This window comes from Pseudomonas sp. RIT-562 (genome assembly GCF_026241895.1).
Taxonomy (GTDB): domain Bacteria; phylum Pseudomonadota; class Gammaproteobacteria; order Pseudomonadales; family Pseudomonadaceae; genus Aquipseudomonas; species Aquipseudomonas mandelii_F.
In genome coordinates, this window is record NZ_JAPJIV010000004.1 from 56,047 (window position 1) to 169,682 (window position 113,636).

The following is a 113,636-nucleotide window of genomic DNA, read 5'->3' on the forward strand; positions in this document are numbered from 1 at the left end:
AGATCACGGCTGATCAGGCGCACTTCGCCACGCTCCATACGCCGCAGCAGATTCAGCCAGCCTTCGCAGTCCATGGCTTCGTGCAGGCAGTCGTCGAGGGTCTGTTCCACCAGCGGATGCGCGGGCACTTCACGCTCGCCGGCGAGATTTTCCACGCAGGCAATCTGGTCGGGGAACACGCTGGCGATCAGGTCTTCGCTTTTCATCCGCTGGATCTGCGGTGCGACCTTGCGCCCGCCGGTGTAGCGCGGCAATGCCAGCGCGACCCCGGCATTCCAGCGCCAGCGCACGTTGAACAGCGGCGCCTCGAGGACGGCTTGAATCAACAAGTGCTCGGCGCTGTTGCTGTGCAGGTAACGCCAGACTTCGTCGAGTTCGAAACTGTGGCTGCTGGACAACGAGAGCACGATGGCGTCCTCGCTGGCCGCCGCCTGCAGCTCGAAGTTGAACGTACGGCAGAATCGCTTGCGCAGCGCCATGCCCCAGGCGCGGTTGATGCGACTGCCAAAGGGCGTGTGAATGATCAGTTGGGTGCCGCCGGACTCGTCGAAAAACCGCTCCATCAGCAGCGTGTCCTGGGACGGCAGGGCGCCCAGGGTCAAGCGCGCCCGGGCCAGGTAATCCACCAGTTGTTCGGCGCTGGCAAGGTTCAGGCCGAGGGTGTCGGTCAGCCAGTCGAGGGCCGGTTGCAGATCGCCGGGAGTGGCCGCCAGCAGCTCGTCGAGTCGGGCTTGCAGGCGCGCCACCGCGAAGGACAATTCGGCACTGCGCCCAGGCGCCTCGCCGAGCCAGAACGGGATGGTCGGCGGCTGGCCCTGGGCGTCTTCGACCCGCACCTTGCCGGCCTCGACCCGCAGGATTCGATAGGATGTATTGCCCAGCTGGAACACATCCCCGGCGATGCTTTCCACCGCAAAGTCTTCGTTGACGCTGCCGATGTTCAGCGCCTGGGGTTCGAGCAACACGCTGTAGTCGGCATTGTCCGGAATCGTCCCGCCGCTGGTGACCGCAGTCAGCTTGCTGCCCCGGCGACCGCGCAGCGTGCGGGTCAGCGCGTCGCGGTGCAGGTAGGCGCTGCGGATTCCCTGACTGCCGTTGTAGCCTTCGGCGAGCATCTGCAGTAATGCCTGGTAGTGGTTTTCATCGAGCTCGGCATAGGGCGACGCTTTACGAAACATGTCCAGCAGCGGCTGTTCCTGCCACTCCCGGCAACTGACCTCGGCGATGATCTGTTGTGCCAGCACGTCCAGCGGCGCCTTGGGAATTTGCAAGGTGTCGAGTTCACCGCGGCGTACGCAGTCGAGCAGGGCGGTGCATTCAATCAGGTCATCGCGGGTGGTGGCGAACAGGCGCCCCTTGGGCGTGCCGCCGACCTGGTGCCCGGAGCGGCCGACCCTTTGCAGGAATCCGGCGATCGAGCGCGGCGAGGATATCTGGCACACCAGGTCGACTTCGCCAATGTCGATTCCCAACTCCAGGGAGGCCGTGGCAATCAGCACCTGCAGCTCACCGCGCTTGAGCCGTTGCTCGGCATCCAGGCGAAATTCCTTGGCCAGGCTGCCATGGTGGGCGGCTACTGCGTCCTTGCCCAGGCGTTCGCTCAAGTGACGACTGAGGCGTTCCGCCAGGCGCCGGGTGTTGACGAAAATCAGCGTGGTGCGGTGCTCGCCGGCGAGGACGGCGAGGCGGTCATAGACCAGTTCCCAGACGTCATTGGCCATGACCGCCGACAACGGCACAGGAGGTACTTCAATGCCCAGGTCTCGCGGACGGGCATGGCCGATGTCGATTATTTCGCAGGGACGGTCACGCCCCGCCAGGTAGCGTGACACCGCTTCAATGGGTTTTTGTGTGGCCGACAGGCCGATGCGCGTCAGCGGTTCGGCACACAGCGCCTGCAGACGCTCAAGGCTCAGGGCCAGGTGACTGCCGCGTTTGCTGGCGGCGATGGCGTGGATTTCATCGACGATCACCGTGCGCGTGGTGCCGAGCATCTGCCGCCCGGAATCGGAACCCAGCAGCACATAAAGCGATTCCGGGGTGGTCACCAGAATGTGCGGTGGGGTCCTGCGCATCGCAGCCCGGTCTTTTTGCGCAGTGTCGCCGGTGCGTACGGCAGTCGTGATTTGCAAGGGCGGCAAACCCATGAGCCGCAGCTGTTCGGTGATGCCGGCCAGGGGGTTTTGCAGGTTGATCCGGATATCGTTGGACAGCGCCTTTAGCGGCGAGACATAAACCACCAGGGTCGCATCAGGCAGTCCGCCCGCGGACTCCAGGCCCCGATGTACCAGGTCATCGATCACTGCGAGAAATGCAGTCAGGGTTTTACCCGATCCGGTGGGCGCCGCGATCAATGTCGAGCGGCGCTGGCGAATCAACGGCCACGCCCGTGCCTGGGCGGCAGTCACCGTCGCGAAGGTGTTGCGGAACCAGGCACTGACGGCGGGGTGGAAGCCCGCCAGGGCCGCGTCAGGAGGGATTGGCAGGTTCATAAGGCAATTTACACTTTACGGGTGACGGTTGCGTACTAAACCCGCAAAATGCAACGATTCCGGCAATTATCAATGACTTCACCTGCGGGTGCTGTCTAAAAGCCATCGTTCCAATCAGACTGGGCCTGCTGACCTTATGCGAATGCGCCTTATGTTACTGGGCGGCGGAAATGCCCTTGGGCAGGCGCTGATTCGCCTCGGTGCGGAGGAAGACATCGGCTTCCTCGCCCCCCGCCCGCCGCAAGACGGCTGGGATGCCGCGAGCCTGACGCAATTGCTCGACGACACCCGCCCGGACGCGCTGATCAACCTTGCGTACTACTTCGACTGGTTCCAGGCCGAAGCAGTCAGCGAGCAGCGCCTGGCCGGGCAGGAACGCGCAGTCGAGCGTCTCGCCGAATTGTGCCAGCACCACAACATCGTCCTGATGCAGCCGTCGAGCTATCGTGTGTTCGACGGCTCCCGCGCCACTGCCTACAGCGAAAAAGACGAGCCTGTGCCCTTGGGCTTGCGTGGCCAGGCTTTGTGGCGCATCGAGCAAAGCGTGCGCGCTACTTGCCCGCAGCACGTGCTGCTGCGCTTCGGCTGGCTGCTCGATGACAGCGCCGAGGGTACTCTCGGGCGTTTCCTGGCTCGCGCCGAGCAGCCTGAAGCATTGCTGATGGCCGACGACCGCCGGGGCAATCCGACGCCGGTCGACGATGCCGCCCGGGTGATTATTTCAGTGCTCAAGCAACTTGATTGCGCGGCGCCGCTGTGGGGCACCTATCATTACGCCGGGCATGAGGCCACTACGCCGCTGGCACTGGGGCAGGCTATCCTGACTGAAGCGCGCAACCTCCACCCGCTGGCCATCGAAGCGCCCACCGCGCAGGCTCACGCCGCGCGCCCGGACGCTGCCGAAGAGCCGCAACACGCGGTGCTGGCCTGCAAGAAAATTCTGCACACGTTCGGGATCAAGCCGCGTGCCTGGCGCGCGGCGCTCCCGGGCCTACTGGACAGGTTCTATCGCCATGGCTGACGGCCCAGTTCTAATCACCGGCGGTGCCGGTTTCATCGGCTCGCACTTGACCGATGCCTTGCTCGCCAAGGGACATTCGGTGCGCATCCTCGACGACCTGTCCACCGGCAAGCGCAGCAACCTGCCGCTGGACAATCCCCAGGTCGAGTTGGTCGTCGGTGATGTCGCCGATGCCGCGCTGGTGGCCCAGGCCATGGCCGGCTGCAGCGCTGTGGCGCACCTTGCGGCAGTCGCTTCGGTGCAGGCTTCGGTGGATGACCCGGTGAGGACTCACCAGAGTAACTTCATTGGTTCGCTGAACGTGTGCGAAGCCATGCGTCAGGCTGGGGTCAAGCGCGTATTGTTTGCTTCCAGCGCGGCGGTCTATGGCAACAACGGTGAAGGCGAGTCGATCGACGAAGACACGCCCAAGTCGCCATTGACGCCCTATGCCTCGGACAAGCTGGCCAGCGAGCATTATTTTGATTTCTACCGACGCCAGCACGGCCTGGAACCGGTGATCTTCCGCTTCTTCAACATCTTCGGCCCGCGCCAGGATCCGTCCTCGCCATACTCCGGAGTAATCAGCATCTTCAGCGAGCGGGCGCAGAAAGGCCTGCCGATCACTGTGTTTGGCGATGGCGAGCAGACCCGGGATTTTGTCTACGTCGAAGACCTGGTCGACCTGCTGGTGCAGGCGATCGAGAAGCCGCAGGTCGAGGTGGGTGCGATCAATGTCGGCTGGAACCAGGCGACCACACTCAAGCAGATGCTGCAGGCGCTGGAAGCGGTAGTGGGTCAGTTGCCGCCAGTGAGCTACGGGCCGGCGCGCTCGGGTGATATCCGCCATTCGCGGGCGAATAATCGACGGCTGCTGGAGCGGTTTACTTATCCTGAGCAGACGCCGATGAGCGTGGGGTTGGCGCGGTTGTTGGGGCGCTGACTTTTAGCTGCAATGAAAAGGCGCCCTCAGGGGCGCCTTTTTGTTTCTGGATTTCGTTGTTTGTGCTGACGTCATCGCGAGCAGGCTCACTCCTACAGGGGAGTGTGTACTCCTGTAGGAGTGAGCCTGCTCGCGATGGGGATTTAGAATTTATAACCGAGGCCAACCATGTAGATGAACGGGTCCACATCCACGTCGACCTTGGCCCGGGTACCCGGCGCCACTGCGTTGTTTTCCACGGTGGCGGTGGTGTCGATGTCGATGTACCGCACCTGTGCGTTGAGCATGATGTTGTCGGTGATCATGTAGTCGGCACCGACCTGGAACGCCATGCCCCAGGAGTTCTCCGCCTTGAAATTGCTGAAGCCGTTGGCGCTGGCTTCACTGCCGACGTGCTCATCGTAGATCCAGGTGTAGTTGATGCCGGCACCCACGTACGGTTGGAATACCGACTTGTGATCCAGCGGGTAGTACACCACGCTCAGAGTTGGCGGCAGGTGTTTGAGCGAACCGAGTTTACCGTTGGCCGCGCCCAGGGCAGTGCCCTTGATCTTCACGTCATGCTCGAACGGGGAGGCGGCGAGCAGTTCGATACCCCAGTTGTTGTCGATCATGTAGGCGAAGTTCAAGCCCAGCTGCGTGTCGCTGCTCATGGTCGCCTTGCCACCCAGGTCGGCACCTGCCAACGGACCCTGGTCAACCTTGACGCTGGAGCTGTCGGCCTTCGGGTTAACGGTGATCGCGCCGGCGCGAACGATGATGTCGCCAGCGTCGTGGGCGTGGGCGAGCGGGGCTGCGAGCGCGAGGGCAACCAGCGAAGCGCAGAGCGCGGACTTGTTCATGAGGGCTCCAAAGGACGTTAAAAGTTTTCGATGTCCAATGGTAAGGCGGCTAACGATCAGGTCTGTTGATGCAGCTCAATGAAAGGGTGATACGCATGGTTTTTATGGAACCTTGAGGGCCGCATCGCGAGCAGGCTCACTCCTACAATTATTGGCGGCGCAGATCCAATGTAGGAGTGAGCCTGCTCGCGATAGCAATCTTTCGAACAACATGGAACCACCAGTTTCATTCCGGCAATTCATACGCATAAATCTTGTCCGCCTCCATCTGATACCCCGCATCCGCCAACTCGCTGGTCGACGCCTTCACCTGCATCGCTCCCTCGATCCAGTACGGCTGATACAGCTCGTCCAGCTTCACGCCCACTTCGCTTTTCACGTGCACTATCTGGTTCGATGGCGGAGGCGGCACGTGGATGCAGGCGCCGAAGTACGGCACCAGCAGAAACTCGGTCGTGCGACCTTCCTCACTCACTTCCAGCGGCACGATGTAGCCCGGCAGGCGAATGTTCTGGCCGTCGAGTCCCTGCACCACTGGCGCATTCGGCATGTCCTGCTTCGCGGCTGGCGCCGACTCGGCCGACAGGGCATCGCTCATCTGTGACAGGTCGTGCAGCGGTGTCATGTTCGGCACTTCCGGCGCCGCGTCCGGCGGGATCATTTCCGACCAGGTCAGGTCCTTGGGCACCGCTGCCCACAGGGGCAGGGCGACCAGCATCAACAGCGCGAGCAGGGCGCGGGGCATCTTCGACTTCCTCATAAACGGATCGACAGGCCATCGGCAAGGGATTGGCGATAAGCACGCCAGGCCGGAACGCTGCCCATCAGCAACGCTGCGCAGAGGATGCCACCAAGTAGCGTCCATTCATATTCGCTAGGCCACGCCAGCGGCAAATACAGGCCGTAATTGGCCTGTACGTAACCCTGGGCCGCGGCGATGCACAGGTACAACAGGGCCACTCCGGCGACCACCCCGGACAATGCCAAGGCGAACGCCTCCAGCACCAGCAACGAGGCGATATGCCAGGGTCGGGCACCGACCGAACGCAGGATCGCCATCTCGCGCCGGCGCTCGTTGAGGCTGGTGAGAATCGCCGTGAGCATGCCGATCAAGCCGGTCAACACCACGAACAGCGACACCACGAACAAGGCTTTTTCCGCAGTGCTCATCAGGCTCCACAACTCCTGCAGGGCGACGCCGGGCAGAATCGAGAGCAGCGGCTCACCGCGAAATTCATTGATCTCGCGCTGCAGGGCAAAGGTGGAAATCTTGCTGTTCAGCCCCAGCATAAAAGCGGTGATCGCCTGCGGCGTGAGGTCCATGTTGCGCGCCTGGTCGGCACTGATACGCCCTTTGCCCTGGGCCGGGACGCCGTTGTGCCAGTCGACGTGAATCGCTTCCATGCCTCCCAGGCTGATGTGCAACGTGCGGTCCACGGGGGTGCCGGTACGTTTAAGAATGCCGACCACGGTGAACGGCTTGTCCTCGTGCTTGACCAGGCTGATCACTGCGACGCCGTGGGCCAGGACCAGTTTGTCACCGAGCTTGTAGTGCAGCGCATCCGCCACTTCGGCGCCGAGCACCACTTCAAACGGATCGGTGGCGAATGCGCGCCCGTCGGCCAGTTGCAGATGTTGCGCGCGACCGTACTGGTAGTGCTCGAAATACGCCTCTGTCGTGCCCATCACCCGATAACCGCGATGGGAATCACCCAGGGACATCGGGATCGCCCACTTCACTTTCGGGTTGTTGGCGAAGTGTTCGAAGCTGTCCCAGCGGATGTTATTGGTGGCGTTGCCGATGCGAAAAACCGAGTACAACAACAGATTCACCGAGCCGGAGCGCGCGCCGACGATCAGGTCGGTGCCGCTGATGGTGCTGGCAAAACTGGCCTTGGCCTCGGTGCGCACTCTTTCCACTGCCAACAGCAGGCATACCGACAGGGCGATGGCAAACGCCGTGAGGATCGCGGTGAAGCGGCGGTTAGCCAGGCTGGCCATGGCTAGACGAAACAGATACATCTCAAACCTCTTCGGACGTGGCGGCGCGGTTGAGTTCGGCCAGCGACAGGTGGCGATCGAACAGCGGCGCCAGGCTCTGATCATGGCTGACGAACAGCAGGCTCGAACCGGCTTCGCGGCATTCGGCGAACAGCAGTCGGATGAAATTCTCCCGAGCGTCATAGTCCAGCGCCGAGGTTGGCTCGTCGGCAATCACCAGTTCAGGCTGACCGATCAGGGCGCGGGCGGCGGCTACGCGTTGCTGCTGACCGATGGAAAGGGAATCGGCGCGACGGCCCAACAGGTGCTGATCCTTCAGGCCAAGGTGGGCAAGCAGGGTGGCGGCAGCCTGGTCGACGCTGCCATGGCGCAGTTTCGCCCGTTCGGCGCGCAGCCTGGAGAAATGACAGGGCAACTCGACGTTCTCGCGCACTGAGAGGAACGGCAGCAGGTTGAATTGCTGGAAGATGTAGCCGGTGTGATCGACGCGAAACGTATCGCGGGCACCGGCGGACAGCTCGGTCAGTTCCTGGCCCAGCAGGCGAATGCTGCCGCGATCGGGCTTCTGCACGCCGCCGAGCAGGCCGAGCAGGGTGGTCTTGCCGCTGCCGCTGGGGCCTTTGAGGAACAAGGTTTCACCGGGCTCCAGGCGAAACGCCGGGATGTCCAGCAGCGGCGGATGGCCGGGCCAGCTGAAGCCCAGGTTGGACAGTTCGATGAGAGGTTGGGTCATGTGAAACCGGTCAGGTTGGTGGTGAGCCACTGTGGGAGCGGGCTCGCTCGCGAAGAGGGTATGTCAGTCGATATTAATGTTGCCTGACATACCACTTTCGCGAGCAAGCCCGCTCCCACATCGGTTGTGTGGTGGATCAGAATTTCAGGGCCGCAGCCTTCGCCGTTACTTCAACCCCTTGCTGGCCGCTCGGGCCGATCAGTTGTACCTGAATTTTCTGGGTGGCCGGGAAGGTATTGAAGATATTCGCCAGGTCCAGGGACTTCAGCGCTGCGGGTGTCGAGCAGGTGAAGCGGTAATGGGCGTGTATTTCACTGTGATCGTGGTGATGCTCGCCCTTGGCCGCCTCATCGTGATCATGATCGGCGTGCGGCTTGTCACCGAACAACGGGCTTTCCAGCTCCTGGCTGGCGACCACACAGCCGGCAGCTTGCGGCAGGCTGAACAGGGCCTGCGGTTTCTCAAGCTGCGCACGTGCGGCGGCGACCTTGGCTTTGTCGGCGTCGGTGGCGGCCTGGTGTTCAAAACCCACCAGGTTCATCGCCGGGCTTTCCAGTTCCAGTTCCAGCGTCTGCCCGTCCAGCGCCGCATTCAAGCGCCCGACACCATGCTCATGGGCCTCCAGGCTGCCGTGTTCATGCTCGTGATCATGGGCTTCGGCGGCGTGAGCGTCGGCCAGTGGCAACAGGGCGAACGGCAAAGCGAGCAATAGACGACGCATGGGATTCTCCGGGCGGAAGTTAAATAAAATGTTATGTAATCTTATAACGAAACGCCGTGGAGTTTGACTGGCTGCTTGGCGTTGCACAAGTCCCGTGGGAGCATGCACAGAAGAAAAATGCGGGAGCAGATTCAATGTTGCGTATACGCGGAAGCATCGGCGCCTGGCCGGTGGATTTGACGTTGGAGATGGACGACGCTGACTGGGCGCGGCTTGGCGCGCAATTGCAGGTCGCTCCGGTGGAAGCCAGCGCGGCGCCTGCGGCGAAACCGGTTACTCAGGATGATGCACTGTGGCAGGTCGCCAAGGATCTGTTGCGCCAGGCCGGACAGTTGAGCGGGCCGGATTTGCTGGAGCAACTGGAAGCCCTGACCGGCAGCGCGGCAGCTGGCAAGCGCCTGTTAGTGCGCTTGCGCCATTGTGCGGATGTGAAAGTGGTCAGCGGCGCAGATACGCCGATTTACAGCTGGCTGTAGGAGCGAGCTCGCTCCTACAGAGATGGCAATCAATAAAGAGCAGCAAACAACTTGCGACGGTAAGTGGTCACCAGCGGATGATCGTTGCCCAGCAGCTCGAACACCTGCAGCAAGGTCTTGTGCGGCAACCCTTCGCTATAGCTGCGATTGCGGATGAACAGCTTGAGCAAACCGTCGAGCGCCGCATCGTATTGCTGCCGGGCCAGTTGCTGGACGGCCAACTGATAGACGGCTTCGTCGTCCTGCGGGTTTTTCGCCAGGCGCGCTTTCAAGTCTGCAGCATCCGGCAAATCCTTGGCCTGGCCGAGGAACTGGATCTGCGCCTTGGCACCGGCCAGGGCAGCCTTATGCTCGTCGCTCTGGACCGAGTCGAGTACCGATTGCGCATCAGCCAGCTCGCCGCGCTCAGTCAGGCAGCGGGCGTAGAGAATCAGCGCCTTGGCGTTGCTGTTGTCCTCCCCAAGCAGCACTTTGAGCACGGCTTCGGCATCGGCGAAACGGCTGTCGTCAAACAACGCCTGAGCCTGTTCGAACGGGTCGGCGGCAGCCGGCGGCGGCATCTGCACATGGGGTTCGAGCAGGGTGCGCACGGCTGACTCCGGCTGCGCACCGGCAAAACCGTCCACCGGCTGGCCGTCCTTGAACAGCACCACGGTTGGCAGGCTGCGGATGCCAAAGCGGGCGACGATGTCCGGCTCCAAGTCGCAGTTGACCTTGGCCAACAGCAGCTCGCCCTGATAGCTCTCGGCGATGTTCTGCAGCATCGGCATCAGCACCTTGCAGGGCGCGCACCATTCGGCCCAGAAATCCACCAGGACGGGTTTGTGGAATGAGTTCTCGATCACCGACTGGTCGAAATCGGCGGTGGTGGCGTCGAAGATGTACGGCGTTTCCTGACTCATGGGGGATCTCTTGGAAGCGTTAATGGGGCAACTATACGGCTTGACGGGGGGCGGCCGGAAGCGGGGAGGGCTCAAGTTCTGCGGCGCGGGATACATTGCCATCGCGAGCAGGCTCACTCCTACCGGGATTTTCGGTATGGCGCAGATCCAGTGTAGGAGTGAGCTTGCTCGCGATGCTTTTAGCCGCGCCGCGCGTGGTACAGGCTCACATGCCGAAACTCCTCCGGCTCCGCCAGATCCGGCAGGGTCATGGCTTCCAGCATCTCGATGCGTTGGTAGAGCGGATGCCTGAAATCCCTCACCCGTGAATCCGCCACCAACGCTTCCTTGCCACGACTTAGAAACTCGTCGAGTAACGGTAGATTCGCTCGGTCGTACAGAACGTCAGCCACCAGAATCAGATCGAACCGATCAGCCTCGGCAAAAAAATCGGTCGAGTAGGAGAGTTGCACGTCATTGAGCTCGGCATTCGCCCGACACGCGGCGATGGCCAGCGGGTCTAGATCGCAGGCGACCACTTCCTGGGCTCCGGCCTTGACGGCGGCAATGCCCGCCACTCCGGAGCCGGCTCCGAAGTCCAGCACCCGTTTGCCCACGACCCAATGCGGGTGTTCAGCGAGGTAACGCGCCACCGCCAGGCCGCTGGCCCAGCAGAAACTCCAGTACGGCGGTTCATGGAGGATGCGCCGGGTTTCTTCCGGGCTGAAGGCGCGGTCCATGTTGTCGCCGTCGATCAGCCAGAGTTTCAGATCGGTACCGGGCAATGCGACAGGTACCAGCTGCGCATCACCCAGTAATTCTCCCAGCGCCAATTGCAGGTCGAGCGGTGCAATCATGGCGCTTTGACGAATTGCAGCTGACCCATGGCCTGGGTGGTCGGTTGCGTAATGACCTGCGATGGCAGATGCAGAATCAGCTGCCCCGACTGGCTGGCGCGGCCACGCAGTTCAACGCGCTGGCCTGCGGGGAAAGATTCCGGATTAAAACGCAGGTGGAACGGCAGGATCTGATTGGTCCCAATCAGGCTGGAACTGGCCAGCAGCTGCTGCGGGCGGTCCTTGTCATCGATCACCAGCAGCGCCAGTTCGACTTCGGCGCCGGCCGGTACGCCTTGCAGCGTGCCGCTCAGTTCACGCTGATAAGCGGGCAGGGGGCCAAGGTCGGCCGACTCCCGGGCTTTTTTCTGCGCCGCCTGGGGCGCGGGGCCCGGGGTTGGCGGCTGGGGCTTGGGCGCATCAGTGCCGCAGGCCACCAGCAGGCTGAAGAGGCTGAGTAAAACGAGCGGTCTTAGTGGCATTGGCGGCTCCAGCAAGGTGAAATCCATGGGTCGGTCGATACATCCAGTCTGTATACCGCAAACCCTATGGCTTGTCTTGCCACGGGGATGCGCTACCATGGCCCTCCCTTTTTTTGTTGCTGCCACCATGCACTGTCCCTTCTGCGGTGCCAACGACACCAAGGTCATCGACTCGCGTCTGGTCGCCGAGGGCGAACAGGTGCGCCGCCGGCGTGAATGCCTGGCCTGCGGCGAACGTTTCACGACGTTCGAGACGGCTGAACTGGTGTTGCCGCGCCTGATCAAAACCGACGGCAGTCGTCAGCCGTTCGATGAAGAAAAACTCCGTGCCGGCATGCAGCGTGCGCTCGAGAAGCGTCCGGTGAGTGTCGAACGCCTCGAATCTTCGCTGGTGCACATCAAGCACAAACTGCGAGCCACCGGCGAGCGTGAGGTCAAATCTCTTGTGGTCGGTGAACTGGTGATGGCCGAGCTGCAAAAGCTCGACGAAGTCGCCTACATTCGTTTTGCCTCCGTGTATCGACGCTTCCAGGACCTCAACGAGTTCCGCGAAGAGATCGATCGCCTGGCCCGTGAGCCGGTGAAAGAATGAGCACATCCGCAGAGCAAGCCATCCTCGACGCCCACTACATGGCCCGCGCCCTGGAACTGGCGCGCAAAGGTCACTACACGACCCACCCCAACCCGCGGGTCGGCTGTGTGATCGTGCGCGACGGGCAGATTGTCGGCGAAGGCTGGCACGAGCGCACCGGCGAGCCACACGCCGAGGTTCATGCGCTGCGCGCGGCCGGCGACAAGGCCCGTGGCGCCACCGCCTACGTGACCCTGGAACCTTGCAGTCATCACGGCCGTACGCCGCCCTGTGCCGATGCGCTGGTGCATGCCGGTCTGGCGCGGGTGGTGGCGGCCATGCAGGACCCGAACCCGGCGGTTGCCGGTCGCGGCATGCAGCGTCTGGCCCAGGCTGGCATTGCGATCGCAAGCGGCGTGCTGGAAGGCGAGGCACGCAAGCTCAATGAAGGCTTCCTGAAACGCATGGAGCACGGCTTGCCATTTGTGCGGGTCAAGCTGGCCATGAGTCTCGACGGTCGTACGGCCATGGAAAGCGGCGAGAGTCAGTGGATCACCGGTCCAGCGGCGCGCTCGGCGGTCCAACGCCTGCGGGCCCAGGCCAGTGTAGTGCTGACCGGTGCCGACACCGTGCTGGCGGATAACGCGCGCTTGACCGTGCGTGCCGATGAGTTGGGGCTGGATGCCGAACAAACCGCATTGGCCATGAGCCGGCCGCCGTTGCGCGTGCTGATCGACGGCCGTCTGCGAGTGCCGCTGGACGCGCCGTTCTTCAAGGCCGGCCCGGCGCTGGTGGCCACCTGCATGGCGATCGAAGAGCAATATGCCAATGGGCCGGAGTGCCTGATCGTGGCGGGCGAGGATGGCCTGGTCGACCTGCGCAAGCTGCTGGTTGAACTGGCCAACCGTGGGGTCAACGAAGTGCTGGTCGAAGCGGGGCCGCGTCTGGCCGGGGCTTTCGCACAACAAGGGCTGGTGGACGAGTTCCAGATTTTCATCGCCGGCAAGTTCCTTGGTTCCTCGGCACGCCCACTGCTGGACTGGCCGCTGGCGCAGATGAAAGACGCGCCAGAACTCAAAATCACCGAAATTCGCGCGGTTGGCGATGACTGGCGGGTCACTGCCATTCCTGTGCCGGCAGCGAGCGTATAATTCTCGGCCATCGCCACAGCGCTGGCCCGTTCTCGAGGAGGACTCCATGTTTACCGGCATCATCGAATCCATCGGCAGTATTCGTGCATTGACCCCCAAAGGCGGGGATGTGCGGGTTCACGTAGAAACCGGCAAGCTCGATCTGAGTGACGTCAAACTGGGCGACAGCATCGCGGTCAACGGCGTGTGCCTGACCGCCGTTGAATTACCAGGTAACGGTTTTGCTGCGGACGTCAGTCGTGAAACCCTCGACTGCACCGCGATGAACGACCTGAAAAGCGGCAGCCCGGTCAACCTGGAAAAAGCCCTGACCCCGACCACTCGCCTCGGCGGGCATCTGGTCAGCGGCCATGTCGATGGCGTTGGCGAAGTGGTTGCCCGCACCGAGAATGCCCGTGCCGTGGAATTCCGCATCCGTGCGCCGAAAGAGCTGGCCAAGTACATCGCCCATAAAGGCTCGATCACCGTCGACGGCACCAGCCTGACCGTGAACGCAGTCGATGGCGCCGAGTTCATGCTGACGATCATTCCGCACACCTTGAGCGAAACCATCATGGCGTCTTATCAGCCAGGTCGCCGGGTGAACCTTGAAGTCGACTTGCTTGCCCGTTACCTGGAGCGCCTGCTGCTGGGCGACAAGGCTGCAGAGTCGACTGCCGGCAGCACCATTACCGAAAGCTTTCTGGCCGCCAACGGCTACCTCAAATCCTGAGCTGTAATTTCGAAAGAAGGGGGGTGCCTTGTGGCGCTCAATAGCATCGAAGAACTGGTTGAAGACATCCGCCAAGGCAAGATGGTCATCCTCATGGATGACGAAGACCGCGAGAACGAAGGCGACCTGATCATGGCCGCCGAGTGCTGCCAGGCCGAGCACATCAACTTCATGGCCAAGCACGCCCGTGGCCTGATCTGCATGCCGATGAGCCGCGAGCGCTGCGAATTGTTGAAGCTGCCATTGATGGCACCGCGCAACGGATCCGGTTTCGGCACCAAGTTCACCGTGTCCATCGAGGCCGCTACCGGCGTCACCACCGGCATTTCCGCTGCCGACCGTGCGCGCACGGTACAAGCTGCTGCCGCGAAAGACGCCAAGGCTGAAGACATCGTCAGCCCTGGGCACATTTTTCCGCTGATGGCCCAAGCCGGCGGCACTCTGGCCCGCGCTGGCCACACCGAAGCGGCGTGTGATCTGGCACGCATGGCCGGTTTCGAGCCGAGCGGAGTGATCTGCGAAGTGATGAACGACGACGGCACCATGTCCCGTCGCGCCGAGCTGGAAGCCTTTGCCGCCGAACACAACATCAAGATCGGTACCATCGCCGACCTGATCCACTACCGGATGATCCACGAACGTACCGTTCAGCGGATTGCCGAGCAGCCGCTGGATAGCGAACTGGGCCAATTCAACTTGGTGACCTATCGTGATTCCGTGGAAGGCGACGTGCACATGGCACTGACCCTGGGCACCGTGTGCGCTGACGAACCGACGCTGGTCCGGGTGCACAACATGGACCCGCTGCGCGACCTGTTGATGGTCAAGCAACCGGGGCGCTGGAGCCTGCGTGCCGCGATGGCTGCGGTTGCCGAGGCCGGCAGTGGCGTTGTCTTGTTGCTCGGCCACCCGCTGGATGGCGACGTATTACTCGCGCACATCCGCGAGACAGCCGACCAGGCAGCAGTGAAAAAACCGACCACCTACAGCATCGTCGGTGCCGGTTCGCAGATCCTCCGGGACCTGGGCGTACGCAAAATGCGCTTGATGAGTGCGCCGATGAAATTTAATGCGATATCCGGTTTCGATCTGGAAGTTGTAGAATACGTGCCCTCCGAATAATGACCGGTCGTTTCCTGTCCTTGATTCGTGGCTAACAAATCACTGAGGGACGCGTAGAAAGCGCGTCCCGGCTCTTTAAGAGATCTAACGAATGACCCTGAAGACCATCGAAGGTACCTTCATCGCCCCTAAAGGCCGCTACGCTTTGGTAGTAGGCCGTTTCAACAGCTTCGTCGTTGAAAGCCTGGTCGGCGGTGCAGTGGATGCCCTGGTTCGCCATGGCGTGAGCGAAAGCGACATCACCATCATCCGTGCGCCTGGCGCCTTCGAAATCCCGCTGGTTGCGCAGAAAGTCGCTCAGAAGGGCGAATATGCGGCAATCATCGCCCTGGGCGCAGTCATTCGTGGCGGTACCCCGCACTTCGAATACGTCGCAGGCGAATGCACCAAGGGCCTGGCCCAGGTATCCATGGAGTTCGGCGTTCCAGTCGCATTTGGCGTGCTGACCGTTGATTCCATCGAGCAAGCTATCGAACGTTCCGGCACCAAGGCCGGTAACAAAGGTGCTGAAGCTGCCCTGTCCGCCCTGGAAATGGTCAGCCTGCTGGCGCAGTTGGAGGCCAAGTGATTAGCGACGAAAGCGATCGTTTCAACCCGCGCGATCCAAAGCCTGCGGATGCCGGCAAGCCATCGAAAAGCGTCAAGCGTCGCGAAGCCCGTCAGCTCGCGACCCAGGCGCTGTACCAATGGCACATGGCTCGGCAATCGCTGAACGAGATCGAAGCGCAGTTCCGGGTCGATAACGATTTCAGCGATGTCGACGGTGCCTACTTCCGTGAAATCCTGCACGGGGTTCCGGCTCAGAGAGACCGCATCGACGCCGCACTGGCGCCATGCCTGGACATCACCATCGAAGAGCTGGACCCGGTTGAGCTGGCCGTTCTGCGCCTGTCCACCTGGGAACTGCTCGAGCGCGTCGACGTGCCGTACCGCGTTGTGATCAACGAAGGTATCGAGCTGGCGAAAGTCTTCGGTTCCACCGACGGCCACAAGTTCGTCAACGGTGTACTCGACAAGCTGGCCCCGCGTTTGCGTGAAGCTGAAGTGAAGGCGTTCAAGCGCTAACCTAATGGGCGAGTTTGAGCTGATCCGCAATTTCTTCGCCGCCGCGCCTTGTGCGCAGGGCGGCGAGGGCGTTGCTCTGGGGATCGGCGACGATTGCGCCTTGCTGGCTGTTCCCCCCGGGGAGCAGTTGGCAATTTCCACCGACACCCTGGTTGCCGGTGTGCACTTCGCAGATCCTTGCGACCCTTTTCTGCTCGGCCAGCGCTCGCTGGCGGTGGCTGTCAGCGATCTGGCCGCCATGGGCGCCACGCCGGTTGCCTTTACCCTTGCCCTGACCCTGCCGACGGTGACTGCCGATTGGCTGCAAGCCTATGCCCGCGGTTTGAACCTCATGGCCCAGGGCTGCGGTGTGGCGCTAGTCGGTGGGGATACCACCCGTGGGCCGCTGAGCCTGACGATGACCGTATTTGGCCGGGTGCCCGGCGGTCAGGCGCTGGTCCGCAGCGGCGCGCAGCCGGGTGACCTGTTGTGTGTGGGCGGTGAGTTGGGCAACGCGGCTGGCGCCTTGCCGCTGGTGCTCGGCCAGAGAACGGCTGAACCCTCGATCGCTGACCCGCTGCTGGCACACTACTGGTCGCCGCAGCCGCAGTTGGCCCTGGGTCGAGCGCTCCGGGGCAAGGCGACTTCGGCGCTGGATATCTCCGACGGCCTGCTGGCGGACTGCGGGCACATAGCGCTCGCCTCGAAGGTGGGCGTTCAGGTCAAGCGGAGTAAGCTGCCTGTCTCTGCGCCCCTGGTAGCTTTCCTCGGTCAGGCGGGCGCCGAAGAAGCGGCCTTGAGCGGTGGCGACGACTACGTGCTGGCGTTTACCCTACCGTCCGTCGAGTTGCCCGGCCTGTTGGCCGACGGCTGGCCGATCCATGTGGTCGGACGTGTAGTCACTGGTCAGGGCGTGACCCTGCTGGATGCCGACGGACGAGACATCACCCCGCAAACTCGGGGCTACCAACATTTTCGGGAGACAACGTGACAGATCATCCCAAGCAGGTTCCGGCGGAATTCGTACCGCCGTCGGTCTGGCGCAATCCGTGGCATTTCCTGGCGTTCGGCTTTGGCTCGGGCACCTTGCCAAAGGCTCCGGGCACCTGGGGGTCGTTAGTTGCACTACCCTTTATCCCTTTGTGGCAGATGTTGCCCGATTGGGGTTACTGGCTGATGCTGGGCATCACCATGCTGTTCGGCTTCTGGCTGTGCGGCAAGGTCGCCGACGATTTGCGCGTGCATGACCACGAAGGCATCGTCTGGGACGAGATGGTCGGAATGTGGATCACCCTGTGGCTGGTGCCGGAAGGCTGGTACTGGTTGCTCGCCGGATTCCTGGTGTTCCGCTTCTTCGACATCCTCAAGCCGTGGCCGATTCGCTGGATCGACCGGCACGTGCACGGTGGCGTCGGGATCATGCTGGATGATGTACTGGCTGGCGTGTTTGCCTGGCTGGCGATGCAAGGGTTGGTGTGGCTTTTCGCTTGAAAGACTGACCAGGGGGACAGGGAATGGCTCGGCGCAGTTTGGCGGTGATGATTCTGGCGATGTGGTGCTCATGGGTCCAGGCAGCAGACCTGGCGCCACCGTCGGTGATTCACCTGGCCAGCGAAGAGTGGGAAGACTACACCGCTGCCGATGGCCATGGCCTGGCCTGGGACGTGTTGCGTGAAGTGTTCGAGCCCGCAGGCGTCAAGCTCGACATCCGTACCGAGCCTTATACGCGCTCGATCGGCCTGGCCCAGCGCGGTGAAGTGGATGCCTGTGTCGGCGGCTATCGCGATGAAGTCAGCGATCTGCTTTATCCACGGTGGAATTACGATACCGATCACGTCTATGCCCTGGGACTGGCCAGCAGTCCTGCGCCGACCCTCGATACCCTGGCCAATTATCGTCTGGCCTGGGTGCGTGGTTACCAGTATCAGCTCTACCTGCCCAATATCAGGCGCTATAACGAAGTGATCCGGCGCACCGGCATCCTGTCGATGCTGACCCACAACCGCGCCGACTATTACATCGATGCCCTGACCGAGGTGGACTACGTGGTCAGCCGGGCCAAGGATCCTGCGCAATTTCGCCGTACCCATGTCGCGGAGCTGCCGCTGTACCTGTGCTTTGCCGACAACCCCAGGGCGCGCGGGCTGATGGCGTTGTTTGATCAGCGCATGGAGGTGCTGGTGAAGAACGGCCAGTTGAAGCCGATATTCGAAAAGTGGAAGCAGCCGTACCCATTTGCCGCAGACTGAACGCGGTCAAATTGTGGGCGCTGGCTTGCTCGCGAATGCGGTTTGTCATCCTGATATAAGTTGCCTGGCACGCCGCTTTCGCGAGCAAGCCCGCTCCCACAAGGTCGATCGCGCGAGCTCTTGATCAAACTTTTTGATCGTTATGCCCCATAATTCAGCCTGAGCGTCTGTTGGAACCTGCTGTTACAATGCCGCGTCTGCGAATCTCCAGTACCTATAGATCAGGAGCACACCGGTGCCTGTCGTTTTTGTCGCCGCTTCCAAGCTGCCAACGCCTTTTGCGCAATTCACCATGCACGGCTTCCTCGATGAAGAGAACGGGCGCGAGCACGTTGTCCTGAGCCTGGGTGAGTTCGATGATGGTGCTCCGGTGCTCGGTCGCTTGCACTCCGAATGCCTGACCGGCGATGCCCTGTTCAGTCAGCGCTGCGACTGTGGTTCGCAGCTCGAGGCAGCCTTGCAGGCCATCGCCCGTGAAGGCCGTGGCGTATTGCTGTACTTGCGCCAGGAAGGTCGTGGCATCGGCCTGCTGAACAAGATCCGTGCCTATGAATTGCAGGATGGCGGTGCTGACACCGTCGAAGCCAACGAGCGTCTGGGCTTCGCCGCTGACCAGCGTGACTACGCCATGTGCCTGCCAATGCTCGAACATCTGGGGGTGAAATCCCTGCGCCTGATGACCAACAACCCACGCAAGGTCAAGGCCTTGACCGACATGGGCATCGTGGTTGCCGAGCGCGTGCCGCTGCATACCGGGCACAACCCGCATAACAAACTGTACCTGGCCACCAAAGCCAGCAAGCTCGATCACATGATGGGCAATGAGCATCAGGGCGAGGTAGATCGGGCGTGACCCGCGGTCAAGTGCGGCGGCGACTGTCAGTCAACTGGTGGCAATACCTGGCGCTGGCGCTGGTGCCGTTGTTCGTGATCAACGGCGTGTTTGGCCAAAGCGAGCCCATCCTGCCGGTGCTGGCGATGCCCATGTTCATTGCCGGCGTCGCATCGATGTTTGTCAGCCTGAAGTTCTTCGGTGCCTACAAGCACGCGCTGATCGCCACGCAAAAAGCCCTCGATACCCCTGAAGAACCCGCCGCCTGGATTGCCCTGGCCGCCAAGCGCCGCAGCGCGTTCCTGGTCGCCGCCTTGCCTGCCTGGATCGGCGCCGTGGCGGTCTTTGTCGGGCTTGAGGCAGTGCCGCTGTTTCTGCTGGCGCTGTCGACCGCCGTGCTGTTCTACCTCTACCGTATCCCGCGTCAGCTCGGTTGATGTGGCGTTATTGGCTGGCGGTGTTGCTGCTGGCCGGGAGCGGCGGGGCGGCGGCGGTCCAGCGGGTGGTCAGCCTGGCGCCATCCCTGACTGAAATTGTCGTCGAACTGAATTCCGCAGATCTCCTCGTCGGGGTGCTGGATGCCGGCGAGCGTCCGGCGGCGCTGCAACATCTGGCTTCGGTCGGCGGGTACGGCCAGCTGGATATGGAGCGCCTGCTCAGCCTCAAGCCCGATTTGCTGTTGCTGTGGCCTGGCAGCGTCGGCCCGGCCCAGCGGGAACAACTCAAGCGCCTGAACATCCCCACCTTCGTTGCCGAACCCCATGACCTGCAACAACTCACGGCCCAGATCGAGACGATAGCCCAACAGCTCGGACGACCGGAGCGCGGCATGGCATTGGCTGCAAGCCTGCGCAAGCGCCTGGCTGAATTGCGCCTGCGGTATCACCGGGAAGAGCCCTTGCGGGTGTTCTATCAAGTTTGGGATCGACCGCTGTACACCGTCGGGGGGGGGCAGATTATCAGTGATGCGCTTGAAGTGTGTGGGGCGCGCAATGTGTTTGCCGACCTGCAACTGCCAGCCCCTCAGGTGAGCGTGGAGGCGGTGCTGCAGCGTAATCCCGAGGTCATTCTAGCCGGTGATCAGGCCCAGCTTGAGGCATGGAAAGCCTGGCCTCAGGTCGCGGCCGTGGCGCAGCGGCGGTTGTTGCAGGTAGCGGATAAAGGACTGGAGCGGCCTAGCGGGCAGATGATCGAGGCGACGGCTGCATTGTGTCGATTGATTGCACCGGACCGGTAGACCGAGGTGCGGCCTTCGCGAGCAAGCCCGCTCCCACATTTGAACTTTATACCCTTGTGGGAGCGGGCTTGCTCGCGAAGAGGCCAGTCGAAACACCGCTGTTTCAGGATCAGAGCTCCGGCGTCCAGCTCACCCCGAACATCCACGCCCGACCCTCCTCACGATAGCCATACTGGCTGCCATCATGGCTGTACAGCGCCCGGCTGTATCCCTTGTCCAACAGGTTATCCACCTTCAGCTCAAGCTTGATCTCGCGATTCAACTCCCAGCTGCTGCGTAACCCCAGCAGCGCATAACCGCCTAACGGCTGCAGATTGGTCTCGTCGTCATAACTGCTGCTCACCGCCTGCCAGCTGGCGCCGAGTCCCAGGCGGTCGAACTGGCGGTCCAGGTCCAGGCTCAGGGTGCGTCGAGCGCGGCGTGCCAGGGTATGACCGGTGTCGCGATCCTGCGGGTCGATGATCGCGACGCCCAGGTTGCCTTGCCAGCCGAACAGCTCCTGTTTCAGGGCGGCTTCGAACCCGTTGATCCGCGCCGATGCGACGTTCTGCGGGCGAGAATTGCTGCCGAAGATGATCGCGTCTTCGAGGTCGGTGCGATACAGCGACGCCTCCAGGCGACTGGTTTCGCTCAACTGGCTGCGCCATTGCAGCTCGTAGCTCTTCGACGTTTCGGGCTTGAGATCCGGGTTGCTGAAGTCCGGGTAGTACAGGTCGTTGAAGGTCGGTGCGCGAAAACCTTCGCTGTAGCTGAGCAACAGGTCGTTGTCGGGGTTCAGCGGCAGGGTAAAGGTGCCACTCCAGCTGTTTTGGCCGCCGAACTGCTGGTTCTGGTCACGGCGCAAGCCCAGCTCCGTAGAAAAACTGTCCGCCTGGTAGCGATGCTGAATGAACGCGGCGCGGTTCCAGCGACTGTCTTCATCGAACGGCGTGCTGCTGTTGATCCGGTCTTCGTACCAGTCGCCGCCGAGGATCAGGCTGTTGCGGTCGTTGAGCTTGAGGTCGTTCTGCCAATTCACCGAGTCGCGATAGGTGTTGAAGACGCTGCGCTCGTCGCTGAGCTTGTCCAGCGTCTTCTCGCGGTTCTCGCTGTGGCCCAGTTCGAGTCGGGTTTTCCAGATGTCGTTGACCCGGGCGTCGACGTAGCTGCTGAAGCTGCTAACGGTGAAATCGCTGTAGGGCTGCTGCTGGACTGACTCGAAGGTGTTCATGTCGAAGCGGCCAAACGGGTTGTCGAACGCGCTTTTGCCGCGGTTATCCAACAGGTTGGCACCGACTTCTACGTCATCGGTCAACGCATGGCTGAGGCTCATGCTGATCGACTTGTTGCGATACTCATCGTGGTCGCCATCGCTGGGGTACGACTGGTGGGTGCGATCAATTCCGGCCGTCTCATCGAGGCTGGCCCCGAGATCGAAGCGGGTTTTCTCGTCACCGCCAGACACCCCGAGGCTGCGCTCCCAGGTCTGGTTGCTGCCATAGCCGACATGCAGGCGCGGCTGCAGTCCTGTGTCGCCGCCACGGCGGGTGAAAATCTGGATCACCCCGCCGATCGCATCGCTGCCATAAATCACCGAGCGGGAGCCCCGCAGGACTTCCGCGCGCTCGACCTGCTCGATGTTGATGTGCTGCAGGTTGCTGTCGCCGGAGGTGGAGTTGCCAATGCGCTGGCCATCCACCAGCACCAGGCTCTGCGCCGACTTGGTGCCACGAATATAAATCCCCGGCAGGCTGCCGCGCCCACCGGTTTGTCCGACCTGCACCCCTGGCACGCGACGCAGCAGGTCAGTGACACTGGACGGCTGCAGGCGGTCGATGTCGGCGCGTGTGAACACGGTGTTGGCGGCGCTACTGTCGTTGCGGGCCTCGACCTGTCGATTGGCGCTGATCAGTACGTCGGGGAGCTTGAGCGCCTGGTCGCGTTCGAAGGTGTCGGCCAGCAGTTGGCCGGCCGGCAGGAGGGTCAGCGTCAGGGCGAGAGGGGAGAGTTTCATGGAGGATCCGGGATGAATTCAGATGCGGCACAACTACCTGTAGGAGCTGCCGAAGGCTGCGATCTTTTGATTCTTTATTAGCAGATTCGGAGCTGCCGAAGGCAAGATCAAAGATCGCAGCCTTCGGCAGCTCCTACGAGGGGCGGTTACAGATTGAGCAATGTCAGGCGTTGACGAATCGACGCCTCGATACCTGCTTGATCCAGCCCGCACTCAGCCAGCATCTGTGCCGGTTTGGCGTGCTCGACGTAGGTGTCCGGCAGGCCCAGGTGCAGCATCGACTTGAGGATATTCTCCCGGGCGAGGAACTCGCTGACCGCGCCACCGGCGCCGCCCATGATCGCGTTCTCCTCGACCGTCACCAGCAAATCGTGGCTGGCGGCGATCTCACGAACCAGCGCTTCATCCAGCGGCTTGACGAAACGCATGTCGACCACGGTGGCATCCAGCGCCTCGGCGACTTTCAGCGCTTCGGCCAGTTGCACGCCGAATACCAGCAAGGCGACCTTGCTGCCCTGACGGCGCACGATGCCCTTGCCGATTTCGATCGGCTGCAGGTTTTTCTCAATCGTCGCGTTGGGGCCGTTGCCCCGTGGATAACGCACGGCTGCCGGCCCGTTATACAGGTGGCCGGTGGTGAGCATCTTGCGTAATTCGTTTTCGTCGCTCGGCGTCATCACCAGCATGCCGGGGATGCAGCGCAGGAACGACAGGTCGAAGCTGCCCGCGTGGGTCGGACCGTCTTCGCCGACCAGGCCGGCACGGTCGATGGCGAACAGCACGTCGAGGTTCTGCACCGCCACATCATGCACGAGCTGGTCGTAGCCCCGTTGCAGGAAGGTCGAATAGATCGCCACCACCGGCTTGGAGCCTTCGCAAGCCATGCCTGCCGCCAGGGTCACGGCATGTTGTTCGGCAATCGCCACGTCAAAATATCGCTCCGGAAACCGCTCGCTGAAGGCGACCAGGTCCGAGCCTTCCTTCATGGCCGGCGTGATGCCGACCAGGCGCGGGTCTTCGGCAGCCATGTCGCACAGCCACTCGCCGAATACGCCTGAATACTTTGGTCCGCCGGCCTTCTTCGGGGCGGCGGCAGGGGCGTCGACCGGTTCGAGCTTGGTGATCGCGTGGTAGCCGATCGGGTCGACTTCTGCCGGCGCGAAGCCTTTGCCTTTCTTGGTGACCACGTGCAGGAACTGCGGACCTTTGAGGTCACGCATGTTGCGCAGGGTGGCGATCAGGGTCGGCAGGTCGTGGCCATCGATCGGGCCGATGTAGTTCCAGCCCAGTTCTTCGAACAGTGTGCCGGGGACCAACATGCCCTTGGCATATTCCTCGGTGCGCCGGGCGATTTCCCAGGCGCCGGGCAGGCGCGACAGGACCTTCTTGCTGCCCTCACGCATGCTCGCGTAAGTACGGCTCGAGAGGATCTTCGCCAGGTAATTCGACAGGCCGCCGACGTTGCGCGAGATCGACATGTCGTTGTCGTTGAGGATCACCAGCATGTCGGCGTTGACTTCCGGCGCGTGGTTCAGCGCTTCGAACGCCATGCCGGCAGTCAGGGCACCGTCGCCGATCACCGCGATTGCCTTGCGATCACTGTTCTGCAGGCGGGCGGCAATGGCCATGCCCAGCGCGGCACTGATCGAGGTGCTGGAGTGACCGACGCCAAAGGTGTCGTACTCGCTCTCGGAGCGCCGCGGGAAGGCAGCAACACCGTCCTTCTGGCGCAGGGTAGCCATGCGCTCGCGTCGACCGGTGAGGATCTTGTGCGGATAAGCCTGATGACCCACGTCCCACACCAGCCGGTCATCCGGGGTGTCGAATACGTAATGCAACGCGATGGTCAGCTCGATGACGCCCAGGCCGGCACCGAAATGCCCACCGGTCTGTCCGACCGTATAGAGCAATTCCAGGCGCAACTCATCGGCCAGGGTTTCCAGCTCGGCTTCGCCTAACCGGCGCAGGCCGTCCGGCGTGTTGGCACGGTCGAGCAGGGGCGTGGTCGGGCGCTTGCGGGGAATCTCATGAAACGTCGTGGGCATCAGGCGAATCGTTATAGGTATAAAAGATGCGGCAGTTTACCTGATGCATCGCCCCCTGCCCACGCGTTGGTTTTAACTTGGTGGTAACACCGTCAGCTGCGGCGGTCGACGATATAGCGGGCAAGGTCGCGCAGCGGCTCGGCTGCCGCGTCAAACGGTCGCAGTGCATACAGGGCCTGATCGCGCAGTTCCAGGGCGTAGGCCTTGGCCGCGTCGAGGCCGAGCAGGGCCGGGTAGGTCGGTTTGTCGCGAGCTATGTCGGCGCCCTGGCGTTTGCCCAGGGTTGCGGTATCGCTTTCGACGTCGAGAATATCGTCCTGTACCTGGAACGCCAGGCCGATGGCCTGTGCATAAGTCTGCAGCGACGTAAGTTCAGCCTTTTGCGCGCGGCCACTGGCCAGGGCGCCAAGCTTGACGCTGGCTTCGATCAACGCGCCGGTCTTGTGCCGGTGCATGTATTCGAGCGCCTTCTGGTCCAGCTTCAAACCGACCGAGCCAAGGTCGATGGCCTGGCCGCCGACCATACCCGCTGGGCCTGCCGCCAATGCCAGGGCGCTGACCATCTGCAGGCGAATTTCAGCATCGACGGTGCTCAGCTGCGGATCGAGCAGGGCGCTAAACGCGAGGCTCTGCAAGCCGTCGCCGGCCAGAATTGCGCAGGCTTCGTCGAATTTTTTATGGGTGGTTGGCTGGCCGCGACGCAAATCGTCATCGTCCATCGCTGGCAGATCGTCGTGCACCAGGGAGTAGGCGTGGATCAGCTCGACCGCACAAGCCGCGCCGTTGGCCTGTTCGGCCGCGCCGCCCAGCGCTTCGCAGGCGGCATAAGCCAACAGCGGCCGAACACGCTTGCCGCCGTTCATGACGCTGTAGCGCATGGCTTCGTACAAACGCGCCAGCTCGGGGCCTGGAGCAACGAACAGGGACTCCAGCGCAGCATTGACGCGCGCCTGGCTAGTTGCCGAATACGCAGCAATCATTCTGGCTGGTCCGCGTCGAAGGGTTCCTCGGCGAGTTCGCCATCGCGCTCAAGCAGCACCTGAACCTTCTGCTCGGCCTGGGCCAGCGCCGCCTGGCAATCGCGGGTCAGCCCGATGCCCTGCTCGAAAGCAGTCAGCGAGTCTTCCAGCGACAATTCGCCGTTTTCCAGCCGCTCCACCAGCGTTTGCAGGTCAGCGAGGGATTGTTCGAAATCCAGTGCAGCTTTTTTGCGGGCCATGGCGGCTATTTCCGGTTGACGTTAAACCGGCGCGACACTAGCAGACATGGGGGTTATGGGCAAATGAGCAGGGAATTCCTGCGCGTTGTCTCAGCTCAATGTGTCGAGTCCTCGGGATAGCTGATTTGATAACGCGTACTGCGCCCGCCACCAGGCAACCGTTGCAGACAACCTTTATCCAGCAACTCCGCCAGATGACGAGTCGCAGTAGCTTTCGACACCTTAGCCACGGCCTGATACTGAGCCGCGCTGATGCCGTCCGCGAATCCGCCTTCCCCGCCGTCGAGCAGACGGTTAAGTACCTTTGCTTGTTCAGGCGACAAGCTTGACTCCCGATGCGCCTGCCAGAACCGCGCCTTGCCGAGCACTGATTTGATCCGCGCTATAGCCTGCTCCAAGCTACGCAGCAAGGTCTGCAGAAACCATTCAAGCCATTCGGTGATGTCCAAAGTGGCTTTCTGGCTTTTTTCCAGTACGCGGTAGTATCCGGAGCGATCGTCGAGGATGCTGGCTGACATGGCGTAGAAGCGAATCGCTTGAGCCTCGCCCTGGGCCAGAGCCAGGTCGGTGATCGTTCGCGTCAGGCGGCCGTTGCCGTCGTCGAACGGATGCAGTGTGACGAACCAGAAGTGCGCAATACCGGCCCGCAGCAGTGGATCAAGATTCTTTTGGGTCCGACTGGCTTCAAACCATGCCAGGAAAGTCTGCAGATGCTGTTCGAGACCTATCCTTGGAGGAGCTTCAAAGTGCACGGTCGGCCTGTCGATTCGCCCAGACACTACCTGCATGGGGTCATCGCCGCGTAGTGCGCCGACACGGATCGGTCGGGCTGAAAAAGTCGCGTCCTGATCGGGAAATAACCACTCGTGCCAATCAAACAGGCGCGCCAATGTCAGCGGCTCGGCAAAATGCCGGGTGGCATCGAGCATCAGTTGCGCCAAACCTTCGCTGCGCTGGCTTACGTTATTGCCGTCGTTCAGCTCCAGCCCCAGGCGCCGCGCCAGCGAGGAACGTACCGATCCGACGTTCAGCTGCTCACCCTCAATGGCAGATGAGGTGACGATGTTCTGCAGCAAGGCATCCAGTTCGCTTTGCGCGCTCAACGAGTTACTCACCGAGCTGGACATGCCCATCAATTGCCCCTGCGCGTGAACGCATTCGCGCAGCAAAGGTGCAAGGTGGGAGGCTTGCCAATTGAAGTCGGGCCAATCCGGCTGCTGCCAGATCCAGTGAGTGGCCATGATTCGGTCCTCTTAAGGTAAATGAGCCGATAAAAATCCTATTCGGCTCATGTAGTGAGCCGAATATGACGATTATTCGGCTCACCGTCCACCGCTTCGCCGTGATTCCTGCCGCAAATTCAGACGGATCTGATTGTTAAAAACCGCCCGACTGTCTAACCTCGCGCCATCGATGACTCAATGTTCACGGGTCTTTTTGACGAAACGCAGGATCTGGATCTGTCACGCGCCGAGGATCAGGCGCAGGTTTCGTTATGCATGGCAGGAGGCGTTACATGCGTTCATTTCTTCTGGTGCTGCTGGGGTGGGTCTGGGTGACTGCCGCCTTGGCCGACCCGTCGGCGCAATTGTCCGAACCGGTTGGAGGCTGGCGCTACAACGGCCTGCTCGATCGCAGCGAATACCCGCAAGTCGCCTATCCAACGCCGCCCATTGACCGGGGCGTGCAGCGCAATCGCACCATGATCGAGGGCCAGCTCAAGGCGATCGGCACCCGGCGCGGGCCGCACACCCTGGCGGTCAATGGCAATCCCCTCAATTTGTACACCGACGACCAGGGTCGTTTCGCTCGACCTTATGCGTTTGGCGCCGGCTCCAACAGTGTCGAAGTGCGCAGCACCGAAGGTCAGTCGCTCAAGCGAGTGCAGTTCTACGAAGCCAACAACCTGCGTACACCGGCGCAGATTCGCGTAGTGCTGGGCTGGGACGACCCCAAAGCCGAGCTCGACCTGCACATCGTTACACCCGATGGCCAGCATGCGTTCTGGGCGCATCCGGCAATGTCCAACGGCGGCGGCCTGGACCCTGACGGCGTGGACGGTCCCGGCCCGGAAATGTTCACCATGACCGCGCCGATGCGTGGCACCTATCTGGTTTACGTCAACTATTGGGGCAACTTTGGTAGCGGCGGCTATAACTTCGATGAGACCAGCAACCAGAACGAGGTCATCACCTCGCAAATCAACCTGGTGCTGAACGAGAACACCGTCAACGAAAAACGCGAAACCTTCATCGTGCCCTTGCGCGCGATAGGCGACTTGCTGCTGGTCAAGACTTTCAACTACTAAGCATCCCGCTCCACGGATGAACTGCTGAGCCTTGGGAACATGAGCGTGAATATGAGTGATAACACTGTACCTGCGTCAGCCAATCCCCCGCGTCGCTGGCCGGCACTGCTGATCGGCCTGTGCGTGGTGGCCGGCGTGGCTGGCGCCATGGGTTGGTTCATGCACAAACCCAAGGCGCCGATCGCCCTGTTGGCCAGCGACAAACTGGGAATGAGCCGACCGGACGGCCTGCTCGAAACCCATTCCCTGAGTCAGTTGCCCAAAGACCTGCTGGCGGTGCCGTTCCTCAAGGAAACCCTGACCGAAGATTTCGTCTTCTATTACGAGACCCATGCCGATCGCCTGGGCCTGATCGGCAGCCTGCGCCGGATCATTTACGAGCATGACCTGAAGTTGCAGGACAGCCTCATCGAGCAGTTGTTCGATCAGCCGGCGGACGTTGCGCTGTGGCGCGGGGCGGATGGTCGCCTGAAGGATTTCTTGTTGGTAATGGATCGCGGCGGCCTGGCCAAAGTGCTGGAGCCGCTGGCCAAGGTTGCACTGGATGACTCCCAGCTGAGCAAAATTGCTGAGGTGAAGGTCGGCACCGACGACGTCGCGCTGTATCAACTGACCTACAACGCTACCAAGGCATTGCTGTTCGCTTCTCACGGCGACAAATTGGTGGTGCTGTCCAATCCGACCCGTCTGCAAGAGCCCGAAAGTGGCGTAGCGCCAGAGCCGGGCAGCGTTTCCAGCCAGGCCATCGCGGCATTGCTCAACGGCGAAAAACTCTTCCCCGAGGCGTTCGGCCTGCAACCCCGTGCACCCGAGGTGAAGCAACGGCTGGCGGTGAATTCCAGCGTTTTGGCCATGGGTTACCAGCGCTTCATCCCCAATTTTGCCGGGCTGCGTTTTGACATGGACGACAAGGGTTGGCACAGCTTCCTCGCCATGGACGAACTGGAGAACCAGCCAGACTTCGATTTCAAGCCGATCTGGCAAGCCATGCCCATGGGCGCCAGCGCTTGCGTGGCCTTGCCATTGGCTGCCGAACAGCAGAAACCCTTGCTGGTGAAGCTCGGCGCCGACGACGAGGTGGCCCAGGCACTGACCGAGCATATGGCGGGCGCTGCCGGCCTGTGCTGGTACGCCGATTCGCGGCTGTATACGCCGTTACTGGTGGCGAGCCTGAACGATGATGACAGCGCCAGGCTTGACGGCGACCTCGGCACCTTGTTCGGTTCGATGGTCGGTGCCTATGAAGCCAAGGTCGATGAGCACGCTTTCCCGGTGATCGAAAAACAGCAAGGCGAAACCCGTCAATGGCAGCGCCAGGTCAGCTCCAACTTTGGTCCCTACGCGGCCAGGGAGGCCGAGCAACCCGATGCGATCAGCGGCAAAGCATTCATGCGCGTGAGCCTGGCGCGGCATGGCTCGACGCTGCTGTTTTCCCTCGACGACAAGCTCGTCGACAAAGCCCTGGGCACTCTCGACAAGCGTTTCCCGCCAATGGCCGACGTGCTGCCCGCAGACCTGCTGATGCCGGTCTACTTCGGGCCGGACTCGATGGCGCAGTTGATGCAGCAGGAAACCCTCGACAGCCTGCCGCAGGACATGGAACCGGTCTTCTACAACGCCGCGCAAACCTACCTGATCCCGAAATTGCGTACTCTGGGCGGCTATGGCAAATACGCCCTGACCTTGCCCGAAGGCAGTGAGCCCGATGGCCATTGGCAGTGGCTGCCGCTGCAGTGGAAAGCACTGTGACCGTACTCATCCGCAGCCTCGGCCTGCTGGCGATGTTATTGGGCAGTCGCGTATTTGCCAGCGAAGCGGCCCCGCTCGACCCACAACAATCCCAGGTGTTCCGCGCCTGGTTCGTGCGCATCGCCCAGGAACAGTTGGTGCAGGGCCCGAGCCCGCGCTGGTATCAGCAGGACTGTGCCGGCCTTGTTCGGTTTGCCGCCAACGAAGCACTCAAGGTGCATGACGACAAATGGCTGCGCAGCAATGGCCTGTCCAATCGCTACCTGCCACCGGAACTGCAGCTGAGTGAGGCGCAACGCAGCCTGGCCCGGCAGTGGCAGCAAGGTGGCGGCAAGGTCGGACCCTACGTCAACGCCATCAAGCTGATCCAGTTCAATAGCCATCTGGTCGGCCGTGACGTGGCGCAGGCCCGCCCCGGCGACCTGATGTTTTTTGATCAGGGCGACGACCAACACTTGATGATCTGGATGGGCCGCAACATCGCCTATCACACTGGCACCACCACCCCGACTGACAATGGCATGCGCTCCGCGAGCCTGCAGCAACTCATGACATGGAAGGACACCCGATGGATACCCGACGCAGCCAACCCCAACTTCATCGGCGTCTATCGACTGAATTTTCTCTCCCAATGATCGGTGCCCGCATGTTGCGTTTTTTGCCTTTGCTGTTGGTCCTGATCCTGCCTTTTTCTGCGGTTCACGCTGAAGACACCGTCGAGCCCAGCGGCTATACGCCGGTGCCTGGGGAAAGCTTTTTCCTCCTGGCGGACAGTAGTTTTGCCAGCGATGAACAAGCGGTGGTTCGGCTCGAAGCCCCTGGCCGCGACTACCGCCGGTTTCGCATGGAGCCTTATGGCGGCGCGGACATCCGGGTGTATCGCATCGACCAGCCGCTGGACTTTCTCAAGCGCCAGAAGAACCTGCACCGGGTGGTCAGCGACGGTCAGTTCAAGGGCGAAGGCTTGTCGAATACCCTCGCGTACCTGTGGGACAACTGGTATCGCAAGTCTCGTCGGGTAATGCAGCGAGCGTTTTCCTACGAGTCGCGTAAACAAGTCACCGAGGAAGTACCGGAACTGAAGATGGGCGCCGCCATGGTCGCGCCTACTCCCTACGACGCCCAGCCGCAATTCGCCCTGATTCCGGGCCTGCCGGTGGTCAGTCAGTTCCGCTACCCGCTGTGGGAAGCCAAGCCGATCCAGCCACCAGCCGGTGTGAACCTGGCTGGCTCTTCCAGCGACTTTGTCAGCGTCGCCCCGGGCAATGTCTACATTCCGCTGGGCCACCTGAAGCCGGGCCTGTACCTGGTAGAGGCGCTGATCGGCAAGTACCGCGCGACCACCATGGTGTTCGTCTCCAATACCGTGGCCGTGAGCAAGATTGCCGGCGATGAACTGGTCGTGTGGGCCGCGCGCAAACACGAAGGCAGCTCGGTGCCGAAGGTCAATGTGCTATGGACCGATGGCCTTGGTGTCATGAGCAGCGGCGCCACCGATGTCGATGGCTTGTTGCGCCTGAAACACGTCAGCCCCGAGCGTTCGTTCGTGATCGGCGAGGATGAAGAGGGCGGGGTGTTTGTCTCCGAGAACTTCTATTACGACAGCGAAATCTACGACACTAAACTCTACGCCTTCACCGATCGGCCGCTGTATCGGCCGGGGGATTGGGTGTCGCTGAAAATCGTCGGGCGTGAGTTCAAGAACGCCCGGGATTCTGTGCCGCCAACCGCCGCCGACGTCAACGTGACCGTGCTGGATGCCACCGGCACCGCGCTGCAGTCGCTGGCGCTGAAGCTGGATTCCAAAGCCGGTACCCAGGGCCGTTTCCAGTTGCCGGACAACGCCGTGGCCGGTGGTTACGAACTGCGTTTCAGCTACAAGGACCAGGCCTACAGCAGCGCCTTCCGCGTGGCCGAGTACATCAAGCCACACTTCGAAATTTCGCTGAACCTGGCAAAGCAGGATTACCGCACCGGCGAGCCAGTGAAGGGCAGCCTGGTGCTGCTGTATCCGGATGGTAAACCCGTGGCCAATGCCCGGTTGAGCCTGACCCTGCGCGCTCAACAATTGTCGATGGTCGATAACGAACTGCAATACCTGGGGCAGTTTCCAGTCGAATTGACCAGCACTGAATTGACCACGGACGCCAAGGGCAACGCCACCCTCGACCTGCCCGCCGCCGACAAGCCGAGTCGGTACATGCTGACGGTGTTCGCCAGCGACGGCGCGGCGTATCGGGTCAGGACCACCAAGGAAATCCTCATCGACCGTGGCGCCGCCAACTTCAGTCTGAGCGCCCCCCAACGCTTCAGTGCAGTAGGGGAGAAAGTGCAGTTCAACTACGTCGAACAAGGTGGCAGCGCACAGGGCAAAAACGTGGTGCCGAGTACTTACAGCTGGGTCCGCCTGGAAGACCAGAGCACCGCTGAAGGCAAGCTGGCCGTGGCGGACAAGGGCTTCACCCTGGCCTTCGAACGCCCGGGTACTTATAACCTGACGCTCAAGGACGCCCAGGGTCGGGTAGTCGGCGCCACCGGCCATTCGGTCACGGGTGAAGGCGTGAAGGCCGTACCCGGCACTGTGGAAATCGTCCTCGATAAACCCGAGTACCAAGCGGGCGACGAGGCCATGGCGCTGATCACTTTCCCGGAGCCGGTCAGCGATGCGCTGCTGTCACTGGAGCGGGACAAGGTCGAGGCGACTGCGTTGATGTCCAGGGGCGGCGATTGGCTGAAAGTGGAAAAACTCAGCGAGACCCAATACCGCGCGCGCATTCCGGTCAAAGACCATTTTGCCCCCAACCTTACGTTCTCGGTGGTCTACACCAAGGGAGGGCAGTACAGCTTCCAGAATGCCGGGATCAAGGTCATTGCCCCGCAGATCGACGTGGCGATCGTCACTGACAAAGAGACCTATCAACCGGGCGACACAGTCTCGGTCGATCTGACCACGGCGTTCGCCGGCAAACCGGTTCCTGCGCACCTGACGGTCAGCGTCGTGGATGAAATGGTGTATGCACTGCAGCCTGAAGTCGCGCCAACCATCGACCAGTTCTTCTATCACCCACGGCGCAACAATGTGCGCACCAGTGCCAGCCTGTCGTTCATCAGCTACGACGTCGCATTGCCTGGCAGCCCTGGCGCCCCGGGCAAGGCTAATCGCAGCGAACGTGGGGTGAAAGTGCTGGAACGGCCGCGTCGTGAAGACGTCGATACCGCTGCGTGGCAGCCTGAACTGGTCACCGACGCCAATGGCAAGACCCGGTTCACCTTCACCATGCCGGACTCCCTGACCCGGTGGCGCATCACCGCCCGAGCCATCGCGGATGACGGCCAGGTGGGGCAGAAAAAGCAATTTGTACGCTCGGACAAACCGCTGTACCTGAAGTGGAGTGGCCCGACCCGATTCCGCAATGGCGACAAACCGGACTTGGGAGTGTTCGCCTTCAGCCAGGCGGAAAAACCGGTCCAGGCCGAGCTGCTGATTCACTATGGCGGCACCGAGCAGCGCATGCCGGTGACCTTGAATCACGGGATCAACTACCTCGCGCTGCCGGCATTTGCTCTGGCTTCGGGAGAGTGGTCCGCCGAACTGGTGCAGGACGGCAAGACCGCTGATTCCCTGGCCGTGCGCCTGACCGCAACCGGCGAAGGCTGGCAGGTGACTCAGAGCCAAAGCCTGGACGTGGCCAGCGGCGATACGCCATTGAGTCTGCCCGCGGACGCCACCGATATCCGCTTGCGCCTGGACGACAGCGCGAAGGCAGTGTTCCGCTCGGCGCTCGACGACCTGCTGGGTTACCCCTATGGCGGAGTCGAACAAACCGCCAGCCGTTTGCTGCCCTTGAGCATCGCTTATCCGGCTCTGGCGTCGAGCCCGCCCATTCGCGATCGCTTGCGCCTGATTATGCAGAATAGCCGCCTGCGCCTGGTGCAGATGGCCGGCCCGTCGGCGAGCTTCACCTGGTGGGGCATGGACGGCGAGCCGGACGCGTTTCTCACGGCCTACGTCTATTACGCCGACTGGCATGCGAGCAAAGCCCTGGAGCTGAGCCTGCCGCCGGAACATTGGCAGCGGGTGCTGGAGGTGTATGCAAAGCAGGCAAAAAATACCCCGCTGTTGCAGCGCGCGCTGATTCTGTCCTTTGCCCGGCAGATGCAATTGCCGGTGAACACCTTGCTCAGCGGATTGCTGGAAGACCTGGCAAAAGCGCGTGAGGGGCATGCGGCGAACGTGCTCGACGACGGGCAAGACAGCCTGGTCATGGGTGATCCGGATTCGGCGCTGGGCCTGGCGGCCGCCCGGGTGCTGGCGGCTTCCCTGGCCAATCAGTTGAAGGTCAGCCAGCCGGAAGCTTTCAACCGTCAGCTGGCGGCCTCCCGTCAGCAACTGGAGGTCAGTTCACAGCCCTTTGTCGAAGCGTTGAACCTGTCGCTGCAACCCTTCGATCAGGCCCAGGCGCAAGCTTTGCTGCAACGCCTGTTACCACAACAATCCACCCTGGAACGCGCCTTGGCCCTGACCTGGTTGGCGCGCAGCATTGAGCAGGCCTCACCGACCATCGCGCTGACACCGGGTGAAGGCTGGAAGAAACAACATGGTGCTACCGGTGAGCTGTACTGGACGTGGCAGGGTGCATCCCCCGTGCCGACAGTGCTGGCGGTGTCCGGTACTCAGGAGCGCCCGCTGAAAGCCGCCTTGAGTTTCCAGACCAGGCAAGCGCCTGCTGAGCCCCTAGGCGTAACGGTCACCCGCCGTCTGTCACGTCTGGTGCCGGGTGACGAAGCCTTTACCTTCAAGCTCGAGTCGGTGGCCGGTAAGCCATTGTCCAGCGACAGTCTGTATCTGGATGAAGTGATCGTCACCAGCAAGGCCGGGAAGCCATTGCGCTACGGCATGCTGGAAGTGCCGCTGCCGCCGGGAGCCGATGTCGAGCGTACTACCTGGGGCATCAAACTGATGGGCAAGGCCGGTACCGAACCAACGGCGCTGGAGAAAGCGCGTTTCGAACCGGGACAGATGGCATACGCCGTCCCGGTCGACGCCTTGAGCGGCGAGTTGCGCTTGCGCCATCTGGTGCGGTTCTCGCAAAAGGGCCAGTTCAATCTACCTCCGGTGCGCTTCATCCAGGTCTACGCGCCACAGCATCAGGCTCAACAGCAGAAGCCGGCCCTGGGCCAAGTTACGGTTCACTGAGATGCTGCGGGCGGTGGTCTGGTGCCTGCTGTGCTTGATCCCCGCGCTGGCGACAGCGCTGGACGAGCCACTGCGCGTGGCCTTCAAGGGCGAGTTGCTGTCGCTGAGTGACACTCAACTCATCGCCCGACAGCCGTTGCCAGCTGATCTGCAGGCGCCGCTGGGCAGTCTGTGGAAGCTGTTTGTCTACGCCTGGCTGGTGGATACCGACGCCCGTGAAGCGCCCTATGAATGCCGCGGGCAATCCAAAGAGGAAGTCTACTGCTGCAGTACCGGCGGGAAGATCGAGCGGGATCAGGCCCTGGTCAAATCCTGCGGCCTGTACTTCGACCCGGCGCGGCTGGGCATCGCCGAATCCGACTGGCGCACTTATTGGCAAACACGGCAAGCTCCGCAGTGGTTGCTGGGGCTCTCGTCATTGCAGCCTTCGACGCGAGTGTCCGTGGCGCAGTTACTTCAGGTGTTGGCGCTGATGCCGGCGCAGGCTCAGGCGCGCCAGGTATTGCTCGATGTCGTATTGAATGCCGCAGACGGCAATGCCGTGGGCGAGCTGGGCGGTCGGCTGCGAGTGAAAACCTGGAGCTGGCTGGGCGATCAGGATCCGTCATCACGCCAGGGTGGTTTTGCCGGGTGGACAGTGGATGGCACGCCGATCTGGGCGGGTGGGCGCGGAACCAGCCAGATGGTTCTGCGCAAACATGGCGCAGCCCTGGCGTCCGTGCTGCCGGTCAATTGGCCTGCAGATGCAGGGCGTTGCGTCGAGGTCGGACTATTTTCCCGTTATCCGGTTGCGCGGGTGATGTCAGGCGATCGGGCAGTCACCTCAGGACCGCTGCAGGGCGATTATCGAGTCGAGTTCACCAACGGCAATCAACTCGATATCCACAGCGACGGCGAACTGTTCCTGCTCGAGGACAGGCTGGTCGCGCGTCTCGACCGTGAAGAGTATGTCGCGCGCGTCCTGCAGCGCGAAGCCAAGGCACAACCTGCCGAAGCCGCCAAAGCCCTGGCCGTGGCCATTCGCACCTATCTGCTGCAAAACGCCAGTCGCAACGGCGCCTGCCTGAGCATTGACGACAGCAGCAGCCGACAACGGGTAGCGCCACGACCGGCCACCGCCGAATCGCGCCACATCGCCGCCTGGACCAGCGACCTGGTGCTGGCCGGCAGCACCGTCACTTACCACTCCGACCAACCGGGGCCGGACCAACTCTCGTGGCAACAAGCCGTCGAACAAGCCAACGCCGGCCAGCGCTACGATGCCATTTTGTTGCACGCCTACCCACGCGCCAGCCTCAGTCGCTGGGACAACCCTGTGGCGTCGTGCGAAGCGCTGCCCGCTGCCCAGGACTGGCTGCAAAAACAGCGACGAGGTTGGCGTGCGCGTTTAGAAAGCGAGGTCGGCTACAACGAAGTCAGCACTTTTGCCGTCTGCCGCCTGGCTTTTGGTCGGCCCTACGTCGACCGCGAACGCCAGCGCCTGTACGTGCGCGGCGTGCTGTCACTGCAGGATCGCCTCGACCTGACCCATGAATACCTGCACCTGGCCTTTGAAGCTCATCCCAACGGCCAGGACGAAACCTACATTGAAGGGCTCGCCCGTCACCTCTTGCTGGAATAGGCCATGAAACTCCGTTATTCACCGATCATCCTGTTCCTGTGCATATTGCCGACAATCGTTACGGCCCAGAGCGCCGTGAAACTCGACACCCCCGTCGGCGGCTGGCGCACCGGTGCACCCGAAGGCGAGGGCGAAAACTTTCGCCAGACCGTCAACTACCCGGCATCATCAGTCAACACCCCAGCCGGCCAGGCAAACACTGCCCGCATCAGCGGCCAAATCCAGGCCACCCCCAAATCCGCCGAGCCCGGACGCCTGATCGTCAACGGCGTCAGCATGCCCCTGAAAATCGACGAAGCGGGCCGTTTCGACCGCCCGTTCTCATTCCCCAACGGCAGCAACAGCGTCGAAGTACGCAGCCCAGACGGCCAGCAACGCCATCGCACCCAGTTCCTCAACACCAGCGGCGGCGCCACCCCGGCCAAGCTGCGAGTGCTGCTGGCATGGGACAGCGACAACACCGACCTCGACCTGCACCTCATCACCCCGGACGGCGCCCACATCTGGTACGGCGACCGAGCCGTCCCCAACGGCGCAGCGCTCGACGTTGACGTCACCACCGGCTACGGCCCGGAAATCTTCGCCATGCCGGCGCCGATCAAGGGGCAGTATCTGGTCTACGTAAATTATTTTGGCGGTGGGTACCGCAGCGATGACGAGGGGCAGGAGGATGCCGTGCAGCCGCTGACCACGGCGCAGGTCACGGTCATCACGGAGGAGGGCACGCCGAGTGAGAAGATGGAGACTTTTCTGGTGCCGATGCGGGCGGTGGGGGAGTTGACGTTGGTTAAGGGGTTTAGTTATCCGTGAGGAGGGTAATACCGTGATTTGGTCAACAGGTTGCTGCCCACTTTTAGCGTGAACGAACCACTAAAAATGATGCTCGTGGGCTACAGCGCTCCGGAATCTCCGAGGATTGGATTGCGCTATCGAAGAAACGGGTTCCTCAGGTCCTCAAGCGGCAGAAAATAATCGAATGCAGATTGGCCGCTCCGGACTGCCGGCACCTAAAAGCGCAAGTATGCCGGGTATCGATTCATTAATTCGTTAGTTTTCTTTCGGGCATTAAAAAGCCGGCTTGTGGCCGGCTTCTCGGGGACTGGCTTGATTCATTTTTGGTAAACCGCGCCAGCCTTCAAAACGTACACCCGGATCTTGCGTCCGGCTGTGGGACCTGGGGAGAAAATCATCTGCCAGGTCGGTGCGATCTGAGCCTTGGAAGGGTCGATGCGCAAATGTGGGGCGCAGCATACTGATTTTTTTAGATGATTCCCAGTGTGATGTGCGGGGTAGAGCGTTTCGGTTTATGTAGCAGCTGCCGAACGCAGGCTGCGCCAGCTGCTACGGGGGCGGTGGCGGGGCGGCGAGTTTATAAAAACGGCACGATCGGCCGACGTTTGTTCAGAGTGGACCACCAGAATACCCAGCCCAGCACCCGGATGTTTTGTTCTTCTATTTGCGCTGAGCGAAAGACTTCGTCGGGATATTGGGCGTGGTTGTGGCTACGCATGCGGATGGCGTTACCGGGTACGCGGTGCAGGTATTTGATCAGCAGCATGCCGTCGTGTTCGACGGCGTAGATCTCGCCATCGACGATTTGCGTGAGGCCGCGGTCGATGGCGAGCAGGGATCCGTCTTCGATTTTCTCGGCCATGCTGTTGCCGATCATGCGTGCGCAGATGGCGTCGGTGTGGTTGATTTCCAAGGAGTCGAGGTCGCAGCGGGGCAGGCGGATGAAGTTTTCCGGGTCCTTGGCGACGTGGGTTTTGCTGGAACCGGGTGTCAGGGGCATCTCCTTGTAGAAGGGTACCTCGACATCTGTCGGCTCGACCACCTGGTAGGTGCCGCGGATGGCGTGGGCGTCCAAGATGTTGCTGGTGTCTGGGACCAGGCGCATTTCCTTGGCGTCTCTGGGGCCCTCGCCGGTTTTCAGCCACTGGCTGTTGATGGATAGAATCCTGGCGACTTCTTCCATCCGATATTCGGGCACGCCTCGGGTGTACCAGTTATGTACATTTTGCGCCTGGGGGATCTTCAGGAAGTCGGCGAATGCCGTCGTCGTGATTTTCGCCTCCGTGAGGGCGACCTTGAATCGTTTACCGCAGGTTTTATTCTTTTTCATAAACGCGAGTCTAATGTCGCGGGCCAGGGCTTTGAATCAACGAGCCGTTCAAATATCGCCTGATTTTTACCACTGGATGTAAGACTCATTGTGGGAAAATTAAACAAAGAAAAACCAATCCGGCCTGTGGCTAAACGGGCTGTTTAATTGGATTTTCATACGCCCATAAAAAACCCCGGTTTCCCGGGGTTTCTTGAAGCTTATAGCTTGACGCTAAAAGCTGCAGTTTCAGCCTTTATAGGCCGCAACCGACTTCATGATCTCGGTACGGGCTGCTTCTGCGTCGCCCCAACCTTCGATTTTTACCCATTTGCCTTTTTCGAGGTCTTTGTAGTTCTCGAAGAAGTGCTTGATCTGTTCCAGCAGCAGGGCTGGCAGATCGGTGTATTCCTTCACGTCGACGTACAGCTGGGACAGCTTGTCGTGTGGCACTGCGATGACTTTGGCATCGCCGCCGCCGTCGTCGGTCATGTGCAGGATGCCGACTGGGCGAGCGCGGATAACCGAGCCTGGAGCAACCGGGTAAGGGGTCACGACCAGCACGTCGAGGGGGTCACCGTCGTCAGCCAGGGTGTTCGGGATGAAACCGTAGTTGGCCGGGTAGAACATCGGGGTGGCCATGAAACGGTCAACGAACAGGCAATCGCTGTCTTTGTCGATTTCGTATTTGATCGGCGCGTGGTTGGCCGGAATCTCGATCGCGACGTAGATGTCGTTCGGCAGGTCTTTGCCAGCCGGAATCTTGCTGTAGCTCATTGGGCGGTGCCCCCGTTAGTTGACCAAAAACACTTGGCCGGATTGACCAAAAAGTGGCGGCGATTATAGGCATATTCCGCCGTCGATGCCACGTACCAAGGGTCGTAGAGACCTTAGTCGTGTGCCTGATAGACCGGGTCTTCGGCCTGAAGTTGCCGCAGGCGTGCCAGCGGGTCCTGCCGGTAAAACAGCCTGAGCTGGTCGTATACCTGAGGATACGCCTCGTGCAGCAAATCCGGGGCGCTGAAGAAGTACTCGCTGGTGACGGCGAAAAATTCCGCTGGATTCTCGGCGGCGTACGGATCAATGGCGGTCTGTGCGTCGGGATCGCGGTCAAGTTGCCGGTCGAGGTCGTCGTAGGCTTCTTGCATGACCCTGGCCCAATCGCTGACCCGCATGTCGCCATGCAGCGGCGGCAGGCCGTTGGCGTCGCCGTTGAGCATGTCGAGTTTGTGCGCAAGTTCGTGGATGACCAGGTTGTAGCCTTCCCAACCGCCGCTGGCCATCACTCCGGGCCAGGCGAGGATGATTGGCCCTTGCTGCCAGGCTTCGCCACTGTGTTCGCCGTCCCACTCGTGTTCGACGCCGCTGGCGTCGCGATGGCGCTGCGGGCTGAGAAAGTCGTCCGGGTACAGGACGATTTCATGAAAACCCTGATACCAGTTCAGGTCGCCCAGGTGCATCAGCGGCAATTGTGCCTGGACGGCCAGCAGCAGGCGTTGTTCCTGGTGCAATTCGACACCGGGCAGGACCGTCAGATGTTTATCGTCGAGGAACAGCACGCTGGCTTCGCGCAGCCACTGGTCTTCCTCGGCGCTGATGCCGTCGAGAAAACTCAAATGATGGCGCACCCGCTGCCACAGGTCGTCGGCAATCGGGTGCCTGGCCAGGATGCGCTGGCGCCGCCAGGCGCTCAGGGACCACATGGACGATCAGCGCGAGGCGGTTTTGGAGCTGGAGCCGCCGATGCGACTGCGCACGATGCCGATGATCATCGGGATCAGCGACAGCAGGATGATGCCAACCACCAGCAACGACAGGTTGCTCTTGATGAACGGCACATTGCCAAAGAAGTAGCCCAAGGTGACCAGGCCGCCCACCCAGAGGATCGTGCCCAGAACGCTGAAAAAGAAGAAGCGCGGGTAGGGCATCCGGGCGACGCCGGCGACGAACGGTGCAAAGGTACGGATGATCGGCAGGAAGCGCGCCAGGGTCACCGTCTTGCCGCCGTGTTTGTCGTAGAAGTCGTGGGTCTGCTGCAGGTAGTCGCGGCGGAAGATTTTCGAGTTGGGATTGCTGAACAAGCGTTCGCCCGCCGTTCGTCCGATCACGTAGTTGGTGCTGTCGCCGAGGATGGCCGCCAGCATCAACAGGCCGGCCAGCAATACCGGGTCCATGCCGCCGCCGGCAGCTACCGCGCCCGCAATGAACAGCAGCGAATCACCCGGCAGGAAGGGCATTACCACCAGGCCGGTCTCGCAAAAGATCACCAGGAACAGAATGGCGTAGATCCATGGCCCGTAGTTGTTGACCAGCAAATCGAGGTAGACGTCGAGATGCAGAATAAGGTCGAGCGGGTTGAAATCCATGGAAAGCACCTGTGGTGACGGCCCGACTCGGCAGGCCTGTGCGAATGACTACGCGAAAGCCTACAGGGAAATGTAGTTTTTCTTACGAGCCGAAAAGGTCGGCATTATACGAGCTGACAACTGAAAAGCCCGATGAGTTTGTAGCGGGGGATGTCGGGGAGACCGGCGGTGTATATGCAGCGTTTTGTAGGAGCGAGCTTGCTCGCGATCTGGTGTGTCTATCACACCGGTGGGTGGATGTGCCACCGCTATCGCGAGCAAGCTTTGCTCCCACAGACGGGAGCTCTCTGGGTGGCGGTCAGAGCTCGTCGCTGATGGGCAGCACGTAGTTCTTGAACTCGGTGTCTTCCTTGAATCCGATGGATTCGTAGGTTTTCTGCGCGACTTCGTTGTCACTGCTGGTGGACACGCGCATGCGCACGGCATTGGTGTCCTTGGCCATTTTCTTCGCGGTGCGGATCAGGTTATCGGCCACCAGCTGGCGGCGGGCGTCTTCGGCGACATAAATGTCGTTGAGGATCCACACACGTTTGAGCGAAAGCGAAGAAAAGCTTGGGTACAGCTGGCAAAAGCCCATCAGCTTGTTGCTGTCGTCATCGGACAAGGCCAGGTAAATCACTGACTCCTTGCGACGCAGGCGTTTTTCGAGGAACGCCCGGGATGAGTCTGGATAGGGCAGGGAGCCGTAGAACTCACGGTATTTGACGAATAACGGGGTTAGCAGGTCCAGGTGTTCGAGGGTCGCTTGGATAATCCGCATCGATAGGTCTCGTCTTCAAGTGGCTGTCTTCACGTGCTCTGACGGCGAACGGTTCTCACTCGGGCAGCCGTGCGTCGATCCTGCCTGAAATCGCAGGCCTAACGCAATGCGGAAACGGTTCAGGCTTCCGGTGGGCTGAGCAGAAAGTTGCCTTTCATTTCAACGTTCGGGTCCGCTTCCAGGGTCTGCACCTGGGCTTCATCCTTCAGATTGACCCCGGACAGCTGCCGCCGACAGGCCTCGCGCATCAGGTAGAGCAAGCGGTGAGCTGCCATGCCGTAGCTCAGGCCCTCGAGGCGGACATTGGAAATGCAGTTGCGGTAGGCATCGGTCAGGCCGACTTTGGGGTTGTAGGTGAAGTACAGGCCCAGGCTGTCCGGTGAGCTGAGGCCGGGGCGTTCGCCGATCAGGATGACCACCATCCTGGCGCCCAGCAGTTCGCCGATTTCGTCGCCCACCGCGACTCGCCCCTGTTCGACCAGGATCACCGGCGCTACTGACCAGCCCTCAGCCTGGACCTGCTCTTCCATACGCTCCAGGAAAGGCATCGTATGCTTATGCACGGCCAACGCGGACAGGCCATCGGCCACTACGATAACCAGATCCACTCCTCCGGGATGGAACTGCGCGTAATCGCGCAGGGTGTGGGCTGATTCGTCGCTCAATTTCCGGCCCAGGTCGGGGCGTTGCAAGTAGCTGTTGCGATCGGTGGCGGCACTGCGCAGCAGCAGGCTCTGCCGACCGCGTTGCTCGAGTTGGGTGCTGAGGCCGGCGTGATCAAATGGCAGGTGCACCGCGTCCCGCGCCTGGGCATGCGCCAGCTGGAAATCCAGCTGCGCACTGGTGGGCATGCTGGTGCCGGTGCGGCCGAGGGCGATCCGCGCCGGAGTCAGGCGGCGCAGTTCCAGCCAGGGGTTTTGTGGATCAACAGGTGGTTTGTCCATTTCAACACTCATCCCAATTGCGCCAGGGCCTGGCGGAAAGCCGGTGGCAGGTTGTTGCCAAAGAGTACCTTGCCGTCTGCCTGGGTGAAGATGCCCATTCTGGCCAGCCACTGTTCGAATTCCGGCGCAGGTTTCAGGCCCAGGGTCTGCCGCGCGTAGAGCGCGTCGTGGAACGAGGTGGTCTGGTAGTTGAGCATGATGTCGTCGGAGCCGGGAATGCCCATGATGAAGTTGATCCCCGCCACGCCCAGCAGGGTCAGCAGGGTGTCCATGTCGTCCTGATCGGCTTCGGCGTGGTTGGTGTAGCAGATGTCGCAACCCATGGGCACGCCCAGCAGCTTGCCGCAGAAATGATCCTCGAGGCCGGCGCGGATGATCTGCTTGCCGTTGTACAGGTATTCCGGACCGATAAAGCCGACGACCGTGTTCACCAGAAACGGTTTGAAATGCCGCGCGACGGCATAGGCCCGGGTTTCACAGGTCTGCTGGTCGACCCCGTGGTGGGCGTTGGCGGACAAGGCACTGCCCTGGCCGGTTTCGAAATACATCAGGTTTTGCCCGAGAGTGCCGCGATTCAGGCTTAGCCCGGCATCGTAGCCTTCCTGCAGCACATTCAGGTTGATGCCGAAACTGGCATTGGCCGCTTCGGTGCCGGCGATGGACTGAAACACCAGGTCCAACGGAACTCCGCGATTGACCGCCTCGATGGACGTGGTGACATGGGTCAGCACGCACGCCTGAGTCGGAATGTCGTAGCGCTGGATGATGGCATCGAGCATTTCCAGCATCGCGCAGATTGAGGCGATGCTGTCGGTGGCAGGGTTGATGCCAATCATGGCATCGCCGTTGCCATACAGCAGGCCGTCGAGAATGCTCGCGGCGATGCCGGCGGGTTCGTCGGTAGGGTGATTGGGCTGCAAGCGGGTCGACAGCCGACCGCGCAAGCCCATCGTGCCGCGAAAGCGGGTGACCACGCGGATTTTCTGCGCGACCAGCACCAGGTCCTGCACGCGCATGATCTTGGACACGGCGGCGACCATTTCCGGGGTCAGGCCAGGCGCTAGGGCGCGCAGGCTTTGTTCGTCGGCATGGTCGCTCAGCAACCAGTCGCGGAAACCGCCGACGGTGAGGTGGCTGACCACGGCAAAAGCCTGCTTGTCATGGGTGTCGATGATTAGCCGGGTGACTTCATCGGCTTCGTAAGGAATCAATACTTCCTGCAGGAAGTGCGTAAGCGGGATGTCGGCCAGCGCCATTTGCGCGGCCACGCGTTCGCCATCGTTGAGCGCGGCAACGCCGGCCAGGAAATCCCCCGAGCGTGCCGGGCTGGCCTTGGCCATGACGTCCTTGAGGCTTTCGAAGCGATAGACCTGGGCGCCGACGGTGTGAGCAAAACTAGCCATACAAATTCTCCGTGACGGCGCAGGCCGGGGCCCGCGCCGTAGTTTGCAGCGGTCAGTGCAGGGCTTTTTCTGCGGCCTGAATCGCCGCGAATTCTTCTTCGGGCGTGCCTGCTACCAAGTGATGCCGGCTGTAGAAAGCAAAGTAAGCAATTAACACTCCATAGATGATCGCTGCGCCGATGACCACCCGCGGGTCAACCAGGAAGCCCGCCACTACCGCGATGCAGGCCAATACCAAGGCTACACCAGAGGTGAAGATGCCGCCCGGGGTGCGGTATGGCCGATCCATTTTGGGGCGGCGAATGCGCAGCGTGATGTGCGCGGCCATCATCAGCACGTAGGAAATGGTCGCGCCGAACACTGCCACGAGGATCAGCAAGTCACCTTGGCCGGTCAGCGACAGGCCGAAGCCGATAATCCCGGGAATGATCAGCGCCAGCACGGGCGCCTTGCTCTTATTGGTCTCGGACAGTTTGCGTGGCAGGTAGCCAGCTCGGGACAAGGCAAAAATCTGCCGCGAGTAGGCGTAGATGATCGAGAAGAAACTGGCGATCAGGCCCGCCAGGCCGACCAGGTTGACGAAGCTGCCCATCCAGGTCGAGCCGCCATAGGCTTTGCTCAAGGCTTCGACCAGCGGATTTCCCGATGTCAGCAGGGCGTTGGCGCCAGCACCACCGGGACCGATCACCAGGATCAGCAGGGCAAAGCTCACCAGCACCAGCATGGCGCCAATAAGGCCGCGGGGCAGGTCGCGCTTCGGGTTCTTGGTTTCTTCTGCCGCCAACGGAACGCCTTCGACCGCGAGGAAGAACCAGATTGCGTAGGGAATGGCCGCCCACACGCCCACGTAACCAAAGGGCAAGAAGCTGCTCGCGCCCTTGGCGTCCGTCACTGGAATGTCCAGCAGGTTGGCAACCTCGAAGTGCGGCACCATCGCCACCAGGAACACGCCCAGGGCCAGCGCGGCCACGGCGGTGATGACAAACATCAGCTTCAGCGCCTCGCCGACGCCGAAGATGTGGATAGCAATGAAGATGATGTAAAACGCCAGGTAAATCATCCAGCCGCCAATGCCGAACAGGGACTCGCAATAGGCGCCGATGAACACAGCGATTGCTGCGGGGGCGATGGCGTACTCGATCAGAATCGCAGTCCCGGTCAGGAACCCGCCCCAGGGGCCGAAAGCGCTGCGGGCAAAGCCATAACCGCCACCGGCAGTAGGAATCATGGAAGACAGTTCGGCCAGGGAGAAACACATGCACAGGTACATGGTGGCCATCAGCAATGTGGCGAGGAACATGCCACCCCAGCCACCCTGGGCCAGGCCGAAGTTCCATCCGGCGTAATCACCGGAAATGACGTAGGCCACGCCGAGGCCGACCAGCAGGACCCAGCCAGCGGCGCCTTTCTTCAATTCACGTTGCTGAAAGTAGTCGCTGCCGACTTTTTCGAAATCGACGGAAGCGCCGGTCGCCGGAGCACCGGACGGAGATTCGCTAGGCATATTTGCACCATTCTTATTGTTTTAGGTGGGCCCTGTAGGAGTGAGCCTGCTCGCGATAGCGGTGGTCCAGACAACTGGTGCGCTGAATGAAAGACCGCCATCGCGAGCAGGCTCGCTCCTACAGAGGAGGAGCGAGTTGCAGGGTAGTTTTAGAAGAAGCCCAGCGGATTGATGTCGTAGCTCACCAGCAGGTTTTTGGTCTGCTGATAGTGATCAAGCATCATTTTGTGGGTTTCACGGCCGACGCCGGACTTTTTGTAACCACCGAACGCGGCATGCGCCGGATACAGGTGGTAGCAGTTGGTCCACACACGACCGGCCTTGATGGCGCGGCCCATGCGGTAGGCGCGGTTGATGTCGCGGGTCCAGAGGCCGGCGCCCAGGCCGAACTCGGTGTCGTTGGCGATGGCCAGGGCTTCGGCTTCGTCCTTGAACGTGGTGATGCTCACCACCGGGCCAAAGATTTCTTCCTGGAACACGCGCATTTTGTTGGTGCCCTTGAGCAAGGTCGGCTGGATGTAATACCCGGTCGCCAGGTTGCCCTCGAGTTTTTCCACCTTGCCGCCGGTCAGCAACTCCGCGCCTTCGCCCTTGGCAATTTCCAGGTACGAAAGAATCTTGTCGAACTGCTGCTCGGACGCCTGGGCGCCGACCATGGTGTCGGTGTCCAGTGGATCGCCACGTTTGATCTGCAGGACTTTTTTCATGACCACTTTCATGAAGTCGTCGTAGATCGACTCTTGTACCAGCGCGCGGGACGGGCAGGTGCAGACTTCGCCCTGGTTGAAGAACGCCAGGACCAGGCCTTCAGCAGCTTTTTCGATGAAGGTTTCTTCGGCGTCCATGATGTCGGCGAAGAAGATGTTCGGCGACTTGCCACCCAGCTCCACGGTGGACGGGATGATGTTTTCAGCGGCGCATTTCATGATGTGCGAGCCGACCGGGGTCGAGCCGGTGAAGGCGATTTTGGCGATGCGTTTGCTGGTGGCGAGCGCTTCGCCGGCTTCCTTGCCGAAGCCTTGCACTACGTTGAGCACGCCGGGTGGTAGCAGGTCGCCGATCAGTTCCATCAGCACGGTAATGCCCAGCGGGGTTTGCTCGGCAGGCTTGAGCACCACGCAGTTACCGGCGGCCAGCGCCGGGGCGAGTTTCCAGGCCGCCATCAGGATCGGGAAGTTCCAAGGGATGATCTGCCCGACGACGCCGAGCGGCTCATGGATGTGATAGGCCACGGTATTGCCATCAATCTCGGCAGCGCTGCCTTCCTGGGCGCGCAGGCAGCCGGCGAAGTAACGGAAATGGTCGGCCGCCAGCGGGATGTCGGCATTCAGGGTTTCGCGCACGGCTTTGCCGTTGTCCCAGGATTCGGTGATCGCCAGGACTTCCAGATTCTGCTCGATACGATCGGCGATTTTCAGCAGGACCAGCGAGCGCGCCTGGGCAGAAGTGCTGCCCCAAGCGTCAGCCGCAGCGTGTGCAGCGTCCAGGGCCTTGTCGATGTCTTCGGCGGTGGAACGCGGGAATTCGGCAATGGGTTGGCCATTGACTGGCGAAGTATTGGTGAAGTACTGACCTTTGACAGGCGCGACGAACTCGCCGCCGATGTAATTTCCATACTTGCTCTTGAACGAAACGATTGCGCCTTCAGTACCTGGGTGAGCGTAACGCATGATGTTTCTCCTTTGGCTTTTGTACTTATAGGGGAGGCGCGCTTGTGCGCTTGTTATAAGCGTAGAGCAAAGGTTGGGCCACTGCCTTGCAGGGCAGGGGAATCAAGGGCTTGCGCTATTTTTGTCGGACGGATGGGCGGGCGCTGTGACGGTATCGGTACAGGGTGCGTGACAATTTGTATCGTATCTGTCACGCAGTGTGACTGGGCGGTCTTGCCAGCATTGCAATGCGCGCTTCGCTGGAGGATGCTCGGTGCCACGCAAAGCCATGCACTTGTAGCAGCTGCCGGAGGCTGCGTTCGAGTGCGCAGCGCTCGCCTGGAATCGGCTTCGCCGCCGAACGCAGCCTGCGGCAGCTGTTACACCGGATCCTGCGGGGAGAACAATAAAAATGCACGACAACCATCTGACTCGCCATGCCCAACAGGTCATGACCGTCACCCAGGGCAAATCCCACCTGCACGGTCCTGGCAGCGATCCATCCATTGCCCGCTCGTGGTTGCGTTGCCTTGAGGACTATCACCTCGATCCCTCCCTGACGATGGCGCCCACGGTGCTGGAACACGGTCGTGTGCTGGAAAGCCGCGAGCGCTTGCAGCAGGTGCTGCATATTGCCGGAACTGAAATGGCCAGCCTGCACCAGCAATTGTCCGGCGCCGGCCATGCCGTGCTGCTGACCGATGCGCGGGGGGTGATTCTCAACTGTGTCACGGCGCCCGCCGAACGCAAGATCTTCGAACGCGCCGGCCTCTGGCTGGGCGCCGACTGGAGCGAAGCCTGTGAAGGCACCAACGGCATTGGCACCTGCCTGGTGGAGCGCCAGTCGCTGACTATTCATCAGGACGAACATTTTCGTGGGCGGCACACCGGCCTGACCTGCTCGGCTAGCCCGGTATTCGACCCGCATGGCGAGCTGTTGGCGGTGCTCGACGTCTCTTCGGCGCGCCATGACGTGTCGCGTCAGAGCCAGTTCCATACCATGGCCCTGGTCAATCTCTCGGCAAAGATGATCGAGAGCTGCTACTTCCTGCGCTACTTTGATAACCAGTGGCTGCTGCGCTTTCACCTGCAAGCCGAATCCGTCGGGCTGTTCAGCGAAGGCTTGCTGGCATTTGACGCGGAAGGACGGATCAGCGCCGTCAACCAGAGCGCCCTGAATCTGTTGGGTCACGTTCGCGGCGGGCTGCTGGGCAAGCCGGTTGAGGCATTTTTCGATTGTTCGCTGGATGAGTTGCTCGGTCGTGCCAGTGTCAACGCCAGCGCCAGTTGGCCGCTGCGCACCCGTGACGGGCGTAGCCTGTTCGCGCTGTTGCGCGGGCAATCGCGCAGTATTCCGACACCCGTGGTACAGAGCCCGGTAGCGCCGCAGCAAGCGCGCCCTGCTGGCATCTGCCTGGGTGATGCGTCGCTGCAGGAAGATTTTCGCAAGTCCCTGCGAGTCTTCGAACGAGATGTACCGCTGTTGATCAACGGCGAGACGGGCTCCGGCAAGGAGGCGTTCGCCAAGGCAGTGCACAACGCCAGCCAGCGCTGCGAAAAAGCCTTCGTCGCACTCAATTGCGCGGCCATCCCCGAAAGCTTGATCGAGAGTGAATTGTTCGGTTACCGCGGGGGCAGTTTCACTGGCGCGCGCAAGGAAGGCATGCGTGGCAAGTTGCAGCAGGCGGATGGCGGCACGTTGTTCCTGGATGAGATCGGAGACATGCCCCTGGCGATGCAGACCCGCCTGCTCAGGGTGCTGGAAGATCGCCAGGTGGTGCCGATCGGCGGGGAGCCGGAGTCGGTGAATGTACGAATCATCAGTGCTACTCACCGTAATTTGCTGGAGCGAGTGCAGGACGGCAGTTTTCGCGAAGATTTGTATTACCGGCTCAATGGCCTGGAGGTGGCGCTGCCCGCATTGCGCGAGCGCACTGACAAATCGCAGCTGCTGGATTTCTTGCTGGCCGAGGAAGCCGGTGGGGAAGCTGTGGTAATCGAGGAACCCGCGCGCCAGGCGCTGCTCGGGTTTGCCTGGCCAGGTAACGTGCGGCAGTTGCGCAATGTGCTGCGCACTTTGGCGGCGTTGTGTGACGGCGGGCGGATTGGTCTTGCGGATTTGCCGGCAATGATTCGCCAGGCTCGGCCAGAGACCATTGTCACCGCGCAGTCATCGGAGCATCCGCTGGAGGACGCCGAACGGCTGGCGTTGCTCAATGCCCTCGACCAGACTCGTTGGCACATGACTCACACGGCCGAGCAGCTGGGAGTCAGCCGCAATACCTTGTATCGAAAGTTGCGCAAGCACGGCATAGCTCGATCCATGTAGGCGTTGCTCTTCAAACACAGGGTGCGATTTTTGCCTCCCTAGGCTAACCTGCGGCCATGTTTTACGAGGTCGACTATGCACATTCATATTCTTGGTATCTGCGGCACTTTCATGGGTTCGATGGCGGTCCTGGCCAAAGAGCTGGGCCATCGCGTGACAGGCTCCGATGCCAATGTCTACCCGCCAATGAGCACTCAGCTAGAGGCTCAGGGCATTGAATTGACCCAGGGCTACGATCCTGCGCAACTGGACCCGGCACCCGATCTGGTGGTGATCGGCAATGCCATGTCGCGCGGCAACCCGGCTGTCGAATACGTCCTGAACAAAGGCCTGCCCTACGTCTCCGGCCCGCAGTGGCTGGCCGACCACGTTCTGCAAGGCCGCTGGGTGCTGGCCGTCGCCGGGACCCATGGCAAAACCACCACCAGCAGCATGCTCGCCTGGGTGCTGGAACACGCGGGCATGAGCCCGGGATTCCTGATCGGCGGCGTGCCGCAGAACTTCTCGGTGTCGGCGCGACTGGGTGATACGCCGTTCTTCGTCATCGAAGCAGACGAGTACGACAGTGCCTTTTTCGACAAGCGCTCGAAGTTCGTCCATTACCGTCCGCGGACCGCGATCCTCAACAACCTTGAGTTCGATCATGCGGACATCTTCCCGGATCTGCCGGCGATTGAGCGGCAATTTCACCACCTGGTGCGTACTATTCCGAGCGAAGGCCTGGTGATTCATCCAACCACCGAGCCAGCGCTGCAGCGCGTGATCGACATGGGTTGCTGGACGCCTGTCCAGACCACCGGAGCCGGTGGCCAGTGGCAGGTCAAACTGCTCAGTGAAGACGGCTCGAAGTTTGAAGTGATATTTGAAGGTGCTGCGCAGGGCGTGGTCGAGTGGGACATGACCGGTCAGCACAACGTTGCCAATGCCTTGGCGACCCTGGCGGCGGCACGGCATGTCGGCGTTGTCCCGTCCATGGGCATTGCCGCCCTGAGCGCGTTCAAAAGCGTGAAGCGGCGCATGGAAAAAGTTGCCGAAGTGCGTGGCATCACCATCTATGACGATTTCGCTCACCACCCGACCGCGATTGCCACGACGCTTGATGGCCTGCGCAAGCGGATCGGCGACGCGCCGCTGATTGCGATTATCGAGCCGCGCTCCAACTCCATGAAGCTTGGCGCGCACCGTGATGGCCTGCCGGAAAGCGTGGTCGATGCCGATCAGGTGATCTGGTACGCACCGGCCAACCTTGGTTGGGACCTGGGCGCTACTGCTGCGCTGTGCACGGTGCCGTCGATTGTCAGCGACTCCCTGGAAGGCATCATCGAGCGGGTGAAAAGCCAGGCTCAGCCCGGCACCCACGTCGTCATCATGAGCAACGGCGGCTTCGGCGGCCTGCACGGCAAACTCGCCGAGGCGCTGCAATGAACAACGGCCCGGAACGCATCACACTGGCGATGACCGGCGCTTCGGGCGCGCAATACGGCTTGCGCCTGCTCGATTGCCTGGTGCGCGAAGACCGTGAAGTGCACTTCCTGATCTCGAAGGCGGCGCAACTGGTGATGGCGACCGAGACTGACGTTTCGCTGCCGCCGAAAACCCAGATGATGCAGGCGTTTCTGACTGAGTATACCGGCGCTGCCGCAGGGCAGATTCGCGTGTATGGCAAGGAAGACTGGATGTCGCCGGTGGCCTCGGGCTCCGGCGCTCCGGCGGCGATGGTGGTGGTGCCTTGTTCCACTGGCACCTTGTCGGCCATTGCCACGGGAGCCTGCAATAACCTGATCGAACGCGCGGCCGACGTCACTTTGAAAGAGCGTCGCCAGCTCATCCTGGTGCCCCGTGAAGCACCGTATTCGAGCATTCATCTGGAGCACATGCTCAAGCTGTCGAACATGGGTGTGACCATCCTGCCAGCGTCGCCGGGCTTCTATCATCAGCCGCAGACGATCGATGACCTTATCGATTTTGTCGTGGCGCGGATTCTCAATCTGCTGAACATTCCCCAGGACATGCTGCCGCGTTGGGGTGAGCACCACCTGACCAGCGATGAATAAGCTGCTGGTGGTTGTCCTCGCGCTGCAATTGGCCGGCTGCGCTACGGCGCGCACGCTGGATGCGGCCAAGCCAGGGGCGCCGGTGGTTTATTCGGGGACTCGGCTGGATCTGTATGCGTTGAACGGTGGGTGCTGTGCCATGGATCGCTTTGGCGCGGAGGCGCCGAGTTACCCAGGGGTGGACCTGCCGGCGAGTGCGTTGCTGGATACGCTGTTATTGCCGCTGTCGTTGTTGACGGTGATTGGCGTGGGTTTTCAGGCGACTGGGGGATTGTAGGAGAGCGCTTCGCACTCTATCGCGGGCAAGCCTTGCTCCCACAGGTAGCGAGTCCAGCCTTGCCCCCCACAGGTCGCGAGTCAAGCCTTGCTTCTGCAGGTCGCGCATGGTCCTGAGGGGCTACATTTCCTGTGGGAGCAAGGCTTGCCCGCGATGGCGTCATCCCGGGCGCCGCCGATTACTTGCCTAACTTGCGCAATTCATCCGATTCAACCACCCGAACCCCATCCTGCTCTTCCAGCGCCAGGCGCCACATCGCCCGGGCCAGCTGGCAGGCTTCGATGCCGTGGTATTTACCCGGGATCAATCGAGACAACGGCCCCGCGACTTTTTCCGCCAGGCGCGGTTCAACCCGGTCACCCAACAGCAGGGAAGGCCGGCAGATGGTCAATTGTGGCCAGTCCTGCGCTCGCAAGGCTTGTTCCATCTCGCCTTTGACCCGGTTATAGAACACCGAGGATTTCGGGTCGGCCCCCAGCGCACTGATCACGATCAGATGCCGCGCGCCCATTTCTCGCGCGCGCCTGGCGAACGCCACAACCATATCCAGGTCGACGGCGCGGAACGCTTGTTCCGAGCCGGCCTGCTTGATGGTGGTGCCGAGGCAGCAGTAGGCAATGTCCACTCGGCCGTTGAGTTGGGGCAGGAATACTGCCGGGTCGCCGACAGGGTTTTCCAGGTGAGGGTGCTCGGCCAAAGGCCGGCGTGAAGGCGCCAATACCCGTGTGATCGTCGGTTCATTTAGCAGGCGGTCAAGCAAGTGTTCACCGGTTAAACCGGTAGCTCCGGCAAGCAATACATGCTGAGGCGTCAAGTACATAGTGTTTCTCCCTTGATACTGTTCAGCTTAGTTGCTCTTTGCATCCTTGCCGCCGATAGACACACTTTGCAGTGCTTTGCGTGCCTGCTGCTTGCGCAACAACTGCCAGTGCGACAGGACGGTTTTGGGTGCCCAGATCTGCGGTTCGGAGGCCTCGAAGTTGTCTGCCAGTTCCCGCTCGGCCACGGTCGCCTTGGCCAGCTTGAAGGCTTGCTCCAGGTCATCGGTCTGGTTCAGCGCCTGGGCGAACAGCGCGTCGCCGAAGTAGGTGAAGTTGGCTTCCTCGGAGCAGCCGAACGACACTCGATCAGCCCGTGAGGCGGTCATGATCAAAGTGCGGTCATCCTTGAGGGCGGGGATGAAACCACCGGAGTAACACGCGGAAATCACGATGACCTTGTCGCGGTTTTTCAGCGGTGCGAGCACTGCAGCAAGCTCGTCTGCGGGAAGGTCCGACAGCTCCATGCGCGGCTGATCCAGTACCAATTCGTGCTCGCTGGTGCCATGGCTGGTCAGGTAAATGAAGATCAGGTCTTCCGGCCCGCTGCGCTCCGCGAGAGTTGCGGCCGCGCGGCGCAGGTTTTCCCGAGTGGCCATCGGCCGATCCACCAGATGGTCGCGATGGTTGACCAGGCGGATCTGGCCAAACGCGCCAAAGCGGCTGCTGAGCATATTGCTCACGTAATCGGATTCGCGCAGGAACACGCTCTGCTTGCCATCACCTCCGAGCGTCAGGGTGTAGAGCTCAACCGCCGGCGTCGAGGCTGGCACGCTCGCCAGGGCGTCGTCCAGTAACCGGCCCTGGGCCAGCAGGCCAAGTTCAAGGCTGTCAGGAAGCAGTTTGCCGTCAGCGTCGCGAACTCTCTGGCCGGCGATCCAGGTCCCGCTTTGCACGGTTCCGTCAGTCAACACCAGTGTGCCGTGGCCCGAGTAGCTGTCGTTGTCGAACTGGCCAACGTAGAAACTGCCGTCTGCAAGGTTCAATCGCCCAGGCCCGCTGAACCGCCAGTCGCTGAACTGGCCAACATAATGGCTGCCATCGGCGCCAATCAGTTCGCCTTTGCCGTTCAGTGAGCCTTCCTTGAATTGCCCGATCCAGACGTCGCCGTCGGCGTTTTCGTAGCGGCCTTTGCCGTGCAACTGATTGTTCTTGAAGCTGCCGACATAGATATCGCCGTCGGCACTGTTGAAGGTCCCGTTGCCTTCCAGCTGACCGTCGACGAAATGGCCGGTGAACTGGTTGCCGCTGGCATCGCCGCGCTGGCCTTCACCGTTGGGTTTGCCATGGGCAAATTGGCCCTGATAGGTACTGCCGTCCTCGAGCTCGAGGCGACCCAGTCCTGAATATTGATCGGCCTTGAACTCACCGCGGTAAGTCATGCCGTTTTCTTTGAGGGTGCCCTCGCCATCCCGGCGGCCAGCCTTGAAGCCACCGGTATAGCTGCTGCCATTGGTGGTCAGCGTGCCCTGGCCATCGAACAGGCCTTGACTGAATTGCCCGCGATAGACTTCGCCGTTGCTGCCATGCCATTCGCCCTGGCCATGCCACTGGCCTTTGTCGAACTCGCCGGCGTACCAGCTGCCGTTCGGATAATCGACGCGCCCCTGGCCTTGCAGCAATCCATCGACCACGTCGCCACGGTAGCGTCCACCGTCCGGCAGTCGGGCGTCAGGGGGCAGCAGCGATTCGCCGTCTCCGCAAGCGGTCAGCAACAGGGTCAACGCGAGGAGGGCAATCGAGCGCATAGCGGGATCCGGGCAATTAGGCGACCGAGTATGCCGCAGCTCCATGACCTTATATAGCCAGGAAAACAGGAGAAGGCGCGAAACAGCATGAGCTGCTTCGCATCCAGGAACATTTACACGAAGCAGAGCGACAGCGGTTCAGCGATATAAGCCGGTTTGTCCGAACCTTCGATTTCAAGCGTGGCGGTGGCTTTGAGCAGCCATTGGCCGGGCTTTTTCTCGGTGACTTCGGTCAGGTCGACCTTGAGGCGCACCTTGGAGTTGACCTTGACCGGCTGAATGAACCGCACACTGTCGAGGCCGTAATTGACCACCATCTTCAGGCCTTCAGGCAGGATGAGGATGTCTTCCATCAGTTTTGGAATCAGCGACAGCGACAGGAAACCGTGGGCAATGGTGCTGCCGAATGGGGTTTGCGCGGCTTTGACCGGGTCGACGTGGATGAACTGGTAGTCTCCTGTGGCTTCGGCGAACAGGTTGATGCGCTCCTGGTCGATGGTGAGCCATTCGGAACTTCCAAGTTCCTTGCCGACATAATCTTTGAGCTCTGCAACTGGAACATAGGGCATTGAGACTCTCCTTGGGTTCATCGGTTTTATAGTTTTGAGGTGGGGGGCTCAGACCTCCCGAATTTCCACTTTAGATCATCATGGCCGCTTACTGCGGTCAACTGACCATGCTTTTGGCGAATGCCGGTCCATAGCGCAGGCATGCTTATAATGCTCGGCCCGCCATTGCGGGTGACGGGTTTGGCGGGAGACTAGGATGTTGTTACGAGGTTTGACATGGCTGGTGCTGTTCCAATTGCTGGGCACGGCGATTAATCATTTGTTTCTACCGGTGCTGCCGGGGCCCATCGTCGGCCTGCTGCTGTTGCTGGTGTATCTGATCAGTCGTGGGCAGGTGGGTGAGCCACTGAGCCTGGCGGCCAGCAGCCTGCTGCGCTACCTGCCCCTGCTGCTGGTGCCGCCGGCCGTTGGGGTCATGGTGTACGCCAAGGATATCGCCGCAGATTTCTGGGCCATTGTCGGCGCGCTGGTGCTCTCGCTGCTGCTGTCGATGGCGTTCGCCGGCGTGTTGATGCAGCGCATGGTCAAGCGCCATGCTCCGCCTGGGGACAGCCAATGACCTTCGATTGGCAGGGCGCCTGGACGTCAGTGATCCACCATCCGTTATTCGGCATCGGCATCACGCTGGGTGCTTACCAGCTGGTGCTGGCGGCATTCGAGAAAACCCGCTGGATCTTTTTGCAGCCGGTGCTGGTCTCCATGCTGTTGGTGATTGGCGTGCTGGTGGGTTGTGGCATCACCTATGCCGAGTACCGCAAGAGCACCGAGATCCTGAGCATCCTGCTGGGACCGGCGACTGTGGCGCTGGCCGTGCCGCTCTATCTGAACCTGCGACGGATTCGGCAGTTGTTCTGGCCGATATTTACTACGCTGGTGATAGGCGGGGTGGTGGCTACCGGCCTCGGGGTGTTGCTCGGCTGGTCGTTCGGTGCCGAACACATGATTCTGATGACCATGGCGCCGAAATCCGTGACTTCGCCGATTGCCATGCTGGTCGCAGAGCAGATTGGTGGAGTGGCTGCGCTGGCGGCGGTGTTCGTGCTCATCACAGGCGTGATCGGGGCGATTTTCGGGCCCGGTCTGTTAAATCGGCTTGGCGTCCACAGCCCGGAAGCTCGTGGCATGGCGCTCGGCATGACCGCCCATGCGGTAGGCACTTCGGTTGCCTTGCAGGAAAGTGAAGAGTGCGGTGCCTTCGCGGCGCTGGCAATGAGTCTGATGGGCGTGGCCACGGCGGTGTTCCTGCCGTTGGCGGTGTCGATGGTGGTGTAAGGAAAATGTCTATGAGCTTGCCGCTGTTTCCACTGAACACAGTGCTGTTTCCTGGCTGCATCCTCGACCTGCAGATTTTCGAGGCGCGCTACCTGGACATGATCGGTCGCTGCATGAAGCAGGGAGGCGGGTTCGGCGTGGTGTGCATTCTCGACGGCGAAGAGGTCGGCATTGCTCCGCAGGGGTATGCGCTGGTGGGCTGCGAAGCGTTGATTACCGACTTCAAGCAGCAGGCCAATGGCTTGCTGGGCATTCGCGTGCAGGGCGGCAGGCGTTTTAATGTGCTGCGCACCGAGGTCCAGCGAGATCAGTTGACGGTTGCCGAGGTCGAGTGGCTGGAAGACGAGCCGGAGCAGCCGCTACAGGACGAAGACGCGGATCTGGTGGCCTTGCTCAAGGCGCTGGCGGAGCACCCGATGGTCGAAGCGTTGAACATGGGCACCGAAGCGACCGGGCAACAGTCGTTGGCCAATCAACTGGCGTACCTGTTGCCGTTCGCCGAAGTGGACAAGATTGATTTGCTGCAACTCGATGATCCGCAGCAGCGGCTGGATGCCATCCAGGCGCTGCTCGATGAACTGCAAGGCGAGCTGTTCGCCTGACTGCGTCCCTGGTCGCTGACTCGGCAGCCGCTTGCGAGCCGGTTAATAGGCGTAGCGCAGCATGGCGTGTGGCAGGTGGCGCAGGGCGAAGAAGCTGAACAGTGCCACCATTGCGGGCAACACGAGCCACCAGACTTTGGGCGGCATGGCCTTTAGTTCTTCGCCGCGCTGTGTTGTCCACAGGCTCGCGGCACAAACGCAGGCCGCCAGCATTGCACCTGCCGTTATATCAGTCGGCCAGTGCGCTCCCAGATAGACCCGCGACACCGCAATCGCCAGTGCCGGCAGGCATCCCACCAGCAGCCAGGTCAGGCGCATGCGCGGAGGTTGCCCGCGCCCGGCCAGTACCGCCAGGGTCAGGAACAATGCAAATGCCCCGGAAGCATGGCCGCTGGGCATGCTGTAGCTGGTGAGTGGATCGCTGAGAACTTCCGGGCGCACCCGGGCAAAAAACATTTTGCTCCCGGTGTTGGCCAGCGCAGTAATCAATAGTGTTGCGCAGGCGAAGATCGCCTGGCGCCATTGCCGCATCACCAGCAGCAGGACCACCAGCAGGGCGCTGAACATCAGCATGTTGCGGAATTCGCCAATGATCGTCAGCGTGACCGCCACTTCATCCAGCGTCGGGCTGCGGTGTTCCTGTACCAGCGTCATCACCCCCTGGTCGAGGGCGGTGAGGTGCGGGTAGCCGATAAACAGCCCGGCCAGAATCAGCAGGCTCATGCTGGAAATCAATACTGTCGCCTTGCGATGGCGGCGCATGCTGCTGGTTATGCTCAGGCCGACCATCACCGCAATACTGCCCGCGACGATGCCTGCTTCCGGCCAGAAACCTTCGGGCAGAGGCAGACGAATGGCTGCGCCTGTGGCCCAACCGGGCAGGAGATAGGCGACGCTCCACCCCGCAGCGGCGAGCAGGCTCACGGCGGCAAAGCGCGGGAAGGGCATGTCGAACATCCCCGCCACCATGGGCAGCATGGGGCGCAGAGGGCCGATGAAACGGCCTACCAGCAGACTGGCGATGCCATAACGTTGGAAATACGACTCCGCGCCGGCAATCCATTCCGGGTGATGGCGCAAGCCGGGCAGGCGGCGGATGTTCTGGTGAAAATGTCGCCCTATGAAGTAGGAGACGATATCGCCCGATATGCCGGCGATGAATCCCAGGAATAGTGTCTCGCTCAACGATAATGCGCCGCTACCGGCCAGCACGGCCACGGCGAACAGCAACACTGTACCGGGTACGATCAGCCCTGCGATTGCCAGGCATTCGACGAAGGCCACGATGAATACGGCTGCGGCCAACCACTGCGGGTTTGCCGCGAGCCATCCGGTCACGCTATCGAGCCATGGGCCCATATAAACAACTCCATCGAATTTTTATAATCGCCCTCAGTGGACGAACACACTTTTCAAAACACCACTGAAACCCTGTGGGAGCGGGCTTGCTCGCGAAAGCGGTGGGTCAGGCGAGACTAATTTCGACTAATACACCGCTTTCGCGAGCAAGCCCGCTCCCACATGGCTCCCACAGCGGGCATCACCAATCCAACAAAAAATAATCCCGCCCTTCGACCTGCCCGCGTCGCAGCGGGTTCCGTGTGCAGTACGGCGCATACGCGGCATCCACGAAGCGATACATCAAGTGTTCATCCCGCCCGAGCGGGATCCCCAGGCGAGTAGTCTGGATCAGGTGGCCAGGTGTTGCTCCCACGTCTTCCACCAGCAGCGCCTCATGGTCAAAACGCCTGGCATCCCAGACCGGCACCTTCAAGCCCAGCGCCTTGCACAGCAAGGTCTGCCCGGCGCACAACTTCTGTGAGGCGCGCGGCCGCCCTTGGGCATCTGGATTGTTCAGCAGCATCTGCGCCAGGCTGGCCGGCCCGCTTAATTCATCGACCCAGGGATAGGCGGACTTGATCAATACGGCATTACCCGGCCCTTGGGCACTGAAATTCAGCGAGTCGCCGCCCCGGGCGTAATACATATAGATGTGGCCGCCATCCAGAAACAAAGCCTTACGCTTTTCTGTGTAGCCGAGCGAGGCATGGCTGCCTTTTTCTTGAAAATAATAGGCTTCGGTCTCGATGATCCTGGCACTGAGCCACAAGTCACCGACCCGATGCCGAATGACTTTGCCCAGCAGATCCCGCGCCAGCGTTTGCGCGTCACGGTCGAAAAAGGCGTCCGGGAGCGCGTGGGGCTTGAGGTTGGCGGCGGAGGAGGCGGTCAGTTCGGTCATGATCGACAGCGTTATCAGGGCTGAGTGAGCCGTGATGATAACAATAAGCACCTTAATTACGGCTGAACGTCGGCAAATCGAGGTCCATTTCGACCATCCGCCCGTCACCGCTGTTAGTCGCGGGTCGCGACAGCTATAATCTGCCGCTTTACTCTTTACCAAGCCCTAGCAAAGACCACTCCAGACCATGACTGAGTCCGTTCTTGACTACATGACCCGCCTGGGTCGCGCTGCCCGCGAGGCTTCTCGCGTCATCGGCCGTGCCAGCACCGCGCAGAAAAACCGTGCGCTGCAGGCTGCTGCCAATGCGCTGGACGCGGCGCGCGTCGAGCTTGCCGCTGCCAATGAGCAAGATCTGGCGGCCGGTCGTGCCAATGGCCTGGAGCCTGCGCTGCTGGAGCGCCTCGCCCTGACGCCTGAGCGCATCGACGCAATGATCGTTGGCCTGCGCCAGGTCGCCGCCTTGCCCGATCCGGTCGGCGCCATTCGCGATATGAGCTTTCGCCCTTCCGGCATTCAGGTCGGCAAGATGCGTGTGCCCCTGGGAGTGATCGGGATCATCTACGAATCCCGCCCCAATGTGACGATCGATGCCGCCAGCCTATGCCTGAAATCTGGCAATGCGACCATTCTGCGCGGCGGTTCCGAGGCTATTCACTCCAATCGCGCCATCGCTGCCTGCATCCAGCGCGGACTGGCCGAGGCCCAATTGCCTGCCGCCGTAGTGCAAGTGGTGGAAACCACTGATCGTGCAGCCGTCGGCGCGCTGATCACCATGCCCGAATACGTCGACGTCATCGTGCCACGTGGCGGCCGCGGCCTGATCGAACGAGTCAGTCGCGATGCACGCGTGCCCGTGATCAAGCACCTGGACGGAATCTGCCATGTGTATGTCAGCGCCCACGCCGACCTGGCCAAAGCCCAGCGCATCGCGTTCAATGCCAAGACTTACCGTTATGGCATCTGCGGTGCGATGGAAACCCTGCTGGTAGATGAAAGCGTTGCCAAGGATTTCCTGCCGTCCATGGCCGCCCAGTTCCGCGAGAAAGGCGTCGAACTGCGCGGTTGCGCGCGCACCCGGGCAATCATCGATGCGCTCGTGGCCACCGAAGACGACTGGAACACCGAGTACCTGGCGCCGATCCTGTCGATCCGCGTAGTCGACGGGCTGGACCAGGCCATCGAACATATCAACCAGCATGGCTCTCATCACACCGACTCGATTGTCAGCGAAAACCTCGCCGAAACTCGGCGTTTTGTTGCTGAAGTGGATTCGGCCTCGGTGATGATCAACACGCCGACCTGCTTCGCTGACGGATTCGAGTATGGATTAGGTGCCGAGATCGGCATTTCTACTGATAAGCTGCACGCCCGCGGACCTGTGGGGCTCGAAGGCTTGACCTGCGAGAAGTACATCGTGGTCGGCGATGGCCAGCTGCGCGGCCAGGCGTCGGTCTGACTTGGGCGACCTCGACCTGACAGCGCCGGCCACCCCCGACGAGCCTGCCCCGCGACGCATTGGCGTGTTGGGCGGTACGTTCGATCCGGTGCACATCGGCCACTTGCGCGGTGGGCTGGAAGTCGCCGAATCGCTGGCGCTGGATGAATTACGCCTGACGCCCAGCGCCCGACCGCCTCATCGCGGTACGCCGCAGGTGTCGGCGAAGGACCGTCTGGCGATGGTCGAATGCGCGGTGGCCGGTGTGGCGCCGTTGGTGGTGGACGCTCGCGAATTGCAGCGGGACAAACCGTCCTACACTATCGATACCCTGGAGCTGATGCGCGCCGAACTGGCCGCACGGGACCAGGTTTTTCTACTTTTGGGCTGGGACGCATTTTGCGGCCTGCCCACTTGGCATCGCTGGGAAGAGTTACTCCAGCATTGCCACATCCTGGTGCTGCAACGCCCGGATGCCGACAGCGAACCGCCGGATGCCTTGCGCAACCTGCTGGCAGCGCGTTCGGTGAGCGACCCGCTGGCCCTCAAAGGGCCGAGCGGACAGATTGCATTCGTCTGGCAGACACCGCTCGCGGTATCCGCCACCCAGATCCGTCAACTGCTGGCCAGCGGTAAGTCGGTACGTTTCCTGGTGCCCGACGCGGTCCTGGCCTACATCGATGCGCACGGACTCTACCGTGCGTCGAACTGAAAAAGGGCACGCTTCAAGGCACGTGATCACGTGTAGCGAAGCGCCCGAACATACGAGCAAAACGAGTTTTATATGACTGACAAAGACGTAGCTAAAGTAAAGCGCAAAGGCACATTCAAGAGCGCCCCCCTGCCAGTAGAGGCTCCAACCGGGCCGGAGCTGCGCGGTGAAGAGCTGGTCAAGGTTGCCGTTGCAGCCCTGGAAGACGTTAAGGGCCAGGACATCCAGGTCATCGACGTTCGTGAAAAGCAAAGCATCACCGACTTCATGATCATCGCCACTGGTACTTCGAACCGCCAGATCGGCGCGATGCTGGACAAGGTCCGCGAAGCCGTCAAAGCCCTGGGCGTCAAGCCATTGGGTGAAGAAGGCAAGGGCGACAGCGACTGGGTGTTGCTGGATATGGACGACGTCATCGTGCACATGATGACTGCCTCGGCACGCCAGTTCTATGACCTGGAACGCCTGTGGGCCGGTGCCGAACAAAGCCGTTCGGCCAGTGCTGCGCACCACAGCCCAGAGAACACCCATGAGCACTTCACCAAGCTCAACAAAGACCAGCAATAATAAGGGCCCGCTGTGCGACTGCGACTGATCGCCGTCGGTTCACGCATGCCCAAATGGGTGGAAGAAGGCTGGCATGAATATGCCAAGCGTCTTCCATCCGAGTTGGCGCTGGAACTGGTGGAAATACCGCTCAATACCCGTGGCAAGAACGCCGACGTGGCTCGCTTCATCCGTCAGGAAGGCGAAGCCATGCTGGCCAAAGTCGGCCCGAACGAGCGGATCGTCACTCTCGAAGTCCACGGCAAGCCCTGGAGTACCGAGCAGCTGGCGGTCGAGCTCGATCGCTGGCGGCTGGACTCGCGCACGGTCAACTTCATGGTCGGTGGCCCCGAAGGGCTGGCGCCGGAAGTCTGCGCTCGGGCAGATCAGCGCTGGTCGCTCTCGCCGTTGACCTTGCCGCACCCACTGGTGCGGATCCTCATCGGCGAACAGCTGTATCGTGCCTGGACAGTGCTGTCCGGCCACCCTTACCACAAGTAGCTTTGCCCTCATGTCCCAGCCGATCCGCATCAAGGACCACGAAAAAGACGCCCGTCTGGTGCGTGGCCGCGTCGTGTTCGGGGCAATCGCGGTGGTGGCGCTGATTTGTGTGCTGATCGCGCGTCTGTATTTCCTGCAGGTGATTCAGTACGAATATCACTCGACGCTTTCGGAGAACAACCGGGTGCATGTGCAGCCGATTCCTCCGACTCGTGGGTTGATCTTTGACCGCAATGGCGTCGTTGTAGCCGACAACCGGCCCAGCTTCAGCCTGAGCATGACCCGCGAGCGTTCCGGCGACTGGCAGCAGGTGCTCGATGTGATCGTCGAAGTGCTGGAGCTGACGCCGGAAGATCGGGTGATTTTCGAGAAGCGCATGAAGCAGGGGCGCCGGCCGTTCGAGCCGGTGCCGATCCTGTTCGAGCTCTCGGAAGAACAGATCGCCCGGATTGCAGTGAACCAGTTCCGCCTGCCAGGGGTGGAAGTGGTCGCGCAACTGGTGCGTCACTACCCGCAGGGGGCGCATTTTGCGCACTCGGTGGGCTACATGGGGCGGATCAACGAGAAAGAGCTGAAGTCGCTCGATCCGGTCAATTACAGCGGCACCCATCATATCGGCAAGACCGGTATCGAACGCTTCTACGAACCCGAGCTGCACGGCCAGGTGGGTTACGAAGAGGTCGAAACCAACGCACGAGGCCGGGTACTGCGGGTGCTCAAGCGTACTGATCCGATTCCTGGCAAGGACATCGTCCTGAGCCTGGATATCAAGTTGCAGGAGGCTGCCGAAGCGGCACTCGGCGGCCGGCGTGGCGCGGTGGTCGCCCTGGATCCGGCCACCGGCGAAGTCCTGGCGATGGTCAGCCAGCCGAGTTTTGACCCTAACCTGTTCGTCACCGGCATCAGTTTCAAGGCCTACGCCGAGTTGCGCGATTCCATCGATCGGCCGCTGTTCAACCGCGTGTTGCGTGGTTTGTACCCGCCAGGTTCGACCATCAAGCCGGCCGTGGCTATTGCCGGTCTGGACTCGGGCGTGGTGACCGCATCGAGCCGGGTCTTCGATCCGGGTTACTACCAGTTGCCCAACTACGACCACAAATACCGCAACTGGAACCGTTCCGGTGACGGCTTCGTCGACCTGGATACGGCGATCATGCGTTCCAACGACACCTATTTCTATGATCTGGCGCACAAGCTGGGGATCGATCGACTGTCCGCGTACATGGGCAAGTTCGGCATCGGCCAGAAGGTCTCGCTGGACATGTTTGAGGAATCGCCAGGGCTGATGCCTTCCCGCGAGTGGAAGCGCGCCACCCGGCGTCAGGCCTGGTTCCCGGGCGAGACACTGATCCTCGGGATCGGCCAGGGGTACATGCAGTCGACACCGTTGCAACTGGCGCAAGCCACGGCATTGGTGGCGAACAAAGGGATCTGGAATCGGCCGCACCTGGCCAAGACAGTCGAAGGCGAGAGACCCAAGGACGAAAACCCGATGCCGGATATCGTCCTGCGTGATCCGTCGGATTGGGCCAAGGTCAACCACGGCATGCAGCAGGTGATGCACGGCGCCCGGGGCACCGCGCGCAAGGCGGCCATCGGTGCGCAATACCGGATTGCCGGCAAAAGTGGTACGGCCCAGGTGGTCGCGATCAAGCAGGGCGAGAAGTACGACCGCTCCAAGGTTCAGGAGCGTCACCGCGACCACGCCTTGTTTGTCGGCTTCGCGCCGGCCGATAACCCGAAAATCGTCGTGTCGGTGATGGTCGAGAACGGCGAGTCCGGTTCCGGCGTTGCTGCACCTGTGGTCCGTCAGATCATGGACGCCTGGCTCCTTGGCCAGGACGGCCGGCTGAAAGCCGAATACGCCAGCCCTATCAGTGCGGAGGCTACGGCCCGTGAAGAGTAATTTCGATCGCATCCTCTCCAGTGAAGATGTGATGCGCCGTCGTGCGACGCTGCTGCAACGCATGCACATCGACGGCCCTTTGCTGATCCTGCTGCTGACCCTCGCAGCCGGCAGCCTGTTCGTGTTGTATTCGGCCAGCGGCAAGAGCTGGGATTTGCTGGCCAAGCAGGCGACCTCGTTCGGCATCGGGCTGGTGTCGATGGTGGTCATCGCCCAGTTCGAACCGCGTTTCATGGCCCGCTGGGTGCCAGTGGGTTATGTGCTGGGCGTGCTGTTGCTGGTGGTGGTCGACATCATGGGTCACAACGCCATGGGCGCCACACGCTGGATCAACATTCCCGGGGTCATCCGCTTCCAGCCTTCGGAGTTCATGAAGATCCTGATGCCGGCGACCATCGCCTGGTACCTGTCCAAGCGCACCTTGCCGCCGCAGCTCAAGCATGTGGGGGTGAGCCTGTTCCTGATTGGCCTGCCGTTCATCCTGATCGTGCGCCAGCCCGACCTCGGCACTTCATTGCTGATTCTGGCGGGGGGCGCCTTCGTACTGTTCATGGGTGGCCTGCGCTGGCGCTGGATCCTCAGCGTGCTCGCGGCCGCCGTGCCGGTATCCGTGGCCATGTGGTACTTCGTGATGCACGATTACCAGAAGCAACGCGTACTGACCTTCCTCGACCCCGAAAGCGATCCGCTGGGCACCGGTTGGAACATCATTCAGTCGAAAGCCGCCATCGGTTCCGGTGGCGTATTTGGCAAAGGCTGGCTGCTGGGCACCCAGTCGCACCTGGATTTCCTTCCGGAAAGCCATACCGACTTCATTATTGCGGTGCTGGGCGAAGAGTTCGGCCTGGTGGGCATCTGTGCGCTGTTGCTGATCTACCTGTTGCTGATCGGCCGTGGCCTGGTGATTACTGCCCAGGCTCAGACATTATTCGGAAAATTGCTCGCCGGCGCCCTGACCATGACGTTTTTTGTTTACGTTTTCGTCAACATCGGTATGGTCAGTGGCCTGTTGCCGGTTGTGGGGGTGCCGTTGCCGTTCATTAGCTACGGAGGAACTTCGCTGGTAACGCTGCTGTCAGCGTTTGGGGTTTTGATGTCGATCCATACCCATCGTAAGTGGATCGCGCAAGTTTGAATAAGGTGAAGATTTCAATGCAAGAAATGCGTGGCTGGGCGACTCGATACGCGCCGTGGGTCGGCCTGGTAAGCATCCTTGGCACAGCGCAGCAAGCGCTGGCCGGCGATTACGAAGGCACACCGCAGGTTGCCGAATTCGTCGGTGAAATGACCCGCGACTACGGTTTTGCTGGCGAGCAGCTGATGGGCGTGTTCCGCGAAGCCGAGCGCAAGCAGTCGATTCTGGACGCGATCTCGAAACCTGCCGAGCGGGTCAAGCAGTGGAACGAATATCGCCCGATGTTCATCACCGACGCGCGCATCGCCCGCGGTGTGGACTTCTGGCGTCAGCACGAGGCCGTACTGGCGCGTGCCGAGCAGGAGTACGGGGTTCCGGCCCAGGTGATTGTGTCGATTATCGGCGTTGAGACCTTTTTTGGTCGTAATACCGGTAATTTCCGGGTGATCGATGCATTGTCCACCCTCGGTTTCGACTATCCTCCTCGTGCCGAATTTTTCCGCAAGGAATTGCGTGAATTCCTGCTGCTGGCGCGGGAAGAGCAGGTCGATCCATTGACCCTCAAGGGCTCGTACGCCGGGGCCATGGGACTGCCGCAGTTCATGCCCAGCAGTTTTCGCGCTTATGCAGTGGATTTCGACGGTGACGGCCACATTAATATATGGACCAACCCGGACGATGCCATCGGCAGTGTCGCCAGTTATTTCAAGCGTCACGGCTGGGTAGCCGGAGAACCGGTGGTCAGTCGCGCAGATGTGCGTGGGCCCCAGGTGGACGAAGGTTTGACCACGGGCATCGAGCCGACTAAAACCGTCGGGGAGTTGCGAGCGTTGGGCTGGTCGAGTCATGATGCGCTGCGCGATGATATGCCGGTCACGGCTTTCCGCCTGGAAGGTGACAAAGGTCCTGAATACTGGATGGGCCTGAAGAATTTTTACGCGATCACGCGTTATAACCGCAGCGTGATGTATGCCATGGCCGTACATCAACTGTCTGAACAGCTGGTCCAAGCACGGGGCGTCAAGTAATGCGGGCATTGCCTATGAATAAACCCCTGAAGCTGATGGCATTCGGTGCCTTGGCGGTGCTGGTCGCCAGTTGTTCGACCAGCCGCGCACCTACGCAAAAGCCAGCTACAACGGCTGTGCGCACCATGCCCGGGCTGGACATCAACCGCGCTCACAAAGACGGCGCGCCATGGTGGGATGTCGATGTTTCGCGCATCCCGGATGCGACGCCGACCCTGCACACCGGCCCTTACAAAGCCAACCCCTACACCGTGCTGGGCAAGACTTACTTTCCGATCCAGGAATCGAAGAGCTACGTGGCATCGGGCACGGCGTCCTGGTACGGCACCAAATTCCACGGTCAGAACACCGCCAATGGCGAAGTCTATGACCTGTATGGCATGAGTGCCGCCCACAAGACCTTGCCACTGCCAAGTTACGTTCGGGTGACCAATCTGGACAACAACAAGTCGGTAGTGCTGCGCGTCAACGATCGTGGGCCGTTCTACTCCGACCGAATCATCGACCTGTCCTATGCGGCGGCCAAGAAGCTCGGTTATGCCGAAACCGGCACCGCGCGCGTCAAGGTTGAGGGCATCGATCCGCAACAATGGTGGGCTGCTAAGGGGCGTCCGGCGCCGTTGATGCTCAACGAGCCGCAGATCGCGCAAAACAAGGCGCCGGTCATCACTGCTTCGGCCGGCACGGTCGAGCAATGGACTCCGCCGCCGCAGCAGCACGCCGCGGCCGTAGTGCCCGTGCAGATCGATGCAAAAAAAAACGCTTCTGTACCAGCCTCTGGCCAGTATCTGCAGGTGGGCGCGTTCGCCAACCCGGACGCTGCAGAACTCCTGAGATCGAAGCTGAGCGGAATGGTGAGCGCTCCGGTGTTCATCAGTTCGATAGTGCGCAATCAGCAAACCCTGCATCGGGTGCGCCTGGGGCCAATGGGCTCGCCGGGTGAAATCCAGCAGGTGCAGAACAGCGTGCGCCTGGCCAATCTCGGTTCGCCGAGCCTGGTCACCGCCGAGTAATACGTAGGACTTGATTGAGGGTTCACTTGCGATTTGGGGGGTGAACTTGGTTGTTGGCTCGATGAAGAACAAAAGCCCGGCAAGGGTTATGAGTGAACAACTGAACACGCGATGGCCCGTTAGAAGGTCATCTGATTAGTTTTGCCTTCGGGCAGTTTCCATTAGCGATTTCGAGAGACGGATGAACATCACCACCTTTGCCAAACGCCTTTGCCTGCTAGTCCCGCTGCTCATCTCGCCTGCCGCTTTCGCGGTCGAGATGATGCCGTCGCCACCACAACTGGCGGCTAAATCCTATGTGCTCATGGACGCCAGCAGCGGCAACGTGCTGGTAGAGAACAACGGTGACCAGCGTCTGCCTCCGGCCAGCCTGACCAAGCTGATGACTGCGTACATCGCGACCCTGGAAATTCGTCGTGGCCAGATCGGCGAAAACGATCCGGTGACCGTCAGCGAAAACGCCTGGCGCACCGGCGGTTCGCGGATGTTCATCAAGGTCGGCTCCCAGGTCACTGTCAGTGACCTGCTGCACGGCATCATCATTCAGTCGGGTAACGACGCCAGTGTTGCGCTCTCCGAGCACATCGCCGGCAGCGAAGATGCCTTCGCCGACATGATGAACAAAACCGTGGCTGACCTTGGCATGACCAACAGCCACTTCATGAACCCGACCGGCCTGCCGAACCCGGAACACTACTCGTCGGCTCACGACATGGCAGTGCTGGCCCGCGCGATCATCCACGAAGACCCGGCTCACTACGCGATCTACTCGCAGAAAGAGTTCTTCTGGAACGGCATCAAGCAACCGAACCGCAACCTGCTGCTGTGGCGCGACAAGACGGTTGATGGCCTGAAAACCGGTCACACCGACGAAGCCGGCTACTGCATGGTGTCTTCGGCTGTACGTGACGGCATGCGCCTGATCGCCGTAGTGTTCGGCACCAACAGCGAAGTGGCTCGTGCTTCCGAGACCCAGAAGCTGCTGACTTACGGTTTCCGTTTCTTCGAAACCCAGACCTTCTATCAGAAAGGCGCCGAGTTGGCCCAGGCTCCTGTCTGGAAAGGCACTACCAACCAGGTCAAGGCCGGCCTGGCTCAAGACCTGACCATGACCCTGCCAAAAGGCCAGCTGAAAAAGCTCGCCGCCAGCATGACCATGAACCCGCAGCTGATTGCGCCAATCGCCAAAGGCGACGTAATCGGTAAAGTCGAAGTCAAACTGGACGACAAGGTAGTGCACAGCGCTGACCTGATCGCTCTGGATGGCGTCGAGGAGGGTGGTATCTTCCGTCGCATGTGGGATAGCATCCGTCTATTCTTCTACGGCTTGTTCAACTGATTTAGTGTGGACCTGCATGGCCCCGTTCCAAATCGGCGCGGGGCCATGTTCGTTGCCACGGCTTACGCTCACGAGGCCGTTACGCCATGACCGACACCGAAGTAAAGGCGCCAAAGATCGAATTCCCCTGCGCGGATTACCCGATTAAGGTAATCGGCGATACCGGCGTGGGTTTCAAGGACAAGATCATTGCGATCCTTGAAAAACACGCCACCGTTGACCTCAAGACGTTCGCTGAACGCCAGAGTACCAACGGCAAGTACACGACTATCCAGCTGCACATCATCGCTACCGGTCAAGAGCAGCTGTACGACATCAACAGCGAGTTGCGCGCTACCGGTTTCGTGCACATGGTGCTGTGATGTCTGGCACGCTGGGCTTTCGCGAGCTCGGCCAGATGGCTTACGAGCCGGTCTGGCATGCCATGCAACGCTTTACCAACGAACGCGGCAGCGATGCCGCAGACGAGATCTGGCTGGTCGAGCACCCTCCGGTGTTCACCCAGGGCCAGGCCGGCAAGGCCGAACACCTGCTGCTGCCGGGAGATATCCCGGTGGTGCAGGTCGACCGCGGTGGCCAGGTGACTTATCACGGGCCTGGCCAATTGGTGGCCTACCTGCTGCTCGATGTACGCAAGCTCGGTTTTGGTGTGCGGGACCTGGTCACCCGCATGGAGCATTGCCTGATCGAGTTGCTGGCAAGCTACGGCGTGACCGCCGCGGCCAAGCCGGATGCACCGGGTGTGTATGTCGACGGGGCGAAAATTGCTTCCCTGGGTTTGCGCATTCGCCACGGCTGTTCCTTTCATGGCCTGGCCCTGAACGTGGACATGAACCTGGAACCGTTTCGACGGATTAATCCCTGCGGCTACGCCGGGCTGGCGATGACCCAGCTGAGCGATCACGCAGGATCGATTAAATTTGCCGAGGTAAGTGCCCGGCTGCGCGCGCAGCTCGTCAAACACCTCGACTATGCTGAGCAGACGACCCTAACGGGCGGAATCGACTGATATGACTACTGATGCAGTGCAAACCATGATCCCGACGCTGGATGTTACCGAGCGTCCGGCCCCGCGTGCCAAGGTTGAAGCCGGCGTCAAGCTGCGCGGCGCCGAGAAGGTTGCACGCATCCCGGTAAAGATCATTCCGACCACCGAGCTGCCGAAGAAACCCGACTGGATCCGCGTGCGCATCCCGGTTTCCCCGGAGGTCGATCGCATCAAGGCCCTGCTGCGTAAGCACAAGCTGCACAGCGTGTGTGAAGAGGCGTCCTGCCCGAACCTGGGCGAGTGCTTCTCCGGCGGCACCGCGACCTTCATGATCATGGGTGACATCTGCACTCGTCGTTGCCCGTTCTGCGACGTCGGCCACGGTCGTCCGAAGCCACTGGACGTCAATGAGCCGGAAAGCCTGGCGATTGCCATTGCCGACCTGAAACTCAAGTACGTCGTCATCACCTCGGTTGACCGCGACGACCTGCGTGACGGCGGTGCCCAGCACTTTGCCGACTGCATCCGCGAGATCCGCAAACTGTCGCCGAACGTGCAACTCGAAACCCTGGTCCCGGATTACCGTGGACGCATGGATGTTGCGTTGGAAATCACCGCAGCCGAGCCGCCTGATGTGTTCAACCACAACCTGGAAACCGTGCCACGCCTGTACAAGGCTGCGCGTCCAGGTTCGGACTACCAGTGGTCGCTCACCCTGCTGCAACGCTTCAAGCAGATGATGCCGCACATTCCGACCAAGTCCGGCCTGATGCTGGGTCTGGGCGAGACCGATGAAGAAGTCATCGAAGTGATGAAGCGCATGCGCGAACATGACATCGACATGCTGACCCTGGGCCAGTACCTGCAACCATCGCGCAGCCACTTGCCGGTCCAGCGTTTTGTGCACCCGGACACCTTCGCCTGGTTCGCCGAGGAAGGCTACAAAATGGGCTTCAAGAACGTCGCATCCGGCCCGCTGGTGCGCTCTTCGTACCATGCCGATGAGCAAGCCAAGCTGGTCAAGGCCGAGCTGATGTCGTCCTGATCAACGGCTGATAAAACAGCCCGCAAGGCTTATCCGGCTTGCGGGCTGTTTTTTGCCTGGCCTACGGCAAGCTAGGCTTTTTCCTGCAGCCAGAGGGGTATCCTCCCTCTTCTGTTTGTCCACGTTCCTGACTACTGTGTGCCAGACGCTTTCACGCAGGGAGATTCAAGGATGACTGTTAAACCAACCCACATTCTCAGCCCGCACGTTCCCGTCCCGGCGCTGCCGCCGGAAGGGCTGATCGGCGTTATTGCCCCCGCAGGCCCGGCGCCGCTGGACACCGAAAAAGCCATCGCCTGGATGCGTGCTCGCGGGTATGCGCTGCGGATTTACCCAGGGGTCTATGAAAAGGATGGCTACCTGGCCGGTAGCGATGACCGGCGGTTGGGGGATCTGCATGCCGCGTTTGCCGACCCGCAAGTCGATGCGATCATTTGCCTACGCGGTGGCTACGGCACCCCGCGGTTGCTCGATCGCATTGATTTCGACCTGTTACGCAACAACGCCAAGCCATTCGTTGGCTATAGCGATATTACCGCGCTGCACTTGGCGATCAGCCGCTATGCCGGCTTTGTGACCTTTCACGGGCCACTGCTCAATGCCGACCTGCTGGGCGACAGGAAACGGCCCACCGAGTCCTCGTTTTTCAACATGCTCAGGGGGCAGGTGAAGGCGGGGAGTGTGCTGACGCACCCGGTAGCCTACCCCTTGACCACCATCGAGCCAGGAATAGCCCATGGGCGCTTGCTCGGCGGCAACCTGTCGATGATCGCCGCCACCATGGGCACGCCCTACGCGATCGATGCCGAGGGTGTCATCCTGTTTATCGAGGACATCAATGAGCCGCTGTACCGCATAGACCGGCTACTGACCCATCTTCGCCTGGCGGGCACGCTGGGCCAGTTGCGCGGGGTGCTGGTGGGCGATGTGGCGGGAGTCGAAACGGCGGCGTTGGATCGCTTGCTCAAGCAGACTTTCGAGCCGTTGCGCATTCCGGTAATGACCGGTTGGCGCAGTGGGCATTGTGATCCAAACCTGACGCTGCCGATGGGGGCGTTGGTGAGGCTGGATGCGGGGGCCAAGGAGTTGGTGTTGGAGCAGGATGTGGTGGTCAAGTAACTAGGTGATGCGAAAAGATCGCAGCCTGCGGCAGCTCCTACAAGGGAACGCATTCCTAGGTAGGAGCTGCCGCAGGCTGCGATCTTTTGCTCTTAACGGTTTCTCAGGCCTTCCAACAACTTGTGCGTCGGATATCCATCCGCTGGCCAGCCAAACGACTGCTGGGCACTGCGAATCGCCTTGCGCGTGTTGGCGCCGATAATGCCGTCGGCTGTGCCGGCATCATAATTCTGCGCGCTCAACAGGCTTTGCAATTCGATACGCTCGGTACGGCTCAGCGGCATGTCATCCTTTGGCCAGGTACCACTGATCAGGCCGCCGCCACTGAAACGTTCGGACAGCAAGCTCACGGCCAGGGCGTAGGACGAAGAATTGTTGTACTTGAGAATCGCCCGGAAGTTATCGAGCACCAGGAAGGCCGGGCCACGGTAGCCGGCCGGCAGCAGCAGGGCGGCCGACAGCTGCTCTGTGCCCGCTGGAACCTGGCCGCCATTGGGCAGGGTTACGCCCAACTGGCGCCATTCAGCGACACTCTTGCGAATCGTGCCGTCTGCCAGAACGTAGTTGAAGCCGCTCGGCAGCTGCACCTCAAAGCCCCAAGGCTGACCTTTCTGCCAGCCCGAGCTCTGCAGGTAGTGCGCAGTGGAAGCCAGCGCATCGGCGGAGCTGCCCCAGATGTCCCGGCGTCCGTCGCCATCGAAATCCACGGCGTGGGTGTTGTAGGTGGTCGGGATGAACTGGGTCTGGCCCATGGCCCCGGCCCAGGAGCCGAGCATCTTCTCGGGTTCGATGTCACCCTGTTGCAGGATCTGCAGTGCAGCGATCAACTGCGCCTGGGCAAAGCCCGGGCGGCGACCTTCGTAGGCGAGGGTGGCCAGGGAGTTGATGACCGACTTGCTGCCTTGGAACTGTCCGAAGTTGCTTTCCATGCCCCAGACCGACACCAGTACCTGACGGTCAACCCCGTAGCGCTGTTCGATGCTTTGCAGCACGTCGGCATACTGGTTCACCAGCGCCTGGCCCTTGCGCACCCGCAGAGGCGACAGCGCACCGTCGAGATACTCCCACACCGGGCGGGAAAATTCCGGTTGGCTGCGGTCGGCGCGAATCACGCTGGGGTCGATGCTCACGTTGGCGAAGGCTCGATCGAATAGATCGGCGCGAATGCCGGCGGCGAGTGCTTCCTTGCGGAAACCGGCCTGCCATTCGGCAAACGTCTGCGTGGGCTGAATATCGAGATTCTCACCGGTCGGTACCACCGGCGGGATCACCGCGGGGGCTGTAGCGACAGGCAGGGTCTGAAGCGGTTGAGCGTCGGCTGCGGTGGGTTTTTCCGCGCAAGCGACAAGCAGAACGAGGCTGGAGGCAGCGAGCAGCTGGCGCAGGGGCCAACGACGGGAAAGACTAAGGGGCATGCACAGGTCCAGGGAAAAACGAATCAGGTGCAGACCTTAACATGTTGAGCGGTAGGTTGCCTTTCAGGCCGCCAGAAAGTAAGGCGCGCAGGAGTTGCCGAAGGCTGCGATCTTTTGATTTATTCAGCCGGCAACATCAATCGCTGACCAGCCATCAACAGCGCCAACCGACTCAGGCTCATCCAGGGCGAACCTGCAGCCTGGCCCTTGATCTGCGCGTCTATGCGTTGCGCTTCCAGCAGCAACTGCGCCCAGCGTTGCGCCGAGTAGCGTTGCAGGGCCTTGCTCATCAACGGCTTGCGCTTGTCCCAGACCGGCGGTCGGGCCGAGCTGAACGCCTTGTCCAGTGGCACGCCTTGGCTGTATTGCAATGACAGGTTGGCCAGCAAGCGCAGCTCCCGGGCCAGGGCCCAGAGGATGACCGGCGGCTCGACGCCTTCACCGCGCAGCCCTTCAAGCATTCGCAGGGCATGGGCCGCTTCGCCATTGAGGATCGCATCAGTCAGGCCGAACACGTCGAAACGTGCGCTGTCGGCGACTGCCGCCTGTACGGTTTCCACAGTGATCTGGCCACCCTCGGCCATCAGCTTGAGCTTTTCGATTTCCTGGGCGGCCGCCAGCAGGTTGCCTTCGACCCGTGCGGCAATCAGTTCGACCGCGTCCTGGCTGGCGGAAAGCCCGGCCTGGGACAGGCGCTGGCGGATCCAGCTGGGCAACTGGTTGGCATCCACCGGCCAGATCTGCACGAACTGGGTGTGCTGGCCTTCGACCAGCGCCTTGCCCCACTTGGTTTTCTGCGCACCGCCGTCCAACTTGGGCAAGCTGATCAGCAACACCGTGTCTTCGGCAGGCCGCGAGCAATATTCGATAAACGCGGCAGCGCCCTTGTCGCCGGGTTTGCCGGACGGCAGGCGCAATTCCAGCAGGCGCTTTTCAGCGAACAACGACATGCTGGCACCGGCTTGCAGCAAGGTGCCCCAGTCGAAACTGGCGTCGGCAGCGAATACCTGGCGTTCGTCAAAACCCTGTTGGCGGGCCGCAGCGCGGATGGCATCGGCGGCTTCCTGGCACAGCAGCGGGTCGTCGCCGCTGATGATATAGACCGGCGCGAGGTTGCCTTGCAGGTGTTTGGCGAGTTGGGCGGGGGCGAGTTTCATGGGAAAGGGCGAGTGGGGCGCCTGGGCGCCCCACAGGGCTTATTGCTGCGGCAGTTCAACAGGCGACTGACGTGGCGTCTCCGCCTCGGCTTTCTGCGCTGCTTCCAGTGCCGCGGCCTCGGCCTGGGCCTTCGCGTCAGCAGTCTGCTGCATCTGATCCAGCTGCGCTGGGGTCAGCTGTTGCAGGCGCAGCATCATGCGTTGTACCAGTTCGCGGCGAATTTCCTTGCGGGCATCGTCGGCTTCCTGCTCGGAACCTGCAAGGTTGTTGCCGTCGTGGATGAACACTTTCTGCACTTCGATCTTGTCGCTCAGCAGACCGCGATCACGCTGGCCACGGATGTCGTATTCGAGCACTGTGTTCAGCTGATACTCGCCAGTGCGACCGGCACCTGCATAGCTGAGGATGCGCTGGCTTTCCTGCTCATTGGTCAGGACCAGCTTGTAGGGCGCGCCGGCGGCAACTTTGACGCCGCTGCTTTCGAGCACCTGGCGCATCTGGGTCACGGTCGGACCGTAGGCGTTGCGTGCGCTCAGGTCGAGTTCCTTGATCGCCAGTTCAGTCGTGCCGGTGCCGCGCAGCTGGAAACCGCAGGCGCTCAACAGGACCGCGAGGCCCATCACCAGCAAATTGCGTTTGATCATCTTGTTGTTCCCCTTGAAACCAGGTGGGCCGACGGTGCGACCCGAAAGGTTTTACTCGGCGCCAGGCTCACCTGGCGCCTGATCCAATTAGCTGGCGACGATATTGACCAGTTTCCCGGGCACTACGATCACTTTACGAATAGTCAGGCCGTCAACGAAACGCAGCACGTTCTCGTTGGTACGGGCAGCGGCTTCGACTTCTTCGCGAGTCGCGCTGGCGGGCATTTCGATCTGGCCGCGCAGCTTGCCGTTGACCTGGATGACCAGCGTCAGGCTGTCCTGCACCAGCGCGGATTCGTCGACTACCGGCCAACCAGCGTCGATCACTGGGCCAGCGTGGCCGAGTTGATGCCACACCTCGTGGCTGATGTGCGGAGTAATCGGAGCCAGCAGCAGTGTCACGGCTTCCAGACCTTCCTGCACCAGGGCACGATCCTGTTCGCTCACTTGCGGGGCTTTTTCCAGCACGTTCATCAGCGTCATCACCTGGGCGATGGCGGTGTTGAATTTGTGGTTCTGCCCGACGTCGTGGCTGGCTTGCTTGATGGCCAGATGGATCGAACGGCGAATGGCTTTTTGCTCGTCGTTCAGGCCGGCAACGTCCAGTTTACCCGGCAAGCCTTGGGTTACGTGGCCTTGAGCCAGGCGCCAGACTCGCTTGAGGAAACGGTGCGAACCTTCCACGCCGGAGTCGGACCACTCTGCGCTCATGTCAGGTGGCGAAGCGAACATCATGAACAGGCGGCAGGTGTCCGCACCGAACTGGTCGATCATCGACTGCGGGTCGACGCCGTTGTTCTTCGACTTGGCCATCTTCTCGGTGCCGCCGATTTCCACCGGCAGGCCGTCTGCGATCAGCTTGGCGCTGATGACCTTGGCCTTGCTGTCGCGTTCGAGTTCGACGTCTGCCGGGTTGAACCAGGTGTAGGCTCCATTGGCTTCGCGACGATAGTAAGTCTCGGCGATCACCATGCCCTGGGTCAGCAGGTTCTTGAACGGTTCATTGGAGCTCACCAGGCCTTCGTCGCGCATCAGCTTGTGGAAGAAGCGCGCGTACAGCAGGTGAAGAATCGCGTGTTCGATACCGCCGATGTACTGATCCACCGGCAACCAGTGGTCAGCTGCGGATTTTTCCACCAGGCCGCCTTCATAGTGCGGCGAGGCGTAGCGGGCGTAGTACCACGACGACTCGACGAAGGTGTCCATGGTGTCGGTTTCACGCTTGGCCGGCGCGCCGCATTTCGGGCAAGCGCACTCGTAGAACTCGGGCATGCGCGCCAGAGGCGAACCTGCACCATCCGGTACCACGTCTTCAGGCAGCACCACTGGCAGTTGATCTTCCGGAACCGGCACGTCACCGCAAGCGTTGCAGTGGATGATCGGGATCGGGCAGCCCCAGTAGCGTTGACGGCTGATGCCCCAGTCGCGCAGGCGGAACTGGGTGCGCGAGGCGCCAAGGTTTTTCTTGATCAGCGCAACTTCGATGGCGTCGAACGCGCCTGGGAAGTCCAGGCCGTCGAACTCACCGGAGTTGATCAGCGTGCCGTGCTCGCCGTAAGCGTCCTGCCATGGGGCAGGGTTGGTGTCACCGGCACTGGTGCGCACTACGGACTTGATCGGCAGGTCGTACTTGGTGGCGAACTCGAAATCCCGTTCGTCGTGAGCCGGAACAGCCATCACCGCGCCATCGCCGTAGTGCATCAGCACGTAGTTGGCGACCCACACTGGGAGTTTCTCACCGGTCAGCGGGTGCTCGACGAACAGCGAGGTCGGCAGGCCTTTTTTCTCCTGGGTGGCGACGTCGGCTTCGGCCACGCTGCCGCCTTTGCATTCGGCGATGAACGCCTGCAGTTCAGGGTTGTTTTGTGCCGCCAGCGTCGCCAACGGATGCTCGGCGGCCACGGCCACGTAAGTGGCGCCCATCAGGGTGTCCGGACGGGTGGTGAAGACTTTCAGCGCGCCGGCTTCGCCGATGGAGTCGACGTTGTACGGGAACTGCACTTCCATGCCGCGGGATTTGCCGATCCAGTTGCGCTGCATGGTCTTGACCTGTTCAGGCCAGCCAGTCAGCTCGTCGAGGCTCTCCAGCAGCTCATCCGCGTAGGCGGTGATCTTGAAGTAGTACATCGGAATTTCGCGCTTTTCGATCAGCGCGCCGGAACGCCAGCCGCGACCGTCGATCACCTGCTCGTTGGCCAGGACGGTCTGGTCGACCGGGTCCCAGTTCACGGTGCCGCTTTTCTTGTAGATCACGCCTTTTTCGAACAGGCGAGTAAACAGCCACTGTTCCCAGCGGTAGTAATCGGGCTTGCAGGTGGTCACTTCGCGAGACCAGTCCACCGCCAGGCCCAGGCTGCGCAGCTGGGTTTTCATGTAGGCGATGTTTTCGTAGGTCCACTTGGCGGGAGCCACATTGTTTTTCATTGCGGCGTTTTCCGCCGGCATGCCGAAGGCATCCCAACCCATGGGTTGCAGGACGTTCTTGCCTTGCATGCGCTGGTAGCGGGAGATCACGTCGCCGATGGTGTAGTTGCGCACGTGCCCCATGTGTAGCTTGCCGCTAGGGTAAGGGAACATCGACAGGCAATAGAAAGTCTCCTTGCCTGGCTGTTCACTGACTTCAAAGGACTTTTGCTCGTCCCAGAATGACTGGGCGGCGGCTTCGATTTCACGGGGCTGATATTGTTCGTGCATGGCTACTTTTGAACTGAATAGGGGTGGCCTAATCCTCTTCGTTGCAATGCTGGACGGTGAGCGCGCCAATTCGGCGTTTCGCTGTCCAGGCGAGCTGGAAGTGGAGTTACAGGAAGCGCCGTAGCATACATGACCGTGCTCTGCCGAGGGAAACCCTGATTGCACGCAGGCGCCGCCTGATTTGCCCGGCGAGGGCCGTTGGTCGCGGCGCTCAGCCGGTTTGGTGACGGAAGCTAAGCTCTAAATGGGGAGCAAGACTTATCTTCAATGAGGTGAGGGATGGTTGAGTCTCAGCAAAAAGTCACGAAACCGGAGCTGTATGAAAGACTGATCGATCGTCTGGGGATGGCCCTGGATGCTGCAAAAACCGCTGACCGGCTGCGCGATGAGCGCCCCCTCGAGTTGGAACTGCGTGGCCTCAGCCCCGCAGAGTTTGCCTTGGTGAAAGCTTATCTGGACCGCAGTGAACGTGAAACACACGGATGCTTGTCAGAAGCAGTGAAGCAGCTCGACGCACCTCGTTCGGCCAAAATCATCTGGCTCAAGGACAAGGTACCAGGCAGGGATGCGGTAAAGGTCCGGTCACTGCAATTCAAGTAAGGCTCAGGCCGCATTTCGGGCAATGAAAACGTTGAGTCCTTTCGATTTAGTTGTCGCATCGCGTCAACCCTCTTAGGCTTCGGGCATCTTTGGAGATGCTCGATGCCTTTTCGTTATTTCGTGAAACAACTTCTCTTGCCTCCCGGCATTCTGCTGCTCTTGCTCGCCCTGGGTTGGTGGTTGCGCCGTACCCGGCCGCGATTGGCCGGGCTGTGTTTTGCACTGGGCCTGGGGGGCTTCTGGCTGATGAGCCTGCCGATCGTCGTGCAGTGGAGTGCCAATGCCCTGGAGCGTGTGCCGCCATTGACTCGTGAAGAGTGGACGACGCTCGGCCAACGTGCCGATGCCATCGTGGTGCTGGGCTCGGGGCGCGAGCGCGGAGACCCTGCCTGGGGGGCTGATCAGCCGACAGGTATCGGTCTGGAGCGCCAACGTTATGCCGCTCGACTGGCCAAGGCGTCGGGGTTGCCGGTGCTGACCAGTGGCGGATTGCATTACGGCACTCCGCCCTCCGAAGCCAAGCTGATGGCCGATTCGCTGCTCGATGATTTTGGTGTGACTGTGCGCTGGCAGGAAGGTCAGAGCCGCACGACCTGGGAGAACGCGCAGATGAGCGCAAGCCTGTTGCTGCCCCAGGGAATCAAGCGCGTGGTGGTGGTGACCCAGGCGGCGCACATGCCGCGTTCGGTCTGGAGTTTCCAGAAAGCCAGATTCGAGGTGGTGCCTGCGCCAGTGGGGTTTCTTGGCGGGGATAATGCGCGACCGCTGGGTGGCTGGATGCCGGAGTTCAAGTCGATCTGGCAGAGCGGGCAGTTGATGAACGAGGCGGTGGGACAGGTGGGGTATTGGTTGTTTTATCGATGAAAATCAAAAGATCGCAGCCTTCGGCAGCTCCTACAGAGGTGTGCATGTCCCCCACCCTGTAGGAGCCGTCGAGTGTAACGAGGCTGCGATCTTTAGACGGTCTTGGCCATCCGGTTCGCCACCAGCGCCCAACCGAACAACAACACACAAATCACGATCAGCGGCCACGAACGCCATTGCAGGAACGGCGTCAGGTTATGCATTGGCACCACTTCGCCATACAAGATGCCGCGCTCGAACTGCGGGATCTGTGCGGTGATCTGGCCAAATGGGTTGATCAGCCCGGTCACGCCATTATTGGTCGCCCGAATCATCCAGCGACCGGCCTCCAGTGCGCGCATCTGCGCCATCTGCAAGTGTTGCAACGGGCCGATAGACGAACCGAACCAGGTGTCGTTGCTGATCGTCAACAACAGGTCGCTGCGGGCCGAAAGGTCGGCGGCAAAGTCTGGATACACCACTTCGTAGCAGATGAACGGGGCAATCTGATAACCCTTGGCTTGGAGCAGCGCCTGATCGGACGGGCCGCGGGCGAAGTCGGACATCGGCAGGTCAAAGAACGCGATCAGCCCGCGCAGGATGTCCTGCAGCGGCACGTATTCACCGAACGGTACGAGTTTTTGCTTGAGATAGGTCCCGTCACCTTCGCCGACCACGGTAATGCCATTGTAAAAGCGTTTCTGGTGGTGAACTTCCTCACGGATCGGCACGCCGGTGATCAGCGCGGAATCTCGATCGGCGGCGAACTTGCCCATCATGCTCAGGTAGCCCTCGGCGGATTCCTTGAGCACCGGTACGGCGGTCTCCGGCCAGATCAGCAGGTCAACCCGCTTGGAGCTGAGGCTCATGTCGCGGTACAGCGCAAGCTGAGCGTTCAACTGCGCCGGGTCCCACTTCATGCTCTGTTCGACGTTGCCCTGAATCGCGGCGACGCTCAGCGGCGCTCCCGAGGGGCTGGTCCAGGCATGTTCCTTGAGCATCATGCCAGCCACCCAAGGTCCGATCAGCAGCACCACGCCAGCAGCGATGAAACCCTTACGCCCCGTGCGAACCAGGCGCAGCGCGTTGTAGATGAGCGCAGCCGTCAGCGCCAGCGTGAAGGAGATCAGCCACATCCCGCCCACAGGAGCGAGCCCGGCCAGAGGGCCGTCGAGCTGGCTGTAGCCGGAGTAGAGCCACGGGAAACCAGTGAGGAACCAGCCGCGAAAGGCTTCCTGGGCGACCCACAATGCAGCAAATGCCAGGGCATCGGCCAGTGGCGCCTCATTGCGGCGCAGCCAGCGGGCCCAGATCCACGCGGGCAGGGCGAAGAACCAGGCAATCGCCGCCGTGAAGATCAACATCAGGAAGCCGGCCAGCAGCACCGAGGCGCCACCGAAGTGGTGGATGCTGTAATAGATCCAGCTGGTACCGGCACCAAACAGGCCGAACCCGAAGCACCAGCCACGGCCCAGGGCCTGGCGGGGGCTCAGTTCGCGCAAGCCGGCATAGAAAAAACCGACCGCCAGCAACGCCAGCGGCCAGATATCGAACGGCGCCAGGGCCAGTGTGGTGAGTGCACCGGCCACCGCGGCCAGCAGGTTACCGGGCCAGCCGGGGGCGGTCAGACGGCGCATTTCAATCCTTAGCGAGCAATGGGTGTCAGGCGCAGCAAGTGAATCCGACGGCTGTCGGCGTTCAGGATGCGGAAGCGATAAGGGCCGATTTCCGTGATTTCGTTACGTTTGGGCAGGTGCCCGAACGCACTCATCACCAGTCCGCCGACGGTGTCGAACTCGTCGTCGGAAAACTCGCTGTCGAAGAACTCGTTGAAGTTCTCGATCGGCGTCAGTGCCTTGATCAGGAAGTCACCGCTGGGCAGCGGCTTGATGTAGCTGTCTTCTTCGACGTCGTGCTCGTCTTCGATGTCGCCGACGATCTGCTCCAGCACGTCTTCAATGGTCACCAGGCCAGCCACACCGCCGTATTCGTCAATGACGATGGCCATGTGGTTGTGGTTGGCGCGGAACTCACGCAGCAGCACATTCAGGCGCTTGGACTCCGGCACAAAAGTGGCCGGGCGCAGCAGGTCCTTGATGTTGAAGCTGTCGCCGTTCTCCTTGAGGATCAACGGCAGCAAGTCCTTGGCCAGCAACACGCCCATCACGTCATCGTGGCTTTCGCCGATCACCGGGTAGCGGGAGTGGGCCGAGTCGACCACGGCAGGCAGGAATTCGCGGGGTGTCTGGGTCGCCTTGATGCTGATCATCTGCGAGCGCGGGACCATGATGTCCCGTACCTGCAGGTCAGCGACCTGGATGGCGCCTTCGACAATGGCCAGCGCTTCGCTGTCCAGCAACTTGTTCTGATGTGCATCACGCAGCAGCTCGAGGAGCTCCTGGCGGTTTTTCGGCTCGTGGGCAAAAGCCTGGGTGAGCTTACCCAGCCATGACTTCTGCCCGTTGCTCGATCGATCTTCGCTCATAGCGATTACTCTGAATCCTTTGTTGTAACGATAGGGGATGTTTCTGTTTCGTCGTCCGCGTACGGGTCCGGATGACCCAGCTCGGCAAGCAACGTTCGTTCCAGTGCTTCCATTTCCTCGGCTTCGTCGTCATCTATATGGTCGTAGCCAAGCAGATGCAAGCAGCCATGAATCACCAGATGCGCCCAGTGGGCCTTTAGTTCCTTGCCTTGTTCGGCGGCCTCGCGCTCGACCACCGCCGCGCAGATCACCAGATCGCCCAGCAGTGGAATATCGAGGAACTCGTCAGGTACGTCGGCCGGGAACGACAGCACGTTGGTGGCATAGTCCTTCTGCCGCCAAGTGTGGTTGAGCTCGCGAGCTTCTTCCTGATCGACCAGGCGAATGGTCATCTCGGAATCGGCGGTGCGCTGGCGCAAGGCGAGCTCGCACCATTGGCGAAACTCGGCTTCGCTGGGAACAAGCGCTTCGGTCGCCAGTTGCAGATCAAGCTCAAGCATCGCGGCGGCTGTCCTTGGGTGCTTCGTCGGCCACACGGTTTTCAAAGCGCTCGTAGGCTTCGACGATGCGTTGCACCAGCGGATGGCGCACTACGTCCTTGGGCATGAAATGGGTAAAGCTGATGCCCGGCACGTCCTTGAGCACCTCGATCACGTGGTGCAGCCCGGATTTGGTGCCTTTGGGCAGGTCAACCTGGGTTATGTCACCGGTGATGACCGCAGTGGAGCCGAAGCCGATCCGGGTCAGGAACATCTTCATTTGCTCAACCGTGGTGTTCTGGCTTTCGTCGAGAATGATGAAGCTGTTATTGAGCGTGCGGCCACGCATGTAGGCCAGCGGAGCGACTTCGATCACCTGGCGTTCGATCAGTTTGGCCACGTATTCGAAGCCGAGCATTTCGTAGAGCGCGTCGTAGAGCGGGCGCAGGTACGGGTCGATTTTCTGCGACAGGTCACCGGGCAGGAAGCCGAGCTTTTCGCCCGCTTCAACCGCCGGGCGGACCAGCAGGATGCGGCGGATTTGCTCGCGTTCCAGCGCATCTACCGCACAGGCAACGGCCAGATAGGTCTTGCCGGTACCGGCCGGGCCGATGCCGAAGTTGATGTCGTTACCGAGGATTTCCTTCACGTAGCGCAGCTGATTCAAGCCGCGAGGGCGAATCATGCCTTTCTTGGTGCGCAGGGCGACGGAGGGCTCGGAAGGGGAGACGTTATCCATCTGCTCTACGGCCGATTCCTGCAGGAACAGGTGAACCATGTCCGGCGACAGCTCGGTACCCTTGGTTTCCCGGTACAGGCGGCGCAGCAGATTTTCCGCAGAGGTGGTGTGTTTGGGGTCGCCGATCAGCTCGAACTGGTTTCCGCGATTGCGGATCTCGATGGTCAGGCGCTGTTCGATCAAGCGCAGGTGCTCGTCGAATTGCCCGCACAGATTGGCGAAGCGGCGAGCCTCAAAGGGCTCGAGGATAAAGCGATGTGGTTCGATGGGTGCGTTCAAGGTCGTATTTAGCCGCCCTGGGGCAATTAAGGTGAAATCAAGGATAACGCCAGAGGCGCGGGGGCGAAAGCTCTTAAATAATCCAGCGTCAAACACCGTCCCTGTGGGAGCGGGCTTGCTCGCGAAGAGGGAGCGTCAGTCGATATTAATGTGGCTGGCACACCGCTTTCGCGAGCAAGCCCGCTCCCACAGGGAATTGTGGTGTTACTGGATCAGCGAGCCCCTCAGCGAGTGCGGCTGAGCCGCATCAATGTGCACATCGGCGAACTGGCCAATTAATGTTGGATTGTCGCAGCGGAAGTTGACGATCCGATTATTCTCGGTCCGCCCTTGCAGCTCACCCGGGTCTTTTTTCGAATAATCGGTGACCAGGATCCGCTGGGTCGAACCGACCATTTGTCGGCTGATCTCGAAACCCTGCTGGTTCAGGCGATGTTGCAAGGCGTTCAGGCGTTCTTTCTTCAACTCTTCCGGCGTCTCGTCGGCCAGGTCGGCAGCCGGGGTGCCTGGGCGTTGGCTATAGACGAAGGAGTAGGAGAAGTCGAAACCGACATCCTCGATCAGCTTCATGGTCTGCTCGAAATCTTTTTCGGTCTCACCCGGGAAGCCGACGATGAAGTCCGAACTGATGCAGATCCCCGGCACGGCGGCACGCAACTTGCGCAGCTTGGACTTGTATTCCAGGGCGGTGTGGTTGCGCTTCATCGCCGAGAGAATCCGGTCGGAACCCGATTGCACCGGCAAATGCAGGTGTTTGACCAATTCCGGCACTTCGGCGTGGGCCTGGATCAGGCTGTCGGAGAATTCCAGCGGATGAGAGGTGGTGTAGCGGATTCGGTCGATGCCATCGACGGCGGCCACCACCCGGATCAGCTCCGCCAGGTCGGCGAGGCGCCCGTCGTGGGTGGCGCCGCGATAGCCGTTGACGTTCTGGCCCAGCAGGGTCACCTCGCGCACGCCGTTTTCAGCGAGGTGGATGATCTCGGCAATCACGTCGTCAAACGGGCGGCTGACTTCTTCGCCGCGAGTGTAGGGCACCACGCAGAACGTGCAGTACTTGCTGCAACCTTCCATGACCGACACATAGGCGCTCGGGCCGTCGATTCGCGGCTCGGGCAGGTGGTCGAATTTTTCGATTTCCGGAAACGAGACGTCGACTTGCGGCAGCTTGGTCGCACGTGCGGCGTCGATCATTTCCGGCAAGCGGTGCAGAGTCTGTGGGCCGAATACCACGTCGACGTAGGGCGCGCGGTCGCGGATAGCCGCGCCTTCCTGGCTGGCCACGCAACCGCCAACGGCGATGACCATATCCGGGTTGGCCAGTTTCAGCTCGCGCCAGCGGCCCAGCTGGGAGTACACCCGGTCCTGGGCGCGTTCGCGGATGGAGCAGGTATTGAGCAGGATCACGTCGGCATCTTCGGCGCGAGCGGTGACTTCCAGGGCCTGGTGTTCACCCAGCAAGTCGACCATGCGCGAGCTGTCGTACTCGTTCATCTGGCAACCGTGGGTTTCGATGTAAAGCTTCTTGGCCATGGATAGAGTCATCACGTGATTCAAAGAACCGCGCATTATAGGGAACATGGTCCCATGTTCCTACCGCTGTGCGTCCGACGGCTATGCTATAGTTCGCGCCCTCATTTTTATCCCCCGATGTGTTGCTCGCCCACCATGACCAAACGTGAAGCTCCAATCTACAAGGTGATTTTCCTCAACCAGGGCCAGGTGTACGAAATGTATGCCAAGCAGATCTATCAAAGTGATCTGTGGGGCTTCCTGGAAGTTGAAGAATTCGTCTTTGGCGAGCGCACGCAGGTGGTCGTCGATCCGAGCGAAGAAAAGTTGAAGGCTCAGTTCGAGGGCGTGGTACGCAGTTTTGTACCGATGCATTCGATTGTGCGCATCGATGAAGTCGAGCGCCTGGGCACGCCAAAAATCAGCGAAGCCCGGGGTGCGGTGGGGAATGTGATGCCGTTTCCGATGCCGATGCCTGAGAAGTAGGGCTCTTGGATCGAGTCGCCTCCATCGCGAGCAGGCTCACTCCTACATCAGATCTGCGTGAACGCAGAATTTGTGGTCGCCAGACATCAGCTGTAGGAGTGAGCCTGCTCGCGATGAGGCCAGTAAGAACAGCGCAATAAATCAGGGCAACGGCGAAAACGGCGTACGCCCATCCGCGCTCTGCAGTTCCATCAGGTATTTACGGAATATTTGCCCAAGTACCTGAGTCGCCACTTCCAGCTCTTCACGTGGCATCTTCTCGGCCACCTCGTCTGCAGTGTCCAGCGCATCTTCCGCGCCATTGACTGCCGCCATCTTCAGCACGATATACGCCTGAACGTTGTTGGCGGGTACGCCTTCACCGTGGAAAAACATGGTGCCTAGCTTGAATTGGGCCTGGGCGTGGCCTTGCAGCGAAGCTTTTTCGAAGTAGCTCAGGGCTAGATTGAGGTCGCGCGGCGCATTCTTGCCGTCGTAGTAAAACTCACCCAACTCGTATTGCGCCTGTGCATCCCCTTCATCCGAGGCTTTCTGGCAGGCAGCAAGCGCCTGGGCCAGATCCTGCGGCTGAGTATTGAGGGTGCAGCGACCCATCGCTGGGATTAACAACGAGTTGCCGCCTGCTTGTACAAGCAAGGGCTGAAGGAGCAACAGGCAGCCCAATGCAAGGGCGCGGCCGGTGCGGTTCATGGGAATCGACTTACCTCTGAAGGGCGCGCGGACCCATCGAGGGGATCCAATAAGCGCGCATTATGAAATAAGCAGGGCCATCCTTACAAAGTCTTTACTCGTTTTTCTGCTGCGAGGGAAATATATAACCCACTTTGCGGGAAATTCCTGGCAGATGATCAGGGAAAAGGGCGCGGATGTAGGTGAAAGCTGACGCTGGCAATCGCCAACGTCAGCGGCAGGGCGTTATTTCAAGGCAGCGAACGCACGTTCAGCGGCGTCCAGCGTCAGTTGCAACTCGGCTTCGCCGTGGGCGATCGAGGTAAAGCCAGCTTCGAATGCGCTCGGCGCCAGGTATACGCCGCCTTCGAGCATCAGGTGGAAGAACCGTCCGAACAGTTTGGCATCGCTGGCCATTACGTCCTCGAAGGTCACGATGTCATCGGCGCCACTGAAATACAGACCAAACATGCCACCGGCCTGTGTGGTCACGAACGGGATGCCAGCTGCGTCGGCACGTTGTTGCAGGCCATCGAGCAGGCGACTGGTGTAGTCGGTCAACTCGGCGTGGAAGCCCGGGCGGCTGATCAGGCGCAAGGTGGTCAGGCCCGCCGCCATTGCCAGCGGGTTACCCGACAGCGTACCGGCCTGGTAGACAGGGCCCAGTGGCGCAATGTGCGACATGATTTCGCGCTTGCCGCCAAAGCAGCCGACGGGCATGCCGCCACCGATGATCTTGCCGAACGTGGTCAGGTCCGGGGTGACGCCGTAGTGGGCCTGTGCACCGCCCAATGCCACGCGGAAACCGGTCATCACTTCGTCGAAAATCAGCACCACGCCATGCTTGTCGCACAGGGTCCGCAGGCCTTCGAGGAAGCCTGGAGCCGGCGGCACGCAGTTCATGTTGCCGGCCACTGGCTCGACGATGATGCACGCCACGTCCTGGCCAACTTCGGCGAGCATGGTTTCGACCGCGCCGATGTCGTTGAACGGCAAGGTCAGCGTGTGTTTCGCGAATGCCGCCGGTACCCCTGCCGAGCTCGGCACACCCTGGGTCAGGGCGCCGGAGCCGGCCTTGACCAGCAGGCTGTCGGAGTGACCGTGGTAGCAGCCTTCGAACTTGATGATGCTGTCGCGACCGGTGAAACCACGGGCGAGACGGATCGCACTCATGGTCGCTTCGGTGCCGGAGCTGACCATGCGCACCATTTCCATCGATGGCACGAGCGAGCAGACCAGGTCGGCCATCTGCGTTTCCATCTCGGTCGGTGCGCCGTAGGACAGGCCGTGCTCAAGTTGCTTGCGCACTGCGTCGAGGACTTCCGGGTGGCTGTGGCCGAGAATCATCGGGCCCCAGGAACCGACATAGTCGACGTAGCGCTTGTTGTCTTCGTCGGTTACGTAGGCGCCTTCCGCGTGCTTGAAGAACAGCGGTGTACCGCCGACGCTCTTGAACGCGCGCACTGGCGAATTCACTCCGCCGGGGATGTGTTTCTGGGCATTGGCAAACAACGTTTCGGAACGAGACATGAGCGGGCTCTCAAAAATCAGGAATTGAACAATTTGTTAAAGGCGCGGGCGCGGCGTGTCACTTCAGCCGTGCTCTCGGCACCAAACAGGCCGTGGACCACCGCGAGCAGATCGACCCCATGGGCCACCAGTGGCGGGGCGTTTTCCAGGGTGATGCCACCGATCGCGCAGATCGGCAGATGCAATTTGCTGCGAGCCTGGTCCAGCAGTTCGAGGCTGCAGGTGGGTGCGCCGGGTTTGGTGCTGGAATTGAAGAAACGACCGAAGGCGACGTAACTGGCACCTTCCCTGGCCGCCTGCTCGGCGAGCTCGATCTGCGCGTGGCAGGTTGAACCGATGATCGCCTGGCGGCCCAGCAATGCGCGGGCCGGGGTCAGTGGGCCGTCGGTCTGGCCGAGGTGCACGCCAACGTTCAAGCGCGCTGCCAGCTCGGCGTCGTCGTTGATGATCAGCCTGGTCTTGTAGCGGTCGCACAGATCCCGCAGGGCCTCGGCCTCGCGCAGCCGGCGGGCGTCGTCGCTGCTCTTGTCGCGGTATTGCAGCAGGACAACGCCACCTTCCAGCGCCGCCTCTACGTACGACAGGAATTTACCGGCCAGTAACTGGCTGTCGGTAATGGCGTAAAGGCCACGTAGTTTCATCGGACAAGCCTCACCGCATGACTAATGGGAAGTTACGAACAGAAATCCAGCGGCAGGCGGCGTGGCACAAATTGACCTTTACCCAACTGCTCTGCATCACGCAGGGTGCGCCACGTGTAGTTAAGCGCGGTCTGCACGGCGCTGACGAGGTTTTCACCCAGGGCCAGACGACCGGCCAGGGCGCTGGCCAATGTGCAACCGGAGCCGTGATAACTGCCGGGCAAACGCTGGCAGGTAAAGGTTTCGCGGCGACCGTCGCGGGTGTACAGGCGGTTGTGGATTTCCTGCTCGTCGCCGTGACCGCCGGTGATCAACAGGTGCTTGACGTATGGCAGGAGTTTCTCGGCGCACTGGTCTGCCGTGCCCTCTGGCAGCTCGGCAAGAATTCGCGCTTCGGGCAGGTTGGGCGTGGCAATGATTGCCAGCGGCAGCAGGCGCTCGCGCATCGCGTAGCCGACTTCATCCTTGCCCAGGCGTCCGCCGCCGCCCGCGCGCAGTACCGGGTCGCAGACCATCGGCAAATGCGGGTGCGCCTGCAGCAGTTCAACCACGGTGTCGACCATTTCCAGCGAACCGAGCATGCCCAGCTTCACGGCGGCAACCTCGGAATCGTTGAGCACGGCATTGGCCTGGGCCAGCACCCACGCTCGGTCGAGCACGCGGAAATCAGTGACGTTGACCGTATCTTGCACAGTCAGCGCGGTGACGGCCGGAGCCGCATGACAGCCCTGAGCGAGCAGGGCTTCGATATCTGCCTGCAAGCCGGCGCCACCACTGGGGTCGTGGCCGGAGAGACAGAGGACAACGGGGCGGGAGCTGTAGATATTCATGGTGCGCGAGCTTACCACCAGTCGACCACCGAGTCATGAGAGGCATGTCGCCGCTGGCGAAGTCGGCCATGGCGCTGGTGAACTGCCACGGCTCGACCGCTCTATCTCAATAGATAGCGCTGGAACGCCCGTACTAGAGCCCTTCCAGGAAATTTTTCAATGGTGTTCATTGGCCACTAACGGCTATGCTAGAGTGGATCCAAATCAATAACAGGTAATACCGGTTTTACGTCTACTCAAATGGAATGAGGGGCTTCCTGAGATAACCGGACCGGCCACGCTGGGGCTTAGATGCGCTATTTGCTGATGTTGCTGCTCTGCTTGCCCCTTTTGGCGAGCGCAGTCGAGTTCGACGAGAACACTCAAAGCCTGCCGTTGGGCCGAGCCTTGCAAGTATTCGAGGATGCGGGTGGCCAGGCAACCATTGCCGATGTTCGTGCCCAGGACGCTGCTGGACAATTCAAACCCCACGATAATGCCACCCTCAACGCCGGCTATTCGCGATCAGCATTCTGGCTGAAAATCGACCTGCACTACCGTCTGAAAAATCCGGCGGCGCAAAGGACCTGGCTGCTTGAGCTGGCTTATCCGCCTCTGGATCATCTTGATCTGTATTTGCCCGATGCTGCCGGTGCCTACCAACTGGTGCGCCAGACCGGCGATGCCTTGCCTTTCAGCACTCGGGAAATCCGCCAGAACAACTACCTGTTCGATCTGAGTTTCCATCCTGATCAAGCGCAAACCCTGTATCTGCGCCTGCAGAGCGAAGGGTCAATCCAGGCTCCGGTCACGTTGTGGTCCAGTACCGCGTTCCTCGAAGAACAACCGTTGCGCCTGTATGTGCTGGGTCTGATCTACGGCGTGTTGCTGGGGATGCTGGTCTACAACCTGTTCATCTACCTGAGCGTGCGGGACACCAGCTACCTCTATTACATCTTCTACATTGCCTCGTTTGGTCTGTATCAGCTGTCGGTGAATGGCGCGGCCGTGCAGTACTTCTGGCCAGACAATCCCTGGTGGGCCAACGCCGCCACGCCGTTCTTCATCGGTTGTGCCGGTTTATTCGGCAGTCAGTTCGCCCGCAGTTTCCTGCAAACGGCCACCCACAGTCGCTGGCTCGATCGCCTGTTGCTGGCGCTGGTCGCCTTCGGTGCGGTGGTCATCGGTTTGTCCCTCATGACCAGCTACGCCCTGGCCTTGCGCCTGGCCACGGCCCTGGCGCTGACGTTCACCGTGGTGATTTTTGCCGCAGGAATCTTCGCCTGGCTGCGCGGTTTGCGCGTGGCGCGGTATTTCATCATTGCCTGGTCGGCCTTTCTGCTCGGCGGCATCGTCAATACCCTGATGGTCCTGGGGTATCTGCCGAACATATTCCTGACCATGTATTCCAGCCAGATTGGTTCGGCCATCGAAGTCGCGTTGTTGTCCCTGGCGCTGGCGGACCGCATCAACGCCATGCGCGAGCAGCAGGCGCAGACTCTGTTTGATGCCGGGCAAAAGCTCGAGGTGCTGAACCAACAGCTGGCGCACAGCAACCAGCTCAAGGACGAATTCCTCGCGACCCTGACCCACGAGTTGCGCACGCCCATGAACGGCGTCATCGGTTCGCTTGAGCTGATGCAAACCGTGGAGATGGATCCGGAGCTGGAGCAGTATCAACAAACGGCTGCAGGATCGGCCCGGGACATGATGCGCATGGTCAATGGCATCCTCACCCTGACCGAGTTGCAGGCCGGCAAGCTCACTGCCAGCGCGGCATCGTTCAGTTTGCGCAGCGTGATCGAAGCCCTGCGAGTGCAGTTCGAGGGCAATGCCCTGAGCAAATCGCTGGACTTCAAGGTCGACGTGACACCAGGCCTTCCCGACCGCTTGTTCGGTGATAGCGCCAAATTGGCACAGTGCCTGGAGTGCTTGCTGGACAATGCGATCAAGTTCACCCGGGTCGGCGGGCTGGCGCTGCGGGTCACCGGCAAACCCGCGCAACCAGGGCGAATGGCACTGTGCTTTGCGGTGATCGATACCGGCATCGGCTTTACCGACCTGGGGGAGGCGACTATGTATCAGCGCTTCTTCCAGCTGGACGGCTCGATGACCCGCGAGTATGGCGGGCTGGGCGTGGGCCTGGCCATTTGTCGGCAGCTGGTCGAGTTGCTTGGCGGGCGACTGACGCACCGCTCCGAACCAGGGCGTGGCAGTCGTTTCCAGCTGGATGTCGAATTTGAACTGCCGATCATGCAATCTGCGCCCCGAACCGCGCAGCAGTACTCGCGCTTGCGTCAGGCGCGCGATTGCAGGGTGCTGCTGGTGGACGAGAACACCGTTAACCAACTGGTGATCCGCGGCATGTTGCTCAAGCTCGGGTTTCAGGTGCGCACGGCGGACAGTGGCCCGGCGGCATTGGATTTCCTGCAGCGGGAGGCGTTTGATGCGGTATTGCTCGACTGCCAGTTGCCGCCATTCAACGGAGTCTGTGTCAGCAACCAGATCCGGACCCTGGCCGGATGCGCCGAGTTGCCAATATTCATCATCGCCTTGAGTGTTGATCGGGAGCACTGTGTCGCGAGCGCCTACACCGATTATCTGAGCAAGCCGGTTAAATTCGAGGATTTGCAGGCCGCACTGCAACGACGGGTGCTGGGCTTCGAGCAGGGCGAAAGCGCCGCCAATTAGGCAGGTATGACACTTTGAACGGCCACGGGGCAGTGCTTAACTGAAAATCCCTTGGCCGACCAAAGGAACCCCGTCATGAACCTGCATCAGTTCGCCGAAACCCATGAAGTCACCAACCAGCCACCGTCGCTGGAGGGTGCCAACCTGTACCGGATCGATTTGCCACTGCAGGAGTGGTCGCGGCGCTTTGGCGCTGGCTGGGCCGAATCGCGCATTGATGCCTACGGAGCTTTGGCGGGCGGGCCCTTGATGGCCGCAGGGTTTCTGGCCAACGAAAACAAGCCGGTGTTTTCCAGCCATGACCGTTATGGTCATCGCATCGACCTGGTGGAGTTTCACCCGGCCTATCATGAGTTAATGCGCACCGCAGTCGAGCACGGCCTGACCTCCTTGCCCTGGGCGCATCCGCAGGCGGGGGCACATGTTGCCCGTGCCTCCATGACTTATCTGCACAGCCAGGCTGAAGCCGGTAGCGGTTGCCCGCTGACCATGACCTTTGCCAGTGTGCCGGCGCTGCGCCTGCAACCGGACTTGGCCGAGCAATGGCTGCCGAAAATTCTCGCCACCCAATACGATCCGCGCAATATCGGCATGGCGCACAAGTCCGGGGTCACCATCGGCATGGCCATGACCGAGAAGCAGGGCGGCACCGATGTTCGTGCCAACACCACCAAGGCCTATCCGGTCGGTGCCAGTGGCCCCGGTCAGGCCTACGAACTGGTGGGTCACAAGTGGTTTTGCTCGGCGCCGATGTGCGATGCCTTCCTGACGCTGGCGCAGACGGACAAAGGCCTGACGTGCTTCCTGTTGCCGCGCCATCGCCCGGACGACACACGCAACCAGTTCTATATCCAGCGTTTGAAGAACAAGTTGGGCAACTGCTCCAACGCCTCCAGTGAAGTGGAGTTTCGCGGAGCGCTGGCCTGGATGGTCGGCGAAGAAGGTCGCGGGGTGCCGACCATCATCGAGATGGTCGCCATGACTCGTTTTGATTGCATGGTCGGTTCCAGCTCGCTGATGCGTCAGGCCCTGACTCAGGCCAGCCATCACTGCGCGCACCGGAGCGTTGGCGGCAGGCTGCTCAGTGAGCAGCCGTTGATGCAGAACGTGCTGGCCGACCTGGCGCTGGAAAGCGAAGCGGCGCTGGCTTTAAGCCTGCGCATGGGGCGCGCCCTGGATCATCTGGACGACAGTCATGAAGCCAAATTCGCCCGCCTGGTGACGGCCGTGGGCAAGTATTGGATCTGCAAGCGCGCGCCGGCGATGATCAACGAGGCCGCCGAATGCATGGGTGGTGCAGGTTATGTCGAGGACAGCATCCTGCCGCGCCTGTACCGCGAGGCACCGGTGAATTCGACATGGGAGGGCTCCGGTAACGTGCAGTGCCTCGACGTGCTGCGGGCGTTGTCGAAAGAGCCGGGAGTGCTCGATGTGCTGTTCAGTGAACTGGGCGATGGCCACGGCGACAAGCGCCTGGCTGCGCATATTCAACAGTTGCAGGCGGCGTTCAAGGACACTGGCGATATTCAGTATCGTGCCCGGCAGCTCACCGAAGACATTGCCCTGGGCTTGCAGGCCAAGTTGCTGCTGGAGGCAGGCAACACCGTGGTCAGCGATGCCTTTATCGCCAGTCGCCTGGGTTCGGCCGGTCGGGTGTACGGCGCGTTGCCATGTGGGTTGGATGTGCCAGCGATCGTCGCCCGCTCTACCCCGAACATCTGAGTAGCCCGATTCCTGTAGGAGTGTGCCTGCTCGCGATGACGGTGTGGCAGATTCGATTGATGCTATCGCGAGCAGGCTCACTCCTACAGGGAATCCAGTGTGCTTGCAGCAATTGTGTACTGACCACTGTTCCCGTGAAGCGACGATGCAGGCAAGATGAAGCTCTGCAAGTCAGAACACAGGATGCTGATCGTGACCGAAGCTTTTATTGTCGTTCAAACCGCCGAGCAAGCCGTGGACCGGCTTGCGCTCTTGCACGAACGTGCAACTACCGCGCTGAATCAGGCGCTCAAGCGTTACCTCAAGGATCGTATCGAACCCGACGCCGAACAGCGTGCGATGTTTCGTTATCCTGAATTGCGGCTGACTTATCACTGCCAGGGCGAAGTGCCGCAGACCACCCGCGCCTACGCCAAGGTTCAACTGCCGGGCACTTACAGCGTTACCGTCACGCACCCTGCAGCGTTTCGCAAATACCTGCTGGAACAGCTGGTGCCGCTGATGCATGACTTCACCGTGACCGTGGAAGTCGGGGTCAGCCAGCAGAACATCCCCTATCCCTACGTGGTCGAGCAGGGCGACGAGCTCGCGGGCTCCGGCGTAACGGCGGCAGTGCTGGCGCGCGTCTTCCCGAGTACCGACCTGTCTGCTGCCACCGATGGCATCGCCGATGGCCTGTACGATTGGGAAAATACCGATCCGCTGCCACTGGCCCTGTTCGACGCCGCGCGGGTGGACTTCTCCCTGCGCCGCCTGGTGCATTACACCGGCAGCGACTGGCGCCATGTGCAGCCGTGGATCCTGCTGACCAACTACCACCGTTACGTCGACCAGTTCATCGTGCACGGCCTGGAGCAACTGCGCAGCGATCCGCGCTTCGTACGCATGGTGCTACCGGGCAACGTGATCATCGAAAAGAGCATGGATCACGGCGAGGCATCGGCCATTGCCGCAGGCGTGGTGTGGCACCGTTACCAGATGCCGGCCTATCACCTGATCGCCAGCGATGGCCACGGCGTGACCCTGGTGAATATCGGCGTCGGCCCGTCCAACGCCAAGAACATCACTGATCACCTGGCAGTCCTGCGTCCGCATTGCTGGTTGATGATCGGCCACTGTGGCGGTCTGCGTCAGTCCCAGACCATCGGGGACTACGTCCTGGCTCACGCTTATATGCGTCGCGACGGGATTCTCGACCGGGTGGTGCCGCCGAACATTCCGATTCCGGCCCTGGCCGAAGTACAGATGGCCTTGCAGCAGGCAGCGGCGAACATCACTGGCGAGAAGGGCGACGAGCTGAAGAAACGCCTGCGCACCGGCACCGTACTGACTTACGACGACCGTAACTGGGAGCTGCGCTGGGCCCAGGAGCGGCCGCTGATCAACCTGTCCCGCGCCGTGGCGGTGGACATGGAAAGCGGCACCATCGCTGCCCAGGGTTATCGTTTGCGGGTGCCTTACGGCACGTTGCTCTGCGTCTCGGACAAGCCGCTGCACAGCGAAATCAAGCTGCCGGGGTCGGCCAATGCGTTCTACGAGCGAGCGGTCAGCCAGCATTTGAAGATCGGCATCGAGGCGGTGGATCTGCTGCGCACTGAACTCAACTCGCTGCACTCGCGCAAACTGCGCAGTTTCGACGAGCCACCGTTCCGCTAACAGTTCCCATGGTCATTTGACGGTCGGGGCACTAGCATTGGCAGCCCTGACCGTTAGATGTTCTTTTTGCCATGTCTCGTCCCCCACGTCCTGTTTCCCGTCGCCCAGGCACGAAACCCGCACCCGCCACCTCGGCCCCGCGCCGGGTCGCCAAGGCGCCGCCTGCCGAACCGAAGTTGATCCTGTTCAACAAACCGTTTGATGTGCTGACTCAATTCAGCGACGGCGAGGGGCGGGCGACGCTCAAGGATTACATCGAGATCCCCGGAATCTACCCGGCGGGACGCCTGGATCGCGACAGTGAAGGCTTGCTGTTGCTGACCAACGACGGTCAGTTGCAGGCGCGGATTGCCGATCCGAAACACAAGCTGGCCAAGACCTACTGGGTGCAGGTGGAAGGTGAGCCGAGTGCGCAGCAGTTGCAAAGCCTGCGTGATGGCGTCGAGCTCAACGACGGCATGACCTTGCCTGCCGAGGCCCGGCAGCTGGATGAGCCCGAGCTTTGGCCGCGCAATCCACCCGTGCGGTTTCGCAAAAGCGTGCCGACCAGTTGGCTGGAATTGGTCATTCGCGAGGGGCGTAACCGCCAGGTGCGGCGCATGACGGCTGCCGTCGGTTTGCCGACTTTGCGCCTGGTGCGAGTCAGAATTGGCGACTGGACGATCGAAGGGCTCGATCAAGGCCAGTGGAAAGAAGTGCCTGCGCGTTTATAAAGCGCCGGATTCGATCAGGCCGATCACTACGCTTTTAATGATGAACGCCGCCACGCCCAAACCTAGCACGAAGAACAGAATCATCGAGCCAAAGCGCCCGGCCTTGGATTTTTTCGCCAGATCCCAGACGATGAAACCCATGAATATGATCAGGATGGTGACCAGACCGGTCATCATCCACTCTTCGAATACTGCAGGATCCATCGAACATCTCCAGCGTGGGCGCGGCTAAAAGGGCGGGGCGAGTATACGTCATGGGGGGAGAGTGGGGCATTGACCTGTGTCGTCTATGCGGGCCCTATCGCGAGCAGGCTCAGCTGCGCAGGTGAGTCAACGGCAACTCGGTACTGTTCAACACCTGGTTCAACACAAAACTCGAGCGCACACTCGTCACCCCATCGATCCGTGTCAGGTGCCCCAGCAGCAGTTTCTGGTAGTGATCCATATCCGGCACCACTACTTTGAGCTGATAGTCGGCATCCATCCCTGTCACCAGGCTGCATTCCAGCACCTGTGGCAAGGTGCGGATCGCCGCTTCGAAATTCTCGAAGCGTTCCGGCGTGTGTCGGTCCATGCCGATCAGCACGTAAGCCGTGAGGCTCAGGCCGAGCATCTTGCGATCCAGCAGGGCCACCTGGCGTGTGATGTAGCCGTCGTCCTCCAGCTGCTTGACCCGACGTGAGCAAGGGGAAGGCGACAGGCCTATGCGCTCGGCCAGCTCCTGGTTGGAGATGCGCGCGTCGCGCTGCAATTCCGCCAAAATGCTCAAGTCGTATCGGTCGAGTTTGCTCATCATTCAGGCCTTTATCATAACTATTGCGGCAGATTATCTATCCATGGTTAAAAATTGCGCAAGTGATGTTTAATCGAGCAATCTTCGCAATCCTCTGCTGCAGCCTAAAGCCTATTCTTATTACCAGAATCACTGCTCGGACAAACAGTCCACTGCAGCTCGCCCAATCAGGCCTGCTGCGGCCGCCACCCTCCACCGGGGGATGTGCCGGCCTCCGAGCTGCACACTGTCCAGAAGACGGCGTGAGGTGAGCCGACGTCATAAGCGTCGAGCACGGACGAAGTTCTCAAAGGGAGGCCGACGGGTCTCCCTTTTTTATCGCCTGCGAAAAATACCGTGCGACTGATAACCTGTTGCAGAACCGGCCTGTGCTTTCCCAGTCTTACGTACAAGCCCCGAGCACCTGTGAGGAAAAGCATGAAGTCGCGCATCTGGCATTTGGCCGGTGTTGGTTTGTTATGCATCAGTGTCACCTCCCAAGCGCTGGCGGATGAACCGCAGCACAACGGGCAGAATCGCAATGGGCCAGATCGCAATGGCCAGGATCGCAATGGACCAGATCGTAACGGGCCGGATCGAAACAGCCAGGGGCGCCCGCCGCCGGATTACAACAGCCCGGTGCGTCCGCCGCCCCCACCACCCCAGCTACCAGCCAACGACTTGCCGATCCAGGGTCGGCCCGACAGCGTGCGCCAGACCCAGGAACCGCAGCGCGGTTATTACCAGGATGTGCCACGGCGCAACAATGGCAACCCGCAGTGGCAGGTCGGCGGGCCGGGTTCACGTCCCGATGACCAGCGTTATGACAATCGCTGGCCCGGTCGTCCGCCGGGTCATGGCAATGGTTGGGGGCCGGGGCCGCAGTATCGCCCAGGGCACGTGATCGACCGCTTCCCGGAGCGTGATTACCGCGTGCCATACGGGGGCCGCGACTATTTCTATTCTGGCGGCTACTGGTACCGGCCGCAGGGGCCCCGTTATGTGGTGGTGCAGCCACCACGCGGGATTCGTGTGGGCTATCTGCCGGAATACGCACAGGAAGTGTGGATCGGCGGTTCGCTGCTGTTCCTGGCGGCCGGCTCGTACTACGCCTATCAGGAAAGCACCCGCGACTACGTAGTGGTCGAGCCGCCGGGACAACCGCTGCCGCAGTCGGCCAGCAACGGCTATGACGTGGAAGCCTATCCGGCAAACGGCCAGTCGCCGCAGCAGGTCAATCAGGACGGCTACGACTGCTATCGATATGCGGTCGAGCAGAGTGGTTTTGATCCGCGTGCCGACACCTACCAGCCGGACCCGTCGGTGGTGCAAATCTACCGTCAGGCCCAGGGCAACTGTCTCGGCAGCCGCGGTTATCAGGTCAAATTCTGAGCCCGGGCCGCTTGCACCACTTCCTGCGGGTCGGCGTGCACCAGCACTTCGGCGCGCGGATACGCTGCGTGGATCGCATCCGCGGCTTGATCGCTGATGGCATGGGCCACGGACAGGCTCAAGTCGCCGGGCAACTCCAGGTGTAACTGCACAAACCACTGGTTGCCCGAGACCCGGGTGCGCAAGTCATGCGCACCCAGCACGCCGGGCACGCCGCAGGCCAGTTCAAGCATGTGCTGGCTGACATCCAGTGGCAGCTCTTCATCCATCAGCACGGTAAAACTCTCCCGGGCAATCTGGATTGCGCTCCACAGGATGTACACCGCGATGCCCAGGCCGAACCACGCATCCAGTTGATGCCAGCCGAACCCGGCCAGCACCAGCGCGATCAGGATGCTGCCGTTCAGCAGCAAGTCCGAGCGATAGTGCAGGGAGTCGGCGCGCACCGCGTTGGAGCCGGTGGCCTTGACCACTCGGTGCTGGAGCACCAGCAGCGCCAGGGTCAGCACTAGCGAGAACAGGATCACCCCGATGCTGATCCAGGGAGCGCCTATTGGCTCGGGATGTTGCAGCCGATCAAACGCCTGCAAGGCGATCAGCACCGCACTGCCGCCAATGAACAACGCCTGGGCCATGCCGGCCAATGACTCGGCCTTGCCATGGCCGTAGCGGTGATCGTCATCGGCCGGGCGCAGGGCGTAATGGACCGCTAGCAGATTGAGCAGCGAAGTGACGCCGTCCAGTGCCGAGTCGGTGAGCCCGGCGAGCATGCTGACCGAGCCGCTCAACCACCAGGCGATGGCCTTGGCGACGATCAGGGTACAGGCCACCGCCACCGAGGCACGGGTTGCCAACCGCAGCAGGCGGGCATGTTCGGCGCTTGAAATCATAAGTGTGGCGGTTCCTTCCAGTGGGGTTATGCAGCGGGTTGCAGGCCGAACATCGCCAGCTGCTGAGCGCTGCCCTTGTGCTGGATCAGACGTGGATCGTCCAGCGGGAAGCTGCGCCCCAGCTCGGTTTCGAGGATGGTCTGCAACTTGCGGTTATCGACCTTACCGTCCGGGCCAACGGCTTCCTGGAGTTTTTCTGGAGCCACCTGGGCGGTCTTGCCCGGTTCGAAGTAGATCGCGCCGGTGGCGAAGTCCACGGCGAAGGCGATCAGCCCCGGGACGATATAGAACAGCAGGCCAACGGCATCGAGTACGGCGATGGCCGGGTCGATCTTGCCGTCGATCTGGCCACGGCGATCCGGGTAGAAAATCGATCCGCAGGCGGTCACTTGGGTCAGCAGGGTTGCCACGAGAACACCACCAATCAGGCGAAAGGGAGCACGCATATGAATCTCCTTGAGTCATCTGGAAAACGAAGCGTCGTCGGTATGAATTAGGACCGTGATAAACGCCAGGCAGTTCGCCGTTATACTCGCGCCTCTGTTTGGGAGCCAGCATGATTTCTTTACCGATCGATGAAGTTTTACCCGCCCTGCGTGAAGCCCTGGCTGCACGCCATGAAGCCGTGCTCGAAGCACCGCCCGGTGCGGGCAAGACGACTCGCGTGCCGCTGGCCTTGCTCAACGAGCCGTGGCTGGCCGGGCAGACCATCCTGATGCTCGAACCCCGGCGTCTGGCTGCGCGAGCGGCGGCGGAGCGCCTGGCCAGTGAGTTGGGCGAGAAGGTCGGGGAAACCGTGGGGTATCGGATTCGCCTGGACAGCAAGGTTGGCCCCAACACCCGCATCGAAGTCGTGACCGAGGGCATCCTCACTCGACGGCTGCAGGCTGATCCCTCCCTCGAAGGCGTGGGCCTGGTCATCTTCGATGAATTCCATCTTCGCAATCTGGATGCGGATTTGGCCTTGGCGCTGACGCTCAATGGTCGCGAGATGCTACGAGACGATGTCTCTCTTAAAGTATTGCTGATGTCCGCAACGCTGGAGGGAGAGCGGCTCTCTCGATTGCTCGACGATGCCCCCATTGTCACCAGCGAAGGCCGTATGTACCCGGTCACGACGATCTGGGGAGCTGCGTATCAATCGGGCGATTATCTTGATCAGCGCGTGGTGTCGACATGCCTGGATGCCCTGGAAGACCAAGGTGGCAGTCTCTTGGTGTTTCTCCCTGGGCAGGCCGAAATACGACGAGTACATCAGTCGCTGAAAGATCGCTTGGGTGATCGAGAAGACGTTCTGTTATGCCCTTTGCATGGGGAGCTCGAGCTGAGTGCACAACGCGCTGCGATCAACCCACCTCCCGCAGGAAAGCGAAAGGTAGTGCTGGCTACCAACATCGCTGAGACCAGCGTGACTATCGAAGGTGTTCGAGTAGTAATCGACTCGGGACTCGAGCGTGTGCCCAGGTTTGATCCGCGCAGCGGGATGACCAGATTGGACACACAGCGGATATCGAAAGCGAGCGCGACTCAACGAGCGGGGCGTGCGGGTCGCCTCGAGCCTGGTGTTTGTTATCGCCTGTGGTCAGAGTCCCAGCACGATCAATTGCCAGGCTACGCTACTCCAGAGGTACAGCAGGCCGACCTTGCTGGATTAGCTCTGCAGCTGTGCAGGTGGGGCGTGCAGCCCACTGATCTCAAATGGTTGGATGTCCCGCCTGCCGCTGCCTACTCCCAAGCTTGTGACCTTCTAGTTCGCTTGGGGGCTCTGGGTCAGGATTGGAAGCTCACGAAGCATGGGCAAGATATGGCGCAATTGCCTGCGCATCCGCGCATAGCCCATCTGCTTCTGCGAGGTCATGCTTTCGGCCTTGGACATCTTGCATGCGATATCGCCGCTCTACTGGGGGAACGTGATATCCAGCGTGGCGCCGGTGCGGATATCCACAGTCGCCTTGCAATCGTCTCTGGAGAGCAGCGTGCCGAGCGCTCCGGGCAAGGCGGTGCGCAACGTGCCAGGCAGCTTGCCAAGCAATACCGTTCTTATTTGCGCGACCCCATTGCCAATCCGGTGACTGATCCTGAGCACCCACGGTGGGTGGGAGCTCTTTTGGCCCTGGCATACCCCGACCGTGTCGCTCAACAACGTCGCCCTGGTGGTGCTGAGTACCGTCTCGCCAATGGCCGTGCGGCCATGTTTACCGAAAGCGATGTGCTGATGAAGCATTCATGGTTGGTGATCGCTGATCTCGGTAGTCGCCAGGGCCAACGTGAAGAGCGTATTTATTTGGCGGCGGACTTCGACGAGCAGCTGTTCAACTCCGTGCTCAAGGAGCAAGTCCGCCAGGTGGATGAGCTGGATTGGGATGAGCGGGGAGGTGTGCTTCGAGCGGAGCGGCAGTTGAAGGTCGGGGAGTTGGTGCTGTCCTCTGCCCCTCTGGCAAACCTTGATGAAGAGGCTCGCGTCCAGGCGTTGATCAATTACATCCGACGCAAGGGCATTGAACTCTTGCCTTGGACTCCAGAGTTGCGCCAGTGGCAAGCGCGTGTAGCGCTTTTGCGGGATCTGGATTTGGAGAAGGGGAGTACAAGTGATTGGCCAGACCTTCGTGACCAGGTGCTTGTGGAATCTCTAGGGGAGTGGCTTGCCCCCTACATCACGAAGGTAACCAGGCTCAGCCACTTTGGGCAGATCGATCTTTCATCAATTCTGCGCACTCTTTTACCCTGGCCTTTGCCGCAGCAACTGGAAGCGCAGGCGCCTCAGACGATCTCCGTGCCCTCCGGATCGAATATTCGAATCGACTACAGCGAGCGGCCTCCCGTATTGGCTGTGAGACTCCAAGAGTTGTTCGGCCTTGCAGACACACCGCGAATTGCCAACGGACGGCAGGTACTCAAGCTCCATTTGTTATCGCCAGCACGCCGTCCTGTGCAAGTCACCCAGGATTTAGCAAACTTCTGGAAATCGACGTATGACGAGGTCAAGAAAGACCTTAAAGGCAGATACCCCAAACATTTTTGGCCTGACGACCCTTTGATCGCGCAAGCTACCGCACGAGCCAAACCGAGAGGCACATAGCTGACCATTTACCGATTGCCGGCCCGACCTTGGCTTCGCAAGGCCGGGCCCTGATGAGCGCAGTTGGCTCAGCTGGATAAAACTACAACAACGATATCGGGTAGCTGATGAACAACCGGTTTTCGTCAAACTCATTGGTACTGAAGTTCTTGCGGATGCTCGAGTTTCGCCATTTGACGCTCAGGTTTTTCAAGGCCCCTGACTGCACTACATAGGCCAGCTCCGACTCACGACCCCATTCCTTGCCGTCGGTAACTGCCCCCGAGTGGACGTTATCGCCACTGATGTAGCGGTTCATCATTGTGAGACCCGGCACACCCACGGCTACGAAATTGAAGTCATGCCGAACCTGCCAGGAGCGTTCTTGCGCGTTGTCGAAACTGGAGTTGTAGCTGTCATTGGCCAGGGTGCCGCCACTGGCCCCGTTGACCCGCATCCAGGCGGTGTCTCCGGTCAGCTTCTGCAAGCCCACATAAAAGGTATTGCCGCCCAATTTGGCCGAGAACAGGCCGAAAGCGGTCTTGTTGTCCATATCGCCAGCGAGGGCGGCACCGTCTTCCTTGCCGGTGAAAAAGCCCATGTTGGCCCCCAGTAGCCAGTCACCCACCGGTTGACTGTGGTTGAGGCTGAAGTATTGCTGCTGGTAGATGTCCTTGAGCTCGTCATACCAGAGCCCGACGGTGGTGCGCTTGTCGTTGAAGCTGTATTCACCGCCGCCGAAATTGAAGCGGTCGGAAGTGAAGGCGGCTTTGCCGTTCATGGACATGTCTTCCATGCTGGCATCGTTGCGCGGGCTATTTTGTCTGATCTGGCCGCCGTACAGCGTCAGCCCGTTGATCTCCTGAGAGGTGATCTGTGCACCACGGAAAGTCTGCGGCAACGAGCGGCCGTCATCCGAGCGCAAGATTGGAAGTGTGCTGACCCACTCGCCCACCTTGACCACCGTTTTCGACACCTTGGCCTTGGCGGCAACGCCAAGCCGTCCGAAATTGTCGGCCGGACGCCCGTCATCATGGATAGGCAAAAGCTGAGTGCCGCCCGTGCCTTTGCCACCGTCGAGTTTCTGTGAATAAAGCCCCAGCACATCAACACCAAACCCTACGACTCCTGGGGTAAACCCGGAGCGGGCGTCAAGGATGAAGTTTTGCGTCCACTCTTCAGCCTTACCCTGAGGCGCGGCGCTGCTGGGGTAGGCGGGGTTGACGAAATTGCGGTTGATGTAAGCATTGCGCAGGTTCAGCGTGGCGCTGGCGCCCTCGATAAAACCGCTGTTTTCATCGGCCTGGACAGCGGCGATCTGTCCCGCACCGAGTGCCAGGGCCAGGCTTATCAGGGAGCGGCGTACGGGCACGTTGCAGTGAAAAAGAGTGGGGTACATGGAGGTGTTCTCGCAGTGGATTATTGTTTTTTTTGCATGCACTTATGCGGTCAGCACCTGAATGGCAGGCGCAGGCGGCCAGGGCAACAATCTGCCAAAGAGACCGCCGTATCAGAGGTAAGCGAGGAGATGCGTTAGTTGCCCATGGCCTTGCGGCGCAGCAGGTCATCAATGGCCCTGATAGCCAGGGGATAACCGTCGGCCCCCATGCCGCAAATCACGGAGTTGACCACGCCGGACATGATCGAGTGACGATGTAATTCATCCCGGGCGTGGATGTTCGACAGGTGTAGTTCGATCAGCGGTGTGGTCACTAGCTTCAGGGCATCAAGTACCGGAATCGAGTGAAACGAAAAGCCGGCCGGGTTGATGATCAGTGCGGCGCCTTGTTCAAAAACCTCCTGAATCCAGTCGACCATCACGCCTTCGTGGTTGGTCTGACGAAAGTCGCATACCAGATCAAGTTCACTGGCCAGCCTTTCACTGGTCTGGCGAATCTGATCGAGCGTGGTGTGGCCATAAATGTGCGGCTCTCGACGACCCAGCAGGTTCAAATTAGGGCCGTTGAGGATGAAGACAGTGCGGTTCATGGTCGTCCTGCTGCGTTATTTGGAGAGTATGGCGGTGGAAGTGGTATCAACGGTGTCTTGTGCGGCGACGGTATTCAGGTCAATACCTCGGGTTTCCGGGCCGATGACGATCATCGCCAGCGAGATCAGATTGATCACCGCGCACAGCGTCACCAGAGGCCACGGCGAGTTGTTCGACTGGGCCATCAGATAGACCGCGATCATTGGCATCGGGCCGCCAATCACCAGGTTGGCGCCGGTGTAGGCCAGTGCGGAACCCGAGTAACGAACCTGAGTTGGGAACGCCTCGGCGAATGCCACTGGTTGGATGCCGCTCTGGAATTGGGTGAAGCCCAGGAACAACCCCATGATTGCCATGATGGCGGGCACGTTCAGCGTGTTGAGGATCGGGAAATACACGAACAGGATCAGCAAGGTCATGCACGAACCCAGAGCCAGCGCTTTTTTGCGGCCCCAGCGATCCGCCAGGTAACCACCGGCCAACGCACCGAAAATCGCGCAGACGTTTGCCACCATCAGCGACATGAAACCCGTCTGCTGGCTAAAGCCCAGGTGCTTGGTCAGGTAGCTGAGGGAAAAGATCACGATCAGATAGAACAGCGCAGCCGGCGAGCAGAAGAACAGCATCAAGCGAAGGATGGTCTTGTAGTGGCTGCCGACCGCGGACTTGAGTGGGCTTTTTTCCTGCTTGATCGGGGTCTTTTTCAAGGCAACGAAAGCTGGGGTTTCATCGACTTTCAGGCGGATGAAGATCCCGACCACCACCAGTATGAAACTGAGGAGGAAGGGGATTCGCCAGCCAAAACTTTCAAACTGCTCACTGGATAATGTGGCTGCCAACCCCATCAGCACGCCGTTGGCCAGTATCTGGCTGAGCGGGGAGCACAGGCCCAGCATCCCCGAGTAGCGCCCACGGCGATCAGGGGCGGCGTGTTCCAATGCCATCAGTTGGGCGCCGGTGGACTCACCGCCCAGCGCGAAGCCTTGAACGATCCGCAGCAGCACCAGAAGTATCGGTGCCCAGACGCCGATCTGACCATAAGTTGGCAACAAGCCCATCAGTACCGACGCCAGACCCATCAGGGTCACGGTGGCCAGCATCAGGTTGCGCCGGCCCAGTTTGTCGCCGAGGTAACCACAGGTAATCGCGCCCAATGGGCGAGCGGCCAGACCAACTCCGAAGGTTGCAAGCGAGGCCAGCAGGCCGGCTGTTGGCTCCATCGCCGGGAAAAACAGCTTAGGCAAAATGGTTGCTGAAATCGCGCCATACAGCGTGAAGTCAAACCATTCCAGCGCGGTGCCAATAGTCGCGGCAGTCACCGCTTTGCGAGGCATGCGCGAATCATGAGTCTCGTGACTGATTGTGCTCATTGAGGTGCTCGTCGTTGTTTTTATGGTTATGGGTACTCACACGTTTCCGTTCAGGGCAAGGCCACTGGCAGGACGTGTCGAAGTAGGTAGACGTTAGCGCATCCTGCTTGCAGAATAATTATCGAAATTTGCACAAATGCATAAGCCAACCTTATGAGTACGCCTTATGGAACTGCGGCATCTGAAGGCCTTTGTCGTTGCGGCCGATCTCCAGCACTTCAGCAAGGCCGCCGAGCAGCTGGGCATTGCGCAACCCGCGCTCAGTCAATTGATGCGAACCCTTGAATCAGAGTTAGGCCTGGCACTGTTCAGGCGCGAAAACCGTGGCGTGGCATTGACCGCTGCCGGCTTGGCGTTTCTGCCCCACGCCAGGCAATCCATTGAGTCTAGCGAACTGGCGATTGCGGCTGCGCGGCGTGCCAGGAGGGGCGAAGTCGGCGAAATCAACATCGGCTACCACTCGGCATTGTTCGAGGCCAATTTGCCGCAATTGCTGCGGCACTACTTCAGTACTTTTCCCGAAGTCAAAGTATCGCTGGTCGATGCGGGTATTCGTGCGCAGTTTGAAATGTTGCTCGATCACAAGCTGGATCTAGCATTTGCAAGGGTGTTCAAGGATCACCTTCCTGACCGCTTACGCACCCATCATTTCAGTCAGTCGAATCTCGTCCTGCTCATGCCAGACAACCATGAACTGGCAGAACGCTTTACCGGGGAATTGGCTAGCCTGCGGCACGAGAAGTTCGTCTTTTTGCAGGACAGTGCTGGTATCGGCTTGACCTCGCACACACTTCAGGCCTGCCGACAGAATCAACTGCATCCCGATAACATCATGTATGTGCCGTCGTTGATGAGCATCCCGGGACTGGTCGCAGCAGGCATTGGCTTAAGTATCGTGCCGGAAACGATGACCCGATTGATGATGCCAGGTGTGCGGATAATCCCGTTGGCTCAGCCGGAAATGGTCAGTGAGCTTTCGCTGATTTCGCGCATTGATGAACGTTCCAGTGCGGTGCTTCACTTTATTGAAGAGGCTCACGGTTGGGGTTGAAGCCCACTCCTACACGGGGTGGGCATTACCGGTGAGTTGCTCACGGCAATAATCGGCAAACAACTGCGCCGGCTTGGTCAGCTGCCCGCGCTTCAACCACGCCGCCACCAGCCCGGACCCGGTCACGTCCTCGACGATGTCCACGCACACCACCTTCTTGCCGTCATAAGTGCATTCCGAATGCGGCCGGGTCACCAGGATCGAGAAGCCGAATCCTTGACCGACCATGCCCCGCACCATCTCGATCGATGGAGAGCTGAAAGCGATGTGTGGCGTCAGGCCGAGCTCTTCAAACAGGCTGACGAAGTAAGTCCGGCTGGGCTGCACGTCCAGCAGGATCATCGGCTCCAGGCACAGGTCGCGCAGTGACACCTGCTTGAGTCGGGCGAAGCGATGATCCTCGGGTAGCAATGCATAGGGCCGTTGCGCCGGCATCAGCGGTTCGGTCTGGATGGTCGCGTCGAGGTCGTGTTCGTACAGGATCGCCAGGTCGAAAGCACCCGAGGTCAGGCCCTGCACCAGCTCCTGTTGCTCGCCGTCGCGAATGCGAATTTTCACCCCTGGATACAGCGCCGAGAAGCCGGCTATCAGCTGCGGCAGATACAGCGGTGCGACGGTTTCAAAGCAGCCGATATCGATCTGCCCGGCCACCACGTCGTTATCGGCCAAGGCGTTCTGTTCGAACTCCTTGGCCATGCGCAGCAGCTCTTGGGCTTTGCGATAAAAACGCGCACCGCTGGGCGTCAACGACACGCCCTGGGCGTGATGACGAATCAGCAGCTGCACGCCGAAGCTGTCTTCCAGCCCTTTGATCGCCGTGGAAATGGCCGGCTGGGCGATGTACAGCTTGCGTGAAGCTTCGGCGACGCTGCCGCATTCGACGGTAGTGATGAAGTATTTCAGTTGACGCAAATTGTACGCAGCCACGGCAAACCTCGAATTGGATGAGCTAGACATCCAGGCAATTTTTGCGCCGACTGCTTCCGTTCTGACGACGGTGTTGTTGTGCCTGAACAATAACCACATAGCGCGCGACCGGGGAGACGGGCTGCCCAGTTTTTTCATGGTCTGCGAAGACATTTTTACTATTTTTCCTCGACACGGGCCTGGGCCAACATCCAAAGCACAAGAAAAGCCCATGGAGCATCTGAACGTGTTCGAGCTTGCAGATTGGCAAAAAAAAGCCGCCGCACTGGCGTTTCCCCACCAGGCGCTGATCGACGGCAAACGCTGTTCGGCGCAGTCGGGCCAGACCTTCGCCGCGATCAATCCCGCCACTGGCGAGCATCTGGCCGACGTAGCCGCGTGCGGCACAGCGGATGTGGATGCGGCGGTGCGAAATGCACGGCACACCTTCGAGGCTGGAACCTGGTCGGGGCGTTCGCCCCAGGAACGCAAGCAAGTGCTGCTGCGCCTGGCCGATCTGCTCATGACCCATCGCGAAGAACTGGCGCTGCTGGATTCGCTGAACATGGGCAAACCGGTGATGGACGCCTACAACATTGATGTGCCGGGCGCGGCCGGGGTGTTCCGCTGGTACGCCGAAAGCCTCGACAAGCTTTACGACCAGGTCGCCCCAGGTGCGCAAAACGTATTGGCGACCATCACTCGCGAAGCCTTGGGCGTAGTCGCTGCCGTGGTGCCGTGGAACTTCCCGCTGGACATGGCGGCGTGGAAACTTGCGCCGGCCCTGGCCGCAGGCAATTCGCTGATCCTCAAACCCGCCGAACAATCGCCGTTTTCCGCGTTGCGTCTGGCCGAGCTCGCGCTGGAAGCCGGCCTCCCCGCAGGCGTGTTGAATGTGCTGCCGGGCCTCGGTGAGCAGACCGGTAAAGCCCTGGGTTTGCACCCGGATGTCGATTGCCTGGTGTTTACCGGCTCTACGCAAGTCGGCAAATATTTCATGCAGTATTCCGCGCAATCGAACCTCAAGCAGGTGTGGCTGGAATGCGGCGGGAAAAGCGCGAACCTGGTGTTCGCCGACTGCCAGGACCTTGACCTGGCTGCCGAAAAGGCCGCCTTCGGGATCTTCTTCAACCAGGGCGAAGTGTGCTCTGCCAACTCGCGGCTGCTGGTACAACGTTCGATCCATGACGAGTTCGTCGAGCGCCTGAAGATCCAGGCAGAGCACTGGCTACCAGGCGATCCGCTGGACCCGTCGAGCGCCGCCGGGGCCATTGTCGACAGCCGGCAGACCGCGCGCATCATGCAGTTCATCGAGCAGGCCGGGCGCCAGGGCGCGACCAGGGTCTGTGGTGGCCGCCAGTCGATGTTCAACGGCAGCGACAACTTCATCCAGCCGACGATTTTCACCAACGTCAGCCCGGACATGGCGCTGTTTCGTGATGAAGTGTTCGGCCCGGTGCTGGCGGTCAGCGCATTCGACGATGAGGCACACGCCTTGCAACTGGCCAACGACAGCGTCTACGGCCTGGCAGCCTCGCTATGGACCGACGACCTCAACCGCGCCCACCGCGTGGCGCGTAAATTGCGCGCGGGCACGGTGTCGGTCAACTGCGTGGATGCACTGGACGTGAGCGTGCCTTTCGGTGGCGGCAAACAATCCGGATTCGGCCGTGACCTGTCGCTGCACTCATTCGATAAATACACCCAGTTGAAGACCACCTGGTTTCAACTGCGCTCATAACAGCCGCTCATAAGAAAACGGAGAACTGGCGATGACCACCCCACGTGAAACCCGCGACTACCAGGCCGCCGACGCTGCGCACCACATTCACGCATTCGTTGACCAGAAGGCGCTGAACGACGAAGGCCCGCGGGTGATGGTCCGTGGCGAACGCCTGCATCTGTGGGACAACGACGGTCGGCGTTACCTCGATGGCATGTCCGGATTGTGGTGCACCAACCTCGGGTATGGACGCAAAGACCTGGCAGCCGCCGCATCCCGTCAGCTTGAGCAATTGCCGTACTACAACATGTTCTTCCACACCACCCACCCGCAGGTGATCGAACTGTCCGAGTTGCTGTTCAGCCTTCTGCCCGGGCACTACAGCCATGCGATCTACACCAACTCCGGCTCCGAAGCCAACGAGGTGCTGATCCGCACCGTGCGCCGTTACTGGCAGGTGCTCGGCAAACCCGAGAAGAAAATCATGATCGGCCGCTGGAACGGCTATCACGGTTCTACCCTGGCGGCGACGGCGCTGGGCGGGATGAAATTCATGCACGAAATGGGCGGCATGCTGCCGGACATCGAGCACATCGATGAACCGTATTTCTTCGCCCACGAAGGCAACCTGACCCCGGCGGAATTCGGCCTGCGAGCGGCGCAGCAACTGGAAGCGAAGATCCTTCAACTCGGGGCGGATAAGGTCGCGGGCTTTATCGCCGAACCGTTCCAAGGCGCGGGCGGAATGATCTTCCCACCAGAAAGCTACTGGCCAGAGATTCAGCGGATCTGCCGCAAGTACGACGTACTTTTGTGTGCGGACGAAGTAATCGGTGGCTTCGGCCGCACTGGCGAATGGTTCGCCCACGAGCACTTCGGCTTTCAGCCGGACACGCTGTCGATCGCCAAGGGTTTGACCTCGGGTTACATCCCCATGGGCGGTTTGATCCTGTCGAAAAAAATGGCCCAGGTGCTGGTGGAGCAGGGCGGAGTGTTTGCCCACGGCCTGACTTATTCCGGGCACCCGGTGGCGGCCGCTGTGGCGATCGCCAACCTCAAGGCGCTGCGCGATGAGGGAGTGGTGGCGCGGGTCAAGGACGACATCGGCCCGTACCTGCAACAGTGTTTGCGCGAGGTGTTCGGCAATCATCCGCTGGTGGGGGATATCCAGGGTGTGGGTATGGTGGCGGCGTTGCAACTGGCCGAGGACAAGAGCAGTCGCAAGCGCTTTGCCAACGAGAACGACATTGCTTGGCGTTGCCGCACGATTGGCTTTGAGGAGGGCGTGATCATTCGCTCGACACTGGGCCGGATGATCATGGCGCCGGCGTTGATTGCCAGTCGCGAAGAGGTGGATGAGCTGGTGGGCAAAACCCTGAAAGCCGTCGATCGCACGGCGCAGGAATACGGCGTGCTCTGATAATTCCTGAAGGTCCTGCGGACCTTATCGCGAGCAAGCTTTGCTCCCACAGAGTTGTGTTGGCCACATTTTGAATGACCAGCACCAATTCTGTGGGAGCAAAGCTTGCTCGCGATGGCGGCTGCCCACCAACACCCGTCTAGCTTTGCACCCATCTCGAACACCTCCGCCAACACCGCTCCCCAACAGTGCGCGCTACCCAGTTTTTTCTTCGCTCCCACCCACATATTTGCTGATTTTCCTTATCCCCACCTTGGGCCAACATCGACCTCGCCATTCAGCTGAACGGTGAAGGGCCGACAGAGCCCCGCGCTGCACCGCTTCGACGTACTGCCCATCACAAAACTAAATCAACAGCTTTGGGAGTGCTCCATGATCAAGTCCTTGCTTACACATCTCGCCCAGCCCCTGGCAATCACTGCCATCGCTGCAACGGTCGCTACCGGCGCCCAGGCCGGAACGCTGTCCATCGGTCACACCACCTGGGTGGGTTACGGCACGCTCTATCTGGCCCGGGACCTGGGCTACTTCAAGGAAAATGGCCTGACGGTCGAATTGCCCGTCGTCGAGGAAGCCTCGATGTACATGGCCGCGCAGGCCTCCGGAGAGTTGTCCGGCTCGGCTTCGACCATCGACGAAGTACTCAAGTACCGCCCGCAATTCTGCTTCAAGGCGGTTGCCGCCCTGGATGACAGTCATGGCGGTGATGGCGTGCTGGTGGGCAAGGACGTCAAGAGCCTGCAGGAGCTCAAAGGCCAGGCAGTGGCGGTGAACGAAGGTTCGACGTCGCAGTTCTGGCTGTCCTACCTGCTGAAAAAACACGGCATGAGCATGAGCGACATCACCGTGCAAAACATGACCGCCGATGACGCTGCCACCGCATTCATTGCCGGGCGCGTACCCGCCGCCGTGACCTGGGAACCGCACCTGTCGATGGTGCGTGACAAGCAGCAGGGCAAGGTTCTGATCGACAGCAGCAGTACCCCAGGCGTCATCGTCGACGTAGTGGCGCTCAACTGCTCGGTGATCGAAAAGCAACCCGAAGACGTCAAGGCACTGGTCGCCGGGTTATACAAAGCCGTGCAGTACACCAAGGATCATCCGGAAGAAGCCTACAAGATCATGGCCAAAGGACTTGGCGGTTACCTGGCCGACCCCAAGGAATTGGCCGCCGCTGCGCAAGGTGTGCGCTTCTACGACCAGGCCATGAGCGAAAAACTGCTCGGCACCCTGGGCAAGCCGGGCGACAGCGCGCCGCTGATCAAGCTCGCCAACGAGACGGCCAGCGAACTGCAGGGCAAACCCTACAACGTCAGCAATGACGACCTGGTCGACAATCGCTTCGTCACCCCGCTCTAGGAGGTTGCCATGTTGAAGCGCAATTCATGGCTGAGCCGCTGCATCACGCCCAAGACCGGCCTGCCGGTGCCGCTGATCTGGAGCGCCAGCGGCCTGGCGTGGCTGTTGCTGGTCGGCCTGTGGGCCGGCTTGTCCTACGGTGGCGTGGTGCCGGGAATGTTCCTGCCGACGCCGGGTGCGGTGGTCGAGGCCGCCGTGCGCCTGGGCCGCGACGGCACCTTGGGCCTGCATGTCTGGGCCAGCTTGGAAGTAGTCATGGTCGGCTTCGTCATTTCCTCGCTGGTGGCCGTGCCGCTCGGCTTGTTGATGGGCAGCTTCCGGATCGTCCAGGCGTTCCTCGAGCCAATGGTCAACTTCATTCGCTACCTGCCAGTGACCTCGTTCGTGCCGCTGTTCATCCTGTGGATCGGTATCGGCCTGGAGCAGCGGGTGTCGGTGATCATCTTCGGGGTGTTCTTCCAGCAGCTGGTGATGATTGCGGACGTCTCCAAAGGCATCTCCAAAGACCTGATCAACGCGTCCTACACCCTGGGTTCAAATCGTCGTGATGCGGTACTGCACGTGATCGCCCCGGCGTCGTTGCCAGGCGTGCTCGACACCCTGCGCGTGACCATGGGCTGGGCCTGGACTTACCTGGTAGTGGCTGAGCTGGTCGCGGCATCCAGTGGCCTGGGCTACCTGAGCCTCAAGGCCATGCGCGGGTTCCAGGTCGACGTGATCTTCCTGGCCATCGCGATCATCGGCCTGCTGGGCCTGATAACCGATCAACTGTTTCGCTTCCTTCGCCTGAGGATCACCGCATGGGCTCAGTAACCGCAGTCAATCCGCGCCTGGCAATGCCCCATTCCACCCCGGCACATGCCGCGCCGCGCCTGCAGGTCGACCAGGTCAGCCTGCGGTACCAGAAGCCTGATGGCGGGGTATTTACCGCCCTGGACAAGGTGTCCTTTGAAGTCCCGGACCAACAGTTTGCCGTACTGGTGGGGCCTTCAGGTTGTGGCAAGTCGAGCCTGTTGTACCTCACGGCCGGCCTGAATGAGCCCACTGAAGGCGAGATCTACGTTGGCGGTCAACAGGTCCAGGGGCCTGGTGCGGATCGCGGGATGGTGTTCCAGAGCTACACGTTATTCCCGTGGCTGACCGTGCGACAGAACGTCGAATTCGGTCTCAAGCGCCGGGGCATGGCGGCGGCGCAACGCAAGGAAATCGTTGATCACTACGTCAATGAAGTCGGCCTGGCCGGCTTTGCCGACAACTACGCCAAGCAGCTTTCCGGCGGCATGATGCAACGGGTAGCGATTGCCCGGGCACTGGCCAATGACCCGCAAATCCTGCTGATGGACGAACCCTTCGGCGCCCTCGACAGCCAGACTCGCCTGCAGATGCAGCAGCTGTTGTTGCGGGTCTGGGGTAACAGTAAAAAGACCGTGCTGTTTGTCACGCACGATATTGATGAGGCGATTCTGTTGGGTGACCGGGTCTACGTGATGGGCGCTCGACCGGGGCGGATCAAGCAGATTCTGGATGTGCCAATCGAGCGGCCACGGCACCTGGACATGGTGATGGAGCGGTCATTCATCGAGATGAAGCGCGAGATTTTCGGGTTGTTGCATGACGATCTGGAGGAGGGTTAAGGCGCGGCTGGCAACAGGAACCGTGCAATCACCGGCAAATGGTCGGAGATGCGCAACGTATCGTCCTGCCGCACCATCGCCTCCACGCGTTTGATCCGCGGGCTATAGAACAGGTAATCGACTGTGCGATCCGGCCCGTTCAGGCCCGGGTCATTCGGGTAGTGCGTCAACCAGAGTGCCCGGTCGGCCCCGCTGGCTTCATTGTTGGTAGGGATCATCGGGTACTTGTCCCACAGCAGGTGCAGGGCGCTGTCGGCGGAGTAGGGGCTGCGTTGTTCATTGGGCAGGCGCTGGAATTGACCCAGGGGCAGCAGGTTGAAATCACCGCCGATCAGCCACGGCGTGCCGCGGCCTTCGTAACGGTCGAGCACCTTGCCGACGGCGGTGACCTGATTCTGCAAGGTTTCGTCGGGCTGGGTGGCGCGGTCCAGGTGAGTGTTG

Annotated in this window: 106 protein-coding genes (2 of these 106 only partly in view); 56 read left to right on the forward strand and 50 right to left on the reverse strand. The window is 60.9% G+C overall.

Annotated features, from left to right (window positions below; all coding sequences use genetic code 11):
- Positions 1–2,492, reverse strand: the 5' portion of a protein-coding gene (locus tag ORL50_RS07235) for a DEAD/DEAH box helicase (RefSeq protein ID WP_266011571.1). The gene continues 1,813 nt to the left of window position 1, outside the view; the window shows 2,492 of its 4,305 coding nt (coding positions 1–2,492); it begins with the start codon at positions 2,490–2,492; its stop codon lies off the left edge, out of view.
- A gap of 136 nt (positions 2,493–2,628) precedes the next feature.
- Between ORL50_RS07235 and ORL50_RS07240 the strand changes: the two genes are divergently transcribed.
- Together ORL50_RS07240 and ORL50_RS07245 are read left to right on the forward strand one after the other, a co-directional pair.
- Positions 2,629–3,513, forward strand: coding sequence for a sugar nucleotide-binding protein (locus ORL50_RS07240; protein WP_266011573.1), 885 nt, complete (start codon positions 2,629–2,631; stop codon positions 3,511–3,513).
- Positions 3,506–4,435 carry an NAD-dependent epimerase/dehydratase family protein gene (locus ORL50_RS07245; RefSeq protein ID WP_266011575.1) on the forward strand — a complete coding sequence of 310 codons (930 nt, stop codon included), beginning with the start codon at positions 3,506–3,508 and terminating at the stop codon, positions 4,433–4,435. The genes ORL50_RS07240 and ORL50_RS07245 overlap by 8 nt, the downstream gene beginning before the upstream one ends.
- Positions 4,436–4,578: 143 nt before the next feature.
- Here ORL50_RS07245 and ORL50_RS07250 read toward each other — a convergent pair whose 3' ends face one another.
- The 5 genes from ORL50_RS07250 to ORL50_RS07270 form a co-directional block, all read right to left on the reverse strand.
- Positions 4,579–5,277, reverse strand: coding sequence for an OmpW/AlkL family protein (locus ORL50_RS07250; RefSeq protein ID WP_266011578.1), 699 nt, complete (start codon positions 5,275–5,277; stop codon positions 4,579–4,581).
- Positions 5,278–5,503: 226 nt separating this feature from the next.
- Positions 5,504–6,022: a DUF3299 domain-containing protein gene (locus ORL50_RS07255; protein ID WP_266011580.1), complete on the reverse strand. Its 519-nt coding sequence runs from the start codon at positions 6,020–6,022 to the stop codon at positions 5,504–5,506.
- An 11-nt stretch (positions 6,023–6,033) separates the two neighbouring features.
- On the reverse strand, positions 6,034–7,299 hold the full coding sequence (locus tag ORL50_RS07260; protein WP_266011582.1) for an ABC transporter permease: 1,266 nt from the start codon (positions 7,297–7,299) through the stop codon (positions 6,034–6,036).
- 1 nt (position 7,300) lies between these two features.
- Positions 7,301–8,011: an ABC transporter ATP-binding protein gene (locus ORL50_RS07265; protein ID WP_266011584.1), complete on the reverse strand. Its 711-nt coding sequence runs from the start codon at positions 8,009–8,011 to the stop codon at positions 7,301–7,303.
- Positions 8,012–8,147: 136 nt separating this feature from the next.
- Complete coding sequence (locus tag ORL50_RS07270) at positions 8,148–8,732, reverse strand: DUF2796 domain-containing protein (protein ID WP_266011586.1); 585 nt, start codon at positions 8,730–8,732, stop codon at positions 8,148–8,150.
- Between the two features lie 134 nt (positions 8,733–8,866).
- Between ORL50_RS07270 and ORL50_RS07275 the strand changes: the two genes are divergently transcribed.
- On the forward strand, positions 8,867–9,208 hold the full coding sequence (locus ORL50_RS07275) for a hypothetical protein (protein ID WP_266011588.1): 342 nt from the start codon (positions 8,867–8,869) through the stop codon (positions 9,206–9,208).
- A gap of 29 nt (positions 9,209–9,237) precedes the next feature.
- Here the strand turns inward: ORL50_RS07275 and trxA are convergent, their stop codons facing one another.
- The 3 genes from trxA to ORL50_RS07290 form a co-directional block, all read right to left on the reverse strand.
- Positions 9,238–10,110, reverse strand: a complete 873-nt coding sequence (trxA, locus tag ORL50_RS07280; protein ID WP_266011590.1) for a thioredoxin — start codon at positions 10,108–10,110, stop codon at positions 9,238–9,240.
- A gap of 179 nt (positions 10,111–10,289) precedes the next feature.
- Positions 10,290–10,946: a class I SAM-dependent methyltransferase gene (locus ORL50_RS07285; protein ID WP_266011592.1), complete on the reverse strand. Its 657-nt coding sequence runs from the start codon at positions 10,944–10,946 to the stop codon at positions 10,290–10,292.
- A complete protein-coding gene (locus tag ORL50_RS07290) occupies positions 10,943–11,407 on the reverse strand; it encodes a YbaY family lipoprotein (RefSeq protein WP_266011594.1) in 465 nt (154 codons plus the stop codon). Before ORL50_RS07290 ends, ORL50_RS07285 begins: the two co-directional genes overlap by 4 nt.
- 127 nt (positions 11,408–11,534) lie before the next feature.
- On the opposite strand from ORL50_RS07290, the gene nrdR reads away from it, so the two are divergent.
- The 12 genes from nrdR to ORL50_RS07350 all read left to right on the forward strand — a co-directional run bounded on the left by nrdR (position 11,535) and on the right by ORL50_RS07350 (position 20,325).
- Positions 11,535–11,999 (forward strand): transcriptional regulator NrdR, encoded by a 465-nt coding sequence (gene nrdR, locus ORL50_RS07295; protein ID WP_003228656.1) that lies wholly within the window; start codon positions 11,535–11,537, stop codon positions 11,997–11,999.
- Complete coding sequence (ribD, locus tag ORL50_RS07300) at positions 11,996–13,129, forward strand: bifunctional diaminohydroxyphosphoribosylaminopyrimidine deaminase/5-amino-6-(5-phosphoribosylamino)uracil reductase RibD (protein ID WP_266011596.1); 1,134 nt, start codon at positions 11,996–11,998, stop codon at positions 13,127–13,129. The genes nrdR and ribD overlap by 4 nt, the downstream gene beginning before the upstream one ends.
- 46 nt (positions 13,130–13,175) lie before the next feature.
- Positions 13,176–13,841: a riboflavin synthase gene (locus ORL50_RS07305; RefSeq protein ID WP_027924341.1), complete on the forward strand. Its 666-nt coding sequence runs from the start codon at positions 13,176–13,178 to the stop codon at positions 13,839–13,841.
- A 30-nt stretch (positions 13,842–13,871) separates the two neighbouring features.
- Positions 13,872–14,963 (forward strand): bifunctional 3,4-dihydroxy-2-butanone-4-phosphate synthase/GTP cyclohydrolase II, encoded by a 1,092-nt coding sequence (gene ribBA / locus ORL50_RS07310; RefSeq protein WP_266011600.1) that lies wholly within the window; start codon positions 13,872–13,874, stop codon positions 14,961–14,963.
- Between the two features lie 91 nt (positions 14,964–15,054).
- Complete coding sequence (gene ribH / locus ORL50_RS07315; RefSeq protein ID WP_003206025.1) at positions 15,055–15,531, forward strand: 6,7-dimethyl-8-ribityllumazine synthase; 477 nt, start codon at positions 15,055–15,057, stop codon at positions 15,529–15,531.
- Positions 15,528–16,028, forward strand: a complete 501-nt coding sequence (gene nusB / locus ORL50_RS07320) for a transcription antitermination factor NusB (protein ID WP_045057497.1) — start codon at positions 15,528–15,530, stop codon at positions 16,026–16,028. The genes ribH and nusB overlap by 4 nt, the downstream gene beginning before the upstream one ends.
- 4 nt (positions 16,029–16,032) lie before the next feature.
- Positions 16,033–16,998, forward strand: coding sequence for a thiamine-phosphate kinase (thiL, locus tag ORL50_RS07325; protein WP_266011612.1), 966 nt, complete (start codon positions 16,033–16,035; stop codon positions 16,996–16,998).
- Entirely contained in the window at positions 16,995–17,498 is a 504-nt protein-coding gene (locus ORL50_RS07330; RefSeq protein ID WP_085697647.1) for a phosphatidylglycerophosphatase A family protein, read from the forward strand. Before thiL ends, ORL50_RS07330 begins: the two co-directional genes overlap by 4 nt.
- 23 nt (positions 17,499–17,521) lie before the next feature.
- A complete protein-coding gene (locus ORL50_RS07335) occupies positions 17,522–18,256 on the forward strand; it encodes a substrate-binding periplasmic protein (RefSeq protein ID WP_266011617.1) in 735 nt (244 codons plus the stop codon).
- 235 nt (positions 18,257–18,491) lie between these two features.
- A complete protein-coding gene (gene ribA / locus ORL50_RS07340; protein ID WP_008033730.1) occupies positions 18,492–19,109 on the forward strand; it encodes a GTP cyclohydrolase II in 618 nt (205 codons plus the stop codon).
- Positions 19,106–19,525 carry an MFS transporter gene (locus ORL50_RS07345; protein ID WP_266011621.1) on the forward strand — a complete coding sequence of 140 codons (420 nt, stop codon included), beginning with the start codon at positions 19,106–19,108 and terminating at the stop codon, positions 19,523–19,525. Before ribA ends, ORL50_RS07345 begins: the two co-directional genes overlap by 4 nt.
- A complete protein-coding gene (locus ORL50_RS07350; RefSeq protein WP_266011623.1) occupies positions 19,525–20,325 on the forward strand; it encodes a cobalamin-binding protein in 801 nt (266 codons plus the stop codon). The genes ORL50_RS07345 and ORL50_RS07350 overlap by 1 nt, the downstream gene beginning before the upstream one ends.
- 109 nt (positions 20,326–20,434) lie before the next feature.
- Here the strand turns inward: ORL50_RS07350 and ORL50_RS07355 are convergent, their stop codons facing one another.
- From ORL50_RS07355 to ORL50_RS07375, 5 genes are all read right to left on the reverse strand, one after another.
- Entirely contained in the window at positions 20,435–22,318 is a 1,884-nt protein-coding gene (locus ORL50_RS07355; RefSeq protein WP_266011625.1) for a TonB-dependent receptor domain-containing protein, read from the reverse strand.
- Positions 22,319–22,464: 146 nt separating this feature from the next.
- Entirely contained in the window at positions 22,465–24,363 is a 1,899-nt protein-coding gene (gene dxs, locus ORL50_RS07360; protein ID WP_266011627.1) for a 1-deoxy-D-xylulose-5-phosphate synthase, read from the reverse strand.
- A gap of 92 nt (positions 24,364–24,455) precedes the next feature.
- On the reverse strand, positions 24,456–25,343 hold the full coding sequence (gene ispA / locus ORL50_RS07365) for a (2E,6E)-farnesyl diphosphate synthase (protein WP_266011629.1): 888 nt from the start codon (positions 25,341–25,343) through the stop codon (positions 24,456–24,458).
- Complete coding sequence (locus tag ORL50_RS07370) at positions 25,340–25,582, reverse strand: exodeoxyribonuclease VII small subunit (protein WP_007894317.1); 243 nt, start codon at positions 25,580–25,582, stop codon at positions 25,340–25,342. Before ORL50_RS07370 ends, ispA begins: the two co-directional genes overlap by 4 nt.
- Positions 25,583–25,677: 95 nt before the next feature.
- Positions 25,678–26,823 (reverse strand): Fic family protein, encoded by a 1,146-nt coding sequence (locus ORL50_RS07375; protein WP_266011640.1) that lies wholly within the window; start codon positions 26,821–26,823, stop codon positions 25,678–25,680.
- Positions 26,824–27,098: 275 nt separating this feature from the next.
- Between ORL50_RS07375 and ORL50_RS07380 the strand changes: the two genes are divergently transcribed.
- Genes ORL50_RS07380 through ORL50_RS07405 form a run of 6 tightly spaced genes read left to right on the forward strand, consistent with a single transcriptional unit; the run spans position 27,099 to position 37,267 of the window.
- Positions 27,099–27,890: a YfaP family protein gene (locus tag ORL50_RS07380; RefSeq protein ID WP_266011642.1), complete on the forward strand. Its 792-nt coding sequence runs from the start codon at positions 27,099–27,101 to the stop codon at positions 27,888–27,890.
- 51 nt (positions 27,891–27,941) lie between these two features.
- The gene (locus tag ORL50_RS07385; RefSeq protein WP_266011644.1) at positions 27,942–29,639 is read left to right on the forward strand and encodes a DUF2138 domain-containing protein; all 1,698 of its coding nucleotides are present in this window, start codon (positions 27,942–27,944) and stop codon (positions 29,637–29,639) included.
- A gap of 32 nt (positions 29,640–29,671) precedes the next feature.
- Positions 29,672–30,274 carry a DUF1175 domain-containing protein gene (locus ORL50_RS07390; RefSeq protein ID WP_266012541.1) on the forward strand — a complete coding sequence of 201 codons (603 nt, stop codon included), beginning with the start codon at positions 29,672–29,674 and terminating at the stop codon, positions 30,272–30,274.
- Complete coding sequence (locus ORL50_RS07395) at positions 30,271–34,836, forward strand: alpha-2-macroglobulin family protein (protein WP_266012543.1); 4,566 nt, start codon at positions 30,271–30,273, stop codon at positions 34,834–34,836. Before ORL50_RS07390 ends, ORL50_RS07395 begins: the two co-directional genes overlap by 4 nt.
- 1 nt (position 34,837) lies before the next feature.
- Positions 34,838–36,457: a DUF2300 domain-containing protein gene (locus tag ORL50_RS07400; RefSeq protein WP_266011646.1), complete on the forward strand. Its 1,620-nt coding sequence runs from the start codon at positions 34,838–34,840 to the stop codon at positions 36,455–36,457.
- A 3-nt stretch (positions 36,458–36,460) separates the two neighbouring features.
- On the forward strand, positions 36,461–37,267 hold the full coding sequence (locus ORL50_RS07405) for a YfaP family protein (RefSeq protein WP_266011648.1): 807 nt from the start codon (positions 36,461–36,463) through the stop codon (positions 37,265–37,267).
- A 559-nt stretch (positions 37,268–37,826) separates the two neighbouring features.
- Here the strand turns inward: ORL50_RS07405 and ORL50_RS07410 are convergent.
- The 9 genes from ORL50_RS07410 to exaC all read right to left on the reverse strand — a co-directional run bounded on the left by ORL50_RS07410 (position 37,827) and on the right by exaC (position 47,205).
- Positions 37,827–38,579 (reverse strand): S24 family peptidase, encoded by a 753-nt coding sequence (locus tag ORL50_RS07410; protein WP_266011650.1) that lies wholly within the window; start codon positions 38,577–38,579, stop codon positions 37,827–37,829.
- Positions 38,580–38,807: 228 nt separating this feature from the next.
- Positions 38,808–39,335 (reverse strand): inorganic diphosphatase, encoded by a 528-nt coding sequence (gene ppa, locus ORL50_RS07415; protein ID WP_045061525.1) that lies wholly within the window; start codon positions 39,333–39,335, stop codon positions 38,808–38,810.
- A 113-nt stretch (positions 39,336–39,448) separates the two neighbouring features.
- The gene (locus tag ORL50_RS07420) at positions 39,449–40,261 is read right to left on the reverse strand and encodes a M90 family metallopeptidase (RefSeq protein ID WP_266011654.1); all 813 of its coding nucleotides are present in this window, start codon (positions 40,259–40,261) and stop codon (positions 39,449–39,451) included.
- 6 nt (positions 40,262–40,267) lie between these two features.
- Entirely contained in the window at positions 40,268–40,924 is a 657-nt protein-coding gene (locus ORL50_RS07425; RefSeq protein ID WP_266011656.1) for a DedA family protein, read from the reverse strand.
- 298 nt (positions 40,925–41,222) lie between these two features.
- Entirely contained in the window at positions 41,223–41,684 is a 462-nt protein-coding gene (locus ORL50_RS07430) for a GNAT family N-acetyltransferase (RefSeq protein ID WP_266011658.1), read from the reverse strand.
- Positions 41,685–41,803: 119 nt separating this feature from the next.
- Complete coding sequence (eutC, locus tag ORL50_RS07435; protein ID WP_266011660.1) at positions 41,804–42,628, reverse strand: ethanolamine ammonia-lyase subunit EutC; 825 nt, start codon at positions 42,626–42,628, stop codon at positions 41,804–41,806.
- 8 nt (positions 42,629–42,636) lie between these two features.
- Positions 42,637–44,031, reverse strand: coding sequence for an ethanolamine ammonia-lyase subunit EutB (locus tag ORL50_RS07440; protein WP_266011663.1), 1,395 nt, complete (start codon positions 44,029–44,031; stop codon positions 42,637–42,639).
- Between the two features lie 52 nt (positions 44,032–44,083).
- The gene (gene eat, locus ORL50_RS07445; protein ID WP_266011666.1) at positions 44,084–45,535 is read right to left on the reverse strand and encodes an ethanolamine permease; all 1,452 of its coding nucleotides are present in this window, start codon (positions 45,533–45,535) and stop codon (positions 44,084–44,086) included.
- 149 nt (positions 45,536–45,684) lie between these two features.
- A complete protein-coding gene (gene exaC, locus ORL50_RS07450; RefSeq protein ID WP_045061518.1) occupies positions 45,685–47,205 on the reverse strand; it encodes an acetaldehyde dehydrogenase ExaC in 1,521 nt (506 codons plus the stop codon).
- Between the two features lie 391 nt (positions 47,206–47,596).
- Between exaC and ORL50_RS07455 the strand changes: the two genes are divergently transcribed.
- The 4 genes from ORL50_RS07455 to ORL50_RS07470 all read left to right on the forward strand — a co-directional run bounded on the left by ORL50_RS07455 (position 47,597) and on the right by ORL50_RS07470 (position 51,844).
- Complete coding sequence (locus ORL50_RS07455) at positions 47,597–49,513, forward strand: sigma-54-dependent Fis family transcriptional regulator (protein ID WP_266011671.1); 1,917 nt, start codon at positions 47,597–47,599, stop codon at positions 49,511–49,513.
- 75 nt (positions 49,514–49,588) lie between these two features.
- Positions 49,589–50,938 carry a UDP-N-acetylmuramate:L-alanyl-gamma-D-glutamyl-meso-diaminopimelate ligase gene (gene mpl / locus ORL50_RS07460; protein WP_266011674.1) on the forward strand — a complete coding sequence of 450 codons (1,350 nt, stop codon included), beginning with the start codon at positions 49,589–49,591 and terminating at the stop codon, positions 50,936–50,938.
- Entirely contained in the window at positions 50,935–51,567 is a 633-nt protein-coding gene (gene ubiX / locus ORL50_RS07465) for a flavin prenyltransferase UbiX (protein WP_045061515.1), read from the forward strand. Before mpl ends, ubiX begins: the two co-directional genes overlap by 4 nt.
- Entirely contained in the window at positions 51,560–51,844 is a 285-nt protein-coding gene (locus ORL50_RS07470) for a YceK/YidQ family lipoprotein (RefSeq protein WP_266011677.1), read from the forward strand. The genes ubiX and ORL50_RS07470 overlap by 8 nt, the downstream gene beginning before the upstream one ends.
- A gap of 178 nt (positions 51,845–52,022) precedes the next feature.
- Here ORL50_RS07470 and ORL50_RS07475 read toward each other — a convergent pair whose 3' ends face one another.
- The 3 genes from ORL50_RS07475 to ORL50_RS07485 all read right to left on the reverse strand — a co-directional run bounded on the left by ORL50_RS07475 (position 52,023) and on the right by ORL50_RS07485 (position 54,979).
- Entirely contained in the window at positions 52,023–52,664 is a 642-nt protein-coding gene (locus ORL50_RS07475) for an oxidoreductase (RefSeq protein ID WP_266011679.1), read from the reverse strand.
- Between the two features lie 27 nt (positions 52,665–52,691).
- On the reverse strand, positions 52,692–54,410 hold the full coding sequence (locus ORL50_RS07480; RefSeq protein WP_266011681.1) for a C13 family peptidase: 1,719 nt from the start codon (positions 54,408–54,410) through the stop codon (positions 52,692–52,694).
- A gap of 113 nt (positions 54,411–54,523) precedes the next feature.
- The gene (locus tag ORL50_RS07485; protein WP_247294026.1) at positions 54,524–54,979 is read right to left on the reverse strand and encodes a MaoC family dehydratase; all 456 of its coding nucleotides are present in this window, start codon (positions 54,977–54,979) and stop codon (positions 54,524–54,526) included.
- 196 nt (positions 54,980–55,175) lie between these two features.
- Here ORL50_RS07485 and ORL50_RS07490 point away from each other — a divergent pair, with 196 nt between their 5' ends.
- Genes ORL50_RS07490 through ORL50_RS07500 form a run of 3 tightly spaced genes read left to right on the forward strand, consistent with a single transcriptional unit; the run spans position 55,176 to position 56,853 of the window.
- Positions 55,176–55,538 (forward strand): CidA/LrgA family protein, encoded by a 363-nt coding sequence (locus tag ORL50_RS07490; RefSeq protein WP_266011686.1) that lies wholly within the window; start codon positions 55,176–55,178, stop codon positions 55,536–55,538.
- The gene (locus ORL50_RS07495) at positions 55,535–56,251 is read left to right on the forward strand and encodes an LrgB family protein (RefSeq protein ID WP_266011688.1); all 717 of its coding nucleotides are present in this window, start codon (positions 55,535–55,537) and stop codon (positions 56,249–56,251) included. Before ORL50_RS07490 ends, ORL50_RS07495 begins: the two co-directional genes overlap by 4 nt.
- An 11-nt stretch (positions 56,252–56,262) precedes the next feature.
- On the forward strand, positions 56,263–56,853 hold the full coding sequence (locus ORL50_RS07500; RefSeq protein ID WP_266011690.1) for an LON peptidase substrate-binding domain-containing protein: 591 nt from the start codon (positions 56,263–56,265) through the stop codon (positions 56,851–56,853).
- A gap of 42 nt (positions 56,854–56,895) precedes the next feature.
- Here ORL50_RS07500 and ORL50_RS07505 read toward each other — a convergent pair whose 3' ends face one another.
- Complete coding sequence (locus ORL50_RS07505; protein ID WP_266011693.1) at positions 56,896–58,212, reverse strand: bifunctional DedA family/phosphatase PAP2 family protein; 1,317 nt, start codon at positions 58,210–58,212, stop codon at positions 56,896–56,898.
- A 181-nt stretch (positions 58,213–58,393) separates the two neighbouring features.
- Entirely contained in the window at positions 58,394–59,095 is a 702-nt protein-coding gene (locus tag ORL50_RS07510) for a DNA-3-methyladenine glycosylase (protein ID WP_266011695.1), read from the reverse strand.
- A 187-nt stretch (positions 59,096–59,282) separates the two neighbouring features.
- Between ORL50_RS07510 and ORL50_RS07515 the strand changes: the two genes are divergently transcribed.
- The 13 genes from ORL50_RS07515 to ORL50_RS07575 all read left to right on the forward strand — a co-directional run bounded on the left by ORL50_RS07515 (position 59,283) and on the right by ORL50_RS07575 (position 71,865).
- On the forward strand, positions 59,283–60,554 hold the full coding sequence (locus ORL50_RS07515; RefSeq protein WP_266011697.1) for a glutamate-5-semialdehyde dehydrogenase: 1,272 nt from the start codon (positions 59,283–59,285) through the stop codon (positions 60,552–60,554).
- Position 60,555: 1 nt separating this feature from the next.
- The gene (nadD, locus tag ORL50_RS07520; protein WP_266011699.1) at positions 60,556–61,245 is read left to right on the forward strand and encodes a nicotinate-nucleotide adenylyltransferase; all 690 of its coding nucleotides are present in this window, start codon (positions 60,556–60,558) and stop codon (positions 61,243–61,245) included.
- A gap of 72 nt (positions 61,246–61,317) precedes the next feature.
- Positions 61,318–61,812, forward strand: a complete 495-nt coding sequence (rsfS, locus tag ORL50_RS07525; RefSeq protein WP_045062095.1) for a ribosome silencing factor — start codon at positions 61,318–61,320, stop codon at positions 61,810–61,812.
- Positions 61,813–61,824: 12 nt separating this feature from the next.
- Positions 61,825–62,292 carry a 23S rRNA (pseudouridine(1915)-N(3))-methyltransferase RlmH gene (rlmH, locus tag ORL50_RS07530; RefSeq protein ID WP_003185785.1) on the forward strand — a complete coding sequence of 156 codons (468 nt, stop codon included), beginning with the start codon at positions 61,825–61,827 and terminating at the stop codon, positions 62,290–62,292.
- Between the two features lie 10 nt (positions 62,293–62,302).
- A complete protein-coding gene (gene mrdA / locus ORL50_RS07535) occupies positions 62,303–64,198 on the forward strand; it encodes a penicillin-binding protein 2 (RefSeq protein WP_266011730.1) in 1,896 nt (631 codons plus the stop codon).
- A 31-nt stretch (positions 64,199–64,229) separates the two neighbouring features.
- Positions 64,230–65,333: a rod shape-determining protein RodA gene (gene rodA / locus ORL50_RS07540; RefSeq protein WP_163019402.1), complete on the forward strand. Its 1,104-nt coding sequence runs from the start codon at positions 64,230–64,232 to the stop codon at positions 65,331–65,333.
- Between the two features lie 17 nt (positions 65,334–65,350).
- Positions 65,351–66,361, forward strand: a complete 1,011-nt coding sequence (mltB, locus tag ORL50_RS07545) for a lytic murein transglycosylase B (RefSeq protein ID WP_266011732.1) — start codon at positions 65,351–65,353, stop codon at positions 66,359–66,361.
- The gene (locus ORL50_RS07550) at positions 66,361–67,374 is read left to right on the forward strand and encodes a septal ring lytic transglycosylase RlpA family protein (RefSeq protein WP_266011734.1); all 1,014 of its coding nucleotides are present in this window, start codon (positions 66,361–66,363) and stop codon (positions 67,372–67,374) included. Before mltB ends, ORL50_RS07550 begins: the two co-directional genes overlap by 1 nt.
- Before the next feature lie 181 nt (positions 67,375–67,555).
- Positions 67,556–68,713, forward strand: coding sequence for a D-alanyl-D-alanine carboxypeptidase family protein (locus ORL50_RS07555; RefSeq protein WP_266011736.1), 1,158 nt, complete (start codon positions 67,556–67,558; stop codon positions 68,711–68,713).
- Between the two features lie 86 nt (positions 68,714–68,799).
- On the forward strand, positions 68,800–69,075 hold the full coding sequence (locus ORL50_RS07560) for a DUF493 domain-containing protein (RefSeq protein WP_162439931.1): 276 nt from the start codon (positions 68,800–68,802) through the stop codon (positions 69,073–69,075).
- Positions 69,075–69,722 carry a lipoyl(octanoyl) transferase LipB gene (gene lipB, locus ORL50_RS07565; protein WP_266011740.1) on the forward strand — a complete coding sequence of 216 codons (648 nt, stop codon included), beginning with the start codon at positions 69,075–69,077 and terminating at the stop codon, positions 69,720–69,722. Before ORL50_RS07560 ends, lipB begins: the two co-directional genes overlap by 1 nt.
- Before the next feature lies 1 nt (position 69,723).
- Positions 69,724–70,746, forward strand: coding sequence for a lipoyl synthase (gene lipA, locus ORL50_RS07570; protein ID WP_007946663.1), 1,023 nt, complete (start codon positions 69,724–69,726; stop codon positions 70,744–70,746).
- A gap of 171 nt (positions 70,747–70,917) precedes the next feature.
- On the forward strand, positions 70,918–71,865 hold the full coding sequence (locus ORL50_RS07575) for a S66 peptidase family protein (protein ID WP_266011742.1): 948 nt from the start codon (positions 70,918–70,920) through the stop codon (positions 71,863–71,865).
- Positions 71,866–71,957: 92 nt separating this feature from the next.
- On the opposite strand, the gene ORL50_RS07580 is transcribed toward ORL50_RS07575, so the two are convergent.
- The 4 genes from ORL50_RS07580 to leuS form a co-directional block, all read right to left on the reverse strand.
- Positions 71,958–73,280, reverse strand: a complete 1,323-nt coding sequence (locus tag ORL50_RS07580; RefSeq protein WP_266011744.1) for a lytic murein transglycosylase — start codon at positions 73,278–73,280, stop codon at positions 71,958–71,960.
- Between the two features lie 119 nt (positions 73,281–73,399).
- Positions 73,400–74,437: a DNA polymerase III subunit delta gene (gene holA, locus ORL50_RS07585; protein ID WP_266011746.1), complete on the reverse strand. Its 1,038-nt coding sequence runs from the start codon at positions 74,435–74,437 to the stop codon at positions 73,400–73,402.
- Positions 74,438–74,476: 39 nt separating this feature from the next.
- Entirely contained in the window at positions 74,477–75,082 is a 606-nt protein-coding gene (locus tag ORL50_RS07590) for an LPS-assembly lipoprotein LptE (RefSeq protein WP_266011748.1), read from the reverse strand.
- Positions 75,083–75,169: 87 nt separating this feature from the next.
- Positions 75,170–77,776: a leucine--tRNA ligase gene (gene leuS / locus ORL50_RS07595; RefSeq protein ID WP_266011750.1), complete on the reverse strand. Its 2,607-nt coding sequence runs from the start codon at positions 77,774–77,776 to the stop codon at positions 75,170–75,172.
- A 279-nt stretch (positions 77,777–78,055) separates the two neighbouring features.
- On the opposite strand from leuS, the gene ORL50_RS07600 reads away from it, so the two are divergent.
- Positions 78,056–78,376 carry a hypothetical protein gene (locus ORL50_RS07600; protein WP_266011752.1) on the forward strand — a complete coding sequence of 107 codons (321 nt, stop codon included), beginning with the start codon at positions 78,056–78,058 and terminating at the stop codon, positions 78,374–78,376.
- A gap of 102 nt (positions 78,377–78,478) precedes the next feature.
- Entirely contained in the window at positions 78,479–79,240 is a 762-nt protein-coding gene (locus tag ORL50_RS07605) for a YdcF family protein (protein WP_266011754.1), read from the forward strand.
- A 92-nt stretch (positions 79,241–79,332) separates the two neighbouring features.
- Here the strand turns inward: ORL50_RS07605 and lnt are convergent, their stop codons facing one another.
- The 5 genes from lnt to miaB form a co-directional block, all read right to left on the reverse strand.
- Positions 79,333–80,856: an apolipoprotein N-acyltransferase gene (gene lnt / locus ORL50_RS07610; RefSeq protein WP_266011756.1), complete on the reverse strand. Its 1,524-nt coding sequence runs from the start codon at positions 80,854–80,856 to the stop codon at positions 79,333–79,335.
- Positions 80,857–80,864: 8 nt separating this feature from the next.
- Positions 80,865–81,704 carry a CorC family transporter gene (locus ORL50_RS07615; protein ID WP_045062079.1) on the reverse strand — a complete coding sequence of 280 codons (840 nt, stop codon included), beginning with the start codon at positions 81,702–81,704 and terminating at the stop codon, positions 80,865–80,867.
- Positions 81,705–81,709: 5 nt separating this feature from the next.
- Positions 81,710–82,204, reverse strand: coding sequence for an rRNA maturation RNase YbeY (gene ybeY, locus ORL50_RS07620; RefSeq protein ID WP_266011760.1), 495 nt, complete (start codon positions 82,202–82,204; stop codon positions 81,710–81,712).
- The gene (locus ORL50_RS07625; protein WP_266011762.1) at positions 82,197–83,201 is read right to left on the reverse strand and encodes a PhoH family protein; all 1,005 of its coding nucleotides are present in this window, start codon (positions 83,199–83,201) and stop codon (positions 82,197–82,199) included. The genes ybeY and ORL50_RS07625 overlap by 8 nt, the downstream gene beginning before the upstream one ends.
- Before the next feature lie 204 nt (positions 83,202–83,405).
- Entirely contained in the window at positions 83,406–84,734 is a 1,329-nt protein-coding gene (gene miaB, locus ORL50_RS07630; protein WP_266011764.1) for a tRNA (N6-isopentenyl adenosine(37)-C2)-methylthiotransferase MiaB, read from the reverse strand.
- 135 nt (positions 84,735–84,869) lie between these two features.
- Here miaB and ORL50_RS07635 point away from each other — a divergent pair, with 135 nt between their 5' ends.
- Positions 84,870–85,199, forward strand: a complete 330-nt coding sequence (locus ORL50_RS07635) for a DUF1820 family protein (protein WP_007894425.1) — start codon at positions 84,870–84,872, stop codon at positions 85,197–85,199.
- Positions 85,200–85,340: 141 nt separating this feature from the next.
- On the opposite strand, the gene ORL50_RS07640 is transcribed toward ORL50_RS07635, so the two are convergent.
- The 4 genes from ORL50_RS07640 to ORL50_RS07655 form a co-directional block, all read right to left on the reverse strand.
- The gene (locus ORL50_RS07640; RefSeq protein ID WP_266011777.1) at positions 85,341–85,889 is read right to left on the reverse strand and encodes a tetratricopeptide repeat protein; all 549 of its coding nucleotides are present in this window, start codon (positions 85,887–85,889) and stop codon (positions 85,341–85,343) included.
- 225 nt (positions 85,890–86,114) lie between these two features.
- Complete coding sequence (gene hemL, locus ORL50_RS07645; protein ID WP_266011779.1) at positions 86,115–87,398, reverse strand: glutamate-1-semialdehyde 2,1-aminomutase; 1,284 nt, start codon at positions 87,396–87,398, stop codon at positions 86,115–86,117.
- A 17-nt stretch (positions 87,399–87,415) separates the two neighbouring features.
- On the reverse strand, positions 87,416–88,039 hold the full coding sequence (gene thiE / locus ORL50_RS07650) for a thiamine phosphate synthase (protein WP_266011781.1): 624 nt from the start codon (positions 88,037–88,039) through the stop codon (positions 87,416–87,418).
- A 32-nt stretch (positions 88,040–88,071) separates the two neighbouring features.
- A complete protein-coding gene (locus tag ORL50_RS07655) occupies positions 88,072–88,869 on the reverse strand; it encodes a hydroxymethylpyrimidine/phosphomethylpyrimidine kinase (protein WP_266011783.1) in 798 nt (265 codons plus the stop codon).
- A 291-nt stretch (positions 88,870–89,160) separates the two neighbouring features.
- On the opposite strand from ORL50_RS07655, the gene ORL50_RS07660 reads away from it, so the two are divergent.
- From ORL50_RS07660 to ORL50_RS07675, 4 genes are all read left to right on the forward strand, one after another.
- Positions 89,161–91,539 (forward strand): hybrid sensor histidine kinase/response regulator, encoded by a 2,379-nt coding sequence (locus ORL50_RS07660; protein ID WP_266011785.1) that lies wholly within the window; start codon positions 89,161–89,163, stop codon positions 91,537–91,539.
- 75 nt (positions 91,540–91,614) lie between these two features.
- Positions 91,615–93,261, forward strand: coding sequence for an acyl-CoA dehydrogenase family protein (locus ORL50_RS07665; protein ID WP_266011787.1), 1,647 nt, complete (start codon positions 91,615–91,617; stop codon positions 93,259–93,261).
- A gap of 156 nt (positions 93,262–93,417) precedes the next feature.
- A complete protein-coding gene (gene amn / locus ORL50_RS07670) occupies positions 93,418–94,917 on the forward strand; it encodes an AMP nucleosidase (protein WP_266011789.1) in 1,500 nt (499 codons plus the stop codon).
- Positions 94,918–94,988: 71 nt separating this feature from the next.
- A complete protein-coding gene (locus ORL50_RS07675) occupies positions 94,989–95,630 on the forward strand; it encodes a pseudouridine synthase (RefSeq protein WP_266011792.1) in 642 nt (213 codons plus the stop codon).
- Here the strand turns inward: ORL50_RS07675 and ORL50_RS07680 are convergent.
- Complete coding sequence (locus ORL50_RS07680) at positions 95,625–95,834, reverse strand: DUF2788 domain-containing protein (RefSeq protein ID WP_122838947.1); 210 nt, start codon at positions 95,832–95,834, stop codon at positions 95,625–95,627. The genes ORL50_RS07675 and ORL50_RS07680 overlap by 6 nt on opposite strands.
- A gap of 109 nt (positions 95,835–95,943) precedes the next feature.
- The gene (locus ORL50_RS07685; RefSeq protein ID WP_045062103.1) at positions 95,944–96,423 is read right to left on the reverse strand and encodes an Lrp/AsnC family transcriptional regulator; all 480 of its coding nucleotides are present in this window, start codon (positions 96,421–96,423) and stop codon (positions 95,944–95,946) included.
- A 417-nt stretch (positions 96,424–96,840) separates the two neighbouring features.
- Here ORL50_RS07685 and ORL50_RS07690 point away from each other — a divergent pair, with 417 nt between their 5' ends.
- Positions 96,841–97,794, forward strand: a complete 954-nt coding sequence (locus tag ORL50_RS07690; RefSeq protein WP_266011797.1) for a DUF6515 family protein — start codon at positions 96,841–96,843, stop codon at positions 97,792–97,794.
- Here the strand turns inward: ORL50_RS07690 and ORL50_RS07695 are convergent.
- Positions 97,779–98,684 (reverse strand): cation diffusion facilitator family transporter, encoded by a 906-nt coding sequence (locus tag ORL50_RS07695; RefSeq protein WP_266011799.1) that lies wholly within the window; start codon positions 98,682–98,684, stop codon positions 97,779–97,781. The two genes, ORL50_RS07690 and ORL50_RS07695, sit on opposite strands and share 16 nt — an antisense overlap.
- A 26-nt stretch (positions 98,685–98,710) precedes the next feature.
- Positions 98,711–99,130: a polyribonucleotide nucleotidyltransferase gene (locus ORL50_RS07700; RefSeq protein WP_266011802.1), complete on the reverse strand. Its 420-nt coding sequence runs from the start codon at positions 99,128–99,130 to the stop codon at positions 98,711–98,713.
- Between the two features lie 110 nt (positions 99,131–99,240).
- Between ORL50_RS07700 and hrpB the strand changes: the two genes are divergently transcribed.
- The gene (gene hrpB / locus ORL50_RS07705; protein WP_266011805.1) at positions 99,241–101,763 is read left to right on the forward strand and encodes an ATP-dependent helicase HrpB; all 2,523 of its coding nucleotides are present in this window, start codon (positions 99,241–99,243) and stop codon (positions 101,761–101,763) included.
- 82 nt (positions 101,764–101,845) lie between these two features.
- Here the strand turns inward: hrpB and ORL50_RS07710 are convergent, their stop codons facing one another.
- The 3 genes from ORL50_RS07710 to ORL50_RS07720 all read right to left on the reverse strand — a co-directional run bounded on the left by ORL50_RS07710 (position 101,846) and on the right by ORL50_RS07720 (position 105,102).
- Complete coding sequence (locus ORL50_RS07710; protein WP_266011807.1) at positions 101,846–103,141, reverse strand: OprD family porin; 1,296 nt, start codon at positions 103,139–103,141, stop codon at positions 101,846–101,848.
- A 134-nt stretch (positions 103,142–103,275) separates the two neighbouring features.
- Entirely contained in the window at positions 103,276–103,731 is a 456-nt protein-coding gene (locus tag ORL50_RS07715) for a type II 3-dehydroquinate dehydratase (RefSeq protein WP_266011809.1), read from the reverse strand.
- A gap of 15 nt (positions 103,732–103,746) precedes the next feature.
- Positions 103,747–105,102 carry an MFS transporter gene (locus tag ORL50_RS07720; protein WP_266011811.1) on the reverse strand — a complete coding sequence of 452 codons (1,356 nt, stop codon included), beginning with the start codon at positions 105,100–105,102 and terminating at the stop codon, positions 103,747–103,749.
- 166 nt (positions 105,103–105,268) lie between these two features.
- Between ORL50_RS07720 and ORL50_RS07725 the strand changes: the two genes are divergently transcribed.
- Positions 105,269–106,153, forward strand: a complete 885-nt coding sequence (locus ORL50_RS07725; RefSeq protein WP_266011813.1) for a LysR family transcriptional regulator — start codon at positions 105,269–105,271, stop codon at positions 106,151–106,153.
- A gap of 9 nt (positions 106,154–106,162) precedes the next feature.
- On the opposite strand, the gene ORL50_RS07730 is transcribed toward ORL50_RS07725, so the two are convergent.
- Positions 106,163–107,080 (reverse strand): LysR substrate-binding domain-containing protein, encoded by a 918-nt coding sequence (locus ORL50_RS07730; protein ID WP_266011815.1) that lies wholly within the window; start codon positions 107,078–107,080, stop codon positions 106,163–106,165.
- Positions 107,081–107,306: 226 nt separating this feature from the next.
- Between ORL50_RS07730 and ORL50_RS07735 the strand changes: the two genes are divergently transcribed.
- From ORL50_RS07735 to ORL50_RS07755, 5 genes are all read left to right on the forward strand, one after another.
- A complete protein-coding gene (locus ORL50_RS07735; RefSeq protein ID WP_266012548.1) occupies positions 107,307–108,800 on the forward strand; it encodes an aldehyde dehydrogenase in 1,494 nt (497 codons plus the stop codon).
- 31 nt (positions 108,801–108,831) lie between these two features.
- A complete protein-coding gene (locus ORL50_RS07740) occupies positions 108,832–110,202 on the forward strand; it encodes an aspartate aminotransferase family protein (RefSeq protein WP_266011817.1) in 1,371 nt (456 codons plus the stop codon).
- 372 nt (positions 110,203–110,574) lie between these two features.
- Positions 110,575–111,561 (forward strand): ABC transporter substrate-binding protein, encoded by a 987-nt coding sequence (locus ORL50_RS07745; protein ID WP_266011819.1) that lies wholly within the window; start codon positions 110,575–110,577, stop codon positions 111,559–111,561.
- A 9-nt stretch (positions 111,562–111,570) separates the two neighbouring features.
- Entirely contained in the window at positions 111,571–112,374 is an 804-nt protein-coding gene (locus ORL50_RS07750; protein ID WP_266011821.1) for an ABC transporter permease, read from the forward strand.
- On the forward strand, positions 112,362–113,195 hold the full coding sequence (locus ORL50_RS07755) for an ABC transporter ATP-binding protein (RefSeq protein ID WP_266011823.1): 834 nt from the start codon (positions 112,362–112,364) through the stop codon (positions 113,193–113,195). The genes ORL50_RS07750 and ORL50_RS07755 overlap by 13 nt, the downstream gene beginning before the upstream one ends.
- Here the strand turns inward: ORL50_RS07755 and ORL50_RS07760 are convergent.
- A protein-coding gene (locus ORL50_RS07760; RefSeq protein ID WP_266011825.1) for an endonuclease/exonuclease/phosphatase family protein crosses the window boundary here: on the reverse strand, positions 113,192–113,636 show its final stretch. 632 nt of this gene lie beyond the right edge of the window; 445 of the gene's 1,077 nt are visible here — the last part of the coding sequence; the start codon falls outside the window, past its right edge; its stop codon occupies positions 113,192–113,194. The genes ORL50_RS07755 and ORL50_RS07760 overlap by 4 nt on opposite strands.

Bases quoted from the DNA above. Each gene is read 5' to 3' on its own strand.
- trxA (WP_266011590.1), bottom strand. From the start codon at position 10,110: ATGAGTCAGGAAACGCCGTACATCTTCGACGCCACCACCGCCGATTTC.
- ORL50_RS07385 (WP_266011644.1), top strand. From the start codon at position 27,942: ATGAGTGATAACACTGTACCTGCGTCAGCCAATCCCCCGCGTCGCTGG.
- ORL50_RS07695 (WP_266011799.1), bottom strand. From the start codon at position 98,684: ATGATTTCAAGCGCCGAACATGCCCGCCTGCTGCGGTTGGCAACCCGT.
- ORL50_RS07410 (WP_266011650.1), bottom strand. From the start codon at position 38,579: ATGAAAAAGAATAAAACCTGCGGTAAACGATTCAAGGTCGCCCTCACG.
- ORL50_RS07500 (WP_266011690.1), top strand. From the start codon at position 56,263: ATGAGCTTGCCGCTGTTTCCACTGAACACAGTGCTGTTTCCTGGCTGC.
- ORL50_RS07745 (WP_266011819.1), top strand. From the start codon at position 110,575: ATGATCAAGTCCTTGCTTACACATCTCGCCCAGCCCCTGGCAATCACT.
- ORL50_RS07455 (WP_266011671.1), top strand. From the start codon at position 47,597: ATGCACGACAACCATCTGACTCGCCATGCCCAACAGGTCATGACCGTC.
- holA (WP_266011746.1), bottom strand. From the start codon at position 74,437: ATGAAACTCGCCCCCGCCCAACTCGCCAAACACCTGCAAGGCAACCTC.
- ORL50_RS07655 (WP_266011783.1), bottom strand. From the start codon at position 88,869: ATGAATATCTACAGCTCCCGCCCCGTTGTCCTCTGTCTCTCCGGCCAC.
- ORL50_RS07335 (WP_266011617.1), top strand. From the start codon at position 17,522: ATGGCTCGGCGCAGTTTGGCGGTGATGATTCTGGCGATGTGGTGCTCA.
- ORL50_RS07480 (WP_266011681.1), bottom strand. From the start codon at position 54,410: ATGCGCTCGATTGCCCTCCTCGCGTTGACCCTGTTGCTGACCGCTTGC.
- ORL50_RS07275 (WP_266011588.1), top strand. From the start codon at position 8,867: ATGTTGCGTATACGCGGAAGCATCGGCGCCTGGCCGGTGGATTTGACG.
- miaB (WP_266011764.1), bottom strand. From the start codon at position 84,734: ATGGCCAAGAAGCTTTACATCGAAACCCACGGTTGCCAGATGAACGAG.
- ORL50_RS07260 (WP_266011582.1), bottom strand. From the start codon at position 7,299: ATGTATCTGTTTCGTCTAGCCATGGCCAGCCTGGCTAACCGCCGCTTC.
- eutC (WP_266011660.1), bottom strand. From the start codon at position 42,628: ATGGACAAACCACCTGTTGATCCACAAAACCCCTGGCTGGAACTGCGC.
- ORL50_RS07440 (WP_266011663.1), bottom strand. From the start codon at position 44,031: ATGGCTAGTTTTGCTCACACCGTCGGCGCCCAGGTCTATCGCTTCGAA.
- ORL50_RS07285 (WP_266011592.1), bottom strand. From the start codon at position 10,946: ATGATTGCACCGCTCGACCTGCAATTGGCGCTGGGAGAATTACTGGGT.
- ribD (WP_266011596.1), top strand. From the start codon at position 11,996: ATGAGCACATCCGCAGAGCAAGCCATCCTCGACGCCCACTACATGGCC.
- ORL50_RS07580 (WP_266011744.1), bottom strand. From the start codon at position 73,280: ATGCCCCTTAGTCTTTCCCGTCGTTGGCCCCTGCGCCAGCTGCTCGCT.
- eat (WP_266011666.1), bottom strand. From the start codon at position 45,535: ATGCCTAGCGAATCTCCGTCCGGTGCTCCGGCGACCGGCGCTTCCGTC.
- ORL50_RS07615 (WP_045062079.1), bottom strand. From the start codon at position 81,704: ATGAGCGAAGATCGATCGAGCAACGGGCAGAAGTCATGGCTGGGTAAG.
- rodA (WP_163019402.1), top strand. From the start codon at position 64,230: ATGCGCCGTCGTGCGACGCTGCTGCAACGCATGCACATCGACGGCCCT.
- ORL50_RS07510 (WP_266011695.1), bottom strand. From the start codon at position 59,095: ATGACCGAACTGACCGCCTCCTCCGCCGCCAACCTCAAGCCCCACGCG.
- ORL50_RS07470 (WP_266011677.1), top strand. From the start codon at position 51,560: ATGAATAAGCTGCTGGTGGTTGTCCTCGCGCTGCAATTGGCCGGCTGC.
- amn (WP_266011789.1), top strand. From the start codon at position 93,418: ATGAAGCTCTGCAAGTCAGAACACAGGATGCTGATCGTGACCGAAGCT.
- hemL (WP_266011779.1), bottom strand. From the start codon at position 87,398: ATGTCTCGTTCCGAAACGTTGTTTGCCAATGCCCAGAAACACATCCCC.
- ORL50_RS07715 (WP_266011809.1), bottom strand. From the start codon at position 103,731: ATGAACCGCACTGTCTTCATCCTCAACGGCCCTAATTTGAACCTGCTG.
- ORL50_RS07755 (WP_266011823.1), top strand. From the start codon at position 112,362: ATGGGCTCAGTAACCGCAGTCAATCCGCGCCTGGCAATGCCCCATTCC.
- ORL50_RS07560 (WP_162439931.1), top strand. From the start codon at position 68,800: ATGACCGACACCGAAGTAAAGGCGCCAAAGATCGAATTCCCCTGCGCG.
- ppa (WP_045061525.1), bottom strand. From the start codon at position 39,335: ATGAGCTACAGCAAGATTCCGGCTGGCAAAGACCTGCCGAACGACATC.
- ORL50_RS07515 (WP_266011697.1), top strand. From the start codon at position 59,283: ATGACTGAGTCCGTTCTTGACTACATGACCCGCCTGGGTCGCGCTGCC.
- ORL50_RS07430 (WP_266011658.1), bottom strand. From the start codon at position 41,684: ATGCGGATTATCCAAGCGACCCTCGAACACCTGGACCTGCTAACCCCG.
- mrdA (WP_266011730.1), top strand. From the start codon at position 62,303: ATGTCCCAGCCGATCCGCATCAAGGACCACGAAAAAGACGCCCGTCTG.
- ybeY (WP_266011760.1), bottom strand. From the start codon at position 82,204: ATGCTTGAGCTTGATCTGCAACTGGCGACCGAAGCGCTTGTTCCCAGC.
- ORL50_RS07680 (WP_122838947.1), bottom strand. From the start codon at position 95,834: ATGGATCCTGCAGTATTCGAAGAGTGGATGATGACCGGTCTGGTCACC.
- ispA (WP_266011629.1), bottom strand. From the start codon at position 25,343: ATGATTGCTGCGTATTCGGCAACTAGCCAGGCGCGCGTCAATGCTGCG.
- ORL50_RS07720 (WP_266011811.1), bottom strand. From the start codon at position 105,102: ATGAGCACAATCAGTCACGAGACTCATGATTCGCGCATGCCTCGCAAA.
- ORL50_RS07475 (WP_266011679.1), bottom strand. From the start codon at position 52,664: ATGTACTTGACGCCTCAGCATGTATTGCTTGCCGGAGCTACCGGTTTA.
- ORL50_RS07685 (WP_045062103.1), bottom strand. From the start codon at position 96,423: ATGAGCAAACTCGACCGATACGACTTGAGCATTTTGGCGGAATTGCAG.
- ORL50_RS07725 (WP_266011813.1), top strand. From the start codon at position 105,269: ATGGAACTGCGGCATCTGAAGGCCTTTGTCGTTGCGGCCGATCTCCAG.
- ORL50_RS07710 (WP_266011807.1), bottom strand. From the start codon at position 103,141: ATGTACCCCACTCTTTTTCACTGCAACGTGCCCGTACGCCGCTCCCTG.
- ORL50_RS07420 (WP_266011654.1), bottom strand. From the start codon at position 40,261: ATGTGGTCCCTGAGCGCCTGGCGGCGCCAGCGCATCCTGGCCAGGCAC.
- ORL50_RS07405 (WP_266011648.1), top strand. From the start codon at position 36,461: ATGAAACTCCGTTATTCACCGATCATCCTGTTCCTGTGCATATTGCCG.
- ORL50_RS07660 (WP_266011785.1), top strand. From the start codon at position 89,161: ATGCGCTATTTGCTGATGTTGCTGCTCTGCTTGCCCCTTTTGGCGAGC.
- lipA (WP_007946663.1), top strand. From the start codon at position 69,724: ATGACTACTGATGCAGTGCAAACCATGATCCCGACGCTGGATGTTACC.
- ORL50_RS07305 (WP_027924341.1), top strand. From the start codon at position 13,176: ATGTTTACCGGCATCATCGAATCCATCGGCAGTATTCGTGCATTGACC.
- nrdR (WP_003228656.1), top strand. From the start codon at position 11,535: ATGCACTGTCCCTTCTGCGGTGCCAACGACACCAAGGTCATCGACTCG.
- thiE (WP_266011781.1), bottom strand. From the start codon at position 88,039: ATGAAACTACGTGGCCTTTACGCCATTACCGACAGCCAGTTACTGGCC.
- ORL50_RS07675 (WP_266011792.1), top strand. From the start codon at position 94,989: ATGTCTCGTCCCCCACGTCCTGTTTCCCGTCGCCCAGGCACGAAACCC.
- ORL50_RS07245 (WP_266011575.1), top strand. From the start codon at position 3,506: ATGGCTGACGGCCCAGTTCTAATCACCGGCGGTGCCGGTTTCATCGGC.
- ORL50_RS07380 (WP_266011642.1), top strand. From the start codon at position 27,099: ATGCGTTCATTTCTTCTGGTGCTGCTGGGGTGGGTCTGGGTGACTGCC.
- ORL50_RS07635 (WP_007894425.1), top strand. From the start codon at position 84,870: ATGACCAAACGTGAAGCTCCAATCTACAAGGTGATTTTCCTCAACCAG.
- dxs (WP_266011627.1), bottom strand. From the start codon at position 24,363: ATGCCCACGACGTTTCATGAGATTCCCCGCAAGCGCCCGACCACGCCC.
- ORL50_RS07350 (WP_266011623.1), top strand. From the start codon at position 19,525: ATGTGGCGTTATTGGCTGGCGGTGTTGCTGCTGGCCGGGAGCGGCGGG.
- ORL50_RS07485 (WP_247294026.1), bottom strand. From the start codon at position 54,979: ATGCCCTATGTTCCAGTTGCAGAGCTCAAAGATTATGTCGGCAAGGAA.
- ORL50_RS07240 (WP_266011573.1), top strand. From the start codon at position 2,629: ATGCGAATGCGCCTTATGTTACTGGGCGGCGGAAATGCCCTTGGGCAG.
- ORL50_RS07375 (WP_266011640.1), bottom strand. From the start codon at position 26,823: ATGGCCACTCACTGGATCTGGCAGCAGCCGGATTGGCCCGACTTCAAT.
- ORL50_RS07395 (WP_266012543.1), top strand. From the start codon at position 30,271: ATGATCGGTGCCCGCATGTTGCGTTTTTTGCCTTTGCTGTTGGTCCTG.
- ORL50_RS07590 (WP_266011748.1), bottom strand. From the start codon at position 75,082: ATGATCAAACGCAATTTGCTGGTGATGGGCCTCGCGGTCCTGTTGAGC.
- ORL50_RS07255 (WP_266011580.1), bottom strand. From the start codon at position 6,022: ATGCCCCGCGCCCTGCTCGCGCTGTTGATGCTGGTCGCCCTGCCCCTG.
- ORL50_RS07690 (WP_266011797.1), top strand. From the start codon at position 96,841: ATGAAGTCGCGCATCTGGCATTTGGCCGGTGTTGGTTTGTTATGCATC.
- ORL50_RS07425 (WP_266011656.1), bottom strand. From the start codon at position 40,924: ATGGATTTCAACCCGCTCGACCTTATTCTGCATCTCGACGTCTACCTC.
- ORL50_RS07665 (WP_266011787.1), top strand. From the start codon at position 91,615: ATGAACCTGCATCAGTTCGCCGAAACCCATGAAGTCACCAACCAGCCA.
- ORL50_RS07390 (WP_266012541.1), top strand. From the start codon at position 29,672: ATGTTATTGGGCAGTCGCGTATTTGCCAGCGAAGCGGCCCCGCTCGAC.
- lipB (WP_266011740.1), top strand. From the start codon at position 69,075: ATGTCTGGCACGCTGGGCTTTCGCGAGCTCGGCCAGATGGCTTACGAG.
- ubiX (WP_045061515.1), top strand. From the start codon at position 50,935: ATGAACAACGGCCCGGAACGCATCACACTGGCGATGACCGGCGCTTCG.
- ORL50_RS07605 (WP_266011754.1), top strand. From the start codon at position 78,479: ATGCCTTTTCGTTATTTCGTGAAACAACTTCTCTTGCCTCCCGGCATT.
- ORL50_RS07370 (WP_007894317.1), bottom strand. From the start codon at position 25,582: ATGGCCCGCAAAAAAGCTGCACTGGATTTCGAACAATCCCTCGCTGAC.
- mltB (WP_266011732.1), top strand. From the start codon at position 65,351: ATGCAAGAAATGCGTGGCTGGGCGACTCGATACGCGCCGTGGGTCGGC.
- ORL50_RS07550 (WP_266011734.1), top strand. From the start codon at position 66,361: ATGCGGGCATTGCCTATGAATAAACCCCTGAAGCTGATGGCATTCGGT.
- thiL (WP_266011612.1), top strand. From the start codon at position 16,033: ATGGGCGAGTTTGAGCTGATCCGCAATTTCTTCGCCGCCGCGCCTTGT.
- ORL50_RS07270 (WP_266011586.1), bottom strand. From the start codon at position 8,732: ATGCGTCGTCTATTGCTCGCTTTGCCGTTCGCCCTGTTGCCACTGGCC.
- ORL50_RS07355 (WP_266011625.1), bottom strand. From the start codon at position 22,318: ATGAAACTCTCCCCTCTCGCCCTGACGCTGACCCTCCTGCCGGCCGGC.
- lnt (WP_266011756.1), bottom strand. From the start codon at position 80,856: ATGCGCCGTCTGACCGCCCCCGGCTGGCCCGGTAACCTGCTGGCCGCG.
- hrpB (WP_266011805.1), top strand. From the start codon at position 99,241: ATGATTTCTTTACCGATCGATGAAGTTTTACCCGCCCTGCGTGAAGCC.
- ORL50_RS07640 (WP_266011777.1), bottom strand. From the start codon at position 85,889: ATGAACCGCACCGGCCGCGCCCTTGCATTGGGCTGCCTGTTGCTCCTT.
- leuS (WP_266011750.1), bottom strand. From the start codon at position 77,776: ATGCACGAACAATATCAGCCCCGTGAAATCGAAGCCGCCGCCCAGTCA.
- ORL50_RS07575 (WP_266011742.1), top strand. From the start codon at position 70,918: ATGACTGTTAAACCAACCCACATTCTCAGCCCGCACGTTCCCGTCCCG.
- ORL50_RS07400 (WP_266011646.1), top strand. From the start codon at position 34,838: ATGCTGCGGGCGGTGGTCTGGTGCCTGCTGTGCTTGATCCCCGCGCTG.
- ORL50_RS07250 (WP_266011578.1), bottom strand. From the start codon at position 5,277: ATGAACAAGTCCGCGCTCTGCGCTTCGCTGGTTGCCCTCGCGCTCGCA.
- rsfS (WP_045062095.1), top strand. From the start codon at position 61,318: ATGACTGACAAAGACGTAGCTAAAGTAAAGCGCAAAGGCACATTCAAG.
- ORL50_RS07505 (WP_266011693.1), bottom strand. From the start codon at position 58,212: ATGGGCCCATGGCTCGATAGCGTGACCGGATGGCTCGCGGCAAACCCG.
- ORL50_RS07495 (WP_266011688.1), top strand. From the start codon at position 55,535: ATGACCTTCGATTGGCAGGGCGCCTGGACGTCAGTGATCCACCATCCG.
- ORL50_RS07600 (WP_266011752.1), top strand. From the start codon at position 78,056: ATGGTTGAGTCTCAGCAAAAAGTCACGAAACCGGAGCTGTATGAAAGA.
- exaC (WP_045061518.1), bottom strand. From the start codon at position 47,205: ATGCGTTACGCTCACCCAGGTACTGAAGGCGCAATCGTTTCGTTCAAG.
- ribH (WP_003206025.1), top strand. From the start codon at position 15,055: ATGACCCTGAAGACCATCGAAGGTACCTTCATCGCCCCTAAAGGCCGC.
- ORL50_RS07700 (WP_266011802.1), bottom strand. From the start codon at position 99,130: ATGCGTGCTCCCTTTCGCCTGATTGGTGGTGTTCTCGTGGCAACCCTG.
- ORL50_RS07750 (WP_266011821.1), top strand. From the start codon at position 111,571: ATGTTGAAGCGCAATTCATGGCTGAGCCGCTGCATCACGCCCAAGACC.
- ORL50_RS07740 (WP_266011817.1), top strand. From the start codon at position 108,832: ATGACCACCCCACGTGAAACCCGCGACTACCAGGCCGCCGACGCTGCG.
- ORL50_RS07490 (WP_266011686.1), top strand. From the start codon at position 55,176: ATGTTGTTACGAGGTTTGACATGGCTGGTGCTGTTCCAATTGCTGGGC.
- ORL50_RS07265 (WP_266011584.1), bottom strand. From the start codon at position 8,011: ATGACCCAACCTCTCATCGAACTGTCCAACCTGGGCTTCAGCTGGCCC.
- mpl (WP_266011674.1), top strand. From the start codon at position 49,589: ATGCACATTCATATTCTTGGTATCTGCGGCACTTTCATGGGTTCGATG.
- ORL50_RS07290 (WP_266011594.1), bottom strand. From the start codon at position 11,407: ATGCCACTAAGACCGCTCGTTTTACTCAGCCTCTTCAGCCTGCTGGTG.
- ORL50_RS07555 (WP_266011736.1), top strand. From the start codon at position 67,556: ATGAACATCACCACCTTTGCCAAACGCCTTTGCCTGCTAGTCCCGCTG.